110 protein-coding genes and 2 pseudogenes (1 of these 112 running past the window's edge) are annotated in these 115,343 nt (G+C 37.9%); 75 read left to right on the forward strand and 37 right to left on the reverse strand.

What is annotated here, in order from left to right; all coding sequences use genetic code 11:
• Positions 1-111 precede the first annotated feature (111 nt).
• Positions 112-609, forward strand: coding sequence for a M48 metallopeptidase family protein (locus F8B77_RS03205; RefSeq protein WP_151653666.1), 498 nt, complete (start codon positions 112-114; stop codon positions 607-609).
• A gap of 4 nt (positions 610-613) precedes the next feature.
• Here the strand turns inward: F8B77_RS03205 and F8B77_RS03210 are convergent, their stop codons facing one another.
• Positions 614-970 (reverse strand): YkgJ family cysteine cluster protein, encoded by a 357-nt coding sequence (locus F8B77_RS03210; RefSeq protein ID WP_151653668.1) that lies wholly within the window; start codon positions 968-970, stop codon positions 614-616.
• A 294-nt stretch (positions 971-1,264) separates the two neighbouring features.
• Between F8B77_RS03210 and F8B77_RS03215 the strand changes: the two genes are divergently transcribed.
• The 5 genes from F8B77_RS03215 to emrD all read left to right on the forward strand — a co-directional run bounded on the left by F8B77_RS03215 (position 1,265) and on the right by emrD (position 5,839).
• Positions 1,265-1,459 (forward strand): PA3496 family putative envelope integrity protein, encoded by a 195-nt coding sequence (locus F8B77_RS03215; RefSeq protein ID WP_151653670.1) that lies wholly within the window; start codon positions 1,265-1,267, stop codon positions 1,457-1,459.
• A gap of 177 nt (positions 1,460-1,636) precedes the next feature.
• Entirely contained in the window at positions 1,637-1,843 is a 207-nt protein-coding gene (locus F8B77_RS03220; RefSeq protein ID WP_151653672.1) for a DUF3283 family protein, read from the forward strand.
• Positions 1,844-1,935: 92 nt separating this feature from the next.
• The gene (locus tag F8B77_RS03225; RefSeq protein WP_151653674.1) at positions 1,936-2,658 is read left to right on the forward strand and encodes a YebC/PmpR family DNA-binding transcriptional regulator; all 723 of its coding nucleotides are present in this window, start codon (positions 1,936-1,938) and stop codon (positions 2,656-2,658) included.
• 156 nt (positions 2,659-2,814) lie between these two features.
• The gene (locus F8B77_RS03230; protein WP_151653676.1) at positions 2,815-4,341 is read left to right on the forward strand and encodes a DEAD/DEAH box helicase; all 1,527 of its coding nucleotides are present in this window, start codon (positions 2,815-2,817) and stop codon (positions 4,339-4,341) included.
• Between the two features lie 295 nt (positions 4,342-4,636).
• Positions 4,637-5,839 (forward strand): multidrug efflux MFS transporter EmrD, encoded by a 1,203-nt coding sequence (gene emrD / locus F8B77_RS03235; RefSeq protein WP_122032505.1) that lies wholly within the window; start codon positions 4,637-4,639, stop codon positions 5,837-5,839.
• A 294-nt stretch (positions 5,840-6,133) separates the two neighbouring features.
• Here the strand turns inward: emrD and dbpA are convergent, their stop codons facing one another.
• A complete protein-coding gene (gene dbpA, locus F8B77_RS03240; RefSeq protein WP_122032506.1) occupies positions 6,134-7,522 on the reverse strand; it encodes an ATP-dependent RNA helicase DbpA in 1,389 nt (462 codons plus the stop codon).
• 468 nt (positions 7,523-7,990) lie between these two features.
• Here dbpA and F8B77_RS03245 point away from each other — a divergent pair, with 468 nt between their 5' ends.
• From F8B77_RS03245 to F8B77_RS03260, 4 genes are all read left to right on the forward strand, one after another.
• Complete coding sequence (locus F8B77_RS03245; RefSeq protein ID WP_151653678.1) at positions 7,991-8,914, forward strand: SPFH domain-containing protein; 924 nt, start codon at positions 7,991-7,993, stop codon at positions 8,912-8,914.
• A 9-nt stretch (positions 8,915-8,923) separates the two neighbouring features.
• Positions 8,924-9,376 carry an NfeD family protein gene (locus F8B77_RS03250; RefSeq protein WP_151653680.1) on the forward strand — a complete coding sequence of 151 codons (453 nt, stop codon included), beginning with the start codon at positions 8,924-8,926 and terminating at the stop codon, positions 9,374-9,376.
• Positions 9,377-9,658: 282 nt separating this feature from the next.
• Positions 9,659-11,284, forward strand: a complete 1,626-nt coding sequence (locus F8B77_RS03255) for a methyl-accepting chemotaxis protein (RefSeq protein WP_151653682.1) — start codon at positions 9,659-9,661, stop codon at positions 11,282-11,284.
• 512 nt (positions 11,285-11,796) lie between these two features.
• Positions 11,797-13,422 (forward strand): methyl-accepting chemotaxis protein, encoded by a 1,626-nt coding sequence (locus tag F8B77_RS03260; protein ID WP_151653684.1) that lies wholly within the window; start codon positions 11,797-11,799, stop codon positions 13,420-13,422.
• Positions 13,423-13,516: 94 nt separating this feature from the next.
• Here the strand turns inward: F8B77_RS03260 and F8B77_RS03265 are convergent, their stop codons facing one another.
• The 3 genes from F8B77_RS03265 to F8B77_RS03275 all read right to left on the reverse strand — a co-directional run bounded on the left by F8B77_RS03265 (position 13,517) and on the right by F8B77_RS03275 (position 16,166).
• On the reverse strand, positions 13,517-14,395 hold the full coding sequence (locus F8B77_RS03265; protein ID WP_151653686.1) for an NAD(P)-dependent oxidoreductase: 879 nt from the start codon (positions 14,393-14,395) through the stop codon (positions 13,517-13,519).
• A 125-nt stretch (positions 14,396-14,520) separates the two neighbouring features.
• On the reverse strand, positions 14,521-15,048 hold the full coding sequence (locus F8B77_RS03270) for a DUF3087 domain-containing protein (RefSeq protein ID WP_151653688.1): 528 nt from the start codon (positions 15,046-15,048) through the stop codon (positions 14,521-14,523).
• Positions 15,049-15,245: 197 nt separating this feature from the next.
• Positions 15,246-16,166: a permease gene (locus F8B77_RS03275; protein WP_122032522.1), complete on the reverse strand. Its 921-nt coding sequence runs from the start codon at positions 16,164-16,166 to the stop codon at positions 15,246-15,248.
• Positions 16,167-16,272: 106 nt separating this feature from the next.
• Between F8B77_RS03275 and F8B77_RS03280 the strand changes: the two genes are divergently transcribed.
• The 12 genes from F8B77_RS03280 (at position 16,273) to F8B77_RS03335 (ending at position 27,558) form a co-directional block, all read left to right on the forward strand.
• Positions 16,273-16,581: an ArsR/SmtB family transcription factor gene (locus tag F8B77_RS03280; RefSeq protein ID WP_151653690.1), complete on the forward strand. Its 309-nt coding sequence runs from the start codon at positions 16,273-16,275 to the stop codon at positions 16,579-16,581.
• Between the two features lies 1 nt (position 16,582).
• A complete protein-coding gene (locus F8B77_RS03285) occupies positions 16,583-17,056 on the forward strand; it encodes a methylated-DNA--[protein]-cysteine S-methyltransferase (RefSeq protein WP_151653692.1) in 474 nt (157 codons plus the stop codon).
• A gap of 50 nt (positions 17,057-17,106) precedes the next feature.
• Positions 17,107-18,153 carry an ion channel gene (locus F8B77_RS03290; protein ID WP_151653694.1) on the forward strand — a complete coding sequence of 349 codons (1,047 nt, stop codon included), beginning with the start codon at positions 17,107-17,109 and terminating at the stop codon, positions 18,151-18,153.
• Between the two features lie 91 nt (positions 18,154-18,244).
• Positions 18,245-18,910 (forward strand): response regulator transcription factor, encoded by a 666-nt coding sequence (locus F8B77_RS03295; protein WP_130046693.1) that lies wholly within the window; start codon positions 18,245-18,247, stop codon positions 18,908-18,910.
• 22 nt (positions 18,911-18,932) lie between these two features.
• A complete protein-coding gene (locus tag F8B77_RS03300; protein ID WP_425277977.1) occupies positions 18,933-20,315 on the forward strand; it encodes a histidine kinase sensor domain-containing protein in 1,383 nt (460 codons plus the stop codon).
• Positions 20,316-20,524: 209 nt separating this feature from the next.
• Positions 20,525-22,624 carry a TonB-dependent siderophore receptor gene (locus F8B77_RS03305; protein WP_151653698.1) on the forward strand — a complete coding sequence of 700 codons (2,100 nt, stop codon included), beginning with the start codon at positions 20,525-20,527 and terminating at the stop codon, positions 22,622-22,624.
• A gap of 101 nt (positions 22,625-22,725) precedes the next feature.
• Entirely contained in the window at positions 22,726-23,493 is a 768-nt protein-coding gene (locus F8B77_RS03310; protein WP_151653700.1) for a DUF3450 domain-containing protein, read from the forward strand.
• 1 nt (position 23,494) lies between these two features.
• On the forward strand, positions 23,495-24,850 hold the full coding sequence (locus tag F8B77_RS03315) for a MotA/TolQ/ExbB proton channel family protein (RefSeq protein ID WP_151653701.1): 1,356 nt from the start codon (positions 23,495-23,497) through the stop codon (positions 24,848-24,850).
• Positions 24,850-25,359 (forward strand): MotA/TolQ/ExbB proton channel family protein, encoded by a 510-nt coding sequence (locus tag F8B77_RS03320; RefSeq protein WP_130043539.1) that lies wholly within the window; start codon positions 24,850-24,852, stop codon positions 25,357-25,359. Before F8B77_RS03315 ends, F8B77_RS03320 begins: the two co-directional genes overlap by 1 nt.
• Positions 25,356-25,760, forward strand: a complete 405-nt coding sequence (locus tag F8B77_RS03325) for an ExbD/TolR family protein (RefSeq protein WP_151653703.1) — start codon at positions 25,356-25,358, stop codon at positions 25,758-25,760. Before F8B77_RS03320 ends, F8B77_RS03325 begins: the two co-directional genes overlap by 4 nt.
• On the forward strand, positions 25,760-26,380 hold the full coding sequence (locus F8B77_RS03330; protein ID WP_151653705.1) for an energy transducer TonB: 621 nt from the start codon (positions 25,760-25,762) through the stop codon (positions 26,378-26,380). The genes F8B77_RS03325 and F8B77_RS03330 overlap by 1 nt, the downstream gene beginning before the upstream one ends.
• Positions 26,377-27,558 carry a tetratricopeptide repeat protein gene (locus tag F8B77_RS03335; protein ID WP_151653707.1) on the forward strand — a complete coding sequence of 394 codons (1,182 nt, stop codon included), beginning with the start codon at positions 26,377-26,379 and terminating at the stop codon, positions 27,556-27,558. The genes F8B77_RS03330 and F8B77_RS03335 overlap by 4 nt, the downstream gene beginning before the upstream one ends.
• A 53-nt stretch (positions 27,559-27,611) precedes the next feature.
• Here F8B77_RS03335 and F8B77_RS03340 read toward each other — a convergent pair whose 3' ends face one another.
• Positions 27,612-28,088 (reverse strand): transcriptional regulator, encoded by a 477-nt coding sequence (locus F8B77_RS03340; protein WP_151653709.1) that lies wholly within the window; start codon positions 28,086-28,088, stop codon positions 27,612-27,614.
• A gap of 234 nt (positions 28,089-28,322) precedes the next feature.
• On the opposite strand from F8B77_RS03340, the gene F8B77_RS03345 reads away from it, so the two are divergent.
• Complete coding sequence (locus tag F8B77_RS03345) at positions 28,323-29,459, forward strand: DUF3103 domain-containing protein (RefSeq protein WP_151653711.1); 1,137 nt, start codon at positions 28,323-28,325, stop codon at positions 29,457-29,459.
• Positions 29,460-29,520: 61 nt separating this feature from the next.
• On the opposite strand, the gene cra is transcribed toward F8B77_RS03345, so the two are convergent.
• Entirely contained in the window at positions 29,521-30,498 is a 978-nt protein-coding gene (gene cra / locus F8B77_RS03350; RefSeq protein WP_151653713.1) for a catabolite repressor/activator, read from the reverse strand.
• A gap of 295 nt (positions 30,499-30,793) precedes the next feature.
• Here cra and fruB point away from each other — a divergent pair, with 295 nt between their 5' ends.
• From fruB to fruA, 3 genes are read left to right on the forward strand one after another with little or no spacing between them, the layout of a single operon-like run.
• Positions 30,794-31,930 (forward strand): fused PTS fructose transporter subunit IIA/HPr protein, encoded by a 1,137-nt coding sequence (gene fruB / locus F8B77_RS03360; RefSeq protein ID WP_151653717.1) that lies wholly within the window; start codon positions 30,794-30,796, stop codon positions 31,928-31,930.
• Positions 31,931-31,933: 3 nt separating this feature from the next.
• Positions 31,934-32,917, forward strand: a complete 984-nt coding sequence (gene pfkB, locus F8B77_RS03365) for a 1-phosphofructokinase (protein WP_151653719.1) — start codon at positions 31,934-31,936, stop codon at positions 32,915-32,917.
• A 29-nt stretch (positions 32,918-32,946) separates the two neighbouring features.
• Positions 32,947-34,689: a PTS fructose transporter subunit IIBC gene (gene fruA, locus F8B77_RS03370; RefSeq protein ID WP_151653721.1), complete on the forward strand. Its 1,743-nt coding sequence runs from the start codon at positions 32,947-32,949 to the stop codon at positions 34,687-34,689.
• A 74-nt stretch (positions 34,690-34,763) separates the two neighbouring features.
• Here the strand turns inward: fruA and F8B77_RS03375 are convergent, their stop codons facing one another.
• Positions 34,764-35,288, reverse strand: a complete 525-nt coding sequence (locus F8B77_RS03375) for an outer membrane beta-barrel protein (protein ID WP_151653723.1) — start codon at positions 35,286-35,288, stop codon at positions 34,764-34,766.
• Positions 35,289-35,365: 77 nt separating this feature from the next.
• Here F8B77_RS03375 and F8B77_RS03380 point away from each other — a divergent pair, with 77 nt between their 5' ends.
• Both F8B77_RS03380 and F8B77_RS03385 read left to right on the forward strand, forming a co-directional pair.
• Positions 35,366-35,980, forward strand: a complete 615-nt coding sequence (locus F8B77_RS03380) for a LysE family translocator (protein ID WP_151653726.1) — start codon at positions 35,366-35,368, stop codon at positions 35,978-35,980.
• A gap of 173 nt (positions 35,981-36,153) precedes the next feature.
• Entirely contained in the window at positions 36,154-36,813 is a 660-nt protein-coding gene (locus tag F8B77_RS03385) for an HAD family hydrolase (protein ID WP_151653728.1), read from the forward strand.
• Between the two features lie 98 nt (positions 36,814-36,911).
• Here F8B77_RS03385 and F8B77_RS03390 read toward each other — a convergent pair whose 3' ends face one another.
• From F8B77_RS03390 to F8B77_RS03400, 3 genes are read right to left on the reverse strand one after another with little or no spacing between them, the layout of a single operon-like run.
• Positions 36,912-37,742: an SGNH/GDSL hydrolase family protein gene (locus F8B77_RS03390; RefSeq protein ID WP_151653730.1), complete on the reverse strand. Its 831-nt coding sequence runs from the start codon at positions 37,740-37,742 to the stop codon at positions 36,912-36,914.
• 14 nt (positions 37,743-37,756) lie between these two features.
• The gene (locus F8B77_RS03395; protein WP_151653732.1) at positions 37,757-38,638 is read right to left on the reverse strand and encodes a LysR family transcriptional regulator; all 882 of its coding nucleotides are present in this window, start codon (positions 38,636-38,638) and stop codon (positions 37,757-37,759) included.
• Positions 38,635-39,024 (reverse strand): nitrous oxide-stimulated promoter family protein, encoded by a 390-nt coding sequence (locus F8B77_RS03400; protein WP_151653734.1) that lies wholly within the window; start codon positions 39,022-39,024, stop codon positions 38,635-38,637. The genes F8B77_RS03395 and F8B77_RS03400 overlap by 4 nt, the downstream gene beginning before the upstream one ends.
• Positions 39,025-39,381: 357 nt before the next feature.
• On the opposite strand from F8B77_RS03400, the gene F8B77_RS03405 reads away from it, so the two are divergent.
• The 3 genes from F8B77_RS03405 to F8B77_RS03415 all read left to right on the forward strand — a co-directional run bounded on the left by F8B77_RS03405 (position 39,382) and on the right by F8B77_RS03415 (position 41,553).
• A complete protein-coding gene (locus F8B77_RS03405; protein WP_151653736.1) occupies positions 39,382-39,900 on the forward strand; it encodes a YbhB/YbcL family Raf kinase inhibitor-like protein in 519 nt (172 codons plus the stop codon).
• 33 nt (positions 39,901-39,933) lie between these two features.
• On the forward strand, positions 39,934-40,737 hold the full coding sequence (locus F8B77_RS03410; RefSeq protein WP_244298187.1) for a helix-turn-helix transcriptional regulator: 804 nt from the start codon (positions 39,934-39,936) through the stop codon (positions 40,735-40,737).
• A 267-nt stretch (positions 40,738-41,004) separates the two neighbouring features.
• Positions 41,005-41,553 carry a hypothetical protein gene (locus tag F8B77_RS03415; protein WP_151653738.1) on the forward strand — a complete coding sequence of 183 codons (549 nt, stop codon included), beginning with the start codon at positions 41,005-41,007 and terminating at the stop codon, positions 41,551-41,553.
• An 89-nt stretch (positions 41,554-41,642) separates the two neighbouring features.
• On the opposite strand, the pseudogene F8B77_RS03420 reads toward F8B77_RS03415, so the two are convergent.
• The 4 genes and pseudogenes from F8B77_RS03420 to F8B77_RS03430 all read right to left on the reverse strand — a co-directional run.
• Positions 41,643-41,957, reverse strand: a pseudogene (locus F8B77_RS03420) (integrase core domain-containing protein); the annotation flags it as partial.
• Between the two features lie 88 nt (positions 41,958-42,045).
• A pseudogene (locus F8B77_RS17925) lies at positions 42,046-42,242 on the reverse strand (IS110 family transposase); the annotation flags it as partial.
• Positions 42,239-42,715 (reverse strand): hypothetical protein, encoded by a 477-nt coding sequence (locus F8B77_RS03425; protein ID WP_151653740.1) that lies wholly within the window; start codon positions 42,713-42,715, stop codon positions 42,239-42,241. The pseudogene F8B77_RS17925 and the gene F8B77_RS03425, both read right to left, overlap by 4 nt.
• Positions 42,715-43,494: a winged helix-turn-helix domain-containing protein gene (locus tag F8B77_RS03430; RefSeq protein WP_151653742.1), complete on the reverse strand. Its 780-nt coding sequence runs from the start codon at positions 43,492-43,494 to the stop codon at positions 42,715-42,717. The genes F8B77_RS03425 and F8B77_RS03430 overlap by 1 nt, the downstream gene beginning before the upstream one ends.
• 58 nt (positions 43,495-43,552) lie before the next feature.
• On the opposite strand from F8B77_RS03430, the gene F8B77_RS03435 reads away from it, so the two are divergent.
• The 11 genes from F8B77_RS03435 to F8B77_RS17480 all read left to right on the forward strand — a co-directional run bounded on the left by F8B77_RS03435 (position 43,553) and on the right by F8B77_RS17480 (position 54,379).
• Complete coding sequence (locus tag F8B77_RS03435; protein ID WP_244298188.1) at positions 43,553-44,200, forward strand: helix-turn-helix domain-containing protein; 648 nt, start codon at positions 43,553-43,555, stop codon at positions 44,198-44,200.
• 388 nt (positions 44,201-44,588) lie between these two features.
• A complete protein-coding gene (locus tag F8B77_RS03440) occupies positions 44,589-45,236 on the forward strand; it encodes a hypothetical protein (protein WP_122032562.1) in 648 nt (215 codons plus the stop codon).
• A gap of 61 nt (positions 45,237-45,297) precedes the next feature.
• Positions 45,298-46,317 (forward strand): penicillin-binding protein activator LpoB, encoded by a 1,020-nt coding sequence (locus tag F8B77_RS03445; protein ID WP_208846063.1) that lies wholly within the window; start codon positions 45,298-45,300, stop codon positions 46,315-46,317.
• 2 nt (positions 46,318-46,319) lie between these two features.
• On the forward strand, positions 46,320-47,867 hold the full coding sequence (locus F8B77_RS03450) for a hypothetical protein (RefSeq protein ID WP_151653744.1): 1,548 nt from the start codon (positions 46,320-46,322) through the stop codon (positions 47,865-47,867).
• Complete coding sequence (locus tag F8B77_RS03455; RefSeq protein WP_151653746.1) at positions 47,867-48,973, forward strand: tetratricopeptide repeat protein; 1,107 nt, start codon at positions 47,867-47,869, stop codon at positions 48,971-48,973. Before F8B77_RS03450 ends, F8B77_RS03455 begins: the two co-directional genes overlap by 1 nt.
• Position 48,974: 1 nt before the next feature.
• Entirely contained in the window at positions 48,975-50,603 is a 1,629-nt protein-coding gene (locus F8B77_RS03460) for a hypothetical protein (protein ID WP_151653748.1), read from the forward strand.
• A gap of 68 nt (positions 50,604-50,671) precedes the next feature.
• Positions 50,672-51,286 carry an LPP20 family lipoprotein gene (locus F8B77_RS03465; protein ID WP_151653750.1) on the forward strand — a complete coding sequence of 205 codons (615 nt, stop codon included), beginning with the start codon at positions 50,672-50,674 and terminating at the stop codon, positions 51,284-51,286.
• A 4-nt stretch (positions 51,287-51,290) separates the two neighbouring features.
• Positions 51,291-52,451, forward strand: coding sequence for a transglycosylase SLT domain-containing protein (locus tag F8B77_RS03470; RefSeq protein ID WP_151653752.1), 1,161 nt, complete (start codon positions 51,291-51,293; stop codon positions 52,449-52,451).
• A gap of 1 nt (position 52,452) precedes the next feature.
• A complete protein-coding gene (locus F8B77_RS03475; protein WP_167512748.1) occupies positions 52,453-53,406 on the forward strand; it encodes an LPP20 family lipoprotein in 954 nt (317 codons plus the stop codon).
• Positions 53,406-54,176, forward strand: a complete 771-nt coding sequence (locus F8B77_RS03480; protein WP_151653756.1) for a hypothetical protein — start codon at positions 53,406-53,408, stop codon at positions 54,174-54,176. The genes F8B77_RS03475 and F8B77_RS03480 overlap by 1 nt, the downstream gene beginning before the upstream one ends.
• Before the next feature lie 32 nt (positions 54,177-54,208).
• Positions 54,209-54,379: a hypothetical protein gene (locus tag F8B77_RS17480; RefSeq protein ID WP_167512749.1), complete on the forward strand. Its 171-nt coding sequence runs from the start codon at positions 54,209-54,211 to the stop codon at positions 54,377-54,379.
• Positions 54,380-54,492: 113 nt separating this feature from the next.
• Here F8B77_RS17480 and F8B77_RS03485 read toward each other — a convergent pair whose 3' ends face one another.
• From F8B77_RS03485 to F8B77_RS03495, 3 genes are read right to left on the reverse strand one after another with little or no spacing between them, the layout of a single operon-like run.
• Positions 54,493-55,617 (reverse strand): M20 family metallopeptidase, encoded by a 1,125-nt coding sequence (locus tag F8B77_RS03485; RefSeq protein ID WP_151653758.1) that lies wholly within the window; start codon positions 55,615-55,617, stop codon positions 54,493-54,495.
• Between the two features lie 9 nt (positions 55,618-55,626).
• A complete protein-coding gene (locus F8B77_RS03490; RefSeq protein WP_130043570.1) occupies positions 55,627-56,094 on the reverse strand; it encodes a YjiG family protein in 468 nt (155 codons plus the stop codon).
• On the reverse strand, positions 56,094-56,831 hold the full coding sequence (locus F8B77_RS03495; RefSeq protein ID WP_130043571.1) for a nucleoside recognition domain-containing protein: 738 nt from the start codon (positions 56,829-56,831) through the stop codon (positions 56,094-56,096). Before F8B77_RS03495 ends, F8B77_RS03490 begins: the two co-directional genes overlap by 1 nt.
• A gap of 317 nt (positions 56,832-57,148) precedes the next feature.
• Here F8B77_RS03495 and F8B77_RS03500 point away from each other — a divergent pair, with 317 nt between their 5' ends.
• Together F8B77_RS03500 and F8B77_RS03505 are read left to right on the forward strand one after the other, a co-directional pair.
• Positions 57,149-57,343 carry a hypothetical protein gene (locus F8B77_RS03500; protein ID WP_151653760.1) on the forward strand — a complete coding sequence of 65 codons (195 nt, stop codon included), beginning with the start codon at positions 57,149-57,151 and terminating at the stop codon, positions 57,341-57,343.
• Positions 57,344-57,521: 178 nt separating this feature from the next.
• Entirely contained in the window at positions 57,522-58,334 is an 813-nt protein-coding gene (locus F8B77_RS03505) for a mechanosensitive ion channel family protein (RefSeq protein ID WP_151654106.1), read from the forward strand.
• A 69-nt stretch (positions 58,335-58,403) separates the two neighbouring features.
• Here the strand turns inward: F8B77_RS03505 and F8B77_RS03510 are convergent, their stop codons facing one another.
• Positions 58,404-59,144 carry a LuxR family transcriptional regulator gene (locus F8B77_RS03510; RefSeq protein ID WP_151653762.1) on the reverse strand — a complete coding sequence of 247 codons (741 nt, stop codon included), beginning with the start codon at positions 59,142-59,144 and terminating at the stop codon, positions 58,404-58,406.
• Positions 59,145-59,354: 210 nt separating this feature from the next.
• Between F8B77_RS03510 and luxC the strand changes: the two genes are divergently transcribed.
• The 6 genes from luxC to luxG all read left to right on the forward strand — a co-directional run bounded on the left by luxC (position 59,355) and on the right by luxG (position 65,781).
• Positions 59,355-60,791, forward strand: coding sequence for a long-chain-fatty-acyl-CoA reductase LuxC (luxC, locus tag F8B77_RS03515; protein WP_151653764.1), 1,437 nt, complete (start codon positions 59,355-59,357; stop codon positions 60,789-60,791).
• Between the two features lie 15 nt (positions 60,792-60,806).
• Entirely contained in the window at positions 60,807-61,730 is a 924-nt protein-coding gene (locus tag F8B77_RS03520) for an acyl transferase (RefSeq protein WP_151653766.1), read from the forward strand.
• A gap of 39 nt (positions 61,731-61,769) precedes the next feature.
• Positions 61,770-62,834: a luciferase subunit alpha gene (luxA, locus tag F8B77_RS03525; protein ID WP_151653768.1), complete on the forward strand. Its 1,065-nt coding sequence runs from the start codon at positions 61,770-61,772 to the stop codon at positions 62,832-62,834.
• 40 nt (positions 62,835-62,874) lie between these two features.
• Positions 62,875-63,855: a luciferase subunit beta gene (luxB, locus tag F8B77_RS03530; protein ID WP_151653770.1), complete on the forward strand. Its 981-nt coding sequence runs from the start codon at positions 62,875-62,877 to the stop codon at positions 63,853-63,855.
• A 73-nt stretch (positions 63,856-63,928) separates the two neighbouring features.
• On the forward strand, positions 63,929-65,050 hold the full coding sequence (gene luxE / locus F8B77_RS03535) for a long-chain-fatty-acid--protein ligase LuxE (protein WP_151653772.1): 1,122 nt from the start codon (positions 63,929-63,931) through the stop codon (positions 65,048-65,050).
• 20 nt (positions 65,051-65,070) lie between these two features.
• Positions 65,071-65,781 carry a flavin mononucleotide reductase LuxG gene (gene luxG / locus F8B77_RS03540; RefSeq protein ID WP_151653774.1) on the forward strand — a complete coding sequence of 237 codons (711 nt, stop codon included), beginning with the start codon at positions 65,071-65,073 and terminating at the stop codon, positions 65,779-65,781.
• Positions 65,782-65,842: 61 nt separating this feature from the next.
• On the opposite strand, the gene F8B77_RS03545 is transcribed toward luxG, so the two are convergent.
• On the reverse strand, positions 65,843-66,586 hold the full coding sequence (locus F8B77_RS03545) for a helix-turn-helix transcriptional regulator (RefSeq protein ID WP_151653776.1): 744 nt from the start codon (positions 66,584-66,586) through the stop codon (positions 65,843-65,845).
• A 235-nt stretch (positions 66,587-66,821) separates the two neighbouring features.
• Here F8B77_RS03545 and F8B77_RS03550 point away from each other — a divergent pair, with 235 nt between their 5' ends.
• Positions 66,822-67,403, forward strand: a complete 582-nt coding sequence (locus F8B77_RS03550; protein WP_151653778.1) for an acyl-homoserine-lactone synthase — start codon at positions 66,822-66,824, stop codon at positions 67,401-67,403.
• A 64-nt stretch (positions 67,404-67,467) separates the two neighbouring features.
• On the opposite strand, the gene F8B77_RS03555 is transcribed toward F8B77_RS03550, so the two are convergent.
• The gene (locus F8B77_RS03555; RefSeq protein ID WP_151654108.1) at positions 67,468-67,911 is read right to left on the reverse strand and encodes a dCMP deaminase family protein; all 444 of its coding nucleotides are present in this window, start codon (positions 67,909-67,911) and stop codon (positions 67,468-67,470) included.
• Between the two features lie 204 nt (positions 67,912-68,115).
• Here F8B77_RS03555 and F8B77_RS03560 point away from each other — a divergent pair, with 204 nt between their 5' ends.
• The 6 genes from F8B77_RS03560 (at position 68,116) to F8B77_RS03585 (ending at position 75,940) form a co-directional block, all read left to right on the forward strand.
• Positions 68,116-69,486: an MATE family efflux transporter gene (locus tag F8B77_RS03560; protein WP_151653780.1), complete on the forward strand. Its 1,371-nt coding sequence runs from the start codon at positions 68,116-68,118 to the stop codon at positions 69,484-69,486.
• A 108-nt stretch (positions 69,487-69,594) separates the two neighbouring features.
• Positions 69,595-70,146 carry a sugar O-acetyltransferase gene (locus tag F8B77_RS03565; RefSeq protein ID WP_151653782.1) on the forward strand — a complete coding sequence of 184 codons (552 nt, stop codon included), beginning with the start codon at positions 69,595-69,597 and terminating at the stop codon, positions 70,144-70,146.
• Between the two features lie 192 nt (positions 70,147-70,338).
• Positions 70,339-71,619, forward strand: a complete 1,281-nt coding sequence (locus tag F8B77_RS03570; protein WP_151653784.1) for a hemolysin family protein — start codon at positions 70,339-70,341, stop codon at positions 71,617-71,619.
• A gap of 213 nt (positions 71,620-71,832) precedes the next feature.
• Positions 71,833-73,164 carry a GGDEF domain-containing protein gene (locus tag F8B77_RS03575; protein WP_167512750.1) on the forward strand — a complete coding sequence of 444 codons (1,332 nt, stop codon included), beginning with the start codon at positions 71,833-71,835 and terminating at the stop codon, positions 73,162-73,164.
• Positions 73,157-74,479 carry a GGDEF domain-containing protein gene (locus F8B77_RS03580; RefSeq protein WP_151653786.1) on the forward strand — a complete coding sequence of 441 codons (1,323 nt, stop codon included), beginning with the start codon at positions 73,157-73,159 and terminating at the stop codon, positions 74,477-74,479. The genes F8B77_RS03575 and F8B77_RS03580 overlap by 8 nt, the downstream gene beginning before the upstream one ends.
• Positions 74,480-75,940 carry an EAL domain-containing protein gene (locus F8B77_RS03585; RefSeq protein ID WP_151653788.1) on the forward strand — a complete coding sequence of 487 codons (1,461 nt, stop codon included), beginning with the start codon at positions 74,480-74,482 and terminating at the stop codon, positions 75,938-75,940. It abuts the gene before it with no gap.
• Between the two features lie 52 nt (positions 75,941-75,992).
• Here the strand turns inward: F8B77_RS03585 and F8B77_RS03590 are convergent, their stop codons facing one another.
• Entirely contained in the window at positions 75,993-76,865 is an 873-nt protein-coding gene (locus tag F8B77_RS03590; protein ID WP_151653790.1) for a hypothetical protein, read from the reverse strand.
• Positions 76,865-77,581 (reverse strand): ABC transporter ATP-binding protein, encoded by a 717-nt coding sequence (locus F8B77_RS03595; protein WP_151653792.1) that lies wholly within the window; start codon positions 77,579-77,581, stop codon positions 76,865-76,867. The genes F8B77_RS03590 and F8B77_RS03595 overlap by 1 nt, the downstream gene beginning before the upstream one ends.
• A gap of 217 nt (positions 77,582-77,798) precedes the next feature.
• On the opposite strand from F8B77_RS03595, the gene F8B77_RS03600 reads away from it, so the two are divergent.
• On the forward strand, positions 77,799-78,593 hold the full coding sequence (locus F8B77_RS03600) for a RecX family transcriptional regulator (protein WP_151653794.1): 795 nt from the start codon (positions 77,799-77,801) through the stop codon (positions 78,591-78,593).
• Positions 78,594-78,694: 101 nt separating this feature from the next.
• Here F8B77_RS03600 and F8B77_RS03605 read toward each other — a convergent pair whose 3' ends face one another.
• From F8B77_RS03605 to F8B77_RS03615, 3 genes are all read right to left on the reverse strand, one after another.
• Positions 78,695-79,918, reverse strand: coding sequence for an HlyD family secretion protein (locus F8B77_RS03605; protein ID WP_151653796.1), 1,224 nt, complete (start codon positions 79,916-79,918; stop codon positions 78,695-78,697).
• On the reverse strand, positions 79,911-80,288 hold the full coding sequence (locus F8B77_RS03610; RefSeq protein ID WP_130086251.1) for an MFS transporter: 378 nt from the start codon (positions 80,286-80,288) through the stop codon (positions 79,911-79,913). The genes F8B77_RS03605 and F8B77_RS03610 overlap by 8 nt, the downstream gene beginning before the upstream one ends.
• A gap of 128 nt (positions 80,289-80,416) precedes the next feature.
• Positions 80,417-81,427: an AraC family transcriptional regulator gene (locus tag F8B77_RS03615; protein WP_151653798.1), complete on the reverse strand. Its 1,011-nt coding sequence runs from the start codon at positions 81,425-81,427 to the stop codon at positions 80,417-80,419.
• A gap of 104 nt (positions 81,428-81,531) precedes the next feature.
• On the opposite strand from F8B77_RS03615, the gene F8B77_RS03620 reads away from it, so the two are divergent.
• Positions 81,532-82,002 (forward strand): NanQ anomerase/TabA/YiaL family protein, encoded by a 471-nt coding sequence (locus F8B77_RS03620; protein WP_151653800.1) that lies wholly within the window; start codon positions 81,532-81,534, stop codon positions 82,000-82,002.
• A gap of 669 nt (positions 82,003-82,671) precedes the next feature.
• On the forward strand, positions 82,672-83,166 hold the full coding sequence (locus F8B77_RS03625) for a hypothetical protein (protein ID WP_122032608.1): 495 nt from the start codon (positions 82,672-82,674) through the stop codon (positions 83,164-83,166).
• A 287-nt stretch (positions 83,167-83,453) separates the two neighbouring features.
• On the opposite strand, the gene F8B77_RS03630 is transcribed toward F8B77_RS03625, so the two are convergent.
• The 3 genes from F8B77_RS03630 to norR all read right to left on the reverse strand — a co-directional run bounded on the left by F8B77_RS03630 (position 83,454) and on the right by norR (position 88,030).
• Positions 83,454-84,485 carry a hybrid-cluster NAD(P)-dependent oxidoreductase gene (locus F8B77_RS03630; protein WP_151653802.1) on the reverse strand — a complete coding sequence of 344 codons (1,032 nt, stop codon included), beginning with the start codon at positions 84,483-84,485 and terminating at the stop codon, positions 83,454-83,456.
• Between the two features lie 104 nt (positions 84,486-84,589).
• Complete coding sequence (gene hcp / locus F8B77_RS03635; RefSeq protein ID WP_151653804.1) at positions 84,590-86,251, reverse strand: hydroxylamine reductase; 1,662 nt, start codon at positions 86,249-86,251, stop codon at positions 84,590-84,592.
• 240 nt (positions 86,252-86,491) lie between these two features.
• The gene (gene norR / locus F8B77_RS03640) at positions 86,492-88,030 is read right to left on the reverse strand and encodes a nitric oxide reductase transcriptional regulator NorR (RefSeq protein WP_151653806.1); all 1,539 of its coding nucleotides are present in this window, start codon (positions 88,028-88,030) and stop codon (positions 86,492-86,494) included.
• Positions 88,031-88,329: 299 nt separating this feature from the next.
• Between norR and F8B77_RS03645 the strand changes: the two genes are divergently transcribed.
• The 4 genes from F8B77_RS03645 to ccoP are packed head-to-tail and all read left to right on the forward strand — an operon-like array spanning position 88,330 to position 92,850.
• A complete protein-coding gene (locus F8B77_RS03645) occupies positions 88,330-88,668 on the forward strand; it encodes a c-type cytochrome (RefSeq protein WP_151653808.1) in 339 nt (112 codons plus the stop codon).
• Positions 88,669-88,673: 5 nt separating this feature from the next.
• Positions 88,674-90,089, forward strand: coding sequence for a cytochrome-c oxidase, cbb3-type subunit I (ccoN, locus tag F8B77_RS03650; protein WP_151653810.1), 1,416 nt, complete (start codon positions 88,674-88,676; stop codon positions 90,087-90,089).
• The gene (gene ccoO, locus F8B77_RS03655; RefSeq protein WP_208846069.1) at positions 90,089-90,709 is read left to right on the forward strand and encodes a cytochrome-c oxidase, cbb3-type subunit II; all 621 of its coding nucleotides are present in this window, start codon (positions 90,089-90,091) and stop codon (positions 90,707-90,709) included. The genes ccoN and ccoO overlap by 1 nt, the downstream gene beginning before the upstream one ends.
• A complete protein-coding gene (gene ccoP / locus F8B77_RS03660) occupies positions 90,706-92,850 on the forward strand; it encodes a cytochrome-c oxidase, cbb3-type subunit III (RefSeq protein WP_151653814.1) in 2,145 nt (714 codons plus the stop codon). The genes ccoO and ccoP overlap by 4 nt, the downstream gene beginning before the upstream one ends.
• 80 nt (positions 92,851-92,930) lie before the next feature.
• On the opposite strand, the gene arsB is transcribed toward ccoP, so the two are convergent.
• The gene (gene arsB, locus F8B77_RS03665; RefSeq protein ID WP_151653816.1) at positions 92,931-93,971 is read right to left on the reverse strand and encodes an ACR3 family arsenite efflux transporter; all 1,041 of its coding nucleotides are present in this window, start codon (positions 93,969-93,971) and stop codon (positions 92,931-92,933) included.
• A gap of 181 nt (positions 93,972-94,152) precedes the next feature.
• Positions 94,153-94,494 (reverse strand): ArsR/SmtB family transcription factor, encoded by a 342-nt coding sequence (locus tag F8B77_RS03670; RefSeq protein ID WP_425277982.1) that lies wholly within the window; start codon positions 94,492-94,494, stop codon positions 94,153-94,155.
• Positions 94,495-94,793: 299 nt separating this feature from the next.
• On the opposite strand from F8B77_RS03670, the gene F8B77_RS03675 reads away from it, so the two are divergent.
• A complete protein-coding gene (locus F8B77_RS03675) occupies positions 94,794-95,099 on the forward strand; it encodes a hypothetical protein (protein WP_244298199.1) in 306 nt (101 codons plus the stop codon).
• Between the two features lie 75 nt (positions 95,100-95,174).
• Entirely contained in the window at positions 95,175-95,837 is a 663-nt protein-coding gene (locus tag F8B77_RS03680; protein ID WP_167512751.1) for a hypothetical protein, read from the forward strand.
• A gap of 68 nt (positions 95,838-95,905) precedes the next feature.
• Here F8B77_RS03680 and F8B77_RS03685 read toward each other — a convergent pair whose 3' ends face one another.
• Positions 95,906-97,030 (reverse strand): M14 family metallopeptidase, encoded by a 1,125-nt coding sequence (locus tag F8B77_RS03685; protein ID WP_151653822.1) that lies wholly within the window; start codon positions 97,028-97,030, stop codon positions 95,906-95,908.
• A 56-nt stretch (positions 97,031-97,086) separates the two neighbouring features.
• Positions 97,087-98,241 carry an aminotransferase-like domain-containing protein gene (locus tag F8B77_RS03690; RefSeq protein WP_151653824.1) on the reverse strand — a complete coding sequence of 385 codons (1,155 nt, stop codon included), beginning with the start codon at positions 98,239-98,241 and terminating at the stop codon, positions 97,087-97,089.
• 113 nt (positions 98,242-98,354) lie between these two features.
• Here F8B77_RS03690 and F8B77_RS03695 point away from each other — a divergent pair, with 113 nt between their 5' ends.
• Positions 98,355-99,224 carry an AraC family transcriptional regulator gene (locus F8B77_RS03695; RefSeq protein ID WP_151653826.1) on the forward strand — a complete coding sequence of 290 codons (870 nt, stop codon included), beginning with the start codon at positions 98,355-98,357 and terminating at the stop codon, positions 99,222-99,224.
• Here the strand turns inward: F8B77_RS03695 and F8B77_RS03700 are convergent.
• On the reverse strand, positions 99,211-100,062 hold the full coding sequence (locus F8B77_RS03700) for an EamA family transporter (protein ID WP_151653828.1): 852 nt from the start codon (positions 100,060-100,062) through the stop codon (positions 99,211-99,213). The two genes, F8B77_RS03695 and F8B77_RS03700, sit on opposite strands and share 14 nt — an antisense overlap.
• A gap of 140 nt (positions 100,063-100,202) precedes the next feature.
• Here F8B77_RS03700 and F8B77_RS03705 point away from each other — a divergent pair, with 140 nt between their 5' ends.
• Both F8B77_RS03705 and yghU read left to right on the forward strand, forming a co-directional pair.
• The gene (locus F8B77_RS03705) at positions 100,203-100,823 is read left to right on the forward strand and encodes a DsbA family protein (RefSeq protein WP_151653830.1); all 621 of its coding nucleotides are present in this window, start codon (positions 100,203-100,205) and stop codon (positions 100,821-100,823) included.
• 44 nt (positions 100,824-100,867) lie between these two features.
• Positions 100,868-101,728, forward strand: a complete 861-nt coding sequence (yghU, locus tag F8B77_RS03710) for a glutathione-dependent disulfide-bond oxidoreductase (protein WP_151653832.1) — start codon at positions 100,868-100,870, stop codon at positions 101,726-101,728.
• Between the two features lie 120 nt (positions 101,729-101,848).
• Here the strand turns inward: yghU and F8B77_RS03715 are convergent, their stop codons facing one another.
• Positions 101,849-103,051 carry a putative manganese transporter gene (locus F8B77_RS03715; RefSeq protein ID WP_151653834.1) on the reverse strand — a complete coding sequence of 401 codons (1,203 nt, stop codon included), beginning with the start codon at positions 103,049-103,051 and terminating at the stop codon, positions 101,849-101,851.
• Between the two features lie 334 nt (positions 103,052-103,385).
• Between F8B77_RS03715 and astB the strand changes: the two genes are divergently transcribed.
• On the forward strand, positions 103,386-104,720 hold the full coding sequence (astB, locus tag F8B77_RS03720; RefSeq protein WP_151653836.1) for an N-succinylarginine dihydrolase: 1,335 nt from the start codon (positions 103,386-103,388) through the stop codon (positions 104,718-104,720).
• A 98-nt stretch (positions 104,721-104,818) separates the two neighbouring features.
• Here the strand turns inward: astB and F8B77_RS03725 are convergent, their stop codons facing one another.
• Entirely contained in the window at positions 104,819-107,296 is a 2,478-nt protein-coding gene (locus F8B77_RS03725) for a molybdopterin oxidoreductase family protein (RefSeq protein WP_151653837.1), read from the reverse strand.
• Positions 107,297-107,680: 384 nt separating this feature from the next.
• On the opposite strand from F8B77_RS03725, the gene nirB reads away from it, so the two are divergent.
• The 4 genes from nirB (at position 107,681) to F8B77_RS03745 (ending at position 113,867) form a co-directional block, all read left to right on the forward strand.
• A complete protein-coding gene (gene nirB / locus F8B77_RS03730) occupies positions 107,681-110,215 on the forward strand; it encodes a nitrite reductase large subunit NirB (protein WP_151653839.1) in 2,535 nt (844 codons plus the stop codon).
• An 11-nt stretch (positions 110,216-110,226) separates the two neighbouring features.
• A complete protein-coding gene (nirD, locus tag F8B77_RS03735) occupies positions 110,227-110,559 on the forward strand; it encodes a nitrite reductase small subunit NirD (protein ID WP_151653841.1) in 333 nt (110 codons plus the stop codon).
• Between the two features lie 8 nt (positions 110,560-110,567).
• Positions 110,568-112,037 (forward strand): NarK family nitrate/nitrite MFS transporter, encoded by a 1,470-nt coding sequence (locus tag F8B77_RS03740; protein WP_151654114.1) that lies wholly within the window; start codon positions 110,568-110,570, stop codon positions 112,035-112,037.
• Positions 112,038-112,103: 66 nt separating this feature from the next.
• Positions 112,104-113,867, forward strand: a complete 1,764-nt coding sequence (locus F8B77_RS03745; protein ID WP_151653843.1) for a bifunctional protein-serine/threonine kinase/phosphatase — start codon at positions 112,104-112,106, stop codon at positions 113,865-113,867.
• A gap of 21 nt (positions 113,868-113,888) precedes the next feature.
• Here F8B77_RS03745 and F8B77_RS03750 read toward each other — a convergent pair whose 3' ends face one another.
• The gene (locus F8B77_RS03750) at positions 113,889-115,085 is read right to left on the reverse strand and encodes a leucine-rich repeat-containing protein kinase family protein (RefSeq protein WP_151653845.1); all 1,197 of its coding nucleotides are present in this window, start codon (positions 115,083-115,085) and stop codon (positions 113,889-113,891) included.
• 225 nt (positions 115,086-115,310) lie between these two features.
• Between F8B77_RS03750 and F8B77_RS03755 the strand changes: the two genes are divergently transcribed.
• Positions 115,311-115,343, forward strand: the 5' end (the start) of a protein-coding gene (locus F8B77_RS03755; protein ID WP_244298192.1) for a hypothetical protein. It continues 681 nt past the right edge of the window; only the first 33 of its 714 coding nucleotides appear in the window; the start codon lies at positions 115,311-115,313; its stop codon lies beyond the right edge, outside the window.

Genomic DNA, 115,343 nt, shown 5'->3' on the forward strand with positions numbered 1-115,343 from the left:
ATTTTTTATAGGTATTATTAAGACATAAATAAAAGGTGAGTTGAAAGGTCGCGAGAAAGAAACTCATGTACAATAGAGGAAGTCGTGGATTTAAATCAATGAGTAAAAATAATGACAACACTGCGTTATTTAAAAGGTTACCCAGAGCATATTTTAGCTCAAGTTGAGCCAATGGTAACCAATGGAAAGTTGGCGGAATGGGTAAAGAATAAATACCCGACCATGCATGATATTACGTCTGAAAAGGCGTTGTTTGATTACACTCAAGCATTAAAGAACAGGTACATTAAGAAATCATCTCCTCTCAGTAAGGTAGTGTATGATCCTAAAATACATATTGTGAATAACGCATTGGGTTTGCATACGTTTGTGTCACGCATTCATGGCAATAAATTAAAAGCTAAAAATGAGATTAGGATTTCGAGTGTGTTTCGGAAGTCGCCAGAGCCCTTGCTGCGTATGCTCGTAGTACATGAGTTGGCGCACATCAAAGAGAAGGAGCACAACAAGGCGTTTTATGCGTTGTGCTGTCACATGGAGCCTGATTATCATCAGCTTGAGTTTGATGCGCGTTTGTATTTGACTTATTTGGAGACTCAGTCGTCTTAATGTTTTATTTATCGATGCCGTTTTCTTTGCGCTCGACTTCGCATTCGTAAGAGGCCATTTCAAATTCACGGCAGATCCACGGACGATTCTCATAAATAGTGCACATTAGTGTGTCGCGATCTACCGCGGCACACCAACCATCATCTAAACGCAGCATTACTTCACTTCCCCAGTCATCAGTATCGATAAACTCTTCAGGTACGCCAGTATCGGTAATAAGCATGACTTCTAATCGACAGCAACAAGCTCGGCAGGTATCACAGGTTATACCTGAACCTTTGGTTAATGAAGCACTCGTTAACAGAGATTCAGATGAAGGCGAGTCGGTATGAACCGTAATGTCGATTTTGTTGATGGTCATAGTTATCATTATTTATATCAATATAATTTAAGGTTAGCATAGCGCACATTAACCGATAGCACGAACAATAAAGCGTAGAGCGAAGATAATAGGGAGATAAAAAGGTGATGTTACGCGGGATTTTTTTCTGAAGGTTAATCTCTAAATGTAGTTAATTGATACTATTAAAGATAGTATTTTTGAGAAAATAAATCACAAATCTAACTTAGCTCACACTCTGGAATAAATAGATTTAACAAGCTCAATTGGCTTTGCTAAACATACATCTGAAGGGTATGGATTTAGGAGGTTATTATGTCTATTAATTCTATTGATCACGGTGAAATCACCGACATGAATGGCAAGTACGAAATAAACGATGAAGTGATAACAAACATTGCGGAGTGTCAGAAAAAAGCAGCAGCGCGTCGTCGTATTGAAGCGATGCGAGAGATCAGAGAAAGTGGTCTCACCCTAGAAGAAGCGAAAGACCTGGGTCTTATTCATTAATTTTTGATTTCTACCTTCATACCTTCAAGTGTTTTACTAATGCGCCATTGCTAAAGACAGCAGTTTGGCGCATTTTTGTTTCTGCATTCTATACTTTGCACGCTATTGGTAAACAGTGCTAGAAAATAACTCAGTGACGAAGTAGACTTTCGTTGTGATTAATTAAATGAGCTTGTTATGCAAAACCTGTCCCTATTACCTCCGAAAGAAAAAAATGAAATTGAACTTGATAAACAAGCGGCATTCTTTGTGTGGAAGGTGAAAAACGCTAAAGCAGGTCCCGATCTTTGGATCGTAGAGGCTGAGAAGATAGAAGATGAGGCGGAACGTCTCTTTTTTCAGCAATCTATCGAAAAATACAAGTCAAAAATGGGCGTGGCGTAAGGTTCCTTGATCTTTACTAGCCTATTCCCTAAGTAATTTGGTAGAATCTGCCGATAATTTTAAAGTCCATAAACAACAAAGAGAGAATTCCGATGGGAAGAAGTTTTGAAGTGCGCAAGTCTTCAATGGCTAAAACACAAGGCGCAAAAATCAAAGTTTATTCTAAATACGGTAAAGAAATTTACATGTGTGCTAAGAATGGCGGTCCTGATCCAGATATGAACTTGTCTCTAAAACATCTTATTTCGAAAGCGAAAAAAGATCAGGTGCCTACACACATTATTGATAAAGCAATCGACAAAGCAAATGGCGGCGGTGGTGAAGATTACCAACACGCACGTTACGAAGGCTTTGCACCAGGCGGCGCAAGTGTAATCGTTGACTGCTTAACTGATAATGGTAACCGTACTTTCCAAGACGTTCGCCAATGTTTCGTTAAAACTGGCGCTAAAATTGGTAGCCCAGGCACAAGTGCTCACATGTTCGATCACCAAGCTGTATTCCAGTTTAAAGGCGATGACGAAGAAGCCGTACTTGAAGCGCTTATGATGCAAGATGTTGATGTTTCTGATATTGAACTTGAAGATGGCGTGATCACAGTATTCGCACCAAACACTGAGTTCTTTAAAGTGAAAACAGCATTGGCTGCTGAGTTTCCAGATCTAGTTGTAGATGTGGAAGAAATTACGTTTGTACCTCAAAACCCAATGGCGGTTACAGGCGAAGATGCTGAGAAATTCCAAAAATTCTTAGATCTACTAGACGATTGTGATGACGTACAACAGGTTTATCACAACGCAGAATTAGAAGACTAATAGAGCCCTAATTTTACAGAATGAATCAAAGCCGAGCCTTAGTTGCTCGGCTTTTTCGTTTTAAACTGCGCTTTAGGATTGAGTAATCTAGAAGTTACTGTATGCTACAGCGCTCGCAGTTTTGCGCTTAATGAACAATATAGAGAACATTTTAGTATGGGTTTTACCTCTTTGGGCTTATCTGCCCCTATTTTAAAAGCTGTAGAAGCACAAGGTTACAGCACACCTTCACCTATCCAATTACAAGCGATCCCTGCGGTAATTGAAGGGAAGGATGTTATGGCGGCAGCTCAAACAGGTACAGGTAAAACAGCAGGCTTTACTCTTCCTCTTCTTGAGCGTTTATCAAAAGGTCCTACACGTAAGTTTAATCAAGTTCGTGCATTGGTATTAACGCCAACACGTGAGCTTGCAGCACAAGTTCATGAGAGTGTTGAAAAGTACAGTGTCAACCTTCCTCTTACTTCTGATGTGGTTTTTGGTGGCGTTAAAGCTAACCCACAAATGCAGCGTCTTCGTAAGGGTGTTGATGTTTTAGTGGCAACACCAGGTCGTTTATTGGATCTTGCGAACCAAAACGCGATTAAATTCGACCAACTAGAAATCCTAGTTCTGGATGAAGCTGACCGTATGTTAGATATGGGCTTTATTCATGACATTAAAAAAATCTTAAACAAATTGCCTAAGAACCGTCAAAACTTACTGTTCTCTGCAACGTTTTCTGATGAGATCCGCCAATTAGCAAAAGGCTTGGTGAATAACCCAGTTGAGATCTCGGTTGCACAGCGTAATACGACAGCAGAGACCGTTGAACAATCCGTTTACGTTGTTGATAAAACGAAAAAAGCACGTGTGCTTACTAAGCTAATTAAAGACAACGACTGGAAGCAAGTATTGGTGTTTAGTAAGACTAAGCATGGTGCCAACCGTTTAGCAAAAACGCTAGAAGAGAAAGGCGTTAGTGCGGCTGCTATCCATGGTAATAAGAGCCAAGGTGCACGTACTAAAGCGTTAGCTAACTTTAAGTCTGGTCAAGTTCGTGTGTTAGTGGCGACAGATATTGCTGCTCGTGGTCTAGATATTGAGCAATTGCCTCAAGTTATTAACGTTGATTTACCAAAAGTGCCAGAAGATTACGTTCACCGTATTGGTCGTACTGGTCGTGCTGGTGCAACGGGTAAAGCGGTTTCTTTTGTGAGTGAAGATGAAGCAAAAGAGTTATTCGCGATTGAACGTCTAATTCAAAAAGTATTACCTCGTCATACGCTTGAAGGTTTTGAACCAACACTAAAAGTGCCTGAGTCTAAATTGGATACTCGCCCAATAAAAGCGAAGAAACCAAAGAAAGCAAAAGCACCACGTGTGGATCATAAAGATGGTCAACGTTCTGGTGAGAACCGTAATGGTCATAAGCAAGGTGCAAAACCAAGCCAAAGACGCAACACGGAACACAGTGCTGGCGGCGCAAAGAAAGAGGGCGGTAATAATAAAAAACGTTCTGTGGAAGGCGGAAAACCAAAGACAAAAGGCAATGGTGAAAGCCGTGGCAATGGCAGTAATTTTGGTGGTGGTAAACCAAAAGCGGCAGGTAAACCAAAGACCGGTGGTACATCTGCAACAAGTAATACAAAACCACGTCGTCAAGGCCCACGTCCAGCGCGTAAGCCTCAGGCACAATCATAGTTTTATTGTTAACCTTTATTAGAAATCATTAAGAAGCCAGCTAAGTTAGCTGGCTTTGTTGTATATCATCTTTCTTATATTAAGATTAGAAAAACTAATCCAAATCGTATAAAAAATCTCTCCTGAAATAGGCGTAAATTAGATTGCCTGATTTATATAATCGCCTTATTATCTCGCCCTATAAAGGCTTGGCTATATTCATAGTTAGCTTAATCAATTTTATTGTTAAATATTTACTGATGTTAATACCCTTAACATATCTTATTAATACTTTGCTGTGTTTCGGAGAGCAGTCATGCAAAAGTCGTATTCACTTGCGACGTTCAGTTTCCTGATCGTTATTTTAGTTGCTGTTGGTCAAATGAGCCAAACTATGTATGTGCCATCCATTGGCTACATGGCAAGTGAATTCAAGGTAAGTCCTGCTTCATTACAAGCGGTTATGGCTGTGTATTTGATCCCTTATGGTTTATCACAATTTTTCTACGGCCCAATTTCTGATCGTATTGGCCGTCGTGTGGTGATCTTATCAGGTCTTACGTTATATATTGCTGGCACCATCTTGGCGTTATTTGCTCATGATTATTCGTTATTTTTAGCGGGCTGTTTTGTGCAAGGCTTAGGTATTGGGGCTGCGGGGGTAATGTGCCGTACTATTCCACGTGATTGCTTCTCTGGTGATGAACTACATAGAACTAACAGTATTATTAGTATGTGTATGATGTTTTCACCACTTCTGGCTCCAGTGTTAGGTGGTTATTTAACAGAAGCATTTGGTTGGCGTTCAAGCTACTTATTCTTGGCTCTGTTTAGTATTGCGGTATTGATCATCATGACAACCTCAATGAAAGAGACTTTGCCATTAGAGGTGCGTCGTAAAGAGCCAGTATTGAAGAGCTACCGTCACGTATTATCTGAGCACCGCTTTCAAGGCTATTTGATCTGCTTGGTTGCTACATTTGCAGGGGTTGCCGTATTTGAAGCAGCTGCAGGGGTATTGCTGGGTGGTAAACTTAAATTAGCAGCAACAACAGTAAGTATTCTGTTTATTTTACCTATCCCTGGTTATTTAGCGGGTGCTGGTTTATCAAGTGTGATTGCAAAGCGTTGGTCTGAGAAGAAGTCATTAGATGTCGGTCTTGTATCTATTGTTTTAGGCGCGGCGATTGTGTTGGTTCCTGGCATTATGGGATTAACCACAGCACCAACTCTAATTGGTGGTGCAGTATTGTATTTCTTAGGCGCGGGTATTTTATTTCCTGCTGCAACAACAGGGGCGTTATCACCTTTCCCACAGCACGCAGGAACAGCAGGTGCATTACTGGGCGGCATGCAAAACTTGGGCGCGGGTTTAGCAACAATGGTGGCGTCTATGATCCCTGCTAATAGCCAAATGCCTGTTGGGTTAATTATGTTCTTAATGGCGTTACTTGCGGTGTACGGCTTACGTAAAGTACATTCAATTCCACCATCAAGCGAAATGCCATTAGCGGTGTAATACCAATAGCAGTAAATAATTGATCGCAATTAAAAAAGGCCGAGTAGAAATATCTACTCGGCCTTTTTTGTATGTGCCGTCAACTAATACCAATCTACATAAGTATTTGATCATTCTTGCTTGTTAAAATCGATTATATCTGCGTTATAAATTTTGTAATTAGATCCACTAGTTACTGTAATTTATGCCTTGCTCTAATCGATTTTTCCTGCGCAATTATCTGAACAACTACTTATCCAGAATGGTATAAGCGATGTATGGCATTAGTTGACGTTACTTGTTTTGTATTCGCTATTAACCGCGCATACGGCTTACGCGGAATGTACGACCTTTCATTTTACCTGTTGCGATCTTATCTAGTGCTGCTTTAGCAATTGAGCTGTGAACGGCAACGTAAGCGTGGAAATCAAACACGTTGATTTTACCTACTTTTTTACCGTCAACGCCGTCTTTACCAGTTAATGCACCAAGGATATCGCCAGGGCGTAGTTTGTTTTTCTTACCGCCGTCGATCCAAAGCGTTACCATCTCAGGGTAGTGAGGACGCTCATTTAGATAATCTTCACTTGGTAGTGGCTCATCATTAATAGTAATGCTCATGTAATCTTCAATTTGAGCAAAACTGTTCGTTTCTTTGTTATTGAATAAGCTTAATGCGATGCCTTTTTTACCAGCACGGCCAGTACGACCGATACGGTGAACGTGAACTTCAGGATCACGCGATAATTCAAAGTTGATTACTGCATCTAGAGATTCGATATCAAGACCACGAGCGGCAACATCAGTCGCTACTAGGATAGACGTACTCTTGTTAGCAAAGCGAACTAATGCTTTATCACGGTCACGTTGTTCTAAATCACCGTGAAGTGCAGTTACGCTGAAATCAAAGTGACGAAGCTCGTCAGCAACTTCTTGAGTAACACGTTTTGTATTACAGAAGATCACCGCTGATTCAGGACGATGCTTAAGCAGTAGGATTTGAAGTGCACGTAGGCGATCTTCAAAATCATCTACTTTGTAGAAATGCTGCTCGATAGAGGTATTTTCTACTTTGTCTTCTGCTTTTGCCATGATTGGATCGTTCATGATGCGATCAGCAATTGATTTTATTTGTGGTGGGAACGTTGCACTGAACAGTAAGTTTTGACGCTTAGCTGGTGCGTGATCCAATACCATATCAATCGCGTCTTGGAAGCCCATTTCTAGCATACGGTCAGCTTCATCAAGAACAAATGTATTTAGGTTGTCTAGGTTTAAGTAACCTTTACGCAGGTGCTCTTCAACACGACCAGGGGTACCAACGATGATGTGTGCACCGTGCTCAAGTGAGCCAATTTGTGGACCAAATGGAACACCACCACATAACGTTAGAACTTTGATGTTGTGGATAGAGCGAGCAAGCTTGCGGATTTCTACCGCAACTTGGTCAGCAAGTTCACGTGTTGGACACAATACGAGTGATTGAACGCGAAAACGTTTTACATCTAGGTTAGCCAATAAGCCTAAACCAAACGCAGCTGTTTTACCTGAGCCCGTTTTTCCTTGGGCAATGACATCTTTCCCTTTCAGCATGAATGGTAAGCTTTGAGCTTGAATTGGAGTCATCTCGTTATAGCCTAAAGTTTCTAGGTTTTGAAGAAGAGATGGGTTCAGATCTAATGATGAGAAAGAGGTTTGGCTCAAGGTGATTTCCTATAAACAAGTAGAAGCAAAGTAAGATTTGCCTAATGGAAAGCAGAGTAAAGAGAAGAGGCCTAAAAAGCAAGGAAGATCACACTTTTTCTGTCTAAAAAAACAGCAAATAAAGTCTCTCTTTATGTTTAAATTGATAAAGCTATTATTTGAGTTTGTTCGCATCTATGAGTGCTTTAATTGTGAACTCTAATTCTAAATTATTTTTTTTGAACCTAAAACGAACTTATTAGGAGTAAATACGATTATTTACTACTTAAAAGTTTGACCGAAATTGGATTAAGAATAATTAAGGTAAATGTAGTTAAATTGTGTTTTTTGCGGTGACTTTTGTGATCGATTGCTTGTTATGTTTGCGTATTTGTAAATAAGATGAGTTCTATTCATATATAATCAACAGATAGTTAGTAAATGTTGAATATATTAAGGTAATTATCAATTAGAAAAGGATGACAAATAATGGCATACGATACATTAATAACAATTGGTGTTCTGGTTTTCTTAGTACTGGTATTAATAGCATTAGGTGTTAAGACGGTTCCCCAAGGTTTCAATTGGACGGTAGAGCGATTTGGCCGTTACACACACACATTAAAACCCGGATTAAATTTAATCATTCCATTTATTGATAGTATTGGTCAAAAAATCAATATGATGGAACAAGTATTAGATATCCCCGCTCAAGAAGTCATTTCGAAAGATAACGCGAATGTAACCATAGATGCCGTCTGTTTTGTGCAAGTGGTTGATGCAGCAAAAGCCGCTTATGAAGTGAGTGATCTTCAACATGCGATTCGTAATTTAACACTAACGAATATGCGTACGGTGTTAGGCTCGATGGAATTAGATGAAATGCTAAGCCAGCGAGATATGATTAACGTGAAGCTTTTAGCTATTGTCGATTCAGCAACCAATCCGTGGGGAGTTAAAGTCACTCGTATTGAGATCAAAGACGTTCAGCCACCAGCAGATCTAACCGCTGCGATGAATGCTCAAATGAAAGCAGAGCGTAATAAGCGCGCTGACGTCTTAGAGGCGGAAGGGGTTCGTCAAGCCGAGATCCTGAAAGCTGAAGGTCACAAGCAAGCGGAGATTTTAAAAGCAGAGGGTGATAAGCAAGCCGCAATTCTTCAAGCTGAAGCTCGTGAGCGTGCCGCCGAAGCCGAAGCAAATGCAACAAGAATGGTATCAGAAGCGATTTCTCAAGGTGATATGCAAGCCGTGAATTACTTTATTGCGCAGGGTTATACTGAGGCAATTAAGTCTATTGGCCAAGCTGAAAACGGTAAGATTATTATGTTACCGTTAGAAGCGACAGGCCTAATGGGATCGGTTGCTGGCATCGCTGAGATGTTTAAAGTAGATAAAGAGGGTTCTAAATAGGAGTTCATAATGGAATTTTTTGAACAGATGAATCATTGGCATTGGCTAACGCTTGGTTTGCTATTGCTAGCAGGTGAGTTACTTGGTACCGCAGGGTACTTTCTTTGGATTGGGTTATCAGCTGTTGTTGTTGGTGTGTTGTATGCAGTAATACCAATGAGTTGGCAAATGCAGTGGCTAAGCTTTGCTGTATTTTCTCTTTTTACGACGTGGCTTTGGTGGCGTTATCAACATAAAAAAGATGAAAGTTCAGACTCTAATCGGCAGTTAAATCAAAAGGAGAAGCAATTAATCGGTCAAACTTCTCGTTTAGACGAGGATGTTATTGCCGGCCCTTGCCGTATTATTATCGGAGACACAACATGGTCGGCAAAAAGTTTTCAGGATATTCCAAAGGGAACACTGGTTCATGTCGTCTCTGTTGACGGTATTATTTTGACAATTGAGCCAATTAAGAAATAACTTAACATTATATTAAATCAAAATGAGTAATTAATTAGCGTAACGCGTTGGTAAATTGCTCATTTATCACATCTGTCGCTTAAGCGTTAACAACTTACCTTTTTTAGTAACCTTTAAAATTTTATTTTAGCGTATCGCACGTTATAAATTAGTGTGGTTTTTGTAGTTTTTTATTTCATGTTTTTGATTTTTTGCCGATATAGGTTCAAAGGGTTAAAAATGATTCCTATTATCGTAAATACTCATGGAGCGAGTTGTTATTAATTAGTGAGGGTGTAAAACATGAGTTACAAAAATTTAGCCGTAAGAAATAAAATTGCCGTTGTCTTTTCAGGTATTGGACTAGTGATGATCGCATTTGGCTTCTTCTTATTACAAGAATTAAATAAAGTAGAGTCAGAAGTAATTAACTTTACTGACTCTACTGTACCAAGCGTGTTATCTGTTGAAGACATATATTTTGAAATGAATGCGTATCGTCGAAATCAATATGCAGCTTTGACATATCAAGACAAGGATTTACCTGGCTTAGTGTCGATTTTGTCTTCACAAAAAAACGATATAAAAGTTGACCTTGCAAAATACGAAGCGACAGTGGCAAGTGCTGATGAGCGTCGTGTATTTGATCGTGTTAATAATGGTTGGCAAGATTATTTACGCCTTTTAAGTAGTTTTACTCAAAAGATCAGTAATGGCGAAAAAACGTCAGCTCAAGCTGAATTGGTTGATTCATTCCGTCAATTTGAAGAAGTCGGTGCTGCAATGGATGCGTTAGTTGAGGCTAATCTAGTCTTTGTAGCAAATAACCGTTCTTCAATTATGAGCAGTGTTAATAACGTAACAATGGCAACAAAAGTGTCATTTACAGCACTTATTGGCTTCATGATTTTTATTACGTTCTTTTTAGCTCGCCAAATTTGTCGCCCATTAAATTTAGTTGTAGAACAATCTAAAGCGATTGCTGCGGGTGATTTAACGTTCAATCTTGCACGTAACGAAATTGGTAATGATGAGCTAGGTGAATTAGCCGATACCAATATCGAAATGCAAGATCAGCTACGTACATTGATCGAAGATACGATTTCAGCGGTAACTCAATTATCTGCTGCGGTAGAAGAGATGAGCGCGATTTCTGAGCAATCTGCTCGTGGCATGCAACAGCAACAATCTGACATTACAACGGTAGCCGCTGCAATGGAAGAAATGAAAGCAACGGTAGCAGAAGTAGCAAATAATACTGAAACCGCGTCTACGTCTGCTTTAGAAGCATCTGAAGAAGCAAAACAAGGTAACCGTGACGTTCAATCGAATATTGACCAAATCCAAACAGTATCTCGCGATATTGAGCAAGCGGGTGAGCTAGTTGAAGAGTTAGAGCGTGAGTCAAACAACATCAGTGTTGTGGTTGAAGTTATTCGCGGTATTGCTGACCAAACCAACTTACTTGCATTAAACGCGGCAATTGAAGCGGCGCGTGCTGGTGAGCAAGGCCGTGGTTTTGCGGTGGTTGCTGATGAAGTTCGCTCTCTTGCGGGTCGTACTCAATCATCTACTACTGAGATTGTTGAAATTATTGAGAAACTGCAAGCAAGTGCAACACATGCAAAAGCAGCAACAGATCAAAGTTGTTCTAAGATCCGTGTTTGTGTAGAGCAAAGCGTTCAAACGGGTCAATCAATTCAAATGATTGAAGAGACGATGATGAAGGTGACGGACACAAGTATTCAAATTGCAAGTGCATGTAGCCAACAAGATTCAGTCACAGAAGAGCTTGGTCGTAACATTCAAACCATGAGCTTATCAGCAAGTGAAGTAGCATTAGGTGCAGAGCAAACAGCACAATCAAGTGTTGAATTAGCACAATTAGCAACGACGCTACAAACTTCTTTATCACGCTTTAAAGTGTAATAAAAACGACGTTAAACCAGTATTGGTATAAATAGAAAAGGAGATCATTAGATCTCCTTTTTTGCATTTAATAATAGAAAATCTGGAATGGGGGTCACATTTCATGTGTGAGATTTAATGATTGGCACATATTTTTTATAAAAATAAGAATTTAATTTTAATTAATGATCGCCTTATTAATGTAGGTTTGGCGGTGTTATTTTGACTATTGAGCTAACCAGAAAGTAAATCGTCATACTTTTCAAAATAAAACAACCAATTAATTAACCTAATGAATTACCGGGCACTCATTTTGTTACATCTCTAACTTAGCAATGGTTTGCTTCCTTTTTTTTATTACAATTCATTGTTCTTATTTACATTTTTTGAATTATAAAAGTGAGTGACTTTTATCTGTTTTTATTTTATTTTCTCGTCGATTTGCCGTTACAAGGTAAAAGAGTTAAGCAATTTTCTCTATAAAATAACACTCATGGATGAGTTATGAAGAACTATATAAAGGTTGTCAAAACATGAGTTATAAAAATTTAGCAGTGCGTAATAAAATTGCCGTTGTATTTTCGGCGATCAGTTTAGTGATGATAGCGTTTGCTGTTTTCCTATTACAAGAATTAAATAAAGTGGAATCAGAAGTCATTAACTTTACTGATTCGACAGTTCCAAGTGTATTGTCGGTTGAAGATATTTATTTTGATATGAATGCATATCGTCGTAATCAATACGCAGCACTTACTTATCAAGAGAGTGAACTAGCAAGTTTGTTTTCAACGTTAACAACACAAAAAAATCAAATAAACAATGAATTAGCACAATATGAAGCGACGGTAGCAAGTGGCGATGAACGTCGCGTGTTTGATCGTGTTTCAAATGGTTGGAAAGAGTACTTACGTCTATTAAATGGTTTTAATGATAAAGTAAGTAACGGTGCTAAAACGCAAGCACAAACCGAGCTTCTGGGGTCATTTAAGCAATTTGAAGAAGTGGGTTCAGCAATGGAAGCATTGATTGAAATTAACTTAGGTTTTGTTACTAATAACCGTGCCGCTATTATGGGCAGTGTTAATAATGTAACAGCGGCGACTCAAGTGTCGTTTACTACGCTTATTGCCTTTATGATTTTTATTACGTTCTTTTTAGCTCGCCAAATTTGTCGCCCATTAAATTTAGTTGTAGAACAATCTAAAGCGATTGCTGCGGGTGATTTAACGTTCAATCTTGCACGTAACGAAATTGGTAATGATGAGCTAGGTGAATTAGCCGATACCAATATCGAAATGCAAGATCAGCTACGTACATTGATCGAAGATACGATTTCAGCGGTAACTCAATTATCTGCTGCGGTAGAAGAGATGAGCGCGATTTCAGAACAATCTGCACGTGGTATGCAACAGCAGCAATCTGACATTACAACGGTAGCCGCTGCAATGGAAGAAATGAAAGCAACGGTAGCAGAAGTAGCAAATAATACTGAGATGGCCTCTGCATCGGCTTTAGAAGCGTCAGCAGAAGCAAAACAAGGTAACCAAGACGTTCAGTCGAATATTGAACAAATTCAGGTTGTGTCTCGTGATATCGAACAAGCAGGTGAATTGGTTGAAGAGCTAGAGCGTGAGTCAAATAACATCAGCGTTGTGGTTGAAGTTATTCGCGGTATTGCTGATCAAACCAACTTACTTGCATTAAACGCGGCAATTGAAGCGGCGCGTGCTGGTGAGCAAGGCCGTGGTTTTGCGGTGGTTGCTGATGAAGTTCGCTCTCTTGCGGGTCGTACTCAATCATCTACTACTGAGATTGTTGAAATTATTGAGAAACTGCAAGCAAGTGCAACACATGCAAAAGCAGCAACAGATCAAAGTTGTTCTAAGATCCGTGTTTGTGTAGAGCAAAGCGTTCAAACGGGTCAATCAATTCAAATGATTGAAGAGACGATGATGAAGGTGACGGACACAAGTATTCAAATTGCAAGTGCATGTAGCCAACAAGATTCAGTCACAGAAGAGCTTGGCCGTAACATTCAAAGCATGAGCTTATCAGCAAGTGAAGTGGCATTAGGTGCAGAGCAAACAGCACAATCAAGTGTTGAGCTAGCGCAATTAGCAACCACACTGCAAATGTCTCTATCTCGCTTTAAAGTGTAAGCTGATTTAGCGTTTATCGTTGAAATCAAAAACTAAAATAAAAAAGGAGATCGTATGATCTCCTTTTTTGTATCTTATCTACATTAAATTGGTATTAGCTTTTTGCTTTAACCGCTTTGATTAGTACAGACGTATCCATTCGACCTAACCCTTGCTCTTGCAGGTTTTTGTATTCTTGATCGACTTCTTCTGTGAGTGGCAGTTTAATCCCATGAGCTTTTGCTTCATCTAGACAAATGCCAAGATCTTTTCTCATCCAATCAATGGCAAAACCGAAATCGAATTTATCTTGTGCCATGGTACTTGCACGGTTTTCCATCTGCCATGAACCCGCTGCGCCATGCTTTAGCGTATCAACCACCAGATCGATATCTAGATTGGCTTTTTCAGCAAGAATTAGTGCTTCACTTAGGCCTTTTAACACACCTGCGATACAGATTTGGTTTGCCATTTTACAACGTTGCCCTTGACCATTTTCACCAAGAAGAGTAATCGCTTTAGCAAAGCTTTGAATCACAGGTTTTGCGATATTGAATGCTGCTTCATTACCTCCACACATCACGGTTAATACACCGTTTTCAGCACCGGCTTGACCACCAGAGACTGGCGCATCAATAAATTGATTACCTTGTGCTTCACACGCTTTCGCCAGTTCAACCGCTAGAGTGGCTGATGTGGTGGTGTTATCAACTAAAATAGCGCCAGGTTTTAGGCCTGCAAGTACGCCATCGTCACCATAAATCACGCTACGAACATCGTCATCATTACCCACACAAACAAAAACGATGTCTGAGCCTTCAGAGGCTTCACGAGGAGTAGCGGCGGACTGACCTTGGTATTCCGCAGCCCATTGCTTTGCTTTTTCTTCAGTGCGGTTATATACCGTGGTTGAAAAGCCTGTATTTTTTAAATGGCGAGCCATTGGATAGCCCATTACGCCTAAGCCAATGAAGCTAACGTTAGTGATTTCCATGTCATTCCTTATTATGTGCTGTTGTTATTAGCGATTAAAACACAGCTTGTAACCATTTGACATAGGTCAATATTGAGATTGCTTGTAATCTTGTTATGAAATTAATTAATGATGCGTTGTGTTTGTTACTGATATTTATTTAGCAAGTCGACAGTAAAATCATCAAGCTTAAGCGTAAGGTTCATCTCTGCTGCTTGTTCATACACTTCATTTAAGCTTTTTTGAACCGCAGTAATGGTAAGGGTGTTGTTATCTAAGGTGAATACTTGTTGTTGGGTGGTGTAGTAGAAAGCGAGGATCAACAGTGAATCATGATCATTTCTTGCCGCTTTTTCTTTAATTTTTGCCAGCTTACGATAGATACGATTGTGGACTTGTTTTAATTTCCATACGTACATTATCTCATTAAAATAGGGATGGCTTTTGACTTTATTCATGATAAAAGAGCTTGCTATGACCGCTAAGATAACACCAAGAACATTGAGATGAAAATTGCCAGTAGAACCTGATTCCGTAATGCCTTCTGAGCCAAATAATGCAATAAGAATCGAACCAAATAAAATGGCTAATACGGCAAGGCAGCCAACAAAACCTACCATGACCAAGTTAGTTTTTTTACGATAAGTGTCTTTGTCTATAGTTAAGATCTTCATGGTACCTCTTCTCGATTTAAAGTAAGTAGAAGACCAAGTGTAGTGCAAAACGAAATGAAATTGGAATTAAGAAAGAGTAACCGTTAGTGTCATCAAAGTTTTATCAAGAAATAGATGATGTTAAAGACAAAAAGCTATATCAAATTGAATGATATGGCTTTGTTAGTATTGCGTATTATTTTTAAGGTTCTTAATCTTTAGAAGATAAATTGATACAAGAAGCCTGCACCAATTGCCATACCTAGAATGACCACTAAGAACGCTGCAATCATTTGATTCTTGAAGATAGATTTAAGCAAAATTACTTCGGTTAAACTTGCTCCTGCACTGCCAATGATTAACGCCATTACAGCACCAAGACTCATTCCTTTTGCTGCTAGTGCTGCACTTAGTGGAATAACCGCTTCAGCACGAATGTAAAGAGGAATACCAATGACCGCCGCAACTGGGATAGCAAATGGGTTATTTTCACTTGCGATACGAGCAACGAATTCTGTTGGCATAAAGCCATAAATCATTGAGCCAAGAGCAATACCACCAATTAAATAAGGCAATACTTTCTTAAAATCAGTCCAAGTACTGTTCCAAATTTTCATCCATTTACTTTGAGGTGCTTTTTTCGCAGCGCCACAGGTTGAACCACAGCCTTTTGATTCAGGTGCGATATACGCGCTTTCTTTTACGTATTTTTCAAAGCCCAGTTTTTCTAAGGTGTAACCTGCAATAATGGATACACCCATTGCAATTGCAAAGTAGAACACAGTCACTTTAAGACCAAAGGTGACAGCGAATAGTCCAATAATGATTGGGTTTAATAGTGGGCTTGCAAACAAGAACACCATCATCGTACCAAAACCAGCTTTAGCTCTTAATAGACCTTTCAAAAAAGGAATGGTTGAGCATGAGCAAAACGGAGTAATTGCACCAAGTAAGCCGGCAACAATATAGCCTCGGCCATTTTTGCCACTCAGAATACTTTGAATCTTCGCTGGTGGAATGTATTCCTGTAAGACGCCAACAAGGTAGCTAATTAATAGGAATAGTACGGTTAATTCTGCCGCTAAAAACGCGAACATATTTAAGGTGTCCATCACCATATCTTGTGTAATTGTAAACATAATTTAAATCTCTATATTTCTGGAATAGTCGAAATATACGCTTAAGGAATAGCGTGATCAAGTTATTTCTAGTATTATCGAAATATAAATTTAATGAGGACGTATCATGGATATCGAGATTGTTGCTAAGGCACTGAAAGAATTAGGCCATCCAACACGTTTAGCCATTTATAAAAGCGTAGTGAGAGCGGGATACCAAGGAATAGCCGTAGGCGGACTTCAAGAAAAATTGGATATTCCGGGTTCTACGCTGTCTCATCATGTATCTGGTTTGGCCTCTGCAGGGCTAATCTCGCAGCGTCGTGAAGGCAGAACTCTGTTTTGTGTGGCTGAATATGAGAAGCTGTCCTCAGTGATAGGCTTTTTACAAGACGAATGTTGCTTTGATGAAACGTGTGGTAACGAGGAGCAATAAAATGAATGTGTATACTCAATTTGACAGCCCAATAGGGATGATTACGGTTAATGGTAATGATGATGGCTTGTTAGGCGTTTGGTATGAGAGCCATGCTAGGGAGCTTAGTGATTTTGGAACGCAAGCAGATGAGCACCCTATTTTGAAATTAACTGTCACTCAGTTACAAGAATATTTTGCAGGTACACGCCGTGAATTTTCAATTCCTTTAGCGGCAAATGGCACAGAGTTTCAAAATAAGGTATGGAAAGCACTAACAACCATCCCTTACGGTGAAACTTGGTGCTATAAAGATCTTGCTATTGCAGTAGGTAACCCAAAGGCGTCTCAAGCGGTTGGTGGTGCTAATGGTAAAAATCCTATCTCGATTATCGTTCCTTGTCATCGTGTGATTGGTAAAAATGGCAGCCTAACGGGATACGCTGGTGGAGTTGACATCAAACAAACATTATTAGATCTAGAAGGTGTACGTTAATTTTGTAGTACGCTACACTGATCGAAATTATGGACAGGGAAGGAATAAGCATGCACGCACTATTAAAAGTCATTGCTAACGTAATTAATAAGCATTTTATGGCGATTAATATGTATACGCTGATGTTCCTTCTTATCAGTTACGTCGCGTTAAGTTGGCTAGGGTTAACCTTGGCTAATGAACCTCATTTAACCGATAACCTATCCAGTTTTTTTTACTATATCGTTACCACCAGTAGTACCGTAGGGTATGGTGATTTAAGCCCAACAACCGATCATGGTCGACTTTTTTCTGCCTTGTTTATTATTCCATGTGGTGTGGGACTATTTGCACTGTCTGTGGGTCGAATAGCGGTCTTCTTTACTGATTTTTGGCGTACAAACCGAAGAGGGAAACAAAATTTGAACTTAGAAAATCACATTATTGTTATTGGAATTAACAGTGCCAGAACCCCTCATTTGATTGAAATGCTAAAGCGTGAAGAGCAAGGTCGCCGTGAAGTTGTCGTGGTGTCTTGTGAATATGAAGAGTCGCCATTTGGTGCTGATGTGCATTTTGTACGAGTGAATTCGTTTACTGATGCAACAGAAATGGAACGCTCAAACTTATCAAAAGCCAGCGCAGTGATTGTTGATACCGATTTGGATGATGCAACGTTAACCATTAGTTTGTTTGTTGCCGAGCAAAACAGCGATGCGCATTTAGTCGCTCACTTTGAAGACTCAATTAAGCGTGATTTGTTGCATAAGTACTGCCCAAACTCTGAGTGTATTTCATCATTATCAACAGAATTAGTCGCAAAATCAGTGATGGATAAGGGCTCAAGCTTTATTCACTCTGAGTTAGTCAGTGCTCACGAGGGGCAAACTCAATATTCCGTTGAAGTACCTAAGGGGCTTGATAGCTTTAGTTTGGAATCGGTGTATTCATCCTTCAAAAAACAACATGAAGCGACGATTATTGCAACTCAACAAAAAGATCAGAACTGTAAAGTTAACCCAAGTTTGGAAACGCAATTGGCTTCTGGTGATGTGATTTATTACATTGCAGATGAACGTATTGTGGATTTAAATTGGCAGAAAACCATACTTAATTAAAGGTTATTGAGGGTTTTGTAAAAAGTTCTATTGCACAAGGCTTTTCTCAAGATTAGAATGCGAACGATTTTCATTTAATTGGTGAGTAAACGTGTCCCGTATTTTAGTGGTTGATGACGACATTGCGTTATGCAATTTATTACAAGAAGTATTGCAAGATGAAGGCTACGATGTCGATTGCGTGCATTGTGGTGAAAGTGCGCTAGAGTTTATTCAGACACATTCAGTTGACCTTGTCTTGCTTGATGTCATGCTACCTAAATTAGATGGCTATCAAGTGGCGAGACGGATTTGTCAGCGCTTTGCTACCCCTATTCTTATGCTTACTGCTTTAGGCGATGAAGCCTCTATGCTTGATGGCTTGCAGGCTGGTGCCGATCATTTTATCGCCAAACCTTTCAATGTTCCTGAATTATTGGTGCGTATTACCGCGATTTTACGTCGTGTCGGCTTAGAGCGTCAGCGCCAAAATTACGTGGGAGCAACGGAAGATCTTGCAGAGCAATTCTTACGCTTACCATTGACTGAAACAGAGTCTGAACTACTGCAATATCTGATTAAGAATGCTGATGTTGTGGTGTCTAAATCTGATCTTCAAATTAATATCCTTAAAAAAGAGCTGTGCCCGTTTGATCGCAATTTAGATATGCACATCAGTAATATTCGCCGTAAATTACTGCAATCAGGTTTATCTAAACAACATATTAAAACCGTTCGTGGGCGTGGCTATAGCTTTATCAAAACGGTTAATAGTTGATGATGGGTAAGGTTGAATGAACATGTTTCATTGGTTTGGTACTTGTCCCGCTTTTGTAGGTAAGCATAAAAATGGATTAGCGTTTCGTTTATTTAGTGCGTTTGCAGTCAGCTTGTTTTTGATCATATCGCTACAAAGCTTGGCTGAAATTGCCTTAATGAAATCGATGTTGCGCATTCCTGCATCGATACAGACCAAGATGGTAGATTTGGCTGACCAAGCAAACGTGATGATTGAAGATGGGGACATGGATGAATTAGCCGATTGGGCGAGAGCACAAGAGTATTATCTTTTTGTTCTTGATGAAAATAAACGACCAATTACTCATCGTGATATGCATCCTCATTTTGAATTTAAGCTTAAATATTTACGCCCATTAGATACGCAATTAGATAATGAAGTGAACCGTCCGATTATTGGTATTCCATTAAAAGATGGGTTAACGATAGTGATTCAAATGCCGTATCAGTATCATCCGGCAAAAGATTTCCCTCTTTATTTTGGCATTATAAAGTTCGTTATTTCAGGATTGATCCTCGGGTTATTTTCTTGGGTTATTGCTCACTATTTACAACAACCATTAGCTAAATTACGCGAAGTCAGTCATAAATTAGCGCAAGGTGATTTTGACGTTAAAGTGGGGGATGAGATTGGGCATTCGGTTCGAGAGTTTAGTGAATTGGCTCATGACTTTGATAATATGACCCATGAGATCCACACTTTAGCTGAAAAGCAGCAGAGATTGATCCGTGATGTTTCTCATGAGTTACGAACGCCATTAGCTCGACATAATTTAGCCTTACACTTACTAAGAAAGAAAGTAGACAGCGAGCATCACCATTTATTGGATAGGTTAGAGAACGAATCCAATGAGATGAATGACTTAGTGGGTGAGATCTTAGAGTTTAGCCGGTTAGAAAACGCACGTTACTCCACAAAGCTGGAAACGGTAATGCTAGAGAGCCACTGCAGTGCTCAAGTGGCTCAACGTCGCATCGATTTAAAGCCCAATCAACGCTTAGAAATGACAGCCACACAACCTATTCCTACGGTGATGGCAGATCCTCGCTTGGTGACTCGCGTTATCAGTAATCTGATTGGTAATGCGATTAAATATGCTGGTGACAATGCGATGATTCAAGTTATCGTGACGCCATATACAGAGCAAGATAAAGAGTATGTTGCTGTAATCGTAGAAGATGATGGATTGGGTATTCCTGAACATCAATTGTCAGACATATTTTCGCCATTTACCCGTTTAGAATCGGCTAGAGATAAACAGTCGGGTGGTTATGGGTTAGGCCTTGCGATAGTCAAAGAAGCCATGTCAGTAATGAAGGGAAAAGTGAAGGCTGAGAATAGAAAAGAGGATGGTTTGAGGATCTCACTGTTGTTTCCTATTTAGGTTTACTGAGAGATTATCTTATTATTTAAAGCGTCTTTATTATTTTGATAAAGGCGTTTTTTACGTCTTATATAATGTAAAGACGCATTTAATTATATTTATTTACGAATGCAAAGAATGTAAATTTAATGCAAATGGTAACAATTATCATTTATATTCCATCTCAGATTTTTATCACCCTTTTTAAAAATACTTGGAGATAATGGAATATGTTTTCTAAAAGTCAGTTGGCTCTTGTGATTGGCGCCGTTTTGTCTACCCCTCTTGCTTACGCTGAAACAGAGACATCAACTACTGATGAGCACATGGTCGTTACTGGTCGTGATTATGGCTATAAAGCCGATACAAACTCAACAGCAATGCGTATGGAAGCGACGCAATTAGAAACTCCTGGGCAAGTAACGGTTATTGATGAGCAGCTTATTGATGAGCAACGCGCAAGTACGCTTGGTGAGGTATTGAAGAATGATTCAAGTATTTCGGAAGGTTCAAAATCAACAAACCGTGAACGTTTCTATCTGCGCGGTTTTGAGCTGGAAAGTAAATCAGGTTTTTTACGCGATGGTGTTCAACATTGGTCTCATTACCGCCAGCCAATTGAGTTACTAGAACGTGTAGAAGTAGTAAAAGGCCCTGCGGGTCTGCTTTACGGACAGTCTACACCTGGCGGCTTGATTAATATGATATCTAAAAAGCCAACTTATGAAACCCAGGTTACAATAAGTCAGGACATCGGTTCTAATCACTATACTCGTTCAATGGCCGATGTCAGTGGAGCATTGAATGAAGATAAAACATTACGTGCTCGCGTTATTTTATCTCAAGAAAATCAAGATTCATGGCGTACACGTTTTGATGGTACAGATGTAGAAACTGAACGAACCGTTGGTGGTTTATTTGTTGATTACGATATTAATGAAGACATCATGTTATCTGCTCATTATGACAGAACTAATGAGCTAGGTGATTTAGATAATGGGTCAAAAGTTGATACAACTACTGGTGAGGTGATTGATCCTAATACGGTTAAAGATCAGAATTGGGCTAAAACAGATAATGACGTTGCCAACTATGGTGTTGGTTTAACTGCAAACTTAACTGATTCATGGTTTGTTAAAACAGGTATTAGTCGTCAGTTTTATGAGCGTCAACGCACAGAATCAGATATCCACTTAGATAAAAATAAGACGGGTGATACATTTTACAAATCATCTGATCGTCATGATGAGTGGACGTTTGATACTGCTTATGTTGATTTTACTGGTGATGTAGATGTCTTAGGTATGAATCACCGCTTGTTAGTGGGTGCTAATGGATTGCATTACGATTATAAGATGCTTTATGACAGTGTTGAGTCGTGCAAGAACGCATCTCCAGATACATGTAGTGATGGTTTTAATCGTCCTAGTGATTTGAGCTATAAAAATGATACTGAAGTTGCTCACTCTAAGAGTCAACATTATGGTATTTATCTTCAAGACTTAGTGACATTTAATGAGTCATGGCAAGTACTTGCTGGTGTTCGCTTTGCTGTAGATAAAACAGAAGATAGTAAAGGTAAGCAGGAAGATTATACCAACATTCTTCCTAAGCTCGGTGTGATTTATCACCCTGCGGATAATGGTTCTATTTATGCCGTGTATTCTGAAAGCTTTGAACCAATTGCAACTATTGATAACCCAACTGATATTAATAATGGCAACGAGCAAGACCCAGCAAAAGGTAAGTTGTATGAGATGGGATCTAAGTGGGAACTATTAGATAACAGCTTGTATGTTTCTGGCGCGTTATTCCATATTATTCAATCGAATATGCAAGTTACTGAAGATATTAACGGTGGTTCAAATACAGTAACGGCTCAAGTGGGTGAGCAAATACATACTGGTCTTGAATTAGCAGCGACGGGGTATGTCACAGAAGCGTTCTCATTAAGTGCATCAACCACTTTACTTGATGCAAAGTATGACAATGATCCTGCGTTAGAAGGCAAGACGCCTGCGGATGTGCCTGAATTTAGTGCAAGTATTTGGTCTCAATATGATTTTTCTAATGGCACTGGTATCAACCTTGGTGTTTATCACGTAGGTGAGCGTTACGGCGATTCTAACAATGAGTTTAAAAAGGACGCGTATACGCGAGTTGATATGGGGGTTTCTCATACCATTAAATACGATGAAAACTTAGATTTTGTTGCTCGATTTAATGTAGAAAACTTATTAGATACCGATTATCTAGCAGGTGGTAGTGCAAGTGGTGTAGTGGTTGGTGAGGGCCGAAACTACATGGCGACACTACAAGTTAAATACTAATTTAGCGCATTAAAAATAAGGGAGGCTTCGGTCTCCCTTTAGTGCGTTTATTCAAATACAAACTTTCTTTTAAGAAATAAAGAACTAAGAAATTGATAAATATGAATATTCTAAGAACCAGTATTGGTATTGCATTAGCAACCGTGATCACAACCGCTCAGGCCACCACGCTTGAACAAGCACGATCTATCGAAAATAAATCGAATACAGCCTCTGCTGTGAGCCAAGCAAAAATTGATAAAAGCTCAGAAGCCACTTTAGCTTATAAAGCAGAGATTGAGCAGCTTCAAGAAGAAGTGAAAAACCTCGCAGTATACCGTGATCACTTAACTGGTTTAGTGAATAGTCAGCAACAAGAAATGACGAGTTTAGATGACCAAATTGATACCATTAAAGAGACAAGACAAGGCGTTGTTCCTTTAATGTATAAAATGTTATCTGGTCTGAACACAGCCGTTGAACAAGATAAGCCAATTAAAACAGAAGAGCGTTTACAGCGTATTGCAAAGCTTGAACATATGATGACAAGAGCAGATGTAAGCGATGCCGAAAAGTACCGTCGACTTCTTGAAGCTTACCAGATAGAAATGGATTACGGCACAAAGTTAGGAACATACCAAACACAAATTACGGTTGAAAGTAATGAGAAAATTGATGCGGATATGCTGCATTTAGGGCGTGTTTCGTTAGTCGCTCGTCGCCTTGATGCTTCTCAATATTGGAGTTGGAATACGTACACCCATCAATGGCAATCATTGGATTCTAAATTTAATGATGAGTTAGCCAAAGCTTACTCTGTCGCTTATAAGCAAGTTGCCCCAAGTTTATTGGTTCTTCCTGTGTCTTTATCACTAAAAGAGGTGAAATAACATGACTATTAAGCCATTGATTTTAGCGATTTCACTGTTTGGTCTTTCTATTAACGCCGCTACAGCAAACTCTGAATTGTTGAAAGAGACACAACAAGCAAGTCATGCACAAAAGCAGCATGACGCACAAAGAGAGTCTGGTTTTAAACAAACAGAACAAAGCTTAAAAGCACAACGAAATGCATTGATTGCAGAGCGAAAAAAACTGCAAAAAGAAAGTGATGAATTAAGCACTATCTTTAGTAAAAATGAAAAAACACTCGCGACGCTAGAGCAGCAACTGCAGTTAGAAACGGGCAGTTTAGGCGAGTTGTTTGGTGTGGTAAGACAAACCGCAAAGGATTTGGATTCGGAGCTAAAAAGCTCGGTTTCAGGAGCTGTGAATGTAGAACATCGTCAGTTAATTTCTGACATCGTTGCGGCTAAGTCTTTGCCTTCAATGGCTCAATTAACAGGTTTATGGCAGACCATGGTTCAACAAGTTAATGCGAGCTCAGAGTTAGAATCAACGACGGTAACAATGATTAATGGTTCTGGTCATCGTCAATCAATAAATGCTTATCGCTTAGGTAATATGGCACTGGTTGGTGACGATGGTTTCTTGCAGTGGGACAATAAAAAGCAAGTTGCTACTTACTACGCTCAACAGCCAGAACTTATGCCAACATTCGCTATTTTGTCTGAAATGCAGGGGCAACAAACCATCATGATGGCAAGCGATCCGTCTCGTGGCATTATGTTAGAGCAATTAGCTAATACACCAACAATGAAAGAGCGCCTTCAAGCGGGTGGTGTGGTTGGTAAAATCATTATTGGTTTATTACTGATTGGATTAATTATTTCACTCTTTAATGGGGTGAGATTGTTTGTTATTCGCCAACAAATTAGAAAGCAATTAAAACAGCCACAAGAACTGGGTAAAAACCCATTAGGCCGTGTACTTGCTGTTTATGATGCAGAAAAACAGCGTTCAGTAGAAGCTCTGGAATTGCGTTTACTCGAAACCATTGTTGATGAACAACAAGGATTAGAAAAAGGCCTGTCGATGCTTAAACTATTAGCAGCTTTAGCACCAATGTTGGGGCTTTTAGGTACGGTTACTGGCATGATCGAAACATTCCAAGTGATTACTCAGTTTGGTAATGGAGATCCAAAAGTGATGGCGGGCGGTATATCAATGGCTCTAGTAACCACGGTACTAGGTCTGGTTGCAGCAATGCCTCTGTTATTGACGCACAATATCTTAAGCTCACAAGCTGAAAGCATTCGCACTATTCTTGAAAAGCAAGGGCTAGGGCTAGTGGCTGAACAGGCTGAAAAAGTAGCGCAACCTAACGCAATGGATATGGCAGCGTAATGACGGCTTTTCTTTCACATTTTATGACACAAGGCGGCCCCATTTTATGGTGGTTGGCTGCCATTGTGGCCATGTGTTGGCTGTTGGTGGTTGAGCGTGTGTTTTTCTTGGCCTTTACTTTTCCTGCGCAGAAAAAAGTATGGGTAGAGAAATGGCAGCAACGTAATGATCATGAATCTTGGTATGCAAAAACCATTAGAGATGGATGGATAAGCGAAGCGCACCTTCAATTAAACCAATATTTAAATTTCATCAAGGTGCTAGTGGCAATATGCCCAATGCTCGGTTTGTTAGGTACGGTTACTGGGATGATTTCCGTATTTGATGTAATGGCAAACCAAGGCAGTAGTCAACCTAAGCTGATGGCATCGGGAATTTCACTCGCTACATTACCGACGATGGCCGGAATGGTTGCGGCGTTAGCGGGTATGTTTGTTCATGCCCGTTTAGCAAAGGTATGTCGTCGTAAAGAACATCAATTAGAAAAAGCATTAAGGAGTCAGTCATGAGACTTGGCCGTCGTTCTTCAAATCAAGAAGAAGCACAAATAGATTTAACATCAATGCTCGATATTGTATTTATCATGCTGATCTTTTTTATCGTAACAAGCTCATTTGTGCGTGAATCAGGGGTTGAAGTAAATCGTCCTCAAGCCAGTAATGTATCGAGTCAAAAAGACGCCGGTATCTTTGTCGCTATTACCGCTTCAAACGATATTTTCATTGATAAACGTATGGTGGATGCTGAGCGAGTTCAAGCGACATTAGAGCATTTGTTATTAGAACAACCTGATGCATCATTAGTGATCCAAGCTGATGAACATGCGTATAACGGGACGGTTGTAAAAGTAATGGATGCGGCTAAAGATGCGGGAGTTAAAGGCATCGCACTGGCTGCGGAGAAACACTAATGTGGCGATTATTGTTGGCAGTGCCAATTGCGATATCTATGACGGTTGGTTTATTCACCTTCATGGCGTGGATGGTGGATAACGGAACTCAGGGTAAGCCAGAGAGCAGTGAAACGATCCGCTTTGATATGGTAATGGCTGAGCAAGAGCAAGATGTGCAGCGCCGTCAACGCCGTGTGCCTGAAAAGCCTGATGCGCCAGAGCCTCCGCCACAAGCAACGCCAATGGCCGCTCAAACACAAACGGCAATGGCAACACCACAAAGTTCGATGCCATTGATTGGTTTGGATTCAAGTGTTTCAGGCTTAGCCATCAGCGCGCCAAATTTCGCGGACTTTACGGGTAATCAGCAGGCCATGCCTTTGTACCGTGTGGAACCTCGTTATCCTTCAAAAGCGATGAAAAGAGGCGCAGAGGGTTTTGTTGTGATGTCATTTACCATTGATGAGCAAGGTCGCCCTACCGATGTAAAAGTCACAGACGCAAAACCAAGAAGAATGTTTGAAAGAGAAGCAGTTAAGGCACTGAAAAAGTGGAAATATCAACCAAAAGTATTGGATGGAAAAGCCATTGCTCAAGTTGGGCAAACCGTAAAATTGGAGTTTACCTTAGCAAAATGATGAAATTAATAGTCTCTATTTTTAGTGTTGTTTTGATGTTTAGTGAATTCGCACAAGCACAACAACTGACTCAATATAATGCAGCAAAAGTACAGCGTGCCATTCAATTGCAGCAGCAAGATAAAATAGTGCAAGCTATTGATGTTCTCGCTGATCTCTTACCATCACAACCTTATGATAAAGCGTATGTGCAGCGAATGTTAGGTGTTTTTTATTGGCAAAATGGTAACAGTAAGGCTGCGGTAAAGTCTTTATCAATTGCAGTAAACAGTCAGCAATTAGTGGATGAACAAGCGTGGATAACGCAACGTATGTTAGCGGATCTGTTATTGACAGAACAACGCTTTGCAGAGGCATTACCGCATTATTATCAATTAACGAAAACGGTGCCAGAAAAACAAAAGGTAGGGGATTTGTGGTTTCGAATTGCCCAAACACATTATCAATTATCTGAATGGAAAAAGGTGCTTAGCGCATTAAAGCAGCATCAACATACGGGTAAATATAAAGAACGAAATAATGATCGTCAGTTATTGGTTTTAAAACTTGGAGCTCAACTACAATTAAAGCATTGGAAATCAGCCATTCCAACATTAAATGCGTTGATCGTATTAGAGCCAAATCAAGCGGGTTGGTGGCAGCAATTATCGAGCATTCAATTACGACTAAATCAGCCTAAACATGCATTAGATACGCTAATTCTTGCAGAGCGACAGGGAATCGAATTAAGTCAATCAGAGTTGAAATTGTTGGCTCAATTGTATGCACAGCGCGGTATTCCTGAAAAAGCAGCGCAAGTGATGGCGACATTAGCTGAGTATGAAACAGATAAAGAAGCCATAGTTACGCAAGCAACGTATTGGCAGGCAGCAAAAGAGTGGGATAAAGCAATTACTGCTTGGAAAAAAGCAGCAAAGTTTGATGATCAATATTATTGGCAGGTCGCACAGCTTAAAATCCAAGAAGGTCATTATCAACAAGGGCTAAAAAGCCTTGATAAAGTAAAGGACTACAATAAAACCGATGACGTAGCATTAGCGAAAACTCGTGCTTATTATAAATTGAATCAATTAGAATTGGCCCTTGTGAATGCAAAACGAGCCAATGACTTTACACCATCCAATGAAGCAAAAGGGTGGATACAATATCTGTCGCAGTTGAGAAAAATGGAAAGTTGATAAAAGATAAAGTGATGGCGAATTTTAGTCAAGATACAAGATATCTAGATTTTTTAGTGTCTTATTGAGTTGTTTTGACTGACTTCATTATAAGCTTCATTCCACGAGATGCTTGCCATTAGCTTCACATGCATATCAATTAAGGTGTGTGCTTCTTTATCCCAAATAGATTGGTCTTGTTGTTGATTACAAAACTCTAAACGTAATACGGTGATATGTTGTAATCGCTTCAAGCCCCAATCTTTTATTTCTATATCTGTTGTTGGAGAAAAGGCGGTCATCTCTAACTTCGCTGCAATATATTGCAGTGTTTGATATGCCTTGTTTGGATCTTGGTATTTTTCATATTCAAACACTCTTAAACAACCATCTAGCCAACAAGCAATGGCTTTACTTTGGTTTTCTGTCAAATGTGGCCCCCACACAGAATCAGGAGCTGAATAGAGTCGTGATTCAAGCATGGTTATTGACCCTGTTCTTCCCATTTGATACCAATCTGAGATTGAAGTTAACCACGTATTTAATGTCATTCCTGCCTCTTTTCATCTGCACTTATAAAATAGTTTGGTATATTTTTGTACAAAATGCCAAGTTGAGTTCACTCTGTATTCGTAATTTTACGGTGTCTTATTTTTGATACCGCTCATTAAAAAGATAAATTAGAGTATTGACTTTAATTTTGTCTCATTTTTGGTATGGTTGGGGTAAGGACAAATTCGAATGGATTCAAAATCAATACAATAACTATAAATAAGGAATGCTGTATGAACAAATTAACAGCGCTACTCGTATTTTGCTTGATGACTCCAGCTTTGGCTACGGCGCAAGATGATGTATCTAAGCGTGCTTTAGCACAGGAGTTAAGCCGTGCTTTTCCACAATTAGAAAACAATTTAAAAAGTACCATTAATCAGTATCAAATGAGCGCTTCATTATCTGATTTATCAACTCAAACTAAGCCTCAACCGCAGGTTCGAACTTTTATGGCTGCAATGACCACTGCGAATAAAAGCGAGATCCAAGCGCGCGGTTTAGAAAAATATACTGATGAATTGCTTGAGTTACGTTTAGCTGATCCAAGTATGTTGGCTCGTTGGCAAGCAGGACAAAGCCCATTGTTTGCTTTTGAACCTGAAGGAGCAGAGAGCGAATGGCAATACATCGAAGCTTATGATATTGATGGTAATCTTCACTATTTAGACGTTTACGATATTCCAGATCGCCCAGTATTAGTGGTTGATACTAATAACCGCGAAGAGCTGAAAGCTGGTCTAGCATTAATGCGTGATGAATTTAAAGCATTGCAATCTAGCGAGCCAGGTAAAAAAACGAAGCCAGCGCCTTATGCGATGTTAAGATCTGCTGCGGAACCAACTGAAATTAATACCACTATCTTAAAGAAAATTCAGTTAAAAGATGACCATGAACCTTGGATCTCAGGTAAGGCTGAGATATACGCCATTGTGTCTGGTGTGAGCCCTGAAAGAGACGAACCAACGATTGATGTGATTGAGATGCCTTATTTAGATTACGCAGAGCAATCATACCCTGCAAATCAGATCATGGTTTTTTGGGATCGTTATCGTTGGGGGGCTGCAGATATCATTTTAATGGAGCAAGACGATAAAACGGATTATAAACAGTTAGCACAAACCATCTTAAAAGCAGCCAGTGACTTCTTGGCAACAATACCAGATAAAGAAGCACAAGCGTATTTGATAATTCCTCAAATGACGAGTGCAATTATTGCATTACTTCCTGATGATTTATTCGTTAATGATGACGATTTTGTTGATGTGTTTTATACCATAATGAAAGACACGGAATACACTGATCATTCAGGTGCAGGAAACAACGCAACCGCGGATTTTGCACCGTTAATTATTCAAAAAACAGAATAGTCATTTATTATAATAACAGTGACTTAAAGGCTAATGTTTTTAAGTCACTTTTTATTAACGATTAGCGAATAACAATCTTCCTAGGAATTAACTCTATTCCTGCTTGATAACGCTTTGCTGAAGCATTCAATCCTAATGCCAAGGCACTGTCTGCGATTAACTCAAATTGTTGTGGTAAAGAGTTAACTTTAATGGGTAAAAAATCCAATAGACGGTTATCACCAAACGTGCCTAATTTTATTTTGGTCATTAACTCCGGCTTTTCAATGAGTACATCTAAAATCCCTTCAAGCAAAATATAAGAGGTTGTGATAATCGCATCTGGAATTGTGTCATCTTTTACCCACTGTTCAAAAATTGCTTTTCCAGACTCACTGTTAAAGTGTTCCCCATAGCCTGTGATACTTGCTAAACCTTTCTCTTTGGCTTTTGCTTCAAATCCTAACTGGCGTTCACGAGAAATATTCAACTCTGGTAATGCACCAATTAAGCCGATTGATTTTACGTTTTCATTAACGACCGATTTGGTTAGCTCATAAGCCGCGTCAAAATCTTCACTGATCACGCAGCCAAAATGTTCATCATCCAAAGAGCGGTCAATCGCGATAATGGGTGTGCCTTTTTCTTGAATCGTTAAATAGTACTCACTGCCATCGGGCAAACAGCTTGCAACAAATAAGGCGTCTATACGGCGACTGATTAAAGCATGGGCTACGTTTTTTTCTATTTCAGGATCATCATCCGAACATCCAATTAAGATCTGATAACCCGCTTTACGAGAGTTGTATTCTAAAAGTTTAGCCAGCTTGGCGTAACTGGTGTTTTCAAGATCAGGAATGATTAAACCAAATGAACGGCTACTGCCCGCACGTAATGCAGAAGCGGCATGATCAGGACGATAATTATGCTCATCAACCACAGCCATGACTTTTAATTGGGTCTTTTCACTGATGCGATATTTCTGTGCTTTACCATTGATGACATAGCTTGCAGTGGTTTTAGAGACGCCAGCAAGTTTGGCTACTTCATCTAATGTCATGGGTAAGATCCTTAAATTTTGTGGGTCGGATCATATAAATTCAGATCCAATCATTTTATGAGTTGAATTATATGCTGAATCGTTTCAGTATGAAAGCTGAAAGGATTCAGCAAATTTGAAAAACGTGATATTTACGTTGTTTTTACTTTTTATGAAGTGTATTAAATAAGTAGAAAGCATTTGCTGAACTTTTTTTAACTGTTTTGCTGAATCGATTAAGCAATACCTAAGCAGTGCGTAAATAGTGATTTAGCAGAGCACAAATTACAGATAAACAAGCGAGAGGCTAAGACCCATGCTGACATTGACAAAGAATGACATTACGTTGCAACAAGCAGCAACGGATAAGACAACGGCAATTAAAGCGATTGCAAAACAACTGACAGAAAAAGGCTTAGTTGCAGAGAAGTACGTAGACGGAATGCTAAATCGTGAGCAACAGAACTCAACGTTTTTAGGTAATGGTATTGCTATCCCACACGGTACAACAGACACCCGTGATTTAGTCAATAACACCGGCGTGGCTGTTCATCATTTTCCTCAAGGTGTTAACTGGGGTGATGGTAACGTGGTTTATGTGGCTATTGGTATTGCGGCTAAATCAGATGAACACCTAGGTATTTTAAAGCAACTGACTAAAGTCCTTTCTGCTGATGGCGTAGAAGAGAAGCTAAAACAAGCAAAAACAGAAGCAGACATTATTGCATTACTAAATGGTGAAGTGCAGTTTGAAGCCGATTTCGATGCATCACTTATCCAATTATTATTCCCTGCAAGCGATATGATCCAAATGAGTGCGGTTGCGGGCGGTTTACTAAAGAACAGTGGTAATGCAGTAAGCCAATTTGTTGCAGAGTTAGTCACTAAAGAGCCTACGCATCTAGGCAGCGGTTTATGGTTGGTAAGTACTGACAAAGGCGTTAAACGCTCTGGTATGTCTATCGTAACGACAGCAAATGGGTGCGAGTTTAATGGCTTGCCTGTTAAAGGTTTGATTGCGATTGCTTCTTGTAACGCCTCTCATAAATCGTTCTTAACAACGATCACTAAGGTGGTTGCTGAGCAGCAGCAAGAGTCGATTCTATCTGCAACGTCTGAGCAGTTACTTGCGATGTTCTCTACTTCTGCTGAAGAAACAACAGTAAGTGCTGATGCGGATAATACCGCAACCTTTAAAATTAAAAATGCACACGGTTTACACGCTCGCCCGGGTGCAATGCTTGTTGCTGAAGCGAAAAAATACGAATCAAAAATCACCGTATTAAACGTAAATGGTGACAGAAAAGCGGTGAATGCGAAAAGCTTAATGAAGGTGATTGCGCTTGGCGTTAAACACGGACATGAACTGCAATTTACGGTCGATGGTGCTGATGCAAAAGAAGCGCTTGCTGGTATTGGTGCTGCAATTGCTTCTGGTTTAGGTGAGGGTTAATTGATGAATATTAATCAAAAAAGCAAAGTGGTTACTATCACGTTGAACCCCGCTTTAGATTTAACGGGCAGTTTAGATGCGTTATCGGTTGGCTCGGTGAGTTTAGTTAGTAAAGGCTCACTTCATGCAGCTGGTAAAGGCGTAAACGTTGCTAAAGTACTGTCTGACTTAGGTGCTGAAGTGACGGTTACCGGTTTTTTAGGTCGTGATAATGAAGAGTTATTCTGCCAACTGTTTGAAGAGATGAAAGCTAACGATGAATTTATTCGTGTTGACGGCGCTACGCGTATTAATGTGAAATTAGTAGAGCAAGATGGCCGAGTGAGTGACATCAACTTTCCGGGTGTTGATGTCTCTGAACAAGCGATTGCTGAGTTTGAAGTTCGTTTATTTGAATTAGCTAAAACACATGATTTTTTCGTATTAGCAGGCAGTTTACCAAAAGGTATTTCTCCTGAGCGGTGTGCTGAGTGGATTGAAAAGCTGCATCAAATGGGTAAAAAAGTACTATTTGATAGCAGTCGTGCGGCATTGGCAGCAGGTTTAGAGGCTTACCCTTGGTTAATTAAACCAAACGATGAAGAGCTATCTGAATTTGTTGGGCGTGAGTTAGAAACGCCAGAAGCGTGTCAGCAAGCGGCTCAAGATCTTGCACAAAAAGGCATTGAAAATATCGTCGTGTCATTAGGCTCAAAAGGTGTAATGTGGTTTGGTAAAAACGACCAAGAGCAAGCTGAATGGATCTATTCTCAACCACCTAAAATGAACGTAGTAAGCACGGTTGGTGCTGGTGATACGTTAGTTGCTGGCCTATGTTGGGGTCACATGCAGAAAGATTGGGATCGTTCACACATCTTATCTTTTGCTACCGCTTTATCTGCTTTAGCGGTATCGCAGGTTGGCGTTGGCGTACCAAATGTCGAAGACGTAAAAGAATTACAAAAACAAGTAACCCTACACAACCCTATTTCTACAAACGTGCAGTAATGCGTTTAGACTTAGTTTAAGGACAGATTATGAAAAATATAGCTATCGTTACTGCATGCCCAAGCGGTGTAGCAAACAGCATCATTGCAGCAGGTTTATTAGAACAAGCTGCAACCAAACTAAATTGGAAAGCGACGATTGAATGTCAATCAAGCGTGTTACCCGTCGAGGTGTTAACTCAAGAAGTCATTGATACGGCGGATGTAATTGTTATTGCCGCAAATTCGGTGGTTGATACGTCTCGCTTTGTTGGTAAAAAAGTACACCAAGGTTCAATTTCTGAATGTGCAATTAACTCGCAAGTTTGGCTAGAAAATGCAGTAAATAATGCAAAAGAACTAACCGCTTCAGAAGTGACAGTTTCAGAGACAGTGGCATCGACTGACACGACAGGACCTAAGAAAATTGTAGCGATTACGGCATGTCCAACGGGTGTTGCGCATACTTTCATGGCAGCTGAAGCGCTAGAAGAAGAAGGTAAACGTCAAGGCCACATTATTAAAGTAGAAACTCGTGGCTCTGTGGGTGCAAAAAATCAGTTAACTGACCAAGAAATTGCAGAGGCTGATTTAGTCATCATCGCTGCGGATATCGAAGTCGCCCTTGATCGCTTTAATGGTAAGCGCCTGTACAAAACAAGCACAGGTTTAGCGCTGAAGAAAACAGAACAAGAGATGAATAAAGCCTTCTCAGATGCGACTGTTTTCCAATCATCAGGTAAAGCGCAATCTTCTCAAACCGAAGAGAAAAAAGGCATGTATAAACACCTGATGACAGGGGTATCGCACATGCTTCCTGTTGTTATCGCGGGTGGTTTATTGATTGCATTGTCATTTGTATTTGGTATCGAAGCATTTAAAGAGCCGGGTACTATTGCAGCAACGCTGATGGACATTGGTGGCGGCGCGGCATTTGCGTTGATGATCCCTGTTCTTGCTGGTTTCATTGCATTCTCAATTGCTGACCGTCCTGGTTTAGCGCCAGGTTTAATTGGTGGTATGTTGGCGAGCTCAACTGGCGCAGGTTTCCTTGGTGGTATCGCGGCGGGTTTCATTGCGGGTTATTCTGCAAAATTCATCGCAGATAAAGTGTCTCTTCCTCAATCCATGGAAGCGCTTAAACCAATCCTAATTATCCCATTTGTGGCGAGTTTGTTCACTGGTTTGGTAATGATTTATGTTGTTGGTGGTCCAGTATCAGGCATCATGTCTGCACTGACAGAGTTCCTAAACAACATGGGTTCAACTAACGCGGTATTACTGGGTGTGATTCTTGGTTGTATGATGTGTTTCGACTTAGGTGGTCCAGTAAACAAAGCAGCATATACATTTGGTGTTGGTCTTCTGGCTTCACAAACGTACGGTCCAATGGCGGCTATCATGGCGGCAGGTATGGTTCCTGCACTAGGTATGGGTCTGGCGACATTCCTTGCTAAGAACAAGTTTGAAGCGGGTGAGCGTGAAGCAGGTAAAGCATCATTTGTGCTTGGCTTATGCTTTATCTCTGAAGGTGCGATTCCATTTGCAGCGAAAGACCCAATGCGTGTGATTCCAAGCTGTATGGCGGGTGGTGCATTAACGGGTGGTCTATCTATGCTATTTGGTGCTCAACTACTTGCTCCACACGGTGGTCTGTTCGTACTTCTTATTCCAAACGCGATTACGCCAGTGTTCATGTACTTAGTAACAATTGCAGCAGGTACTGCGGTAACGGGTTTCACTTACGCTTTCTTGAAAAACAAAGCAGATGAGAAAGAAGCAGTAGCAGCTTAATAAGTGCAGATATACTGATATAAAAAGGGTGCTTCCAAGGTGATTGGAAGCGCCCTTTTTATGTTTTTTAAAAGTTAGAACATAACGTTCACACCAGCACCAATTGAAGAGATGTAATCGTCAGAAGCTAAAGGCATATATTGGTATTCAAGATTGAAGCTTACAGAAGGAAACAGTTTCATTACCGTACCGACTGCAACGTAAGGCTTAGTTGATACCGCCTCTTGCTTTAATGTTTGATTGCCTTCTTTATATTGATATTCAACATTGGTGTGGTTTAAACCAAACTTCCCATAAAAAGAACCATAATAAGACATAGGGAAATACATTTTAGCGGCAATAGTAGCGCCTGTAGCTGATGCTTTATCACCATTGATTGCGATATCATTGATTGATGCTGTCATGTAGTAACTTAGATCCATCGCAAGCATTGGTGCGAAATGATAGTTATAACCCACTTGAGTCATTAAAGCGCTACCATGGGAACCGTCAATTTTTAGGTTTGCAAGACTTGGCTGAATATAGATTTGGTGTAAAGTGTCTGTTGCTTGCGCTGATGCAGTTGCCCCTAGCAACAAAAGTGGTAGTAACCTTTTCATTATAAACTCGTCTATTTAACCGAATGTGCGATTTTATTGTGAATGAGACAATGTTGTAAAGAGGAATTAAAGAAGAAATGACATTAACTATTTGGTTTTCATTATTTTTGGTTTCATTGCTGGGAGCTATGTCTCCAGGACCAAGCTTAGCTACGGTAGCGAAACATACTTTATCCGGTAAGCGAATTAATGGTATAGCAGCCGCTTGGGCGCATTCAATCGGTATAGGCTGTTACGCTTTTATTACCGTTATTGGCTTAGCGGTAGTGTTGCAGCAATCACCAATGCTATTCAAAGGCATAAGCTATTTAGGTGCTGCTTATTTGGCTTATTTAGGTCTAGGCGCTCTGCGTTCCACGGGTGGAATTGCTGCAAGGCTTGAATCTGGACAACAAGTCACAATTATTGAGTCAGCAAAAGAAGGGCTACTTATCTCTCTTCTAAACCCTAAAATTGCATTGTTCTTTTTAGCCTTGTTCAGTCAATTTGTTGCTGTTGGTAATGACCCGTTAGATAAAGCGATCATTGTCATTACGCCTATTATAATTGATGGCTTGTGGTATACCATTATTAGTTGTTTATTGTCTGCCCCTAAGATCGTTGATAAGCTTCGATCTCAAGCAAAATGGATTGATCGCCTCTCAGGTCTTGTGCTTATTCTTCTTGCTGTTCGAGTGGTATTTTCTGCGTAGTCAGTTACTCTAACATCTTTATTTTGCTTAATCTAAAAGAGGAAGTGGGCTTAAAAGAAGAGTTCACTTTTTTATCCAATAGTTTTGGCTTAGTATGAACATTCTCAAACGTATAGCATGGTAATTTTATACGTAAAGTCTTCTATTTTTGTTATTAAAACATAAGGTTTCTCATGACATTTCAAGCTGCAATTTTCGATATGGATGGACTACTATTAGACACTGAACGAGTGTGTATGGGGATCTTTAAAGAGGCATGTGAAGCTCAAAATGTCCCATTTATTGAAGAGCTGTATCTTTCTATTATTGGCTGCAATGCAAAGCGTATTGAACAACTGTTTCGCGAAGGTTATGGACCAAGTGTTGACTACCCAGCATTAAATCAAGAGTGGCGAGTGCGTTATACTGCTGTAGTTAAGCATCAAGCTATCCCAGTAAAAGAAGGGGTGATTGAGCTACTAGAGTGGCTAAAAGCAAATGAAATCCCAATGGCCGTTGCGACATCCACACAGCATGATATTGCGATTAAAAAATTGGAATTAGCAGGTCTTGATGGTTACTTTGATGTACTAGCAACAGGCTGTGAAGTTGAACATGGTAAACCGCACCCTGAGATCTACTTCTTAGCGGCAGAGCGTTTGGGTATTGCTGCCGATGCTTGTCTTGCGTTTGAAGACTCTAATAACGGAACACACGCCGCAGTAGCCGCAAATATGATCACCTATCAAATTCCAGATTTAGTAGAGCCAAGTGCAGAGGTGATTAAATTTGGTCATCAAATCCTACCTTCTATGATTGATGTGTTGGTTGATTTAAAAAACCGCAAAGCCTAACTTGTTTTGAACTCAATAATGTAGAAATAAAAGAAAGGCGGATCACTATGTAGTGTCCGCCTTTTTTGTTTAACGTGTATTAGTAGATAAAGTCAGAATTAAGGTAATAGAGTTTCTAGTTTAGGTTGAAGTACTTTAATCCAAGCCGAGTAAGCATTAGCGTTTAAATGCAGATCATCGCAGGTAAAGTCATTCGATAAGAAGCAATTAGGACTCAGGATCTTATTAATATTCAAATAATCAATATTATGCTGCTGACAATAAGACTCTAAACGAGAGTTTAACTCTGTCACTTTTGGGTTTAAATGAGCGAGTCTGTGACCACAATATAAAGTGCTTTGAACCAATATAGGGCAGTCATTCTTTTGCCAATAAGTTAGCATTGCGATGTAATTATCAAAAACAGAATCAACAGCAAAACCTTGAGATAAATCGTTGATCCCTGCCATGATTGAAATGAGTTTAGGTTTAACGGCTAGTGTCGTTTCTATTCGACGTAGCATGCCAAGCGTAGTGTCACCAGCAATTCCTCGGTTTACGTGCGGAATGTAAGTAAAAACATCTTGCCATGGTCCCCATTCCGTAATTGAGTCACCAAATAGAACCACATCCACTTCCGGCGTAAATGTCTGATGTGAATCGACTAAATGAATATAACGGCTCATGCTATGTTCTCGTTGAGCTATATCTATTTCTTTGCAAAGAAACTTAACTTGTTGGGTTGGATCTTCGATGGCATCCAGTTTTGGCAATAATCCATCAATCTGAGAAACAAGAGCGCTGAGTTTGATAGAGAGCTGTAACTCTTCTTTTAAAGCATGTAGTTCATTGATTAATGTATACACTGAGATCGATTGAAATTGATGAAACAGATTATATAAATCGATAGCTTGATTATTAAGTAAATAGGTTCTTAGTTGTGCTTTCATTATTCATTCATCTTCTATAATTTTTCAAATGTATGTTCAATCTCATCAAGCATCCACTCCATGACATTCCCCGTTCCACTGTCACGGCGCTTTACTACTCCTATCTCAATCTGTAATGCATCAGGAACATGAAAAGCCGAAAGTCGGATAGTTTGATCTCGATACCAGTCTGATTCTAATACATGCTCAGGTACTAAAGCCCAACCAACATTGCGGATCACCAAGGCTGTAATGTAGTAATAACTGTCTATATACCAATGGTTGGCAGAAATGGCCTTTTCATGTGAATGACCAACACGGTCACGAATTACAAGTTGACGATGTTGATTTAAGTCTACTAGCGTCGGTTTTCTTATTTTAGCCAATGGGTGTTTTGGAGATACGATAAGTGCCTGATTAAAAAAACCTAGCGAAAGATATTCTAAAGAATCAGATAAGGTATTTACGCGAAATAGAAAACCAAGATCTGCTTTTTTATCATTGACCCATTCCGCAATATCAGCCTGAGAGCCATTAATGATCGTCAGTTTTAATAATGGAAATTTGATCGATAATTTTTGAAAGAAATCTTCAAATACATCAATAGGCACTGCTTCATCGAGTGCAACCGTTAATGCTATCTCTTCACCTGTCGCAACGGTATCAGCTCTGGCTTGTAGGCGTTCACATTGCTCAAGAATTGCCTGAGCCTCAATAAACATGTCTTCGCCATCTTGTGTTAAAACCGGTAAGCGGGCACTTCTATCAAAGAGATCAAACCCAAGATCTGCCTCTAGATTGGCAATTGCGGTACTAATTCGCGATTGCGCCTTCCCCATTTTGCGTGCCGCAGCAGAAAATGACCCACATTTTACGGAAGTAACAAAGGCATTGAGTTGATCTAAAGTCCAATTCATTTTTTCTCACCTTTTTGTAAACGTATATGGCGGTTAGAGCAATTTGCTGAAGGCTTAGGGTTCACTGTTCGTTTTTCAGACAGTAAATGACGGATAGCTAAAATGGGATGTTTTAATAGCATTCGTGGACCAGAAAAGCGCATCACTAATCTCATCTGTTCTTTAGGTTCAGGCTTGTAGCAGTGGATAGGGCAGGTATTGCAAGTGGGTTTGTTTTCACCGTAAGGGCAGCGATCTAAGCGAACTTCAGCATAATCCATTAAGCTTTGGCATTCTTCACATAGTGATTGAGAGTGATGGTTTTTTTTACAATAAATCTCAATCATTGCTGATACGGTTTTGAACTCAGTATTGAGTTTACCAAGTAGAATATGACTGCTTTTCATCTATTGCCCACGCTTTAAAACATCGTAATAGAGCCAGTATAAAGGGGAAATGATATTGGGTGAAGTGTTCACTTTTTCATAAATGAATTATGGCTTAGTATTTCCTTATCCCCCAAAGCATATTGCTCCTAAGTGTATGCGCCAAAAGCCATTTAGTTTCGTGCTAAGTGGCTTTTTCTTTGACTCTATAAAAAAGGGGCTAAGTAAATCACAATCTCACAAAAAAAACGGAAAGTATCAAAATTAATTGATATTAACTTGTATTTGATACTTTATGGTAATTTAATGGTGAGTGAATCAATAATAATGGTCCTGTACTTACTTAGAACACTCTATAAAAAAGTGAAGGAAATTATTATGAACAAAGCATTATTAGTATTACTTACTCTTGCCTCATTCTCTAGCCAAGCTTTTGAAGTATCAAGTACTGATATCCATGAAGGTCAACTGATGAATAGCAAATTTACCTTTTCAGGCATGGGTTGTACTGGTGACAACATCTCTCCACAACTAACCTGGAAAGATGCGCCAGAAGGAACAAAGAGTTTTGCTATTACTGTGTTTGATCCAGATGCACCTACAGGTAGCGGTTGGTGGCACTGGTTAGCGCTTAACATTCCTGCAAGCGCAAGTAGTGTTGAACAAGGTTCGGCAATGAAAAATACATTACAAACGAAAAATGACTTTGGCACTATGAGCTATGGTGGCGCTTGTCCTCCTGCTGGCGATGGCATGCACAGATATCAATATACAGTGTGGGCATTACCACAAGAGAAAATCGATTTACCTGCCGATATTTCACCTGCGGTAGTTGGTTATACTCTAAATAGCATGGCATTAGACAAAGCTGTATTAACAGCGACATACGTGCGCTAATATGAATTTAAATTGGTAAAATAGGGGGATAAAATGGATAAAGTAATGTTGAATGAACCGGTATTTAGAGTGCAAACTTACTCTGGTCAGAGTGATCAACATTTACGTAATGTTCATATTTATGCCCCTAGTATTATTTGGGTTAAATCTGGCGTAAAAACCGTATTTCAAGAGTCTGAACAATTTGATATCGATTCACACTCTTGGCTGCTTACGTCAACTAACCAAGGCCTAAATTTTATTAATAAGCCTTCTTCTATGGATAACTTTTATTCTGTTCAGATATGTTTTTTTCTAACTCCGCCTAGAGAGATGCTAGAAGAAAGTCAAAGTAACGAAAGCACTCGCTTACATACTCATGCAATCACGATGTCCCCATTACTAGCTTATGGATTCACATTGTTAAGTGATACGAATACTCAAAAGTTAAGCTTTCAAACACAGCAATTTCATTTGTTGGCTTTATATCAGCAATTAGCAGAATTGGGTGTGCTGCATGTTTTATTCTCACCAACGTTTGCTTCTTTTCAAAATGAACTGAGTGTGTATTTTGCTAAAGATCCAGCAGAAGCGTATCAATTAAAAACCGTATGCGATGATTTCTCGATAAGCCGAGCAACGCTGATCCGTCGATTACAGAGAGATGGCACCAATTTTAGAACAGTGTTATCGAATGTTCGAATGAGTCACGCATTAGGATTAATGCAAGAAAAGAAACAAAGCCAGTTAGATTTAGCACTGCAGTGTGGTTATCAATCGGAAAGTCGATTCAGTCAGCGTTTTCATCAGCAGTTTGGTATGACTCCTAAACAGTATATGAAGACAATATCGTATTAAATATATAAAAAAAACAAAAATAAAAGTATTTTAGTTAGATGTAAAATTCTGATTTAAAAGTTTTTTATTCTTTTTTAGATTTACTCCGCGTTGTTCCTTTCTATTCATAGTTATTCCTTTTATGTTTAATCAAGTATCGCTTAATCTGATTTCGTGCTCAGGGAGCGATGCATTTATTTTTTAGTCAAATTTCAAGCAAGGATGCTAATAGATAAAGTAGCCATTCTTTATAGGTGGTTATTTGAAATGATAAAGCAAGGTACAAATATGAACATGAAAACAACTCTATTTTCTCTTTTTACAGTAGGCTTAGTTGTCGCAGGTAATGTAAATGCAGCGACAACTTCAGGTTACTTTATGGGAGCTAGTGTAGGAGCTAACTTATCTGGAGGTGTAGAAGGACAAGGTTATACCGCAGATCTTGAAAGTACAAAAATTATGGGGATCAATGGCGGTTTAATTTTAGAAAATGTTCACAGAATAACATTGGCTTATCAACACCAAGATTTGAAATTTAAAGACTTCGATGAGAAAACAGGGCTGAGCACTGTAAAAGCTAAATATGATTACATGTTTTCTTTAGCTAATAACCTTAGCTGGACTGTTGGTGGTCAATTAGGTAATGAAATGTATGACGAGAAACTGAATCAGGAGCTCAATGGTATGATTTATGGGGCACAAACTGGCTTGGATTATCGTTTAGGTAACTGGAGTGCAGGTGCAGAGGTAGAGTATGTATTGCATAATGCAGAAGGTCTCGGCCAAACTATAGCTAATCAAGCAAATTTTATGACTAATGTAGCTTATCATTTTTAATTTAACTTAAATCATGTTTAGCAAATGCCTAGTATTTGCTAAACATAGTCATTTCCTTTTACTTGGTAAAGAAGTGTCGTATGTAGTGGTCAAGTAAAACTGGCCACCGTTTTATATTCTAACCAATATTGTTGCTCTGCAAGGTTCGGCGGTAATCCATCATTATGCTGATGAGGCCTGATATTACTGAAGTAACCAATTATATACTTGGTTATTGAATGTTTTGCTTCAGCAAAACTTTTATATCCATTCTTAGGAATCCATTCACTTTTTAAACTTCTAAAGAACCTTTCCATTGTACTATTATCCCAGCAATTACCACGACGACTCATGCGTTGAGTTATTTGATATTGCCATAATTTTTGCCTGAACTTTAAGCTTGTATAGTGGCAGCCTTGGATGCTTTTTTAAGAATTAAGTGGTTATTTGCATACTGTTGATCAGGGTGTTTCTATTTTTTACATAATCTTTTGAACGTTGATCTGTTCTAAGCCTTCCAACCGTTTTTTGTTCAATTAATTCAGGAGCAAGCGTGTCAACGATAGAGGAAATCATCGTACCTAAATTTGTAATCTCGCCATGCAGCTCAAGGTATCGACGAGCTAATGATTTAAATATGATTCGATATGCGCTAGAAATGTTTTATAGGCAGTTAAATCAAGCCTTGTTGATGCGAGAGTGCGATTTAATATTCTTTAGGTGATTTAAAATAGAGTTGTTTATATTCTAGGGTTTCTCCCAAATCAATAATCACTATTTCTTTATTATAATAAATTATTTTTATTTTTGGAGAGTGATTTTTTTTAACTCGGTATAATAAATTTGTATATGGCGCTGCTTTTTCAATGTTATTGATTTTTGTTTCTTGTATGGGTATCAATTTTGAATCGAGTTTGTATTCCCCATTTTTAAATGTAGAAAAACTGCCAGTATTGCGAAATACTGCCATACCTTCAATACCATCACCTTCAATATAAATTTCTGCTGCAAATGATCCATTTTCAATAATGTTTTTTGTTAGCACATGCCAAGAGCCATTTTCTTTCGTTTTTTCATATAATTCAGAAATATAGTATCCTGAAGGTGCTATGAAATAGTGGTGGTAAAGAATAGAACCAAAAAAAATAATGTTTGAAAATACAAATAAAGTGAGAGATCTCATTATAATTTTTCTTCTTTAATAAATTGCTTCAATGTGTCGATAACGGTGTCTTTATCTACAGTAAAACTTTTAGCTGTTTTTTGATTATTATTAAATACTGAAATTAAATAACGATGTTGTGTCTCTTCAATAAAATAAGTACAGTCACAGTTTAAATTATTTAAAAGTTGCTTTAATTCAACTGGCACAATTTGATTTTTAGGTGTTATATACTGATATTGATAATTATTATTCATTTCATCTGAAATTTGATAATCCTCATTAAGATAGGGCGCTGTTGTTATAGGAAAAACATTTAAAAAATTAAGTGCAGATAATGATAATAAAATGACTGAAAGGCTTACTAAACCTAAGCGAGAATAGCGCAGTAATAATTTTTTTTGTCGGCTTACTATTGTAGATGATTTTTTATTTTCTTGTTGGTTATTGTTGTTAGGTGTAAGGGATGATGCTGTTTGCGTAAGGAGCGTAATGTCTGAAACTAATTTATAACCGATGCGGGGAACCGTGACAATGATTTCATTATTATTGTCAAAAATCGTTGTAAAAGCTTGGCGTAATTTTGCCATTGATTTTGTTAAGGAGGAATCAGTCACTACAGTGTGAGGCCATGCATAGGCTTTTAACTGCTCTTTTGTTACTACTTCATTAGCATGTGTACTTAGTAGTTCTAGTAATTTAGCTTCAGTAAAAGTAAGTAAATACGTTTTATCATTAAGAATTAATCTTCCTCGCGTTACACAAAATGTGGCACCATTGATTAGATAGCTATCAGACATGAAAAATAAACCATTACTTATACGAAGAAAGGTAGAGAATAATTAGCTTTTTTCTACGGTGGAACCAAGAATTGTAGCATTTAATGAATGGTATTTACAATTAAATGATAAAGTAATGTTGAGTGAGCAATTTGATATTGATGCACACTCTTGGTTGCTTACGTCAGCCAACCAAGGCTTAAACTTTATTCATAAAACGACAGAGGTTAATTTTTATTCTGTTCAGATCTGCTTTTTTTTAGCGCCACCTGATGAGATGCTAGAAGAAAGTCAAAGTAACGAAAGTATTCGCTTACATACTTATGCGGTCACTGTATCGTCATTGTTAGCTTATGGATTTACATTCTTAACCGATACGAATACCCAAAAGCTAAGTTCTAAAACACTGCAATTTCACTTGTTGGCTTTATATCAGCAATTGGCAGAATTGGGTGTGCTGCATGCGTTATTCTCCCCAACGTTCACTTCTTTTCAAAATGAGTTGAGTGCGTACTTTTCTAAAGATCCAGCCGAACCTTATCATCTAGAAACGGTATTATCGAATGTTCGAATGACTCATGCTCTGTCTTTAATGCAAGAGAAACGCCAAACCCAGTTAGACTTGGCGTTGCAGTGTGGTTATCAATCAGAAAGCCGTTTTAGTCAGCGTTTCCATCAGCAGTTTGGGATGACGCCAAAGCAGTATATGAAGACGGTGGCTTATTGATGTTTTTGCAATTTAATAATTACATACTTTGAGTTATTGAGAGCGGTGAAAATATACTATGTGTAATTATTAAAATAGATCTTTGTCATGTTATTTTATTAATAGTATAAAATACCTAAAATAGAAAATATTTATAACATCTGATTGTTTCCTTACTTACCCCTCCCTCCCGCTATTAGTGTATATATCAATCTCCCTCTCAATTGTTGTGAAATTGTTTGTTTAATGATGTATTTTGGTGTTAATTTCATTGTTTTTTATGGCTAATTACATGAATTAATCACATAAAATATGACATATCGTATTGCATTAAATTTAAGATATAGTATTCTGCATCTCGCTGGTGGAACAGCATGTTCTAAAATTAATAATGATTGATGAGTGAATAATGATGAAAAAGACAGTATTAGCAATGGTTTTAGCTGCAACAATGGTATCTGGTTGTTCAATGATTGGTGGTTCTGAAACTACATCATATGCAGATCTTCGAGCTGAAGGTGATGCGTTATATGCAGAGTCAAAACCAGCAGTAAGAGATGACGAAGGAAAGATAATTGAAGAAGGTTACCAAGTATCTGATGTAGCTCAATTAGAAGCTATTCGTTTACTTGTTAATTCAGCATTTTTATCAGCGAAACCAGCTTATGAGCGTTACACGGATGAACTTCTTGCTACACCAGAACTAGGTAATTATTTTTCTGCAGTAGAAGCAAAAGATACTGAGGAAGAAAAACGTGCGGTATATGACTCTTTAAGTGATGAAATGAAAGTAAAAGTTGACGATTTTAATAAGTCATCAGTGAGTGATGAGATTATGTCTGGCCTAAAAGATGCCGCATTGGTTGCTCTAGAAAATTCAGCAGTATTCTTAAAAGCAGATACAACTGCAATGTTATCTGATGTTGATTTCTCAAAACTGATGGATGAAAAAGATGCAGTTTCTTTAACTGCTGAACAGGTTATTTATCTGGATAAGACTGTAGTTTCTGCATATGAAAACTACAAAATCATTTCTGCTTTTAGCTCAGCACAATAATTTCAATTAAAAACTTATTAAAGCCGGTGATTATTTACCGGCTTTTTTTTGAGAGGATAAAATGAAAAAGATCTCATATTTATTAGTCGTATCTTTATTTTTGGTTGGCTGCCAATCAACTAGTTTAAAAGTAAATTCTGAAGCTGATATTGAATCAAATTCTCAAATAGAGAAAGTCAGTAGAGACGCTTTATTCGAAAGTGAAAATATTGAATTACCAAGCAATTACGATGTAAAAGCATTTAATAAAATGAGTATTGCAGCGTACGTAGATCATGTGCGTTTTGAAAAGGATGCCAAAACAACACAAATTGACAATGGGATCATTGCTAAATTATTAGAGAATGAGCTGGCAAGAACTAAGCGTTATGAAGTATTAACTCGTAATTGTGATGCTTGTGACTATGAAGTTGCTTTTCAAGCTGAAAATACCGTTGAAGAAGGATCTATTCAACGTGGAGAACAATTAAATCCTGAATATGTGTTTGAGACTTCAATTGCATTGGGAACTGTGATTAAAAAAATGAGTGATCACAATGAGATTATCTTTAGAAGTTTAGTGACAACAAAAGTCGTTGACCCAACATCGGGTAAAATAATCCATTCGTTCGAACCAATTCGTCACAATATGCCAGCTAAACGATTTTTTGCTATGGAAGGTAAATTTTTAGGGGGGTTTGATTACCGAAATCATAATGAGCTTCAAGAAGCCTACAAAGAAGCTGCTCAAAAAGCAATTCAAGTATTAGTTAATAGAACAATGGATTACTACCCAGTTGGTGGTCGTGTCACAAACTTTAGAAATGGACGTTTTGCTATTGATGCCGGTATCGATCAAGGTTTTGCGACTAAGCAGCCAGTAGTTTTATTTTTAAGTGATGATGGTTTAGATATACCAATCGCCTCTGGTGAAGTAACACCAAAGACCAATGGTGGCTCAGGTGTTATGTTTATTTGGAAAGAAGATGACCTTGATGCTGATGATGTGAAAAAGAAGCTAGAAGCGATGGGTAAAGATTACCTTAAGCGCAATAAAATCTATGCAGTATCAGTAGGTACGCCAGAAGACTGGAAACTATAATAATGCTTAAACTACTACGTACTATTTATGCAGGTATTTTAATCACTGCAACAATAAATTTATTTACTATTGGCTCCTTATCTGCGGAACCAATGGATGATGTTTTCTCTATGTTAGAAGATGGAGGCGGAACTCGCACGGGTAAAAATAAAATTGATGGTTATTACGTAGTAGCTATGGGTACATCAAGTCGTTCAAATGAAAATAAAGGCCTTGAAGAAGCCAGAATGGAGGCATTACGTCAATTATCTGAAATGATCAATGGCGTAACCATGAGCGGTAATACTAGTGCTTCAATGAAATATATTACAGTATCAGATGAAAATGGCACTCAAGAGTTTTCTCGAGAAAGTTTCGTTGATGTCGTTAATACTAGTTTCAAAGGTCAACTTTCTGCGGCTAAACAATTGAAATCAGGTAAATACGATGGTGACTATTTTGTTGCAATTGTCATTACACAAACTGATCTTAAACAGGCAGCATCACTTCGCTCAACCGCTAATTCTGGTAATAGTCATTCAGGCAATACAATTATCATTGCCACTGATGCAAGTAATCAATCTATTGCTCAAGTCAAACAAGGTGCTAAAACCGTAGAATCTAAAGGTTTAGCATCAATGAAGGTTGGTGAAACAGAGGCTCGTAAAAAAGCATTAAATGATGCTATTCACAACGCTGTTCAACAAGCACAGGGCGTTATGATGCAGGGCAAGTCTGGCAAATTTAATGATGCAATTGCTGTTGCAATATCAACAAAAACAGAAGGCTATGTAAGTAGCTATGAAATGCTTGATGAAGATATTTCTCGTGGTCAATATTACGTGATTATTGAAGCAATTGTTGATGCAGGTAAATTATTAAATGATGTTAATTTTTATACTCAAGTACTAGGGCAACCTGTTTTTTCTATTAATTCTGAAAATGATAAGAAGTCAGATTGGGTGATTGATGAACTTGAGCTCCTTGGATTTACAATTAATGATGGTAAGAAAAAAGCAACGCATACTTTCTATTTAAAGCAAAGACAATCACATGTAGAAGACCATAAAGGGTCTAAAGGTATTGAAACGGTGCTGAGTATTGTCCTTAAAGATAATAACTCTGGAGACATATTATTTACGATAAATAATGACCCGATGAAAACCCGTATTTATGTTCAGCCAGTATCAAGAGCTAAACAAGTTTCAGAACATGTTGCTTATAAGCAAATGAAGAAAAAAATGGGTGTTGAAGTAATTCAATCTTTAGCACGTCATGCAGAAAAAGGCATTGTTTATCAAATTGTGTTAAAGAACGCGAAACGCACAGACGTTGATATTTTTAAACATGTTTTAAATAACGGCACAAGTGGAAATGTTGAGACCTGGAAATGGGATAAAAAACATAAAACGATGACATTAGATTACCGTTTTTCAGGACCATTAAGTGAAGCTTTTGACCAAAGCCTGAAAGAAATATATTCCACATTTAAAAAAGAAGGCAAAGGCCGTAGACCACATATGAAAAAAGTGGAACGTGATGCTGCATACTTTGACATGGTGAGAAGCTAATGAGGCATGTTTTACTATTGTTTTCATTGCTAGTTTCTTATTCATCATACGCAAATACCGTTTATGATGTTTATGAATCTAAATTTAGTGAAAAAGAAACCGGTGTTTATGATGATGAGCAATGGGTATTCTTTGTCATTAAACAAGAATGTCTAACCCAAAAGAAATATGCAGGAACTCAAGAATCAAAAGAAGCAGAGAAAACATTTTATAAACAGTTAGTGAATGAAATTGCAAAACGAAACGTATCATTTTCGAATGATATTTCAGGGATCTCTGAGCCATTAAGGACTGATGTTAAAAATGTAATTTCAGCTAATTATAATGTGGCAGCAAATATACCGCATCAACTCGTTTTTGATAGAAATTCAAAGCTTTCCCCGTGTACACAAGAGTATGTTGTAACGGTTAAAGCTGATTTATTTAAAAATAACGGTATTAAAATTCCTAATGATGAAGTTGAAAATATAGTGATAAAACTATTGGTTAACGCTTTATCTGCAGGGGACTATTCGACGTTATCAATATATTTACACAACTTAGATCTGAGTAAGTTAGCTGCTATATATGAAGTGCTAGTACTTGAAGATGTACTAGCCATAAATCTTAGAACAGCAGACCGTAATCAAGTTTGCACTCAAGCATATTGCCGATTAGCAAATAAGCCATTTTCGAAATTTGATATTAATCATGTTGTATCTACATCATTGTTAAATCAAGGCTTTGTAAAGTTTGAGAATAAAAACCCAAGTAATAAGTTAGCAGAGCACTTATATGAAAAAGCATCTGTTAATTTTAATCATGGTAAGAATCCAGAAGAAATTATTAATGACTTAACTCTAGCTGTTAATTTAGACCCGAATAATAGTAAATACTGGAAAATGTTAGCGAATATATATCGAGCTCTAGGAAAAAATAAAGAGGCGTATGCTGCTACAGTTCAATATGTTTTGCAAAATCCAAACGATGCAGAAACTTGGGTCTATTTTTATTTAGCAGAGAAAAAAATACATTCAGAATCATCTGAAGATCTTAATTATTGGTTAAATCTTTTAAAAAATCATGTTCAATTTTCGTCATGGGCGAAGAAACAAATAGGTAATTAAAATGAAAAAAATTCTAACACCTTTGGCTATTGTAATTAGTTTAGCATTATCAAGTAATGTAATAGCTGAGGACTTTATTCCTAAAGCTGACTCCCCTGCGTTAGAAGCGGTATCAGCAATGGTAGAAGAACCCTTTGTTCAAGCTGAAATTAATGAGGAAACCTACGTTTCAGCAGAGCAGCAAATTTTAGATGAATTAAATAAAAAAGGCTGGAGTCAAGGTTGGGATGCTAAGAAAAAGCGTCTGTTTGTTGTCAACACAGAGATGTTTGACTCTGAAGATCCGACTTATGATGATTCATTTATTACTAAACGCTCTCAATACGCAATGATGGCAACTATGGGCGCAAAAGCGAAAATGGTTGAATTCATGCGTACCCAAATGAGTGCAGTTGACCAGCTAACTGCTCCCGGCACTGACGTTCACGCTGAATTGAATGCACAATATGTAAAATTAAATAAAAAAGTAGAAGCCCAACAGCGAACATTAGAGAAATTATTAGCAGAAGTTAATGCAACTGAAGCAGAAAAATTAAAAGGTGTTACTTGGCAAGATCGCCGTGATGCTTATATAGACGCATTAATTAAAAAAATTGATGAATCATACAGCGCAGGAAAGCTTGAAGAAAAAAAAGTTAAGAAGTATCAAAAGGCAAAGCAGCGTTATGTTGAAGCACAGACAGAAATGTCTGAGATCATGAAACAAGCTAGCGCAATTAAAGGCAAGACAAAACTAGAATCATCAAGTCGTGTTGAAACTTTGGCAAAAGCACCAATCATGGGGGCATCTGTATTACTTCAAGCTGAATCTTGGAATTCTGAGGAAGAAAAGTATGAAGTATCTACATTGATGGTTTGGAGTCCTAAATTAGAGCAAGCAGCTAAAGCAATTGTTACTGGCGAGGCGGTTACGTTAAAACCTAAAAAAGCATTAACTGTACAGGATTGGCTGAAATCACAGGAAGCAGCAACGCTAGTAGGCCCTAGACAGTACGTTGATAAAAATGGGGATCGTTGGTTTATTGGTGCGTATTCAATGCCTGTTGAAGGTTCATCTTCATTAGTTCGTAAAAATAAAGGAATTGCAGACTTGATGGCTAAAAAAGAGGCTGCGATGGCATTATATGCTGATGTCGAAACTCAAAAGCAAGCTGAAATAGCGATGCAAACTCGTTCTGGTGACTTGAAAGGAAAAGATCATACCGCGATAGCAACAAGTTTTGCAGAAACAACGCGCCAATCAATAGAAAACCGTCAAGTAAATGGTTTATCACCCCTATTTACAAAAACAGTCTTACATCCAATATCTCAACAAAAGATTTATGTTGTAGCTTATGGTATTTCTTCAAGTAGTGCTTCAGAAGCATTAAAGATGGAGTATTCCGCTTATCAAGCCGCAAGTAGCGTAAATAAAAGTAATAAAGTAAGCCAAGCTGTTCATAAAACTTTAGAAACGCAACTTAAAACGTCAAAAACATCATCTGTATCGGTTAATGATGTAGAGCAAGAAATAGAAAATGTATCTAATTCGACGAGCAGTTCTGCATCTTACTCGACTTCATCAAGTAAGCTTAAATCTAATAGTAGTTCGTTGTTGAATGCACCAACAATTGATGAAGATGATTTTTAATCAAACAAATCATAAATTAAAACAGGAAGTGACCACTCCCTAAAATTAAATAACCAAGAGATATTACAATGAAAAAGATCTTAGCTTTATCGGTAGTAGCAATGGCTTTGGTTGGTTGCCAGTCAACACAACAAGAAAGCAAGCCAGTAGTAGAGAAATCTCCTGCATATTTAGAGTGTAATTTTGGTGGGGAATATTATGAAGTAGCAGCTCCAAAATGGAAATGTGAGCCAAATACTAACCGCGAAATGTATGCAAAACAGGCGTCTGGTTCAAGTGCAAATAAATCAGGTGGAGTAGCTCATCAGCGTCAGTTAGCTATTTTAGATGCAAATAGAACACTTGCTGGTCAGTTTAAGACGGATGTAATTGCTACGATTAAATCATCGAGCGGAACGTTAGGTATTGATGGCGCAGCTGGTGGTGCTGGTGCAACTAAAGATGTTTCAGAAGCATTAGTTAATTTCGAACTAAAAGGAACTGAAATCATTCGTACGATGACAGGTCCAAATGGTCATGTTTATGTTCATGTAGGTATGCCACGTGCCGTGTTACAACAGAATATTGATTTAGCGCTTGAGGTTGTACAAGAGAAAGCACCAAACGCCTTACCAACTAATGTAACGCCTGCACAAAATAAGCAGTTATCTGACGATATCGCTAAAGCACTAGAAGGTATGTAATCCAATGACTACGGCTAAATTTGTAAAATCACTTGTAATCGGTTTAAGTTGTTTTTCGAGCTTAGCCGTAGTGCATGCGTCTGATTCTGTTGATGCTTTTGAAAAGAAGAAAGCGAGTATGCTTTCTTCTTTTGAAAGCTCTAAAAAAGAGAATATAGATAAATTTGAACAGTCTAAGACTGCTTATTTATCTGCTTTTAATAAAGCAAAAGAAAAACTAAGTAAAACATGGGATATTCCAGAACTGACGAATAAATCAAAGTGGGTTCAATATTCTAATAATGATCAAGTAAAACGTTCTGTGGATTTTGAAACCGGCAGTGTTGTGGTTGAGGTTGTTGGTAATGATCTTTCAGAGGAACAAATAAATAAAATCATTAAAGGCCAAGTTTCTGAGCTAGAAAATCAAACAACAACAAATGCCTATACTAAAGATAGTGTATTAGCAGCGACAAAAATCAAACCTAATAAAATAGAATCAAAAGCGAAAGTGCTACCAGATGTTAGCTCTAAAGAATTGTTGATGGCACAAAAAAAGTCGAGTTACACGCAGAAAAATGGGTTGAAAGTAACTCGTGTTAGCATGGCCGTACCGCAGAATAAAGTCGCTAAGCGAGCTATGATTTATTTGGCACATGTGAGTAAAACGTCGGATAAGTGGGGGGTTGAACCTGAATTAATCCTTGCGATTATGCATACTGAAAGTCATTTCAACCCAATGGCGCAGTCTCATATTCCTGCTTATGGTTTAATGCAAGTTGTCCCGACATCTGCGGGTAGAGATGTAACTAAGATTTATTTAGGGAAAGAGCAATTACTTTCCCCTGAAATACTATTCAATCCAGAATTAAATATTGATATAGGTACTGCTTATCTAAATATTTTGGACACTCGTTATTTAAAACGAGTTGATAATAAACAGTCACGGTTGTATTTGTCTATTATCTCATATAATGGTGGAATTGGTGCAGCAGCAAAAGTAATTAATGGTAACCGAAATTCAAAATTATCATCATTAGCGGTTAATGCAAACAAACTAACCCCTGATGAGATTTATCATAAATTGTCTAAAGGCCATCCTGCGGAAGAAGCACGAGATTACTTAAAGAAAGTAAATGATAAACGAGAGTATTACGCTAAAGTGCTGAATGCAGGCAGTATGTAAAATGAGAATTGCATTTATTCTTTTAGGTTTATTACCTAGTCTAGTTATCGCTGCACCATCTTGGTACGATAATCCAGAACTTAATTCTAACCAATATATAGGTTCGGGTTTAGGTGAAAGTATTGGGTTAGCAAAACAAGAGGCAATAAAACAGATCTCATTTACTCTTTCTTCTACTATATCTAACAGTCTAAATGAAACAATAAAAACTGTGGGTAATAGTGGAACAATGGAAACAAAATCATCCACGAAAATGGTAAATAAATCAATTTTATTACCTAAAATCACATGGAAACACTTAGAAGCAGAACATGGTATTTACTACGCTCAAGGCAGTGTGGATAAAACTGAAGTTATTAGGTTGTATGAAAATACGCTTCGGTCTCAATCAAAACGATTTGACTATTTATTAAGCGAAAAGGAAATTGATCTATCAGATTATCTAGCTATAACCCAATCATCTGAAGCTTTGCAAACACACCTCATTCAGTCGACAACTATAATGTCAGAATCTGAAATTGCTAAAAATGAATACAATAAGGTAATGAGTATTCTAGATAAGCACAATGCGTTTAAAAACAGTATGTGTATGACGGTAACATATAAAGGGCATTCTTCTTTTGAAAGAAAAATGCTACAACCATCGATTGAAAGTGCGATTCAGAACTCTGGTTTAAAGCTAAAATCAGAGTCTTCATGTGAATTAGTCACTTTCAATTCAAATAGTGCAACAAGTAAAAATAATGGGATCCGAACTGAAAGTGTAAAAATACACATTAGTTTGGGAAGCCCTGCTATTGCATCAAAAGTAATATCAGTTATTGGTAGTAGTTCGGGTTCAAAAAAAGCAGCTATGAGTGATGTTTCGAGTAAATTTGCATCTTATTTTGATCAAGGTAATAATTTAGTACACTACCTTCTAAGTTCAAATTTACCTGAGTTAACTATAAAATAATGCCAGTAATTATAGGGTTGGTGACTCTTTTCTTTCTTTTGTTGATTCAGAGGCAAGTTGAGTTATATACAACAGCAAAACTTACACGATTAGGTTATCCAAAACTTAGGTTTGTTACTGCATTTATTGGTGTACCTGCCCATGAGATATCACATGCCATTGCATGTTTGATATTCGGGCATAAAATAAATGAAATTAAGCTATTACAGTTTAATGGTACATCTACATTGGGTTATGTTAACCATAGTTACTCTAAAAGGAATGTTTATCATAGAATAGGCAATTTATTCATTGGGCTAGCACCAATCTATATAGGCTTAACATTGTGCGTTTTATTTACTAACTTGCTATTTTCAGAAATAGATATCACCTCATTCAACAGGCCTATTTATAATGAATTACAGGAAGTCACAAGGTTTACAGATATTATAGGGTTATTCATCACTAATCTGTTTTCTAGTGTAGATTTACACGTAATATTATTCACAGAAAGTAATGCCAAATATTTTATTTGGTTGTTTGTTATATCATCTATTATTACGCACATGATACCTTCTTCATCAGATTTTGAAGGTGTTAAAGATGGATTGCTATTTTTAGTATTATTAATTTCATTGTTATTGTTTACTCTTGGTATATCAGCAATCAGTTCAGTGTTATTACCCATCATTTTGAATATGGTTTCAGTTTTCTTATCATTTTATGTAGTGATTATTCTTACAAGTATCATTTTGATTTGTACTGCCAAATTATTGAGCTCAATTTTATAGAGCTTTTTAAATTATTAATTAGAGGTTTTGTCATGTTTAAAATTTTTGCATTTATATTTATCTGTGTCGGTATCTATCTTGGAATGAACTATTCAGATGAAATTGAAAGTGTTATGGATACTGATGCTTTTGAACAAGTTCAAGACAAGATAGAAGATGGCAAAGACCTAATTATTGATAAGCTTGAAGAAGCTAAGAATTAATTAAATAACACGGTTTTTGAGTAGATTGGTGGCGCTCGCAACGAACATAATAATAAAAAACAGCGAGCACCTAGGCTCGCTGTTTTTATTTTCAATCATGAATAAATAGGGAGCTACTTAGCCAATTTTGTCAGCACACTCATTAACAATTTAATACGTGGTTCGATTGATTCAAGTAATAAGTACTCATCAGCACTGTGGAAGCCTGCACCGATAGGACCTAAACCATCTAACGTTGGAACGCCTAAGATTGCCGTGTTGTTAGCATCAGAGCCGCCGCCCACTTCTTGCCAGTTAATGCTGATTTCAAGCTCTTGTGCTGATTCTTCAACCATCGCCATTAATGCTTCAGTTTGTACTGATGGCACCATTGATGGTTTGTATGCTTCACGCTCTACCTTGATAGAAACACCATCAACAAACGGCGTTTGAGTCATACCATTTAATGTAGTATCAACTTGGTCGTATTCTGCGTTATCCCAGAAACGAACATCAATCACAGCGGTTGCTGAATCAGGAACGATGTTAGCGCCAGCACCACCAGCAACAACACCTACGTTCAGTGTCGTACCTGACTCAAAGTTCGTCATTGCATTAGCGGCTAAGATCCAGTTTGCCATTTCAGTGATTGCACTGCGGCCATTTTCTGGTTCATTACCTGCGTGAGCTGCTTTACCACTGAAGGTTACTTTGTAATTAGCCATGCCTTTACGTGCTTTAACTAAACCACCATTAGCGCGAGCCGCTTCTGCAACTAATACATTTTTCGCTTTTTTAGCTGTTTCTTGGAGCCAATCAACTGAATCTAGCGATCCTGTCTCTTCATCTGGGTTCATACATACACAGATAGACAGTTTATCTAATACTGCTTGGTCTAGATTACGCAGTGCATAAACTACGTTTAATAGGCCAGATTTCATATCAGATACGCCTGGTCCATACGCTTTTTCAGCATCCAAAGACATTGGGCGCTCTGCCGCTGTGCCAACAGGGAAAACCGTATCCATGTGGCCAATTATCATTACATCGATATGATCAGCGTCAGGCGTATTGCGAACTTCAAGACCAACGCCCGCTTTTCCACAATCTACACGTTTAACAGACCAACCGTTCATCGCTTCGTATTTAGCTGCCATTTTGCTTGCAATAAATTCGATACCCTCAAGCGTGTAAGTACCGCAATCCACATCAATCAGTGGACGGAGTTCTTCTAGATAATCGTTTAGAGAAAAATTCATCTTAAATCCTTATAGAATCATGTTCATAACAAACATTGCACCGAATGCGTTTAATACCGAGATTGCAATCATAACAGGAAGGTAACGACCTTCAGTGCCGATAGGACCCATGATACGGCCCATGTATTGTACTTGTGAACCCATTAGGTAAATCGCAGGAGCAAGAATCGCAATGTGAGTACCGTTAAGAATACCTTGGTCAAACAGAGTGATAACCACACCAACCGCGCCGCCCATTGACATCCAAGCACCAATTAATACTGCTGCTGCTTCACCAGGAAGACCAAAGATAGCCATGATTGGAGAAAAGATAGAGCCCATTAAATCAAGTGCACCCGTAATTTGAAGAGCCTTGATAATTACAAACGCCATTAGTACGTTAGGAACGGTTGAAGTAGTGGCAATAACCCAGCCTTTTTTAGCGCCTTCAACGAAGATGTCTGTCACCATTGGTTTTTTTGCTTTAACGTCGCTCATTATGCTGTCTCCTCAGTCATTTTCTTGTCTTGTTTGTCATCGTCTTGGCCTTCTTTACCTTCAGTAATATTTAAGTAAATACGGAATAAGTTTGCGCCAACAAATTTGAAAGCAAACATAACAACAACAGCCAGGCCGATAGAAGAAGGAACCGCTAAAGAACCATCAGGATTCGTTAATGTAAATAGCACCGCACCAGACGAGAAGAAGTTTACAATTGCTGCACCAGCAGTAAATTGGAACATAGTGAAGATATCAGTTTCGCGCTTAGTTAAATGCTTTTCGTCTTTTAATTGACGAGTCATCGCCGCACCCGCATCAGTACTTTGCAATGATGCGATTAAAGCTAAACCAGAGTTACCAGGAATACCCATTAAAGGACGTAGAAGAGGTGTAAGCAGTTTACGAGCTGCGTTAAGTGCACCGTAATGCTCAAGAACGTTGATCATACCTAATGCAAACATAACGGTAGGAATAAGAGTTAATGCAAAGATGAAACCGTCACGAGCACCGCTACCGCCTTTACCACGGAAAGAAGTTGTTGCCGCTTGAACGCCATCTACAGTTTCAGTAACAGAATAAGCGACACTACCAAAAGAACCATTTAGTGTAGTGAAGTCGAGTACGCCGTACCATTCATTAGATTGCATTAAGCCAGAAAAAAATACAACAGCGAAGGCGAGAGCCACGTAGCTGCCAATACCGACTTTAGAATCTTTGTCAGTCGATTGAGTCATAATTACCTCGTTTTAAAGTTAAGATTAGAAATTGTAAGTGGTTAACTATTTAGTGGTATTGTGCGTTAATCTGGCTTATAGGACTTGATACGTATCAATAACTATTTCTAAAAGTAATATTCTGTATATGAAGATTATTATTTTGTGATCTATCTGAAATTGTAGAGTTTTCTGTTGATTTGTTGTTTAAAATCATATTTTGTTATTTTTGGTAGAGGGTTGTTTAATAAATCTTTTTTTTCAAGATAGTCTTGTTCATCTTCTGTTCAGAAATGAGCTGATAGAGTGAGACTTCATTTATAAGAGCGAGTAAAAATATGAAACAGTTATTTGTAACTATAGTTGCTTTGTTTGTTGGCTTTTTTGTTCTTGTTTCAAGTCTGTTTTTTGCTGTTGGATTGAGTATTGTTGGCTTTATTATGTCAAAAAGACAAAGCAAGAAAATGGATTGTTCGGAAGGAAAAAAATCAAGAATAATTGAAGGTGAATATTCAGATTTGACGAATTATTAATCAATCAAGATAAGTTGGTTAAGATAAAGTGAATCAAGTTCGAGGAAATGGAGCAATAGGGATGAAATTCTCGCTTACCTATGGGATATTTACCGCTGATTTAAGAAAGCAGCGCTAAATAGAAGAGGTAGACGTGGATAGACTGTTATTAGTCATAGATTTTTTATTAACACACAAAATGATTTTTAGTGTGTTAATTATTAGCTTTATCTTTTTATTACGCCATTATGCCGTTAAACGGATCAGAGGAGATATTCCTTTTTTAACCGAAGATCAGCGAAAGTGGATCTCACGAACAAAGAATGGTTCATTCACCTTTATTGTTATTATTCTATTTATTCTTTGGCAATCAGAGATTAATGAATTTGCTTTATCAGTTACGGCGATCGCTGTGGCACTAGTGGTGGCTTCTAAAGAGATTATTCTTTGTTTTACTGGTTCAATTCAACGTGCTAGTTCGCGTTCATTTCGAATTGGTGATTGGATAGAAGTCGGTACATTGTGTGGTGAGGTTATCGAACACAATATGATGGCAACCGTTATTCAAGAAATCGATTTACACCATGGTCAATACGATTACACCGGAAAAACCGCCACTCTTCCCAATAGTATGTTTTTTACTTACCCAGTAAAAAACCTCAATTTCATGAAGCGCTATGTCTATCATAACTTTTCTATCTGTGTGAGAGAGTTTGATAATCTGTATCCAATGATCCCTGAGTTATTACAAAAAATTGATGTGCATTGTGAAGATTTTATCGAAGTGGCTAAGAGATATAATGGTGTGATTGAGAAACACGCTGGCGTAGATTTGCCAGGGGCAGATCCTCATATCCATATATCTACAACCTCAATGGGCGATCAAAAAGTGCATTATATGGTTTTCTGCCCGACAGAAAAAGCATCACATTTAGAGCAGTTAATTCGACAAGACTTTATGGAAATGTATCACGAACGCTTTCCTAAAGAAGTAGATAAAGGTTCGATATAGAATATGATTTACTGTATTTTACATTGTAGGAAAGTACAAGCTATACAATATATGATTTAATAATTTATATTAGTACATAGGGTCAATTGCTCCTGTCAATATAGCTTTTGAAACACTTTGACAGCGATTTGTTGTATCAAGTTTTGTCTGTGAATTAGCTAAATGAAACGTTACTGTACGTTCAGCACAACCTAGTATTTTTGATATTTCCCAAGAACTTTTCCCTTCACATGCCCACGCTAAGCATTCTTTTTCTCTTTTGGTTAAATCTTTATTAGTATTATTTTTATTAATTCGGTGAAAGCTATCTAATAAGATTGGAATTATAGTTGGGATGTGTATACAGGCAGTATGAAAAGCGTGATTAACGTTTTTTTCTTTACTTGAATGAGCAAAGCTAATTACACCAAAACTTCCGTTTATAGAATGAATTGGGAAGCTAAATCCTGAATGTAATCCTGATGTTTGAGCTTCTTGAATAACATTAGGTTTATTTAATTTATGCTCTTTTTTTTCAAGTTCATTCCAATGGATAGGAGAGTGATTTGAAAAACAATAATCTACAACAGGGTCATGTTTAATTAAGTTGGTTTTGTCATAATGATTACGCCAATTTTTTGGGTAATTATCAAATATCAGTATATCTGACTTTATCATTGATTTTTTAGAAATAATAGCAAATAGATAGTAATTACAATCGAGAATATCAGTAATATCATGTAAACATTGATTAAGGTGAGTGTTACTCTTTGAATTATTGATCTTGTCAATTACCATATTAATAGTATTGCATTGAATTAAGTTTCCCATTTTTTATCTCTAGCTGACTATCATTGTTAATTAAATTATATATAGCAGAAAAATAAATTTCACGTTTATTTATTATGTGTACCGTGATCTAGATCACGATTTGATTTTTACCTGTAATATAGCGCAGGTTTAATGCAGGTGTAGATTTGCTATTTTTTAAACCCTAAGTAATTAAATAATGTAGTTACATATTTAAAATATAGGAAAATAATGAATAAGCATATACCCATAATTATTTCAGGTGTAATTCAAGATAAACCAGATCAACCTGAAAGAGAGGTGTTATTTAACCATAACAAAGTATATCTTTCTATTCTTGATCACGATAGTGTTGATTTAATTATTAAAAATAGAAGTAAAAATACATTAAAATTAAATGAAATTATTAATTTTTTATATACAGTAGGACAACGATGGAAAAGTGAAGAATATAACCGTCGACGCACTTATATTAGAGATTTGGTGAAATTTCTTGGTTATTCGGAAGAAATGGCTAAGTTAGAAGCAAATTGGATAGCAATGTTACTATGCTCTAAAAGTGCCTTATATGATATTGTTCAACATGATTTAGGCTCGTTGCACATTACTGATGAATGGTTGCCTCAAGGGGATTGTTATATCAAAGCACTGCCAAAAGGTAAATCTGTGCATTTGTTAGCAGGTAATGTCCCTTTGTCGGGGGTGACCTCTATTCTACGGGCTGTTCTAACTAAAAATGAATGCATTATTAAAACATCTGCGGCAGACCCTTTTACCGCAACGGCTTTGGTATCAAGTTTTATTGATGTAAATGCTGATCATCCAATTACACGTTCTATGTCGGTCATGTACTGGTCACACCGTGAAGATATGTCATTACCACAAAGAATAATGAATAATGCGGATGTTGTTATTGCTTGGGGTGGGGATGAGGCCATTAAATGGGCAGTAAAGCATTCTCCTCATCATATTGATATTTTGAAATTTGGGCCGAAGAAAAGTTTAACCATAATTGATGATCCTAAAGATCTAACCGCTGCCGCAATAGGGGCTGCGCATGATATTTGTTTTTATGACCAACAAGCATGTTTCTCAACACAAAATATTTATTACATAGGTAAGCAATTGGATTTGTTTATTAATGAGTTAGAAAAACAATTAAATTTTTACGCAGAAATATTACCGAAAGGCTTACAGAATTTTGATGAAAAAGCAGCTTTTACTTTAACTGAGAAAGAAAGCTTATTTTCTGGTTATCAAGTAAAGAAAGGGAAAAATCAAAATTGGCTACTGATTCAATCGCCTTTAGGTGCATTTGGTAATCAACCATTATCTCGCTCAGTATATATCCATCAAGTTTTTTGCCTTGAAGATATACTTCCTTTTATTAATAAAAACACAACTCAAACAGTATCAATTGCACCATGGGAGTCTTCATTTAAATATAGAGATGAGCTTGCTCAATACGGAGCGGAACGCATTATAGAGTCGGGTATGAATAATGTGTTTCGTGTTGGTGGCTCTCATGATGGAATGCGTCCACTTCAACGTCTTGTCAAATATGTATCTCAAGAAAGACCACACACTTATACAACAAAAGATGTAGCTATAAAAATAGAGCAAACTCGCTATTTAGAAGAAGACAAATTTTTAGTCTTTGTCCCGTAATAAAAAGGAAATTATATGGAAAATATAAATAATACCTCAACAATAGATCATGTCATTCCGCTTGATAATGGTAAGGTGATTCGAGTTTGGGAAACATTACCAAAAGAAAATACAATTAAAAAGAATAATACGATTTTGATTGCATCTGGTTTTGCCCGTCGCATGGACCATTTTGCAGGTTTAGCTGAATATTTATCTTGCAATGGTTTTCGTGTAATTCGCTATGACTCACTTCACCACGTAGGCTTAAGTAGCGGTAATATTAATGAGTTCTCTATGTCGATAGGTAAAGAGAGTTTACTTACCGTTATTGAGTGGCTTAACGGTCGAAATATTAATAAGTTAGGCCTGATTGCAGCCAGTCTATCTGCTCGAATTGCTTATGAAGTTGTTAATGAAATTGATTTGTCGTTTTTAGTTACGGCTGTCGGTGTTGTTAATTTGCGAGATACGTTGGAGAGAGCTTTAAAATATGATTATCTGCAATTAGCTATTGAAGAGTTGCCTGAAGATCTGGATTTTGAAGGGCACAATTTGGGCTCAGAAATATTTGTGACTGATTGCTTTAAATATAACTGGGACACATTAGGCTCGACAATAAATAAAGTAAAAGGCATAAATATTCCATTTATTGCTTTTACTGCTAATGATGATAATTGGGTCAAACAGAATGAAGTATTGGAGCTTATGAATAACATTAATTCAAAGAAAGCTAAATTGTATTCTTTAATTGGTAGCTCTCATGACTTAGGGGAAAACTTAGTAGTGCTAAGAAATTTCTATCAATCAGTGACGAAAGCGGCCATCGCTTTAGACTGTCAGTCGGTAGACCTTGATGTCGAAATTATAGAGCCGAAATTTGAAGACATAACAAGTGTAACGGTAAAAGAGCGTCGATTAAAAAATCAAATTGAAAATGAATCTCTCGAACTTGCGTAAAGTTAGATAACTCATTATATAAAAGTAAAGGAAGATACTATGAAGTTTGGAAATATTTGTTTCTCATATCAGCCACCAGGTGAAACACATAAGCAAGTAATGGATCGTTTTGTTCGACTAGGGGTTGCCTCTGAAGAGCTTGGATTTGATACCTACTGGACTCTTGAGCACCATTTTACTGAATTCGGTCTCACTGGCAATCTGTTTGTTGCGGCGGCAAATTTACTTGGTCGCACGAAAACATTAAATGTTGGAACAATGGGTGTAGTGATTCCAACAGCACATCCCGTGCGACAAACAGAAGATGTATTGTTACTAGATCAATTATCTAAAGGTCGTTTTAATTTTGGGGTTGTTCGAGGTTTGTATCATAAAGACTTTCGTGTTTTTGGTGTCAATATGGAAGACTCACGTGGTATAACTCAAAATTTTCATAATATGATCATGACGAGTTTAGAAACGGGAAAAATAAGTTCAAACAGTGAGCATATTGAGTTTCCAGAAGTTAATATCTACCCTAAAGTATATTCAAAAAAAGTTCCGACATGTATGACTGCTGAGTCAGCTAGTACGACCGAATGGCTAGCAAAACAGGGGTTACCTATGGTTCTTAGTTGGATCATCGGAACGAATGAAAAGAAGGCTCAAATGGAGCTCTATAATGAAATAGCTTTGGAGCATGGTCATGATATTACTCAAATAGATCATTCAATGACATTTATATGCTCTGTTGACGATGTTGGAGATAAAGCGCGTGAAGTGTGCCGAATATTTTTAACTAATTGGTACGATTCATATGTTAATGCTACCAACATCTTTAAAGATAGTAATCAAACTCGTGGCTATGACTATCATAAAGGACAATGGCGTGATTTTGTTTTACAAGGTCATACTAATACAAATAGACGAGTCGATTATAGCAATGAAATAAACCCCGTAGGGACTCCTGAGGAATGTATTGCAATTATCCAACGTGATATTGATGCAACAGGTATTAGCAATATTACTTGTGGTTTTGAAGCTAATGGCAGTGAAGAAGAAATCGTGGCATCGATGGAGCGATTTATGAAACAAGTTGCTCCTTTCCTGAAAGACCCAAAGTAATTGTTTATACATGGTATTAAATACAACAAGGATATTTATTATGAAATTTGGCTTATTTTTTCTTAACTTCCAAAATAATAACGCTACTTCAGAAGATGTTTTAGATAATATGGTAAATACCGTGTCGTTCATTGATTCAAAGAAATATCATTTTGATACCGTCTTTGTTAATGAACACCACTTTTCGACAAATGGTATTGTAGGTGCACCAATTACAGCTGCAGGTTTTTTATTGGGAATGACAACTCAACTTCAAATAGGGTCATTAAATCAAGTTATTACTACTCATCACCCGGTTCGAATTGCTGAGGAAGCAAGTTTATTAGACCAAATGTCTGAAGGACGCTTTATATTAGGACTGAGCGATAGCGAAAGTAATTTTGAAATGGAATTTTTTAAGCGTCATATCCCCTCTAAGCAGCAACAATTTGAGGCATGTTATGACATAATTAATGAAGCTTTAATCACTGGTTATTGCCATGCGCAAAATGATTTTTTTGACTTTCCTAAAGTGTCAATAAACCCTCATTGTTTTAGTGTAAATGGGCCTAAACAGTATGTTACAGCTACCAGTAACGACATTGTTGTATGGGCTGCTAAAAAATCGTTGCCTTTAATATTTAAATGGGAAGATAGCCTTGCTGTAAAAGAAAGCTACGCGACTCTTTATAATAATACAGCAGAACATTACGGTATCGATGTTTCAGAAGTAGATCATCAATTAACGATTATTGTTAATTTGAATGTTGATGGAGATATTGCTCGTGAAGAGGCTAGGCAATATTTGGAAAGTTATATTATAGAAACATATCCAAATATTAACCCGTTAGAAAAGATTAATTCCATAATTGAAGAAAATGCAGTTGGAACAGATTTCAATTATTATGATTCGACTAAATTAGCAATAGAAAAAACAGGAGCTAAAAATATTCTTTTATCGTTTGAATCAATGGGAAGTCAAGATAATGTTAAGGCTGTTATTGATATGGTAAATCAGAAAATACATAAAAACCTTGCATGATAATAAAATAATGACAGATTAACGCTGTCGTTATTTTTTAAACTAGTTATTATATTGATAATATGGATTATATATGGAAATTCAAGTAACTATTGCAAAGAATAATATTATAGCAAGTTCAGAGATAGATGATCTTATATTTATGAGCTCACCAAAAGAATGGGAATTTAAAGAACAACAAATAATCCAAGATAGGTTGGTGAGGGAAGCATTTCACTTTCATTATAATCGAAATGAAACTTATCGAAATTATTGTATCACTCAACATGTAAATGAAAACATTCATAATCTCGATGATATTCCCGTGTTCCCAACATCTGTTTTTAAACAATTGAAAGTACATACTGCAGATGAGAATGAAATAGAAAACTGGTATACAAGTAGTGGAACCAGTGGTGTTAAAAGTTATATCGGTCGTGATCGACTCAGTATTGAACGATTGCTTGGATCGGTTAATTTTGGTATGAAATATGTTGGAGATTGGTTTGATCATCAAATGGAGTTAGTAAATCTAGGACCAGATCGTTTTAATACTAACAATGTTTGGTTTAAATATGTGATGAGCTTAGTTGAATTGTTATATCCGACAGAATTTACAGTTAGTGATGATAAAATTAACTTTGAGAAAACAATTGATAACTTACTCCGTATTTATCATACAAAAAAAGATATCTGTTTAATTGGTCCGCCTTATTTTGTGTATCTTTTATGCCAGTATATGAAAGAAAATCGTATTGAGTTTAATGCTGGTAGTCGATTGTATATTATTACTGGTGGTGGGTGGAAATCAAACCAAAGTGATTCATTAAATCGAGACGAATTTAATCAAATTTTGATGAATACTTTTCAATTAAGTGATGTGAATCAGATTCGTGATACATTTAACCAAGTTGAGCTAAATACTTGTTTTTTTGAAGATGAATATCAGCGAAAGCATGTACCTCCTTGGGTTTATGCAAGAGCATTAGATCCGGAAACATTGGAACCTGTTGCTGATGGGGAGATAGGTTTATTGAGTTATATGGACGCTTCATCTACAGGTTACCCCGCGTTTATTCTGACGGATGACATTGGTATTATTCATAATATTACAGCGCCAGATCCATACCCTGGTACAACGATTGAGATTGTAAGAAGATTACAAACGAGAGCTCAAAAAGGCTGTGCTCTATCTATGACAACAGCAATGAAATAGATTTATTATAAGGAGCGTATATGTTGGTTAATTGTAAGGTGTCAAAAATAGAATCCGTAAATAAAAATATATATAAAGTAAAGGTAACACCAGACCACCCTATTGTATTTAAAGCTGGGCAATATATTTTTATTAAAATAGAAGATAATAAAAAACAGCCATTTTCTATTGCTAATTGCCCTACAGATATTGGAAGTATTGAATTACATATTGGTAGTTCCGATGAAAGTAGTGCATTCAATATAATTGAATTTTTCTTAAATGTGTTTGAGAAAAAAATTAATTTTGAAATAGATGCCCCTCATGGTGATGCTTGGTTGCGAGAGGATAGCTCTAATCCTTTATTATTAATAGCGGGTGGCACTGGATTATCTTATATCAATAGTATCCTTAAAAACTGTTTAAATAGAAAGTTGATGCAGCCTATTTATCTTTATTGGGGAGTAAAAAATAGAGATTATTTATATGCGGATGAAGAGCTAAAAGCATTATCACAAAAATATAATAATTTACACTATGTTCCCGTTGTGCTCGAAGATTGCGAAAACATGTGGTTAGGAAAAAGAGGAACAGTTTTAAATGCAGTGATGGAGGATTTTACTGATCTTACATTATTTGATATTTACGTATGTGGACCATTTATGATGGCTAAAGCTGCGAAAGAACAATTAATATCTGAGAAAAAAGCCAGATCAGAGCAGATGTTTGCAGATGCATTTGCTTACCTTTGATTAAGACGCTATCAGATGCTAATACTTTGGCTACAGTAATATTTAGTAGCCAGAGTATTCTTTAATACAAAGGGCTCATTGATCTTGTTAAAATAGCTTTTGAGATACTTTGGCAACGGTTATTTGCACTGAGCTTTATTTGAGAATTCGTTAGGTGAAAGGTAACTGTTCGCTCTGAACAGTTTAATATTTTTGAAATCTCCCATGTACTTTTCCCTTCACAACTCCAAATTAAACATTCTTTCTCTCGCTTTGTTAAGTTGATATTTTCTTGCTGATTGTCTTCAGTTATTCGTTTATTGCTATCGAGTAGCGAAGGAAGAATTAAAGGGACATTCATGCAAGCATTAAGAAAAAGTTTGTCTATATGCTTGTCTTTTTCAGAGTTGGCAAAACTGATCATACCAAATCCCCCATTGTGGGTATGAATAGGGAAGCTAAATCCAGAGTACAACCCAGAGATTTTAGCCTCTTCAATAACATTTACTTTAGTATTTTTTTTGGTTTGTTTTTCAAAAATGCTCCAATTAATGGGAGAGTGATGAGAAGAGCTATAATCAACAATTGGATCATCTGTGATAAGATTTGCTTCGTCGTAATAGTTTCGCCAATATAATGGGTAATTATCTAAAATTTTGACATCAGATTTGATCATGGACTTAGGGTTAATAATAGCGAATAAATAATACTCACAATTAAGTGATTTAGTTAATTCTTCTAGGCATGATCTTATGTTATTTTTTGTTTGAGACAGTTGGATGCTATTGATGAGTTCTAATGTTGTGTTTAGTTTCTTGGTATTCAATTTTCCTTCCTTATCTCCTACGGTATAACAGCGATTATTTACTCATTAGATATTAATGAGTTATATAGCATTAATCAGAATAATCTGTGAGGAAATTTCATTATAAATCGGGCAGCCTTCACACATTAATTGTGATCTTGAGCCTCTGAGTTAATTATCTATCCTGTAGGATTGTACAGGTTTTAAGAATTAAACTTGCTTGCTATAGTTGCGCAAAAGATAAGGGGGAGTCAGGATGACAATAAGGATAAAAAAATCTGAATTTACTACCATACCTAACCATGAATACATGGGAATATTGAGTTTACGTTATCAAGTATTTAAGCAACGATTACAGTGGGATTTACTTTCAGATAATGACTTTGAATATGATCAGTTTGATAACTCAGAAGCAGCGTATATATACGCGTGTGATGATACTGAAAAGGTAAATGGATGCTGGCGTTTATTGCCAACAACAGGTGACTACATGTTAAAAACAGTATTCCCTGAATTACTTGGTGAGCAAGTCGCTCCAAATGCATCTAGTATTGTAGAATTAAGTCGTTTTGCAGTTGGAAAGCACAGCTCTAAAATGAATGAATCAGCAAGTGAAATAACGATGAAGCTTTTTGAAGCAATCTATATACATGCTATAAATCATGGTATTACCGAGTACGTAACAGTAACATCTACGGCTATAGAGCGCTTTTTAAAGAGAATCAAAGTCCCTTACTATCGTATAGGCGACGAACAAGTTCATTTGCTAGGAGAAACAAAGTCAGTAGTTATAATAATGCCTATTAATGAAGAATTTAAAAAAGCAGTTTTAAATTAATAATATAATAACGTAAGTTGGCTATATAAAAACACCGGATAAGTAATACGCTTATCCGGTGTTTTTATTTCAGTGCCTCCAATGGCAACCATGTCACCTCTACACCAGCTTGAGAAAACATATCTTGACTGATCTGGATCTTCTCTCCCCAGCGAGATAAAAAATCGTCGGTCTGCTCTGGGCAATATACCTTTGAAATACCCGTTTGAATGATTTTTGCTGCGCAGTTAGGGCAAGGAAAATGAGTTACCCATATATCGCAGTCTTCTAAATCACGTTTAGCAAATAAAATCGCATTTTCTTCGGCATGTAAGGTTTTTAAATATTTCAGTTCACGCTCATCCGTATCAGCACTGTCTGATACGCCATGTGGATAACCATTAAAACCGACAGAAACAATACGGTTGTGTTTGGTGATCACTGCACCTACTTGAGTTGATGGATCTTTACTCCAGGAACCGACCAGCTCAGCCATTTGGAAAAATCGTTTTGCCCATTTAGAAACCATCATTTGCCCTTTTTTTCTTTATTCAAAAGAATAATTTTATCTATTTCATAAGCTTATAACATAGTTTTTAGGTGTCAATAAGTCTAAAGCAGCAATCCGCAATAATAACTTGTTAACTATCTTAAAATCGGATGGATACTAACTTCTTCAATCATTATTTCTGCCATATACTCGCGAAATTCTTTGTTGTTACTGAGGTAAAATATGACAACATTTCATGCAGATTCATCCATCACTCGTACTTTTTGGCGTTATGCTATCCCTTCTATTGCAGCAATGGTGGTGAGTGGACTGTATCAGATTATCGATGGGATCTTTGTTGGTCACTACATCGGTTTTGAAGGCCTTGCGGGCATAAATATGGCATGGCCTGCTATTTGTGTGTTAGGCGCAATAGGCGTAATGATAGGCATGGGCACAGGCAGTGTAATGTCTATTTATCGTGGTGAAAATAAGTTAGAAAAAACAAAAGTAGCACTTACTACGGGTTTTTGGCTACTAGCTATTTTAAGTGCGATAGCTATCTTCTTTATTGTTTTATTTGCTAAAGATATTTTGTCTGCGCAAGGGGCTGAAGGACAAAACTTTGCTTATGCAATGGATTACATTAATGTATTAATGTTTGGTGGCTTTTTTACTGCCTGTGCAACAGCATTACCTATGTTGGTTAGAAATGATGAATCACCAAATGTAGCGACGTTCTTATTAGTGATCGGTGCATTAGTTAATATTGTCTTAGATTATGTATTTATTGGTGTGATGGGACTGGGCCTTTCTGGTGCAGCATTGGCGACATTAATCGCTCAGTCATTTGTCACAGTCTTTGGTATAGGTTACTTCTTTACTAAGCGCTCAAGTATTCAGATAATATTAAAAGATGTTGTATTCTCGTTAAATAAAGCTAAGCAGTCTTTAGCTTTGGGCTCATCAGCATTAGTAATGTATTTATATGGTAGCTTTGTTGTGGCAATGCATAATGCGTTAATGATGCATTATGGATCAGCAACCACAGTGGGGGCTTATGCCATTGTTGGTTATCTATTCATGCTGTATTACCTTCTTGCACAGGGTATTGCGGAAGGCGCTCAACCACCAATTAGCTACTATTTCGGAGCAAAAGAAAATAAGAAGGTATACCAAATCTTTAAACTTGCGCTTAAATGGGTAACCATTACAGGGGTGGCTTGGGTGACAATTTTAAATATTTCACCAGAGCTTACAACTGCTTTATTTACTAATGGCGATCAGTCATTAATAGCTGAAACCATTGTTGGTATCCGCTATCACCTGTTTGCTATGTTCTTAGATGGGATTATTGTTCTTGTTACTATCTACTTCTTATCGGTGAATGAAGGCAAAAAAGCAATGGTGATCTCAATGAGTAATATTATTATACAACTGCCTTTCTTGCTGATACTTCCAAAATGGTTTGGAATTGATGGAGTTTGGTTAGCGATGCCTATCTCTAATATTGCTCTGATTATCTGCATTGCACCAATGGTGTGGAAACATTTGAAAGCTCAGAAGTTGATTAAACCACTATCGGTAGCATCGTCATCAGTAATGAGTCATTAAACCTCGTTAAAATAGGAAGTTTTTTAGACGAAGGTTTACTCTTTTTTTATAAATTCAATCGAATAGACATTACTTGGTCTATTCGATTTGTGCTTCTAGGGGATTACGATGACAGAATTTGAAAAAATGAAAAGTGGACAAGAATTTAATGGCGCCGATCCTGAGATCGATGCTATCCGTAATCAAACGCAACAACACCTCCAAAAATTTAATCAAAGTGTTGAAACAGAAGACAAGCTAGCCATTTTGCCTAATGTATTTAAGGAATTTGGAAACAGTTTTATTCAAGTGCCTTTCTTTTGTGAATTTGGAAAGACAATTTCAATAGGTAACGATACCTTTATTAATATGAATGTAACCATGCTTGATGGTGCTGAAATTACCATTGGAAATCATGTATTAATTGGCCCAAATGCTCAGTTTTATACAGCTTCCCATTCATTAGACTACAAAAGCCGCCGCCGTTGGGAAACCTTCTGTAAGCCTATCGTCATTAAAGATGATGTATGGATAGGAGGAAGTGTGGTTATTAATCAAGGCGTAACTATTGGTGCTCGTTCTGTAATTGCTGCAAACTCAGTGGTTAATCATGATGTACCACCAGACTGCTTATATGGTGGTTCTCCTGCTAAATTTATTAAAATATTAAATCAAAAATAGCAATTAATATATAAAGTAATGAACCATTGGTTATGAATTGTTTCAGATTGTTTCTATGTATATGTATTAAGATTCTTGTTTAAAAATAGTTCAATATAATGATTGACCTTCTTGTAAATCAGGAATATAAGAATAGAAAATTTCAGCATACGTTATGTTGATTTTCATTATTTTATTAATTCGAGGTTTACATTGGATATTGCCATATTACTTTTTCTGATTGTGATTAATGGTGTGTTTGCTATGTCTGAGATTGCACTCATGACAGCAAAAAAGAGTCGACTACAAAAACTGGCTTCAGAAGGCAGTAAGTCAGCCGCTAAAGCGATAAAATTAGGTGAAGAACCTACTCAATTCCTATCTACCGTACAAATTGGTATTACTGGTATTGGTATCTTAAATGGTATTTTAGGTGAGGCCGCGTTCTCTGGCCCTATCTCAAACTTTATCATGTCATTTGGACTATCTGCGAGCTTAGCATCAACCATTTCTACGATGTCGACTGTTGTGATTATCACTTATGTCTCAATCGTTGTTGGTGAGTTGGTTCCAAAACGTATTGCCCAATTTCACGCCGAGCGTATAGCAACGTTAATTGCACCGTTGATCAGTTTACTGGCCTCTATTTCTCGACCATTTGTATTCTTACTGTCTATTTCAACCGATGCGCTTTTGCGTCTACTTGGGCGCTCAAATAGTGATGAAGCTTCAATTACAGAAGATGATATTCATGCGTTACTTTCTGAGGGATCTGAGCAAGGTGTTATTGAAAAAAATGAACACAGCATGGTACGTAATATTCTCCAATTAGATGATCGACGAGTCGCTTCTTTAATGATCCCAAGAAATGAATTAGTTTATTTCGATACGGAACAATCATGGGATGAAAACTTACCTAAGTTACTGCGCTCAGAATACTCTATTTACCCAGTAACGCGTGGCGGTATGGACAATGTACTTGGTTTTACTACGTCACGATTTTTGCTAAAAGCAGCGCATCAAGAGCACCGAACCAAATGGTTGATGCGTAACTTATTACCTTGTTTGACTATCTTAGAGAACAAGTACGGCAGTGAATTATTGGAGTTATTGAAAACAACAGGCGAAGAAATCGCTTTGGTTGTTGATGAATATGGCGACGCACAAGGGATTGTTACGCAAAAGAATCTACTAGAAGCATTAGCTGGTGAGTTTAAATCTGAAAATCCAAATGATGCATGGACTGATCAAGTATCAGAAACAGAATGGATTTTAGATGGTTCTATTCCAACTACAGTATTGAAAGGCACGTTGAATTTAGGAAGTTTACCTGAAGAAAAAGAAGGTGATTATCAAACACTAACGGGTATGTTCATGTGGCTAACGAGTAATGTTCCTGCGGTAGGTGACTCTGTTCAGCATCAAGGTTGGAATTTTGAAGTACTATCAATTGATAATAATAGAGCAAGTAAAGTAAGAGTTACTCTTATTTAAAAATAGAATAGATCCAGTATCAAAAGAATTACTGCGATTAATATATCGTAGTAATTTTTTGATCATGCTGTTTACTGAGGATTTATTAAAAAATCAAGGATATTTTGAAAGCGATGAAGGATCGCATAAGTGCTTTCACTTGTAGTGCATCATATTAGGTAATTAATGGTGCATTTTTAGTTATTTATGACTAGTGATATATAATTAAGCGCTATGAATGATATAAAAAAATTATGGTTTCTTAAACCCTGGTTATTTTCTGTTTTATTTTTAGGAATATACTCATCATTGTTTTATTACAATGTGTTATCTATTGGGATTTTAGAAAAGAAAATTAATATCAAATATCAAGACATTGTGGATATAACAAAACGATTTCATGGTTATTACATTAATTCTAATACAGTAACAATTGAAGAGGGTATCCACAACTTTAATAATGTTGGAATCATTGTTAATAAAACAGGGGAAGTCAAAGTTTTATCACCAGCGATAAATTTGCTTTCACAAAGCCTTTTAAAAGCTATTGATAAAAAGTATATATGGACTATTGCAGTTATTGAAAAGCTACATGACAAGAATACAGGTAATTCCTATTTTTTACCTTTAAGAGATATCTATGTCAAATTTAATGATAAGACACTGCATGACTCATTAATGTTAGACCGAATCGTTAAACTAGAGGGGTTAGATAAAACTTATAAAGGCTTTCATAATGATGATATAAGAATCACAGAGGTGTATACAGAAGATTCATCAAATGAAAGAGTACATTCTGTTATATATCCTATTTATTTAAAGTCAAAATTAGTATCAGTTATCATTGTTGATATTAAAGAAGGTTGGAATGAATCATTAGTCACTGACTTTAGTGATAAAAGATGGGTGTTTATTACGAGAGATAAAGGGTTTGACTGGGCTACATTTAATATAAAAGTACCTTATACATTAAATGCCCCATCATTAATGGTTAGTATTGATATATTTAAATTGTTAAGTGTTAGCTTTTATATATCTTCTGCAATTTATTTATTTTCTATATTCTTGTATTGTTTTTATCTAAAAATTAACAATATTAGATGCAATGATCGGATGACTGGTTTTTTTCGTCGAGATTTTATTGAAAGTAAACTGAATCGGGTTGAAGGCGCTTCCTTTCTTATCATTGATATAGACCATTTTAAGCAAGTAAATGATAACCATGGCCATGATGTAGGTGATCGAGTTATCCAAGTGGTAACTCAGCGTATAAAAGAGAGTATTAGAGAAAATGATATTGCGATCCGTTGGGGGGGAGAGGAATTTGTTATTGTTTTCTATCATATGAAGCATGATTTTTTTCATCAGAAAGCAGAAATGATTCGAGAAAGAATAGAAAGTGAGAGAATAGAAAATATGCATATTACCATTTCTATTGGAGGCTCTAAACAACAATACTCTGAATTGGCTTTTGATGCGATAAAAAGGGCGGATATGGCTCTTTATCAATCCAAAAATACGGGGCGTAACCGCGTAACTTTAGATAAGAATGAAGATAATGCGTGAAATAATTAGTATTAAGAATAAATATTTGAAGACATTCTTATTCTTGTTCCTATTGTCTTTTTATATGTTATATCAATATAACAAGTTAGAAGTTAATTCATTTAGAATGGAATTTCATGAAAAAATAACAAAGTTATATGATACGGTTAGAAAAATTACGCCTTTTTATTTAAATACAACAACAGTAGTGCTGAGTAAGGGTACTCATGAACGTGGTGATGTTTCAATTATGGTTGATGAGGATAGCCAGGTTAAAAATTTGTCTTGTGGCATTAGTTTATTAGAAGAAGAGTTAACAAATTATATAAATGATGATTATTGGAGTATAGCTATTCTAGAGAAGTTAGAATCTAATGTTAATATCGGTCATTTTAAACCATTACATGAAGTGCATGAGAAATTGAACTCTAAGGAAGCATCAAACTCAAGTTGGATTGACCGGATTGTAGATAACGAAAAAATGTCAAAGAGTTATCAAGCATTTGCTCGGTGTGATCTTAAATTAACAGAGCCTTATGTAGAACCGCTTACTGGTAAAAATGTTAGAAGTATATTCTATCCTATTTATGAAAATAAGCAGTTAAGAGCAATGTTTATTTTAGATATGAAAGCAAGTGTATTTTTAAATTGGTTAAACGATTTTAATAAAAAGAGATATAGCTTTCTGAATTATGGTGGTGATCATGCATTATCTTTATCAAGTGATTTTATTGAGATCCCTTGTACACCGGTAAGTAATAAACTAAATCTATCTATAAATATGGTTGATTTGTTTGTGCTGAGCTCAGGAATTGCATTGGTGATAACATTTTTATTATTCTCAATTAATAGGTCGCTATATCGATTTCTATCATATTGTCGGTTAGATCATATGACTGGTTTATATCGTCGTGATTTTTATGAGTTAAAACTGAACTTAACGTTTGGGAGAGCTGTTATCGTGATTGATATCGATGAGTTTAAACGTATTAATGATCAGTATGGGCACCAACAAGGTGATGTAGTGATAAAAGAGGTATGTCATCGAATAAAGCAGCATATGAGAAGAGATGATATGGCCATCCGCTGGGGTGGTGAAGAGTTTATTATTGTTATTAATCATATATCGAATAGTGAGTTACTAAAGAGATCTGAGGCTATTCGAAGATCTATCTACGCAGAGCCTATAGCGGAGATTTGTGTGTCAGTTTCTGTTGGTGCAACAGCAGGTAAAAATATGTCGTTTAAAAAAGCATTTAAACTGGCAGATACTGCATTATATCAATCAAAAAACTCTGGTAGAAACAGAGTTACCGTATTAGAAGACGTAATCTAAATGAAATTTATTATCAATAAATATATGGTTGGCGTTATTGTTATATTTATCTTATTTGAATCTGCTATACGTGCAGATTATCAGCGATATGTTGAATCAAATATAAAAAATACGATGAAAAATATCGAGTTTAAGTTCGATAAAGCAAAAGAATCAGTGGGTGAACTTGCTTATCTTAAAGGTAAAACGTGCCAAGAGATGATGCTACCGTTACAAAAAAAAGTGGCACGTTGCCCATCAATTAATAGTATCTCTGTGATCCAAGATGGTCAGTATTTTTGTAGCTCGATTGTTGGTAGTAATATATCGAAAAAAAACGTACCTGAAAAAGAGATATACATAAAAGAAAAGAATCTGTTAACGGGTCAACCGAGTATTTCATACTATTATCGCTATGATGATGATAATGGTATTCAATTTTTCATGAAAGAAATACCAATAGAGTTAGAGGACTCTCGATTTGGTCAGATTTCACTATCAAATTCACAATATGTGATAACGAAAGGGGAGCAATTTAGTCTCCATGAGCTAAATAGTGAGAAAGTATACCCATCAGATAAGTATGATTTTCATTTATTACTTAAATACGATAGGTGGAGTTCAATAAAAGCTTATGTTATCGATAATCGATTCTTTGTTACTATTTTGTTATTAATGTTATTAATGTTATTAATGTTATTAATGTTATTAATGTTACGTGCTTTACCGAGCACGAGTACGCGATTAAATTTTGATTTTTACAAATTAAGAAAAGCTATTAGAAAAAATCAAATCACACCGTATGTTCAGCCAATAGTGAACGAAAAAGGAGTAGTTATTGGGGGGGAGGTATTAGCTCGCTGGATTAAGCCATGTGGAGTCATCATTTCACCTCTGGACTTTATCCCTAAAATGGAAAAATTTGGGTTGATTGGTGCAATGACAAAATCAATACTATGTCAGCTTAATGATGGTTATAAAAATTTGAGTGATATTGATTTAAAAATAAGCGTAAACCTGACGGAAAGTTGCCTCTATGATAATGAGATTTATACATTATGTAAGCAGTTATCTGAAAAACTCACGTTAGTATTAGAGTTTACAGAATCGACAGAGTTTAAAAATAGAGAAAAAATTACAAACTACATGCAAAAGTTTCGAACTATTGGAGTCAAGTTTGCCTTAGATGACTATGGTACCGGTTATTCTTCTTTGCGGTATTTAAATTATTATCAATTTGATTTCATTAAGATTGATAAATCATTTATTGATGACATTGAAACCAATTCACAGTCACTTAAGATACTGGAAAATATTACATTATTAGCAAATAATCTAGATATTGAATTGATTGCTGAAGGGGTAGAGAATAAGAACCAACAACAGATATTGAATGAGTTACAGATCTCATCACATCAAGGTTTCTTGTACTTTAAGCCAATGCCGCTTAAAGACTTTAACATAGTAGTTAAAGGTAAGTAGTAGCTAACAAAAATAAGGGAGAGTTCTATTCTATGTGCCTCTCCCTTTTTATTTACTTATTAAACAACCAACGTGGGTTTAATGATTGCCAAGAGATTTCAGTAGTTCGATACAAAGAGATACTAGCGAATAATGAAATAGCGCCAAGTAAACTATACAAGCTTAAGAATCCAATCCCAGCTTGTGAAAAACTCATCAAAGGCTCTGAAGAGAGCAAGATCGTAGTTGGGATCTTATACATATGAGTGAGAAATACGGCAATACCATCCCAGTTTAGCACCCAAGTTGACAGCAGTTTCAAGGCATAACCGCCTAATAGTAAGATGATTAAAGGGGAATTACTGACTTGAGATACTGCTAAAACTAATCCTGCAATAGGTAACATAACCACGCTAACCAGTAGCATTCTTCCCATAAATTGCAGCCAATTGCTAATCACTGACATAAACGAGATGTGTTCATGAAGCATCACTAATACATTGTCGTTTGATAAGCTAATTACCCAAAAGGATAGATTGGCGATAAGTACTAATGCAGAAAAAATCAATGGTATTACAATTAAACCAAAAGCCAGTTTTATCGCGTGCGTATATTGACTAGAGATTGGCATGCTACGCCAAAATGCAGAGCTGCCTTCATTACGCTCTTTACGTAATGCTTTTGAAAGGTAAGTCGTTGTGAGAGCTAATGATAAAATACCAACCACAAAGCTTAATGCGAGTTGTAGGTCGTTTGAAAACTCAGAGCTAAACGGGGTAAAGTTACCTTGAGTCTCGACTGAAATAAATAAATTATCTTGTAGGTTAGTGTTCATCATTAAACTAATGAAAAGTACTGCACCGCAAAGAAGAATAAACAGAGGGACACGAGTAATCGTTTTGTGTTCAATAAGCTCTTTTTCAAGCATATATAATGATTGGCGCATTAAATAGATTCCTTTTGAAGGGCAATAAAGAGTTCAGCTAATGTACCTTGAGGAATGTTATCCATGGTCTCTTTCTTCACACATTTACCTTGTTTTAAGATCAATACATCCGTCAATAGATGCTCAATTTCAGCCACTTCATGGCTCGCAATAATTAAACAGTGCTCTCCTGCATTAAACCAAGTTGTTAAGTGCTGATAAAAGGTGTCGCGATATAATAAATCTAATCCTAAGGTAGGCTCATCTAAGATCAGAACTTTAGTATCGGTTGCAATTACTATCGCTAAATGAACTTGTACCTTCATGCCTTTTGATAGCGAGCTTATTTTACTATTTAATTTGATATTGGTGTTACTTAATACAGAAGTTGCTTTATTAATATCAAAGCTAGGGTGGACACCTGAGGTATATTTTAAAAGTTGTTTTACACTCATCCATCCAGGTAACACATTTACATCAGAAATGTAGGCTAAATGCTGCATTAATTCGGCGTGTTGATCGATAGGATGCAGACCATTCACTCTGATCTCACCCTCATAACGATGAGCGCCCAACAGAGCATTTATCAGTGTCGATTTGCCCGCGCCATTATGACCGAGTAAGCCGAGAACTTGTCCTGCTTTTAAATCAAAACTGATATCACTTAATGCTTGTTGGTTTTTATTTGAGTCTGAATAGTGTTTTGAGACATTTCTTACATTAACAAGAGAAGTCATTTTGCGCCTTACATTATTGAATTGCTTGGTACTATTGAGTAGAAATATCATGATAAGTTCCATAAGGAAAGAAATGGATGAGGTTCATTTGTGTTTTCCCTTACTTGATCTCTTATACTTCAGGTTAATATAAATACAGCATTCGAATTAGTTTTGCGTCTTAGACTGAGATACGTTAGATTCAGCTTTTGTTAGATCAATAAAATCAGAGGTTATCATGTTCAGCCAACGCCCAGTAAAGCCCGCAAAAACCATTGATAATGTCTATGGCAGTGCTTTTTATCATCTTGAAGCCAAAGACAGGACTATTGATGAGTTAAGAAAGAAACTAGCTGCGAAGACAGATAACCAAGAGTGGATTGATACGGTTCTAAATGACTTAATTGAACGTGGTTATTTAAAACCAGACAAAGATTTTGCAATCAACTTTGTAGAAAGAGCATTTAGTGCAGAAAAAGGCAGTCAATTTATAATTACGAAGTTAAAAGAGAAGGGGATTAGTGCCACAGTGATCAGTGAAGCGATCGAATATATTACCCACCGTGATGAGATCTGTGAATTTAGTTTATTAAATCGTCGATTAGAACAAATAAATTTTGAGGGGTTATCTAGCGATAAACTTTATACAACCTTGACTAAATATGGCTTTAAATCGTCCGATGTTCGTGAAGCCATTAAGTCTCACTCTATTGCCTCTACACTGCCTTCTAAAATGCAAATCAAAGCCGATAAAGCGGATCTCGTTAAAGAAATTGAGAAGCTTGCCCGTAAACTAAAAGGTAAGTCTGTTATCAAGCGGGAGCTAAAACAAAAACTGATCGATATTTCTACTTTTGATGAAGAAATTGAAAAACTAGAGATGGATGGTTCAATCGATTTTTATGAGAACTGCCAATTGCGATTAGACAAAAAACGCTTTGATTTAAGCAATTCAAAAGACAAAAGTAAAGCCTATGCGTATCTGTATTCCCATGGTTTTAGTTCTGATGAAATTAAAGAAACATTGAATTAATTACAGCGAGTTTCGGATTAGTTGACGACGACAAAAAGTAGAAATATAAAAAAGCCCCATAGTTCGAGAGAGTGAACTATAGGGCCAAAACATCTAAATTGTTACAATGAGTAGAAGAAGTAAATTTGTGATTTCATACGAATAATAATGCCACGAATTACATCTAAGAAAGCCATAAAGCCAACGGGTTTCTCACCAGATATCCACGCTAAGCCAACCGAGCCAACAGGAATATCATAGCCTTCACCCTCTTCAAGTTTTAAACGCACAAAGTGGTGTTTATTATTAACGTTTAATCCTGTCGTTTGACGAACATTCGTTTCTCTACCTAGTAAATTACCTTGTGCTTCCCCTGTTGCTTCAACAATGCCTTCTACTTCAGCCACAAAGACTTTTCCAGGATAAACTGCGCTAGAAAACTCAGCAGGGCGACCAACCGTCACATTACGTATTGCTTGGTGGTTAACGCGCATTAATACGTACTTCTCATTGGTATACATCTGCATACGTGGAACCGCACCAATATATTGACCTTCACGCAGAATAAAGTTTGTCACATAGCCATCAGCAGGGGCGTAAACTTTAGTGTTGTCTACATTCCATTGTGCTTGAGTGACGCTTTCTTTTGCGCTCGCTAGCTCACTTTCTTTGGCTTTTACACCTAATTTTGCATTATCTAGATCTAACAATGCTTTTTCATTAGCAAGTTTGGCTTTATCTAATTGAGCAATTGCACTGGCAACATCGATTTCCCCAATAGATACAAGTGTTCCTTGTTCATCTAATGCACTTTGTGTAATGGTATTTTTTACTTTACGGTTTTGTTCAACATAACGTTGTAGTGTGAGTTTCTTATATTTTAGATCTTGGTTCTTTGCTTCAATTTGTTTTTGGCTAACCACAATATCACTTTCTGAAGCAGTAATGGCTTGGCGCGCCAGTTTCACGTTTTGATTTGCAACTTCAAGCCCAACAGCGCTCGCTTCTTGTGAGACTATCGCTTTGTTTAGCGCAATTTGGTAAATCTCATCATCAATTTCATAAACCAGTTGGCCTTTAGTCACTTCTTGGTTTGGTTCAACATAAATTTTGGTGACGACGCCTTTAATTTGCGTACTCGCAGGGCGAAGTTGAATATGTGGAGATTGCACCACCGAGCCACCAGAAAGATCCATAGGCGTAAAATTAAGTAAACCAGCCCAGACAAATAATAGCCAAGATCCGCCACCAATATAAGCAAACCCTTGAGTAAACTTATTCCAAGGCATTCCTACCATTCTGAGTAGATAGATAAATAGAGCCCATACCGCTAATCCCTCAAGCATTGTGGTTCTCCTCTTGAGTTGATGCTGTTGTGTCAATTTCTGTTATTGGCGCTTGCGCTTGTGTCTGTAATGGTGAAGTAGGTTGATGCCAAATATCACGAATTTTAATTAATGCTTTTTCTGCATCAACAAAAGCACAAATCACGGCTAAAACCCAGACCCAATGCCAAACAAACCCTATCCAAGTGAGGGCGGTAATAAGCCCTATTTGCTGGTGTTGCTTACTGTGTGCTTTGTTGATTGGTAGTTCATGAAGTTTCCAGAAACCATACGCGAGGGCGATAATACTTCCTATCATGACGACGCTCGCAGCAATATGCAGCCCAAGATCCTGACCTGATCCAACGAAGGGCATGCTGACTAAACTCATAAATGATTTACCTTAAATAATAATGAGCAGTAAGCATGAAGGGTAACAGAGTCATATGTCGATTAAATGTATTTGTATATATCAAACTGTGACTTAAATTGATGTATTTGAATCTTTCTATTGGGTTGTTAAAGCAGTGTCTTTCTGTATTGAACAGGAGTTACACCGTACATACGTTTAAACGCAACAGAAAATGAAGCCGTAGTTTTATAGCCAACTCGGTGTGCAATTTCTTTCATGGATAACTCACTTCCCATTAATGTGATAGCCTCATCACAAATGCTGTGATGAACTATATCGGTAAAAGCAATACTTTGATCTTGTAAGCGACGTTGAAGAGTAAGTGGCTTCATTCCCATTTTTTGAGCGACAAACTCAAGCGTAGGATAACCAAAAAATAAGGCATATTTAGTGAGTTCAAATACCACTTTTAACGTATCTTGAGGCTGTGGAATAAGCATATAACTCATCGCTTGCTCTACGGTAAATGCCTTCACTTGTGATGTTGGTAGTTTAAAGCGACGAGGGCAAGTGATGTCTTTAACAGGAAACCAGACTTGGGTATTAGGGCTGTTCCACATGATAGGGCAGTTAAAGATAGCCTCGATTTCTCCTGTTTTACCAATCATGTTACCTGATAAGTGAATGACAACAGGTTGATAGTCGTCGCCATGAAATAGTTTTAATAATCGAACAAACGATCCCGCTGCTAAAATACTTTCATGGATACGAGCTTGAGGTAGCATTGTTGGCGTTAAAATTCGCCATTTTGCAATCGAGCCGCTCAGTAGCATATTTACTTGCACCCCAGACTGAAGGGCATTATGTATGGTATTCATACGCTTAATTGCCATACCCAAATTGGTCGAGCTTGCTAGTAACTGCACAAAAGGACCAAACTGCTTCAAACTGTCTGATTGTGTTAGTTTTGCTGTGTAAGCTGGATCTTGAGTTAATAATTCAATTTTACAGAGTAGCGCTTCGAGATCGCTTAATGGCATCAATTTTAGTTGATAATCAAATAAGTGAGGAGGCATATCAAAATCGGCATAGGTTAAACCATAATATTTCATCGCATGGTCTATCAGCATTTTCGCACTGTGCACTCGCACGAGATAAGTTGCGTTTGGTTTAGCCATGAAGCCTCATTAAAAGTCACGTTTAAACAGCATTATATCTTACTGATATCAATATCTCATGCTACTATTTTCAGCTTCATAATTGATATCATTGAGAGGCTATTTTGTTTAAAGGTAAATGGAGTGATGATATTCAAGGGGCTGAATTACACCCTGTTATCATTGAGATTATTCAGAAAGTAAAAGAGCAAACAGCCAACAATGCAGAGGTTGGGAATTACCCATTATCTTATGATGAGTCAGTCTATTTTATTGTGAATGATAAAACGGAATTGAAAGAACATCGTCGTTCAGAAATTCATCATAAATACCTTGATGTACAATTGATATTAGAAGGTACAGAAACTTTTGGATACAGTGACTATCCGTTACTGTCGATTGAAGATGACTATCTTGCAGAGAAAGACATTGCTTTTAGTAACGATGTGAAAGATGAGCAATTTGTCACATTAACGGCTGGTGAGTTTATTATTTTTAATCCTAAGCAACCACATCGTCCATTAGTTGCGGTTGATGATAAGCCAGCAGCAGTAAAGAAACTGATTATTAAAGTGAACAGTGCGCTGCTGGTGTAGTTGTATTCAAGAAATATTACTTCAGGTAAATAATTTATATCACCATAGCTCTATTTTTTAGACATATAAATAAAATGCACCTTACTGAGCAGTAATGAAAGTTCAGCAAGGTGTTAAGTGCGAAATGAGCGCGATAACAATAATAGAGAACTGTAGAATGAGGATTAATTAACGATAGTGTACAGTTTTTAGACTAGTAAAAATTAGAAAACTGATGCCAGAGTTATATTTTTATAGAATTTATGAATTGAAAAATAGATTATATTAGGCAGAAATGTTGAGGGGATGATACCGTAATCTTCCTTTGAAATAGAAAGGTGATAATAAATATTGAGAGTTGCTTATATGTATTGCTTACTGAATTTATTGATTATTATTTAAAATAAAAGAGTGTTAATTAATTGAAAAGTAAAGTGAAAAGTTCATTGTCTTTATCGGTTAGCACTTATGATGTATTTGTTTACTATCAATAAATGTAGCATGTTAGTATTTACTTACTGTTTTTCTTGATTTTTTACTTATCCACAGCGCTCTCTTAATTTCCGACTTGCTCCCTTGTAAAATCATGGTACCGTATTATTACTAGCCCATTGAGTCTATATATTATATAGAGTTATCGCTATGGTTATATAGGATATTTAATTTTGATTAATTGACGTAGGAAGTAACATGAATAACCAGACATCCATTTACCAATCTACAGATTTAAACGAACAGTTAATGTCTGGAAAAAATGAAAAGAATGCAAAAATAGTAAATCCCAAGACAGGTAAATTATCTTTTGGAAGAGTGCCGGATAATAATAATGATATACCAAGTGGTGATATTTATTTAAAACTCGGCCTTATGGGAAGAGGGTTTAAAAGGTATGGCGCATTTGGTGCAAGGCATATCTGGGAAAAACATAACGTAGATTTATGTATTCCAAAACAGGAGATGTTGCCTCAGATTATCGCAGATATGTTGGTAGAGGGTACTAATGTTTTGGTTAACTTTGCTATTAAAAATAACAAGAGACCTGTAGTTCTAAATACAAAATTAGGCCGTGTTGCTCTTGAGCCAGAAATGAAGGCGGGTAAAACGTATTATAGTATTGTCTCTGCGTATGGTAACAAAAATGCACCAGGTACCGTCATTGGGACATTAAAAAGCCCAATCGAATAATCGATTGGGCAAATTAGTAATAGCGCGTGGCTTCTCTTTAGCTCTAGGGGTCAGAGAACACAATAATTGTGTAGCTATTAAACAAGCTATCCCAGTTAAGCTTGGTGACTCTACTTATAGATAACATAACCTGGGGAGTTAACTATAAAAGCCCTTTCACATAGTTAGTTTATGTCGTATTTTTTTTTAATGCAATAATTTGATGTAATAGAATCATTTTTGATGCCTATCTGAATCTTATACTGTTCCTAAAAGCACTATGGTATGTTCACAGAATAAGACTTATTTTAAACCAAACTCACCTCAACATCACTTTGCACTTGGCTTGAACACGCCAGCGTATACCCTTGGGCAATATCTTCTTCGCTTAAGGTTTCAGTGCTAGTTCGGCTTACTTCGCCTTTCTCTACTTTACATTTACATGAGCCACACATACCACTGCGACAAGCGATAATAATAGGGACACCACTTTCTTCTAAAACGTCAGCAAGGGTTGCGCCTTTATCGATTTCTTTTGATACACCAAAGGCAGGGACTTCAAATTGCACTACACCTGAGTTTCTTGCTGTTTCTGTTACTTCGGCTTCAATCGGGGTAAAGCTTTCTTGGAAGAAGTGCGCCATATCTAAACCAAGGTTTTCTACATTGGCTTTCATGTCTTGCATAAATAAGTTAGGACCACATAAGTAAACCGTGCGCTCGTTGATATCAGGACAAAGGGTATGTAACCACTCTTCATCTAGACGCCCTTGTGGGTAACTCGTCTCTGCATTATCTTTTAATAACAGCTTTAAATGAAAATTAGCGTGAGTTTCATGCAACAGTTCTAATTCTTCAAAAAAGATGGTCTGTTCTTTGTTTTTTGCCATATGTATAAAGGTAATATCGATCTCAATATTTTGAGCTATCCAAGTTTTCGCCATCGACATAACCGGAGTAATTCCACAGCCAGCACTTAATAACGCGACTTTCTTTCTTGGTTTGCAATCGATTGAGTTGAATGGACCTGTTGGTGCTAAAACGGCAACCTCATCGCCTTCATTTAGTTGATCAATTAAGTAGTTTGATACCTTACCACCTTCCACACGTTTAATGGTTAATTGCAGAAAATCTTGATTTGGCATTGAGCTGATAGAGTAGGCGCGGTATTCCATCTTTCCTTTAATTTCAATACCGACACTAATAAATTGGCCCGGTTTAAAATCAAAGCTTTCTTGGTTTTGGCTTATTAGTTGTAAGCTAATGGTATCAGTGGTTTCAAACCATTTCTCATCACAACGAAGTTGAACTGGGGTTGTTGGCCAAATAAATTGTGTCATGTTTGTTCTCTATTACTTAGAAGTTATTGGTCACATGATATTTCGTTTTATAGCGAAAAATGCCCCAGATAACTGAGGCATAGATTAGGGCTAATAAACGTTGATTACGCAGCTAAGATCGTTTTTAGATCTTCTTCAACTGTCGTGATACTACGCATATCAAATTTTTCTTGAATAATAGCAAGCAGATTATCGGTTAAGAACGCGGGCGCTGTCGGGCCTGTGTAAATACCTTTAACACCAAGAGCGAATAGAGTTAGTAGGATAACAATCGCTTTTTGTTCGAACCAAGAAAGTACCAGCGTTAATGGAAGTTCGTTAATGCCACAATCAAACTCATCAGCTAGTGCAAGTGCGAGTTGAATAGCTGAATAAGCATCATTACATTGACCAACATCCAATAAACGCGGGATACCATTAATATCGCCAAATTGGTTTTTGTTGAAACGGTATTTACCACATGCAAGCGTTAAGATGACTGAGTCTTCTGGTGCTTGAGCAGTAAAGTCTGTGTAGTAGCTACGTTCTGATTTGTCACCATCACAACCACCAACAAGGAAGAAGTGGCTGATGTTGCCTTCTTTCACTTGCTCAACAACGGCAGGCGCCGCAGCCATTAATGCGTTACGACCAAATCCAACCGTGATCATTTGTTCGATTTCGTTATGTTTAAAACCTTCTTGCGCTAGTGCACAATCCACAACTGCTGTGAAATCATCACCTTCTAAATGAGCAACACCAGGCCAGCCTACGATGCTACGAGTAAATAGACGGTCTGCGTATTGACCTACATTTGGGTTTAATAGACAGTTTGATGTCATTACGATAGCACCAGGGAAGTTAGCAAATTCTTTTTGCTGGTTCTGCCATGCGCTGCCGTAGTTACCTACAAGGTGAGGGTATTTTTTAAGTTCAGGGTAAGAGTGAGCAGGAAGCATTTCACCGTTAGTATAAACGTTGATGCCTTTGCCTTCCGTTTGTTGAAGGATTTTTTCTAAGTCATGTAAATCGTGGCCAGAAACCAGAATACATTTACCTTCGATAGTTTTTACGTTTACTTGTGAAGGCTCTGGATGACCAAATGTTTTTGTTTCACCTGTATCTAACATTTCCATGATACGGTAGTTCATTAGACCAATCTTCATTGAACAATCTAATAACTCACCAAGATCGGTAGGGTCAGTCCCTAACCACGCCATGATCTCATGATATTCAGCAAATACAGCATCGTCAGTTTGACCAAGAACTCGAGCGTGCTCCATGTAAGCGGCTGCGCCTTTTAAGCCGTAAAGACAAAGTAAACGTAGGCCAATAACATCTTCATGTTGGGATTCGTGACCACGGTTAACCGCAGCTTGTGGTGCTAATGCAATTAACTCTTCTGCGTTTGTCGGTAAATCAAATAATGCCGCAGGAGAAAGCTCTGATAATTCGGTATTGCTAAGAAGAGCCGCGGCGCGAACTTGCTCTTCTAACTGTTTTTTGTAAGCGTGTGCTTGCAATGCGAATTCGATAACACGCTCAGGGTCGAAGTTAACGTTAGTTAGTGTTGCGAAGAAGGCCTTTGGTGCCCATTGATCGATCTCATCAATCACAACGTTTACTTTACGGCCTTGCTCTGCCCAGAAAGAAACACCTTGTAATGCGTAAACTAAAATATCTTGTAAGTCAGATACTTCAGCTGTTTTACCACACATACCTTGTGCAAAAGAACAGCCTTTCGTTGTTGGTGTTTGAATAGTTTGTTCACATTGGATACAGAACATAGTTGGAACTCCAGTCATTGAATACATATTGTTCAAATCACGTCAGTTCAGTGCGTTCTACCCTTGTGGAATAGATTGCTGAACTCATCTCGATTTGACTCGACATTGATGAGCTCTCTATTGCACAGGGTGTGCCAGTTTTAAGTTGTTGATTTTATTAGTATTGATTTGTGTTTGAAATTAATTTGATGTATTTATTACATCGGGAATGTTGTAATAAATACATCGGTGTATCATGTTTTATGAATTAGAGATCCCGAGCTTTTTGCCCATTCGGTATAAATTCCCTCTATCCATTTGTAAAAATTCGGCGGCTTTTGACCAAGTTCCGTTCGATTTAGCTAAAGCGTGCTCAATTAACTGTTTTTGATAGCTTTCTACCAACTCACGCATTGGTTTACTTTCTTTGGGTAGTAAGGTTGTTGTCGTTTTTACATCATCAGAGTGTTCAACATCTCCTAAAAAGTGAGCTAGAGTAATACTCGTATCGTTTTCTTGTATTGCACGAAGCCCTGCTCGCATTAATGTATGTTCAAGTTCTCGTACATTACCTAACCACGGACTATTCTCTAAATGAGTTAATGTACGTGGATGAATATGAAGGTTAGGTACGTTAAATTGGGTACGAACTTTATCTAATAAATAGCCCGCTAAAACAGAAATATCCCCGTCACGATCACGCAATGGAGGCACATTTATAGGGAATACATTTAAACGATGAAATAAGTCAGCTCTAAAGCGTCCTGCTTCTACTTCTTGCTCTAAATTTCGGTTAGTTGCGGCGATGATACGCACATTCACCATTACGTTTTTATCGGAGCCAACACGCTGAACTTCACCTTGTTGAATAACACGTAATAATTTGGCTTGAATTAATAAAGGCAATTCACCGATTTCATCTAAGAAGATCGTACCGTTATCCGCTAGTTCAAACTTGCCCGCTCGATGCTTATTTGCACCAGTAAACGCGCCTTTGACATGGCCAAATAATTCACTTTCTGCGAGAGACTCTGGTAATGCTGCACAGTTTACATAAATCATTGCTTGGTCACTCCGAGAAGATTGCTCATGGACTGAGTGCGCAACTAATTCCTTACCCGAACCCGTTTCACCACTGATTAGTACTGCATAATTAGAATGCGCTACCATATTGATATTATGACGTAATCGTTCAATTTGAGGGCTAATCCCAATCAATTCACCTTTTTGATTTCGGGCTTGTTGGATTAAGGCTTGGTTTATCGATTTTTGTTGTTGGTTACTGTTTTTTAGTGTCTCAATTAAAGCTTTATTATGTAAGGTTGCTGCCGCTAATGCTGCGAAAGTTTCAATGGTTATGTTATCTATCTTTTTAAAGGCACCAACCTCTAATGCATCTAGGGTTAGTAAACCCACTAAAGTATCTTCGACATATAAACTACACCCTAAGCAGTCATGTACTTCAATATTGACATGTTCATCAACCAATAATAAGCCATCAAAGGGGTCTGGTAAGTCTGAGTTTGATTCGAATCGAACAGGGTGTTTACTCTCTAGAATTGCTTGTAATCTCGGATGTATTTTTGGTGGAAAGCTACGGCCTAACACAGCGGCAGATAAGCCTTGAACAGCAACGGGTTTTAAGATCCCATCATGGTCTAATACAAACAATGCACTGGCATCACAGGGAAATACTTGATGAATAGAAGAGATCAAACGTTGGTAATGTAAATCACTTGATAAATTAGAACTAAGATCCAATGCGATTTGAAGTAAGACTTTTTCGATAGAGGGTTTCATTGCATACACCGATAGAAAGCAGAGAGGCTAGGGTATCAGGTGATGTTAAAAATACATCATTAATGGCTTAATCTAGATCAACAAAAGGCGAATCAGTAAATAAAATGAGCTTACATTAGAGCTGGATAGTCCGTTTTTTTAACTCTTTAAAAGTAAAAATGTTCTGGTGTGATGATGAATTGTGCAAGAGTAAGTCACATTTAACGTTTATTCTTGCCATTTTATATGGCTTAAATTAAGCACGCTTAAAGCAAATAACCTATGCTTATTATTATAATTGAACCATAAAGGTTTTAAATATGAACAAATGGTTTGTCGTTTATTTTGCCGTTTTATTTAGTGGTTTTCTTTCTGCTGAAGAGTTAAATCAATTCGAGATTGGAAAACAAAAAGCCAAAGTATGCATGACTTGTCATGGTGCTGATGGCATTGCATTGATTGACCCTTATCCAAATTTACGAGGCCAGCGCGCTTCTTACCTTGTGTCTGCACTCAAAGATTATAAATCTCGCGAGAGAACCAGTGGGTTAGCCATTCTAATGCAACAGCAAGCTGATACTTTATCTAATCAAGACATGAAGGACATTGCCTATTATTACTCGATGTTAGGTTCTGAGTCTCAAGATAAAATGGAGTAAAGGCGATGACAGATATCAGGGATTACGATACCAAAGTTGTACGCTATTTTATTATTGCCGCGGTTATTTGGGCGATTATTGGCATGAGCGTTGGCGTCATGCTTGCCGCTCAGCTTTCTTGGCCATCGCTCAATTTTGATTCTCAATATTTTCAATTTGGCCGACTGCGTCCGTTGCATACGTCGGGGGTTATTTTTGGTTTCGTCGTGAATATTTTAATGGGGACCTCATTGTATATTGTTCAACGAACAAGCAAGATTGAATTATTTAATAAAAGCCTGTCTTGGATGGTGTTCTGGGGATGGCAGTTTATTTTAATTCTTGCCTTGATAACTCTACCATTGGGATATACAACGACTAAAGAATACGCCGAGTTAGAGTGGCCAATTGATATATTAATTGCCTTAGTTTGGATACTTTATGCGGTTTTGTTCTTCGGTACTATAGCAAAACGAACCGTCAACCATATCTTTGTCGCCAATTGGTTTTTCGGGGCATTTATTCTCGTTATCGCGATGATTTTCATTATTAATAATTTGGCATTACCCGTGTCGATGTGGAAGTCTTATCCTGTCTATGCTGGAGCGCAAGATGCCATTGTTCAGTGGTGGTGGGGACACAATGCAGTTGGTTTCTTGTTAACTGCGGGCATTATTGCCATGAATTACTACTTCATTCCTAAAGTGTCAGAACGTCCTATTTATTCCTACCGTTTGTCTATCATTCATTTTTGGGGATTAGTGGGTTTTTATACATGGGCGGGAACGCATCATCTGATCTATTCCTCAGTACCAGAGTGGGTGCAAAATATTGGTATCGTCATGTCGCTGATTTTGTGGGTCCCATCATGGGCAGGCGCATTCAATAGTGCGATGACCTTACTTTCTAATAAAGCAAAATTGAAAAAAGACTACATTATGTGGTTCTTTTTCTCAGCGATTCTTTATTACTGTCTCGCGACTTTTGAAGGTCCATTATTGGCTATTCGCTGGTTTAATATGGTTGCTCATAATACTGAATGGGTCATTGGTCATGTACATTCTGCTGCCTTAGGGTGGGTAGGTATGTCTGCCATTGCTGTATTTTATTACTTTATTCCTCGTTTATGGGGAAAAGAAGATCTGTGGTCACTCCGTTTATTAAAATGGCATTTCTGGTTCGCTCATATTGGCATTGTTCTTTATGCTGTCGCTCTTTGGGTTGCTGGAATCGGTGAAGGATACATGTGGCTTACTCAGCTTGATAATGGCTCACTCGCATACAGTTTTGTGGAGGCTATGGACTTTAAAGCGCCTTGGTTGCTTGTTCGATTCGTTGGTGGTGTGTTCTTTGTGGTCGGTTTATTGATGATGGTCTTTAATCTGTATAAAACGATTACCTCAAATTCGGTTTCCACAACAGCAGTGGAGGGTAAATTATGATCTTGAGTAAAGACTTTACCCAATCGGTTGTTATTCTAATTCTCTCAACGGTTATTGTTGCGTCTTTTTCGCTATTGGTTTGGGTTGTGCCAAACGTATTTATGGCCTCGGATTTGAAGAAAATATCTTTGGCTAAACCGCTTACCGCACTAGAACTTGCGGGGCGAGATATTTATATCAGCGAAGGGTGTCATGTTTGTCATACCCAAATGGTGCGTCCGTTAGAAGCAGAAATACTGCGTAATGGCCGTGCTAATAAAGAAGCTGATGATATTTATGAGTTCCCAAGTTTATGGGGTTCAAAACGTACCGGTCCTGATTTGACGAACATAGGACGTAAGTATACCGACCAATGGCATTTTATTCATTTAATGAACCCTAGAGATGTGGTGCCAACTTCTACCATGCCAAGTTATCCATGGTTGTTTGAGCAAACACTCGATGGGGAAGCGATTTCTGATAAAATGCGAGCGCTCCGTACGCTTGGTGTACCTTATACGGACGCAGACATTGATGGCGCTCGACTTCAAGTCATTGGGAAAACCCAAGGTGAAGCGTTAATCCGTTACTTGCAGAGTTTGGGTGTTGATACTATGCAAGATCAGGGAGAAGAATTATGACTGGATTTTGGAACGTATGGGTCATTAGTCTTACTGTTATCTTCTTAGCGCTAATGGTCTATGTGGTGATTAAATATTGGCGTATCAATCACCTTGCTGATAAAGACAAAACCATTGATTCATTTGATGATATTGATGAAAACGATGGACCACCGCCACGTATTATGTTTGTGGGCTATTTTGTCGCTTTTGCTTGTTCTTTAGTGTTCCTCGTTTTATATCCGGGCCTTGGTAATTGGCAAGGACTGTTAGGGTGGCAGCAAAGTGATGATACGGTTCAGGAGCACAATCGGTCTTTAGATCAACAAATAGCTCAATTGGGTAAGACAGATTTAACGGTACTCGCTGCTCAACCAAGCATTGTAGCTTCTGGCAAAGGGCTATTTCAAACTCACTGTGCTGCTTGTCATCAAGCTAATGGGCAAGGACAAAAACACTTCCCAAATTTAATTGATAATGTGTGGTTATATGGGGGCTCTGATGAAGCCATTTTGCATTCAATTAAAAAGGGACGCTACGGAGCAATGGCTGGGTGGATAAATATTCTTCCTAAAGAGGATATTCAGAACATCTCTTACTATCTTGCTTCTTTGCAACAGCGACCACTAAACGCACCCTCAATAAAAATAGACCTTGGTAAAACGGCATTTATGAAAAGTTGTATTGGGTGCCATGGTTCTGATGCAAAGGGGAATCAAGCGACAGGGGTACCAAATCTAACTGACAATGTGTGGTTGCATGGTGGGAGTATTGAAGAAATACAACACACGATTAATTATGGTTTGAATAACATCATGCCTGCGTTTGAAGATCAATTAAGTGACAACGATATTTTAGCGTTAGGAGCGTTTATCACCTCTCAACGTATTGCTTACGATGAAAAGATAGCCGCTATTTCACAAGAAGAACTTACTCAAGGTGAATACCTTGCTTATGCAGGGGATTGTGTTGCTTGCCATAGTGCAGAAGGCGGGGAACCATTCGCTGGTGGATTACCTTTTGTCACACCATTTGGAACCGTGTATTCAACCAATATTACGCCCCATTATACAGAAGGGATTGGGGATTACAGCTATGAAGAGTTCAAAGCAACACTTTACGATGGTAAAGGAAAGCATGGGTATCTGTATCCTGCAATGCCTTATACGTCTTATCAATATGTGACAGAAGAAGATGTAAAAATATTGTGGGATTACTTGCAATCTATCCCTGCGGTTTCACGTCGTAATGATGAAAATAGCATGATGTTTCCATCAAATATTCGTTTAGGGCTATTAGGCTGGAATATCGTATTTATGGATAGAGAACCGTTAGATTTAACGACTAATGCTCCAGAAGATAACGCTGATATTTGGCGTCGTGGTAAATATTTAGTGGCAGGGCTTGGACATTGTTCAGAGTGCCATACACCACGTAATATTGCTCAGGCATTAGAAACGGATAAGATTTTCCAAGGTAATATTATTGATGGTTGGAATGCGCCAGATATTTCATCACGAGAGTTATATCAAGATCGCTGGGATATTAAATCACTGACGGATTTCTTACATACAGGGCATTCAGATAAAGGGTCTGCGTTTGGTGGTATGGCTGATGTGGTAAAAAATAGCACCAAATTTATGACTCGTGAAGATGTGGAAGCAATGGCGACGTATCTATTGGTGGGGGATGAAAATAATACCATTCCGCGAAATACGAAGCAGTTGCAACCGACAGGATTTACCGAAGAAGCCAAACAATCTGATATGTATCCTTTGTTCGTTTCAACCTGTGGTGCGTGCCATGGTGAAGATGGTAAAGGGCGAGATCCAATAGCACCGACGTTGTTAAATAACGGTATTATCATGCACCGAGATCCATACAATACGATCGCTGTTACTATTAGAGGGTTAGAGCCTAGTTATCTCAGTGAAGAAAGAAACTTTATGCCGATGGTTAGCTTCCAAAATATATTAACAGATACGCAGTTGTCTGAATTGATTTCGTTTATTCGTGATTACCTTGGAGATCGAACTGAGGCGGTGACGACAGCAGATGTAAAAGCGGTACGAGAAAAGCTTCAAAAAGCAGGTTATGCTGGGAATTTCCATACTACGCCTGATATGTACGATCAACGAGACCGTAATATCAATGTCGATTAATTAATGTAGTTGGTATATAAAAATAGGGCGTTGGTAGAGAATATCAACGACCCATTTTAAGGTTATTAGTTAACTCAGAACTAAGCCGTTTTCTCTTCTGGTTTATCTTTCATTCTCAAAACCACATTAACTAAAGCGATTAACACTGGTACTTCGATAAGAGGCCCAATAACACCGGCAAAAGCTTGGTCAGAGTTCAAACCAAATACCGCAATAGAAACCGCAATCGCTAGCTCAAAGTTATTTCCCGTTGCTGTAAAAGCGATAGAGGCGTTCTTATCATAAGGTATGCCCATTTTCTTACCGATAAAGAAACTAGTGAAGAACATTAAGATAAAATAGATAATCAGTGGAATAGCAATGCGAACTACGTCCATTGGAAGCTCAAGAATCATCTCTCCTTTTAAGCTAAACATAAGTACAATCGTACCTAGCAGCGCAATCAAGGTGATTGGTGAGATCTTAGGGATGAAAACCGTGTTGTACCACTCTTCGCCTTTTATAGAAACCAAGATTTTACGGCTTAAAAATCCAGCTAAAAATGGAATACCAAGATAAATCAGAACACTTTCAGCAATGTCCATCATAGAGATATCAACCACCATACTTTCGTAGCCAAATACTGGTGGCAGTACACTAATGAATAACCATGCCATAAAACTGTAAGTTATGATTTGAAACGCAGAGTTAATCGCAACTAAAGCTGCTCCATATTCTTTATTTCCTCCGCCAATATCATTCCAAACTAATACCATGGCAATACAACGGGCCAAACCGATTAAGATAATTCCAACCATGTAACCTGGGTGATCACCTAAAAAGGTCAAGGCAAGAATAAACATCAGAATTGGGCCGACCATCCAGTTCATAATTAGAGAAAGGGTAATGGCTTGTTTGTCTTTTACTACCGTACCAAGCAAGTTGTAATTCACTTTTGCTAATGGTGGATACATCATTAAGATCAGACCAATAGCTAAAGGAATATTGGTTGTTCCAACCGACATAGATTCATTCCATTGTGCAACTTGAGGGAACTGAACCCCAAGTAATACACCAATAGCCATGGCGATAAAAATCCATAGCGTTAAATATCTATCTAGAAAGCCCAGTTTAGGTTGCATAGTCTCGCCTTAATTAATGTTGTAAATTACAAAGAATTCAATCGTACATCGTCGAAATTCGATTATTGTAGCTAAAAATCATCACGAAGCTCCTTTATTACAAAGTGTAAAGTGACCAGTTTATTTAACGGTTAGGTCATTAAGCATTCGTGACAGTGTGTTGTTAATAATCGCTTTGATATTAATCTAAAATACGTTGTGTCAGGTTTTTGAATTGCCGAATGCACACTCGATTTATGCGATAGCACATTTTTGGTGGTATCGACTCAGCAGTAATAAACCCTGCCAGTTTTAAAATACGTAAATGCTCAGAAACCGTTGATTGTGCCAAGCCTAATTCTGATACTAAATCGCTGTTTAGGCAGCCCCCTGCTTTTTCTAAAGCAGATAAAATATGTAAAATTCGCACACGTGCAGGATGTGAAAGGGCTTTTGCTAATAGTGCAAACTCCTTCTCTTGCTGAAGATCTTGCTCTGTAGAGCGAAAAGTACGAACATCATTTACGTTACAAGTCATCGTTATTATCTTACCTTTTTTACTGCTACGAATATCAATCGTCAAATTGCGATTAAATATAGGCGGAGTGAAGAAAGAGATCAAGACATGAATTCCACTTATGGAAAATAAGTAAAGGCAGTAAAAAAGAGTGACGTGCATCAAAAAATAAAATCAATGAGCGATAAATATTCACAAGTTTTCTACCTTATGACCGATATAATATATAGACGATTAATTATTAATCAAAGGACAGGATAATGATAAGTGGCGTTTCTTCATATCAAAATGCAATGACATACAATAAAGCTGTGCCATCTACTGTCATGGCTGCTACCCCAAGTGTGAAAGTATCTTCAATGGGAAATACGATATCGGTAAGTGATAACCAAGTCAGCTTATCAAGTGAAGGAAAGGCCTTATTGTATGCTCTTCAAAATATAGAAAAGGAAAGCCAACTAAACCATGATTTAAACAAAGGCATGGGGGACGACGTTGAGTCTTTTGCTCATGGTGCTTTAGGGATGGATCATCCAGATAAAATCGAAGAAGAAAATGACTCCTCTTATTCCGCAGGGCAATACTTATCTGCAGCATTAACTGTGGGTGGAGTATTATTAGCATTGGTTTGATAATCTATTTTCGTTATTGTGTATTCTTATCTAAACTTAGGTTATTTTTAATAAAATACAATAATAGGTATGATTATGTTATCTCGATTAGGAATAGCAATACAGGCGTTATTAGCTATCTCAATTTTTTATTTGGGGTACACCATTTACGCGTTTACTAACTCAGTGAATACCGTTGTTGATAGGTACCCTGAATTAATGGCTGAGGTAAATAAAACGGCTGATAAATTGGAAATTGATCAATGGCTATTATTGGCTCAGCACATTGAAGATCTTACCCCTCAAATATTAGCCTTAGTCAGTGAAGTGAAAGATACGGCAAAGGACATAAATCAAACCGTTGCTTCTGTTGATAATAAAATTCCACTTATTCTTGATGAAGTTAAGTCCATTCGTACAGAATCATTACCTGAAGTGATCACGGTAATGAATGCCGTTAATACAGATACTGTGCCTAATACGCTGGTTGAGCTGAAGAATTATCGCGAACAGGTTTTCCCTAAAGCCTTTGTCGAAAGTAAAGGGTACCGAGTAACGACAATTCCTGCTGTGATTAAAGAGTCAGAGAGATTGCGTAAAGAAATCCCACCAATCATGGCAAAAGCTGATCAAATTATAGATAAGACAGAAGATCTTTCTCAGCAAGCGACTCAAGGTGCTGTGAAAGGGGTAATATTGTCGCCGTTTAATTTATTGAAAGAAGCGGGAACAGAGATTCAATCTAAAGTTCAGCAATAGTAATATTACTTTAAATAAAAACGCCGTAGAGTATTACCTACGGCGTTTTTAGTTTTTATTAAAAGAGACTACAACTTACCAACGGTAGCCCAAATAGCAGATAGCGTGTCTTGACCAAAGGCGATGCTTCGCTCTGGAGACCAACCATACAGCTCATCAGCGTGGCTAATGTGATCTTTGAACGGCATTTCAACAGTATAAGACAGACATTTGAATTGCTCACCAACCCAGTTAGAACCAACGGTTAAGTTTGCCGTACCTGGCTCGTCTTTATCGTAACCAATCTCGTCTTGGAACTCAGGTGTGATAGTCAATAGAGCTTGTTTAAAGGTATTCTCTAAAGCAGCAATACGCTCATTGTAAGAAGGAATACCTTCACCACCGGCAACGAAGTTGTATGGGATAGCCTCATCGCCGTGAATGTCTAAGAACATATCAACGCCCGTTGCTAGCATACGCTCACGAACTAAGAATACCTCTGGTGATCTTTCCATTGATGGTGTTTGCCATTCACGGTTTAAGTTCACGCCAATCGCATTGGTTCGTAAATGACCACGGATACTGCCATCAGGGTTCATGTTAGGGACAATATGGAAAACAGCTGTATCAAGTAGGGCACGACCAACCGTGTCGGTTTCATCTAATAAGCGTGATAATAAGCCTTCAATGAACCACTCCGCCATTGTCTCTCCTGGGTGTTGACGACCAGTGATCCAGATGTTTTTCTTACCTTCAGCAGGCTCCCCAATCGTTAGAATACTGATGTCATTATTATCTAATGTCACACCAAGCGTTTCTAGCTGGCAGCTGTGATGCGTTTGTGCGCCGTGAAGTAGGTCTTGGTGACGGTCGTACGAGTAAGGTGCAAAGTACGCGAAATACATTGAACGGTACTCTGGCATTACATTAAAGCTAAGTGTATCGCCATCAAATACAGCAGGAATACGGAACCACTCTTCACGGTCATAAGAAGCAACCACATCGTAATCTTGCCAACCTTCAGGATAAGCAGATTTAGCTAACCCTAAAATTTTAAATGAATGCTGCTGTTGAGGTTGGCTTTCTAAACGAAAGTGAAACCATTGAGAGATCTCAGTTTGGTTATCAGCAGGAATAGTTAACTGAATATCATCAGGCGTATTTGCTGCAACGACATGGATGTTACCACTTTCAAAATTACTGAATATTTTCATTTATATACCACTTAAATTATAAATTTTATGATGATTATCGTTATCGCTTTACAGAATTAGCTTAACGCTTCATTCAATACTTTCGTTAGACGACCAACAGCTTCAACTAACTCTTCTGGGTTTGCATTAGTAAAGTTTAAACGCAGTGCAGAGGGGGCGCCTTCTGGTTTTGGGTAAAATACAGGGCTTGGTACTACAGCAACACCGTTAGCAATTAACGTTTTAGCCAGAGCAAAAGTGTCGCAATCCGGTAGAGATAACCAAATGAACATGCCGCCATCAACAGGGTTTAGCACACAAGTTTCAGGTAATTGTTTTTTCAGTTCTGCGAATAAAACGTCATAACGTGTTTTGTACAGCGCTTGAATTTGTTCCATGTGCAGACCAAAATCAGCGTGTTTTAATAGGCCAACCAGCAGGGCTTGCATTGGTACACTTGAGTGTAAATCAGCACCTTGTTTTACTTTAATCAGAGGTTCTAAATAGCTTTTCTTGCCCGTTACTGCACCGATACGTAAACCCGGAGAGGCAATTTTTGAGAATGAACGCAGTACAATAGAATCGTCAGGACAAAAAGTGGAAACCATTGGCAGCGCTTCGCCGGTAAAGCGTAGTTCACGATATGGCGCATCTTCAATGAAAGCGACTTTGTATTTGATACACAGTTCAGCCACTTTTTTACGTGTTTCTAATGACCAACATACACCCGTTGGGTTGTGGAAATCAGGCACGGCATAGAACATTTTTGGTGAATCTTGAATAAAGCATTGCTCTAGTTCTTCAAGATTAGGACCAAAATCTGTTTGAGATACGGTTGCAATATTGGCTTGAACCAAACCAAATACTTGCATAGCACCAAGGTAGCTCGGTGCTTCCATAACCACGGTATCATTTGGGTTGACATAAGCACGAGCGATAAGATCTAACCCTTGTTGAGAGCCGGTACAGATCATTGGCATGTGGGTTTCTGGTAATTGGTACATTTCTGTCAGTAGTTCTAACAGAGGGCCGTAACCTGCCGTCGCACCGTATTGAAAGACTTCTGGCATATCAGACAGGCTTTCTAGTGTTGGCTTCATTAAATCAATTGGGAACGTTTTCTCATCAGGTAATCCACCTGCGAGAGAGATAACATTCTTGTCCGTTGCTGCCGCTAAGATCTCTCTGATATAAGAAGATTGGATCTGTTGCAGTGAGTGAGCTATTTCCATATGTGTTCCCATCATTATCTTATTTATTTTATCCTTTGATAGTACAAGGCGTTGCACAACTATGTTTGTCCGTTTATGCTTATAAATATGTCCATTTATGCTATTTTTAATTTATGAACCAACAACACATATCAAGAATCAATGATGTTCTGTTTTATATACATAAAGACATCAGCAAAGAGCTGACGGCAAAAGAGCTTTCTGAGGTGGCGGCGTATTCAGAGCAGCATTTTCATCGTCTTTTTAAACAAGTGGTGGGAGAGTCTATTCATCAGTATATTCGTCGAACTCGTATGGAGTATGCTGCGAATCAACTGATGTTTGATACTAAGTCGACCGTTTTAGATATTGCCAATACTTGTGGCTTTAGTTCGCTCTCTTCTTTTAGCCGTGCATTTAAATCAACCTTTGATATGTCTCCGGGTGAATGGCGAAAGCACGATTTACAAGTATCGGATAAACCATATTTGAAAGATCCTGAAGTTGCGGCAGGATATTTAAGCGTGGCTGATAGAGTGTTACCTCAACCAAAAATTACAGAGGTTTCAGAACTGCTGGCGGCTTATGTGAGACACGATGGCTATAACCGCTCTATTCGTAATGCGTGGTTGGTATTAAAAGCGTGGGCAAATACCGAGAATCGAGATTTCTCTACTCAATTTGGCTTACACCATTCAAATCCTGCATGGGTTGAGCTTAATAAGTGCCGTTATGTAGCGTGTATTGCGATTGATAAACCATTGAAATACCGTGGTGTGGTAAACCAAATGGTGATTCCAGGTGGATTACATGCGGTGTTTCGACTTCATGGTGTTTATGGACAATTACTGCCACAAATTAGTACGGTATTAGAGAAATGGTTGCCAGCATCAGGCTTTAAATTAAGATCGACACCGGCGTATGTGCGTTACCACAAAAACCATTTTTTAAATGAATTTGAAGAATTTGAGTTGGATTTTTATCTGCCAATTAGCTTTTATTAGCAAGGTTCGGTTTATTTGGTTTCTTCATTTTGATGTTAGCAACCATGATAGAGATAATGACCAATATCAATGCGCACTTTTGGCCGCTAGAAATAGGCTCATGATAAACCCATATAGCTAAAGCAAGATGCAACGTTGGCTCAATATATTGGAGTAAGCTTATCTTGCTTAATGGTGTTTTGAGAATGGAAATACTCAATAATAAAATAGGGATAAGTTGCAATGGTGCAGCTCCCATTAAGGTTGTCCAGTTAAGTGCAGAAAGGCCATCAGAGTGAGTGATGATGTACCACAAGGCAATAGGAGCAAAGAGAATATGCTCAAAGAAAATAGCACCAAAGGTATTTAATTTAATCAGTTTTTTAATGGCAATATAGCTCGCAAATGAGAGTGAAATAGCCAAACTTAACACAGGCAATTGTTGGTCTAAATACACATAACTCACAATGGCTAATACCATCAGAAATAGGGCAAGTTTTTGTGGTGATTTTAGCTCTTCTTTAAAAAAGACAAAGCCCATAAAGAATACAAATACGGGGGTAATATAAAAGGCTAATGACGCTGCCATTATGTTATTGGTGATGGTTGCGTATACAAATCCTAACCACGATAAATTCATCATGATCCCTGCCATAAACGCAATAGAAATATTTCTAGCCGTACATTGCTTTTTGTCTATTAAGTTGGGCTTAAAGCAAAAAACAGCAATTAGAATCACCGCCGACCAAAAGATACGATTAGATAAAATTAATGCAGGGCTGAAGCCTTCCAGTTGATGGAAGTAAACAGGAACTAATCCCCATATAATAAAAGCCAAAGCCCCAAAAAATGTATACATAACGAACCTTTTAATAATCTACATTAACACGACAGTAGTGCGCTATTTGAATGGTGTCGATTCTATGCCCTTCTTTGATGTTTTGCTATTAAGTAATGCATCCCATATGATGAAAGGAATTATTTAAAAGGAATTAAATTATGTCAGAGGCAAAAGCGATACTTTATTACGTTTACGACCCAATGTGCTCATGGTGTTGGGGTTATAAACCAGTATGGAATAAGGTTAAACAAGCCGTTTCTAGCGACGTCGATATTGTCTATGTTCTTGGTGGGTTAGCTCCTGACTCAGAAGAGCCTATGCCGCAAGAGATGCAGACCCAAATCGCATCATATTGGCAAAAAATAGAAAACTACTTAGGTACTTCTTTTAATCACGACTTTTGGGAGAAGAATACCCCTCGTCGCTCAACATATCCTTCTTGCCGTGCCATTCTTGCTGCACGAGCTCAAGGTGCTGAATTAGCAATGCTTGAGGCAATTCAAACCGCTTATTATTTAAAAGCGATGAACCCGAGTGACAATGACGTATTGCTCGGCTGTGCGAGAGACATTGGTTTAGATATGGTGAAATTTGAGTTGGATTTATTATCTCCAGAGACGCACCAAGCATTGTTAGATGAAATCACTTTTTCTCGATCAATTGGTCGAAGTGGTTTCCCCTCTTTATTTTTTAAAACAGAGGGTGAGTTGGTTGAGTTCCCAATTGATTACGAAAAATCAGAAGGGACCGTTGCACTGTTAAAAAGTCGTCTATATTAATAAGTAATCAATGCACTTTACTCCGAATGGATAAGGATCTATCAATGACAGTTGAGTACACACCACCAAAAATTTGGGTTAATGACACTGATGGCGGTAATAAATGGGCGAACATTAACAGTCCTGAATCTGGTGCAAGGTATGAGAGAGAGCTTCCGATTGGCGAGCACGCTTTGCAACTGTATTCACTTGCGACGCCCAATGGTCAGAAGGTAACGATTCTGTTAGAAGAGTTATTGGCGCTAGGCATTAAAGAGGCTGAATACGATGCCTACTTAATCAATATTGGTGAGAGCGATCAATTCTCATCAGGCTTTGTGGATGTGAATCCAAATTCAAAAATTCCCGCCTTGGTTGATCACTCTGTTGATCCTGAAGTTCATGTTTTTGAATCGGCTTCTATTTTGGTTCATTTGGCTGAGAAATTTGGTCAGTTTTTACCAAAAGAAGGCAGTGCGAGAGTTGAAACGTTTAATTGGCTATTTTGGGCGCAAGGCTCAGCTCCATTTTTAGGTGGTGGTTTTGGTCACTTTTATGCGTATGCTGATGAAAAACAAGAATACCCAATTAACCGCTTTTCTATGGAAGCAAAACGCCAATTAGACGTACTTGATAAGCAACTTGCTAAAAATACTTATGTTGCCGGTGAAGAATACAGTATTGCTGATATGGCGATTTGGCCGTGGTATGGCAACTTGGTGTTAGGTAATTTGTATGATGCTGCGGAGTTTTTGCAAGTAGACTCTTACACCAACGTAGTGCGCTGGGCAAAAATGCTTGAAGCCAGAGAAGCAGTGCAGCGCGGTAAAATTGTCAATCGTGGGTGGGGCGAAGAGTGGGAGCAAGTACCAGAGCGTCATAGCGCCGCGGATATTGATATGGCATTAAGCAAGAAACCAAAATAATCACTGTTACGTAATGCAGATCAAACAAAGGCGACAGCATAATACTGTCGCCTTTTTTATTCGCATTTATCTGATCATGAACTTATTTTGGTTTGGTTATTGTTACGATCTAGCAACAAGTTACATCTCAAACAAGAAGTAATAACCATAGCCAACTACAAAGGCTGGAACGGCTGAGTAGAAGGTCGCTAGCATTGCCGCTTTTGGTGCTAATGCAATTGCTGGAAATAGTGCGTCACCATCATTTGAAATTGCATTTGAAAGCTGTGATGACATTGGCATCGCCCCGGATAAATACAGACTAGTCACTAAAATCTGAGGACCACAACCCGGAAGTAAACCAATTGCTAAGCCAATCAGTGGCATCCACATTCCATAACCTAAAAATACCGTGTGTAAATCGATGCCAGAGAAGTAGGTTGATAGCTCAAAAATTAAGAAAGCGACAATTACCCAAGCAGAGACAAAATTGGTGTCTTGTGCCGCCTTTTGCATTGGATGAGAACTTACACACTTATTATCTTCTGAAACCGTTGATTGATAATCACTGATCTCTTTGGTTAACGACCATAACATCATGCTACCAATCGCTAATATTGCGCCAATCCATTCAATCGTGTGCTGTGGTAAATGAAACAGTTGATTGATATCTACTTGGAACGAACCGAGTAGGGCAATCATTGTTGCAGGAATTAATACCCATTTCCAAAATACACCCTGTAAGTTGATCGCCTTTACTTGTAAGCATGACGTGTTTTTCTCTGAATTTTCAACTGTCTGATCTTGTTGTTTATCTTGAGTTTCAGGACGTAAAAAATCGTCTTTATGTAATGCATTGACAACCATACCTGAGATGGCACCAACCACAACACCTAGAGCCATTACGCCAAATCCTACTTTAGGTTGTGCTGCAATTAATAAGAAAGCGGCATCACCCATGGTAGCGGTTAATACTGCGACGACTGAGCCAAAACCTACTTTACCGCTGATGTATTGAGTGGTCACCACTATCGCACCGCCACAACCCGGTAAGGCACCAAGTAATGAAGAGAAGACCACTTGATTGGTACGAGATTTATTATAAAGCGCAGTAATACGGTTGGTTTTACCCATTATATTCGATAGGTAATGATAAATAACCAATGTGAAAGCTACGTAGGTAGATACCGCCCAAAAGGCATCAGATAACGTTGTGACGGTAATTTCTCTTGTCGTTTCTGCCCCGACTAAGGCCAATAAAGTGATAGGCAATAATAGGCGCTTGTGTTGCAGTGAAAACTGCGAAAGCGAGAGTGATTGTGAAAATGAATGAGTAGTTATCATAATAATAAAGCCATCAGTAAATGCGAATGGTTATCAGTATATGTAAATGAGAATTATTATCAACTATCATTTCAATAGTTTTTACCGATGGATAAATTAATTTTATGGATATAGATTGATTAGCATAAAAGTCTGCATAGTTATTTGATAACAGAGAATAGTTAATTAAAAGCTGTAAAATGTTAAATAAAAGTTGTGATTGTGCGCTTGTTTGGTGAGATCAAATGCTGACGAAATCAAGAAATTTGATAGTATCGGCTACTAGAGTGGGCCAGAGAGCTTACTAAGCAATAACTTTTATACAGATAAAAGTGATACAGTCATGAGGGAATATATGAAAGCAGTTGAAGCGAATTTTGATGGCCTTGTTGGGCCAACGCATAACTACAGTGGTTTATCGGTAGGGAATATTGCCTCTAAAAATAATAAATCTGGTGCATCGAACCCAAAACAAGCCGTAAAGCAAGGCCTAGAAAAGATGAAAGCTCTGCATGATATGGGCTTTGTTCAAGGAGTATTAGCACCACAAGAGCGTCCAGATATTCATACTCTACGCCGTTTAGGTTTTTCCGGTTCAGACGCTGAGGTGCTACAGAAATCTCATCAATATTCACCTCAATTGCTTGCTGCATGTAGCTCAGCGTCAAGTATGTGGACAGCAAACGCCGGTACGGTTTCTCCAAGTGCCGATACCTCTGATGGCAAAGTCCATTTTACTCCTGCTAACTTAATTAATAAGTTTCATCGTTCAATTGAAGATGAAGTCACTGGCAATATTTTAAAAGCAACATTTGCAGATGAAAAACACTTTGCTCACCATGAAGCGTTGCCTCACAGTGATTACTTTGGTGATGAAGGTGCAGCAAACCACACTCGTTTTTGTAATGAATATGGCGAACAAGGCGTTGAGTTCTTTGTTTTTGGTAAAAGTGCGTTTGATGAAAGCTACCTTGCTCCGAAAAAATACCCAGCACGCCAGACGTTAGAAGCCAGTGAAGCGATTGCACGAACGCATGGTTTACGCGAGCAATTTACAGTGTTTGCACAACAGAACCCTGATGTTATTGACCAAGGGGTATTCCATAACGATGTTATTGCTGTTGGTAATAAAAATACCTTATTTTGCCATCAACAAGCATTTTTGAATCAAGAAAAAGTGAAGTTAGATCTAAGTGCTTCTTATGGTTCTGGCTTTAATGTTATTGAGGTGCCAACAGATAAAGTGTCGGTGCAAGATGCGGTCGAAACTTACCTGTTTAACAGTCAGTTAATCACTAAACCGGATGGGACTACCTTGATCATTCTTCCACAAAATTGTCGTGAGAACCCAAGAGTATGGGCGTATCTAAATGAGCTAGTAGAACAAAAACGCGGCATTGATGAGTTGCATACCTTTGATTTAAAACAGAGTATGCAAAATGGCGGTGGGCCAGCGTGTTTACGTCTACGTGTTGTATTAAATGAAGCAGAGCAAAAAGCCGTCAATCAACATACCTTGATGAACGAGCAGCTGTTTACAACGTTAAATCTGTGGGCTGATAAGCACTACCGTGATCGTATTGAAGACAAAGATCTTGCGGATCCACAGTTATTATTAGAATCACGAGCAGCGTTGGATGAGTTAACACAAATCATGCAGCTTGGTTCTGTGTATCCTTTCCAAAGATAGCTGATAAATGGCTTTATATCAGATAATGCTTAAGCGAATTAAGTCGTATGCTAAGTTTAAATTTGATTATAGAGCCATTTTTTATTCTTCGATTTAGTTTATAGAGTAAAAAAGTGAGATTCTAACGCTTCATAATCTTTGTGTTGGTTGAGTGCCAATAACCACTCCTTCTGGTTGCTTTCTATTTTATGACTTACAATAAATGCAGCCTGTAAGTGATCATTAGTCAGCACGATTTGACGATATTCTCCTTTTGGCTCTAGTATTAGTTTTTTATTAATCTTATTGTTTTTATTGTCTAACGAATTACTTAATAGGATTATTAATTCTATTGTGTTCAGTGTGCTAGCAAGGCGATATAAATAGCCATTTGGTATTTTCTCTATCACCCAATAATCAAAGTTTCCGGTGTTTATTTTAGTTTTAGTGATAAACAAGGCTTCGCTCTTGTGTTGCCATGCTTTGATATTAACAGGTGTGTGTTTGAATTCCGGTTGGCCTGATATCTCATCTGCGTATGAGTGAATTAATAGGCAAGGCTTGCTGTTTTTAGCCGTTGAACTGTTCCAATGAATTGGCATAAATAGGGAGGACTCCGCAATGTCGTCGGTGATTTTTACTCGTGCTTGAATTTCACTGTTTACATTGTAAATCGTCGCTATATGGTCGTTTTCGAGTTGATATGCCTTTGCTGTATTAGGATGAATTTGCACAAAAGGCTCAGGAGAGTGAGAGGCTAATGTTTCTGATAATCCCGTTCGGCTCATGGTGTGCCAGTGATCTCGTGTTCTTCCCGTATTTAGTAGCAAAGGAAAAGTAGCGGTTGTGTCTTGTTGAGGAGGCAGATAGTTGACTGCAATGAAACGTGCTTTTTTATCTGCAGTATAAAATTGCCCATCAGAAAATAAACGCTGATGCTCAATTTTAGTTTGTAACTCTAATACGGGCCATTGCTGAGGCGATAATTCACTGTAGCCTTGGTCATCTAGCGTTGTTAAGCCAATTAAATTAAGATCTCTCGGGTTATCTTTCTGTCCTAATGTGGTCATCTGTGCGTATTCTTTAAATACATCACCCTCATGTCGATAATTAAATTGCTTTTTAAAGCCCATTTGTTGTGCAACTTGAGAGATTATCCACCAATCAGGTTTGGCTTGTTCAGGGCTGGGTAAGATACGGCGTTGACGTGAGATCCTTCGTTCTGAATTCGTCACCGTGCCTGATTTTTCACTCCAGCCTTGAGCAGGAAGCACAACATCGGCAAATTCCATGGTATCGGTATTATTGATGCAATCAGAAACCACAACAAAAGGACATTTGCTTAAAGCGGAGATGACTTTTTGAGTATCAGGTAAGCTCACCACAGGGTTAGTGGCCATGATCCAAAGTGCTTTTATCTTTCCGTTATCCATTGCATCAAACAGATCAATCGCTTTTATCCCTTCTTTTGTTGCAAGAGAGTCAGTTTGCCAAAAGTCAGAGATCAATTGATGGTGTGTTGGATCATCAAACTCCATATGGGCAGCAAGGGTGTTGGCTAATCCACCGACTTCACGGCCTCCCATTGCGTTTGGTTGACCGGTAATAGAGAAAGGACCACTGCCTTGATAACCGATTTTCCCCGTAGCTAAATGACAATTAAGAATACTATTTACTTTATCTGATCCCTGTGATGATTGGTTTACACCTTGAGAGTAGATGGTCATTACTTTGTTATATTGGGAAAACCATTGATAAAATTGCTCTATTTGGCAATGGTCAATATTGGTTATTTCTTCTGTGATGTCATCACTTTCGATGCTGTTAATCGCATTATCGAAGCCGTTAGTGTATTTTCTTATATAATCATGATTAAGTTTATTATGCTTAGCCAGGTAGCTAAGTAAGCCATTGAATAAAGCCACATCTGAGCCTGATTGAATAGGAAGGTGGAGATCAGCAATATCACAGGTTTCTGTTTTACGAGGGTCAATAACGACAATTTTTAGATCAGGATTATTTTGTTTTGCTGCTCGTAAGCGTTGAAATAAAACAGGATGACACCAAGCCAAGTTTGAGCCGGTAATAACAACTAACTCGGTGTGCTCAAGATCGTCATAACAGATGGGAACCGTATCACTGCCAAATGCACGTTTATGTCCAACCACGCTAGAAGCCATACAAAGTCGTGAGTTACTGTCGATATTAGCACTGCCGATAAACCCCTTCATTAGCTTATTTGCGACATAATAATCCTCAGTTAACAGCTGTCCTGAAACATAAAAGGCGACAGAATCAGGACCGTATTTTTGTATGGTTCGCTGAAATTTCTCTGCAATGTGTTGAGTCACTTCAGGCCAATGACTCGCCGATAGAGTATGATCTTTTTTAGCTCTTAACATAGGATGAAGTAGGCGATTATCACTCTTTACTGTCTCACCTAATGCGGCTCCTTTTGTGCATAAACGACCATAATTGGAAGGGTGCTCTTTATCTCCTCTGATGGTTAATGACCCGTCAGAATTAGGAATGGCTTCGACGCCACAGCCAACACCACAATAGGCACAGGTGGTTTTTATCCATTTATCATCACTCATCTTTATTCCTTATTAAAATGCTATTAATAAAGATAGAGCAAAGTTTGAGCCATTATTTTTCTATTTTAAAATGAGTGGGAATTTAAATATTATTGTTATTATTCAGTGGTTTATTGTTTTCGTGATGACGTTTTAGATTACCACTTATCCTAGAGTGTTAACTTTAATTTAATAATTGCACTGTTTTAGATAAAAATGCACTACAAGTGAGCATTTTTAGTTATTTTAAACGTATTTATGTTTTGATTTATCTCATCCTACTTGATGTTTTTTATTTTAACTTTTTGAATTTAATTGATAATTTAAGATTATTTGCCTTATTTTATTGAGGGTGGCACTCTCTTTGCTCAATGTGTTTATACATTTTTAAAAAAGGATAGCCATATGAGTAAGCAAAGGATTGTTGTGGTTGGTAATGGCATGGTAGGGCATAAATTTATCGAAACCCTCTTGACCTCATCACAAAAAGAAATGGAAATTATCACCTTTTCAGAAGAGCCGAGATTGGCGTATGACCGGGTGCAATTAACGTCTTATTTAACAGGTAAAACAGCCGATGATTTAGCACTGACAACGGATGATTATTATCAACAAAATGGGGTTAAATTCGTTATTAATGAAAAGGTGATCCATCTTGATTGCGCTAAAAATCAAATATTGACCGATAAAGGTCGAATTGAAAGCTACGATAAATTGATACTTGCTACTGGGTCTTATCCTTTTGTTCCGCCGATCCCTGGTAATGATCAAGAGCATTGCCATGTGTATCGAACATTGGAAGATTTAGAGGCCATTAAATCTTCAAGTAAAAAAAGTAAAACAGGGGTGGTTATTGGTGGTGGATTATTAGGGTTAGAGGCGGCTAATGCGGTACAAAACCTTGGTTTGAATACTCATGTTGTTGAGTTTGCGCCTCGATTAATGGCAGTACAGCTCGATGAAGGCGGAGGCGCTTTATTACGTCGTAAAATTGAAGACTTAGGGGTGTCAGTTCATACCGAAAAAGCGACCACAGAAATTATTGCAGGGGAGACATCTCGCTATCGAATGAACTTTGCGGATGGCTCTCATTTAGAAACCGATATGATCGTTTTTTCGGCGGGTATTCGACCACAAGATACATTAGCAAAAGGGACTGAAATTCAACTGGGAGAGCGAGGTGGGATTGCGGTTAATGATCAGTGCCAAACCTCGATTGATAACGTATACGCTATTGGTGAATGTGCGTTATGGCAACAGCAGATCTTTGGCCTAGTAGCCCCTGGTTATCAAATGGCTAAAGTAGCAGCCAGTCATATTTTAGGCGAAAGTGCAGAGTTTTCTGGTGCGGATATGAGTACCAAGTTAAAGCTATTAGGCGTAGATGTCGCCAGTATTGGAGAGGTTCATGGTAAAACAGAGGGCGCGCAATCTTATACTTATCATGATGAAATAGAGCAAGTGTATAAACGACTTATTATTTCAAAAGATGGTAAGAAAATTGTGGGGGCAGTACTTGTTGGCGATGCTGATGCCTATGGCACGCTACTGCAATTAAAGCAAAATAACATGCCATTGCCAGAGCAACCTTCAGTGTTAATATTACCCAATGTAAAAGAAGATAATTCATCAGCAATGGGCGTTAAAGCCCTGCCTGATACCGCGATAATTTGTTCGTGTTTTGATGTAACCAAAGGCGATATAAAGCAAGCGGTAAGTGTTGGCTGCACCAGTATGTCGATGCTAAAAGAAACCACAAATGCCTCTACTGGGTGTGGTGGTTGTTCTGCCCTAGCAAAGCAAGTATTAGACAGTGAGTTAAGTCAACTAGGTGTCGAGGTTAATAACCATTTATGTGAACACTTTTCTTATTCTCGACAAGAACTAGCGGACATTATTCGTATCAATAATATTAGCACCTTTGATGACGTGTTAAACAGCCATGGTTCTGGTTTAGGCTGCATTACATGTAAACCTGCGATTGGGTCAATTTTGGCTTCTTATTGGAATGAATACGTTCTTGAAAACCATCACGCAGAGTTGCAAGACACTAATGATATTTATCTTGGCAATATGCAAAAAGATGGCACTTATTCGGTTGTTCCACGTATTGCTGGGGGAGAGATCACTCCTGATAAATTGATCGTATTGGGAGAGGTAGCTAAAGAGTTTGATTTATATACCAAGATCACGGGTGGGCAACGCGTAGATCTGTTTGGTGCGCATCTTAGTGAACTGCCTGTTATTTGGAAAAAACTGATTGATGCCGGATTTGAGACGGGCCATGCCTATGGTAAATCAGTGCGAACCGTTAAGTCATGTGTTGGTAGTACATGGTGTCGCTATGGTGTTAATGACAGCGTTGGTTTAGCGATTAAATTAGAGAACCGATACAAAGGGTTGCGCTCTCCTCATAAGATAAAATTTGCGGTTTCTGGTTGTACTCGCGAGTGTGCAGAAGCGCAGTCAAAAGACATTGGCGTTATCGCGACAGATAAAGGCTGGAACTTATATGTGTGTGGAAATGGTGGAATGCGCCCACGTCATGGGGACTTGTTCGTTACTGATTTAGATGAAGATACGTTAATTGCTTATATCGACCGGATCTTAATGTTTTATATTCGTACCGCCGATCGTCTGCAACGCACTTCTGTCTGGCTTGAAAACCTTGAGGGCGGATTGGAATATTTGAGAACCGTCATTATCGACGATTCACTCCATTTAGCTGAAACGCTAGAGAAAGAAATGGCACATAACATTGGAAATTATCAATGTGAATGGAAAACCACGATTGAAAATCCTGAGAAACTGAAACGATTCCAACACTACATCAATAGTAATGATGTAGATGAAGGGGTTAAGTTTGTAAAAGTTCGCGAGCAAAAATGCCCCAAAGATAAAAGCGACAGCTCTGCTATTGAAATTACATTAGTTGAATAAGGAATAACATCATGAGTAATTGGATTACCATCTGTAAAATTAAAGAGTTAACGCCACAATTAGGGGCGTGTGCCAAAGTCGAGGATAAGCAAATTGCGCTATTTTACTGTAAGCGAAGTGAGCGTCTGTATGCATTATCAAATTACGACCCGATAGGCCAAGCGAACGTGATCTCACGAGGAATGATGGGGTCATTAGAAGGTGAACCTTACCTATCTTCACCGCTTTATAAGCATCACTTTCATTTAGAAACTGGGGCGTGCATAGAGCAGCCGGATATATCGTTAACGACTTACCCTGTGCGTGTGATGGATCACCATGTACAAATATGTCTAACTCATTAAAGGACTCAATGATGACCGATAAATTTTCACTGTTTTCATTTTCAGGAAAGATGAAAGTACTGCATTTAAGTTGGATGGCTTTTTTTATTACATTCATGGTGTGGTTTAACTTTGCTCCGTTACTTAATGTCGTTAAAGAAACGCTTGGATTAAGCTCTGAGCAGATAAAAACCTTATTAATTCTGAACGTCGCTTTGACGATCCCAGCACGAGTTATTGTCGGAATGCTAACGGATAAATATGGACCGAGAGTGGTCTATTCTGCCTTACTTGCTGTCTGTTCTCTTCCTTGCTTTATGTTCGCTTTTTCTGATTCGTTTATGCAAGCAGCCATTGCCCGCTTTTTACTGGGGTTCATCGGGGCTGGCTTTGTCGTCGGTATTCGTTTAGTTTCAGAATGGTTTCCTCATCATGAGCTAGGTACTGCCGAAGGGATTTATGGGGGCTGGGGTAACTTTGGCTCTGCCGCCGCCGCATTTACATTGCCAACGGTTGCCCTATGGTTTGGTGGTGATGAAGGTTGGCGTTATGCGGTCGCGATCACCGGAGTCATGAGTTTACTGTTTGCTTTTGTATTTTATGCGAATGTAACTGACACACCAAAAGGCGCGACGTATTTTAAGCCTGCCCATTTAACGGCAATGGAAGTGACCTCTATCAGTGACTTCTATCTGCTTTTGATTATGAAAATTCCAATGTATGCCGCATTAGCGTTGTTGACTTGGAAATTGTCACCATCGGGCATTGATATGCTTTCAAGCGTGATGGTTAATACAATTTATATTGCGTTAATTGTGATTTATTTTTATGAAGTATCACAAGTTTGGAAAGTGAATAAAGACATCTTTACCAATGATGTTGCGCCACATCACCAATACAAATTTAAGCAAGTCGCGGTATTAAACGTGTTGTATTTTGCAACCTTTGGATCAGAGTTGGCTGTTGTCTCTATGCTGCCATTGTTCTTTTTAGATACGTTTGAGCTGAGCCCTGTTATGGCAGGAATGGTGGCCTCGGCGTATGCGTTCATGAATTTAATGTCACGTCCCGGAGGCGGATGGATATCGGATCGATGTGGTCGAAAACTGACATTAATGATCTTAACCGCTGGGTTGGCAGTCGGTTATTTTGTCATGGGGCAAGTTGATAGTGAGTGGCCACTATGGCTTGCTGTGGTAGCTGCAATGGCGTGTTCTTTCTTTGTTCAAGCGGGTGAAGGCGCCGTCTTTGCTACGGTTCCATTAATTAAACGTCGTATGACAGGGCAAATCGCGGGGATGACTGGGGCGTATGGTAATGTAGGCGCAGTAGTTTATCTAACTATACTTTCCTTTGTTGAGTATCAAACCTTTTTCTTGGTGATAGCCGCAACGGCAGTGCTTGGCTTTGCAACGTTACTCTTGATGGAAGAGCCAAAAGGAAAGATCACAGAAGTGAATGATGACGGCAGCATTACACTTATCGATGTCTCTCATTAAACGAAGCTTTAGGTAACCATCTTTGAAGGTGATTTCTTGATGGGTAATAGCAAGGAGGCGTGCTTCATGTCGCATCAAATACTCTCTCAACATGAGTTAGATTTACGTATTGGTGGCTACTCGGCTCAAGGAAAGAGGGAGGTTAATCAAGATGCATTTATCGTTAAACACGCCTCTGTTTCTGAGCAACCATTTAAAGGTGATGTGGTTTGTATTGCAGATGGCGTCAGTTGCAGTGATAAAGGGCAACAAGCGAGTCATACTTGCGTGACTCAGTTTGTAGATGATTACTTTTCAACGCCTGATAGTTGGAGTGTAAAGCAATCGGCAACCAAGGTATTACTCTCGATAAATTCATGGTTGTATCAGCAACAAAAAGACAATGAACTTCATCATAATGGTTGGCTAACCACATTTTCAGCGGTGGTGATTAAATCTAATACGGCGCATGTTTTTCATGTTGGAGACAGCCGTATCTATCGTTATCGAGAAAATAAATTACAGCAGTTAACACACGATCATCAACGACAAGGTGTAGGGAAAGAAGCTTACCTTACCCGAGCATTGGGGATGGACAGTAAATTAGATGTTGATTATCACTCAGTAGATTTACAAGAAGGTGATGTATTACTGCTGACCACGGATGGAATTCATGATGTATTGTCTAATGAGGAGCTGAGTTTTGAATTATCGCAAGAGGGCATGAAGCAATTGTCATTAGAATCAATGGCGACGCATCTTTGCCATCAAGCAGTGGATAATGGCTCACAAGATAACGTAAGTTGCTTATTGGTTGATGTACTTCAACTACCCAATAAAACCCCACAAGAGCTATTACACTTATTAGATCAGTGCCATATTCCACCAGTATTGAAAATAGGCCAGAAGATTGATCACTATCGAATTGAAGAGATTATCTATTCGGGAGTTCGTAGTCATGTGTATTTAGCGACCAATGAAAAGAACGCTGAACGTTGCATTATTAAAGCGCCATCACTGCAATTTAGCGAAGATAAGCTCTATCTGTATTCATATCTCAGAGAGCAGTGGATAGGAGAGACGGTAAACAGCAAGAGAGTGATGAAAATACTGCCACGCGAGAGTGATAGTCGTTTTATCTATCATGTGTGTGAGTATATTGAAGGCATTACGCTAAGACAATGGATGCGAGATAATCCGACGCCAGAGCTAAGCCAAATGCGTTTTATTATTGATGGCATTATAAAATCGGTAAGGGTGCTACAACGATTACAGATTGTGCATAGAGATTTAAAACCTGAGAATATTATGATCACTCCAGACAATAGCGTCGTGGTGATTGATTTTGGTGCAGCAACAGCGGATGGGCTGGAAGAAGCATTACAAGTGCTTGATGATGTCTATCCACTTGGCGAGTTAAATTATACCGCTCCTGAATATATAAGAGGTGGTAAAGCAACTCATCAGTCTGATATTTATTCCATGGGTGTTATTTGTTATGAGATTTTATCAGATAAAGAACGCACTCATTGTTTGCCCTACAAGCAGATAACGCAGCAAGGGTTATTGACAAAGCACCCACAACAAAACGAATACTACTCGTTGTTATTACAACATGCAGATCTTCCAATTTGGATTGATGAAGCGATAAAGAAAGCGTGTCATATTCTTCCTTCAAAGCGTTATCAACACATGAGTGAGTTTATGGCAGATTTAACCATGCCAAATCCTCAGTTACTTAAAAATAAACGCACCCGACCCTTAATGGAAAGAGAGCCTCTTTTGTTTTGGAAAGGGCTCTCTATTGTTTTAGGGTTGATAGTAATTATTGAATTTGTTTATTTGATGTAATTAAAATACGCTTTCGCTTAATTATGCTTTTGAGTGAAGTACACTTATTAAATCATCGACAAAGTGATTCAATGCCCGCTCTTCAATAGTTCTAATTTTTAGCTGCTGAGAGTCGCTTAGCATGTGGTACATACTCGCGGCACCAAAGTCGCCAAAGATAATATTCGCGTCTGCATCAAATAAGGTGTTATGCGCATACAAATCACCATGACACACTTGGTTATCATGTAGGTGATCAAACACATTACGCATTTCAGCGGTCATTTTATTGATGTGATCTAACGATAAGGTAAACCCTTCAGGAAAAGTATCACGAGTGCAGCTTTCTAAACTTGGCGGTAAACCTAAGTTTTTATAATGTGAAGGGATCAAGTTCATGATTAACGCGAGATGATCTTCTTCATTCACTTGTGCTAATGATTGCACCAAACTTGGGTGATTGCCGACTTTTAAACACGCTTGCAATTCATCTTCAGGGTAACCATCACTGGTGACTTCGCCTTTAAATACTTTAACGGCAATTTCTTGTGGGAAATCCGTTTGTTCTTGATTCCAACGAGCTTTAGAAATGACACCTGATGCGCCTTGGCCTAATACATATTCTAATGTGTAGTCTGATGAGGCGATATTAGGAACAGACTTTACTTTCACATTGGATTTACAGAATGGATTACCCGCAAACGCAAACCACGCCAGTTTTGGTAAATTAAGCAGTTGCTCTGGGCATTCAATCAACTGGTTTGCTGAAATACGCAGTAATTCCAAGTTATGCAGTTGAGACAAGTTGTTTGGCAGTTCAGTCAGTTTGTTGCCTGCTAGTGCCAATTTTTGCATTAAGTGGCAATCACCCAATGAGTTAGGTAATGCTTCAACTTGGTTATCGGTTAAGATCAACCAACGCAATTTTGGCGGAAAAGCGTTTTCAGGAACATGCTGAATTTGACACGATTTGAATCCAATCATCTCAAGATGTTGACACTGAGCCAGAACATCAGGGAATACAGTAAATGGATTGTTTGATGCAAAGAAAATCTTCAATTTGGGTAATTGAGCGATCTCAATCGGTAGCGTAGTTAGTTGATTATTCGATAAATCTAAGATTTCTAATGAATCAGCAAGAGATAAGATCTCAAGTGGAAACTCTGTTAACCCTTCACTTAATTGTAATCGAGTAATGCCTTGTAATTCACCGGATTGTAACTGCGCTAATGTATGCAAACTAATTTACCTATGTTGTTTGTATTTTTCCGCCGATTGTACGGTGTTTCAGTATGAAAATCTAATATACCTATTTAGTTATAATAGATATAACGGATGAGTCATTGGTTCATGAATTGTCATCACGTATCTTTTGTTTCATTGAAAAAATGCGATTTCATATCATCCAATGAATGAATTAATTTGTTGGATTTTTGTCTTTTCAGAATAAGTATTGAGTAATTCATGAATTTAAAATCTACATCAATTTACCAAGGT

It is taken from the genome of Aliivibrio finisterrensis, assembly GCF_008933155.1.
In the GTDB taxonomy this organism is placed as follows: domain Bacteria; phylum Pseudomonadota; class Gammaproteobacteria; order Enterobacterales; family Vibrionaceae; genus Aliivibrio; species Aliivibrio finisterrensis.

What these genes read in the sequence shown, in the direction of transcription:
- F8B77_RS03205 (WP_151653666.1), top strand. Translation starts at nt 112, where the DNA reads ATGACAACACTGCGTTATTTAAAAGGTTACCCAGAGCATATTTTAGCT.
- F8B77_RS03210 (WP_151653668.1), bottom strand. Translation starts at nt 970, where the DNA reads ATGACCATCAACAAAATCGACATTACGGTTCATACCGACTCGCCTTCA.
- F8B77_RS03215 (WP_151653670.1), top strand. Translation starts at nt 1,265, where the DNA reads ATGTCTATTAATTCTATTGATCACGGTGAAATCACCGACATGAATGGC.
- F8B77_RS03220 (WP_151653672.1), top strand. Translation starts at nt 1,637, where the DNA reads ATGCAAAACCTGTCCCTATTACCTCCGAAAGAAAAAAATGAAATTGAA.
- F8B77_RS03225 (WP_151653674.1), top strand. Translation starts at nt 1,936, where the DNA reads ATGGGAAGAAGTTTTGAAGTGCGCAAGTCTTCAATGGCTAAAACACAA.
- F8B77_RS03230 (WP_151653676.1), top strand. Translation starts at nt 2,815, where the DNA reads ATGGGTTTTACCTCTTTGGGCTTATCTGCCCCTATTTTAAAAGCTGTA.
- emrD (WP_122032505.1), top strand. Translation starts at nt 4,637, where the DNA reads ATGCAAAAGTCGTATTCACTTGCGACGTTCAGTTTCCTGATCGTTATT.
- F8B77_RS03245 (WP_151653678.1), top strand. Translation starts at nt 7,991, where the DNA reads ATGGCATACGATACATTAATAACAATTGGTGTTCTGGTTTTCTTAGTA.
- F8B77_RS03250 (WP_151653680.1), top strand. Translation starts at nt 8,924, where the DNA reads ATGGAATTTTTTGAACAGATGAATCATTGGCATTGGCTAACGCTTGGT.
- F8B77_RS03255 (WP_151653682.1), top strand. Translation starts at nt 9,659, where the DNA reads ATGAGTTACAAAAATTTAGCCGTAAGAAATAAAATTGCCGTTGTCTTT.
- F8B77_RS03260 (WP_151653684.1), top strand. Translation starts at nt 11,797, where the DNA reads ATGAGTTATAAAAATTTAGCAGTGCGTAATAAAATTGCCGTTGTATTT.
- F8B77_RS03265 (WP_151653686.1), bottom strand. Translation starts at nt 14,395, where the DNA reads ATGGAAATCACTAACGTTAGCTTCATTGGCTTAGGCGTAATGGGCTAT.
- F8B77_RS03270 (WP_151653688.1), bottom strand. Translation starts at nt 15,048, where the DNA reads ATGAAGATCTTAACTATAGACAAAGACACTTATCGTAAAAAAACTAAC.
- F8B77_RS03275 (WP_122032522.1), bottom strand. Translation starts at nt 16,166, where the DNA reads ATGTTTACAATTACACAAGATATGGTGATGGACACCTTAAATATGTTC.
- F8B77_RS03280 (WP_151653690.1), top strand. Translation starts at nt 16,273, where the DNA reads ATGGATATCGAGATTGTTGCTAAGGCACTGAAAGAATTAGGCCATCCA.
- F8B77_RS03285 (WP_151653692.1), top strand. Translation starts at nt 16,583, where the DNA reads ATGAATGTGTATACTCAATTTGACAGCCCAATAGGGATGATTACGGTT.
- F8B77_RS03290 (WP_151653694.1), top strand. Translation starts at nt 17,107, where the DNA reads ATGCACGCACTATTAAAAGTCATTGCTAACGTAATTAATAAGCATTTT.
- F8B77_RS03300 (WP_425277977.1), top strand. Translation starts at nt 18,933, where the DNA reads ATGTTTCATTGGTTTGGTACTTGTCCCGCTTTTGTAGGTAAGCATAAA.
- F8B77_RS03305 (WP_151653698.1), top strand. Translation starts at nt 20,525, where the DNA reads ATGTTTTCTAAAAGTCAGTTGGCTCTTGTGATTGGCGCCGTTTTGTCT.
- F8B77_RS03310 (WP_151653700.1), top strand. Translation starts at nt 22,726, where the DNA reads ATGAATATTCTAAGAACCAGTATTGGTATTGCATTAGCAACCGTGATC.
- F8B77_RS03315 (WP_151653701.1), top strand. Translation starts at nt 23,495, where the DNA reads ATGACTATTAAGCCATTGATTTTAGCGATTTCACTGTTTGGTCTTTCT.
- F8B77_RS03320 (WP_130043539.1), top strand. Translation starts at nt 24,850, where the DNA reads ATGACGGCTTTTCTTTCACATTTTATGACACAAGGCGGCCCCATTTTA.
- F8B77_RS03325 (WP_151653703.1), top strand. Translation starts at nt 25,356, where the DNA reads ATGAGACTTGGCCGTCGTTCTTCAAATCAAGAAGAAGCACAAATAGAT.
- F8B77_RS03330 (WP_151653705.1), top strand. Translation starts at nt 25,760, where the DNA reads ATGTGGCGATTATTGTTGGCAGTGCCAATTGCGATATCTATGACGGTT.
- F8B77_RS03335 (WP_151653707.1), top strand. Translation starts at nt 26,377, where the DNA reads ATGATGAAATTAATAGTCTCTATTTTTAGTGTTGTTTTGATGTTTAGT.
- F8B77_RS03340 (WP_151653709.1), bottom strand. Translation starts at nt 28,088, where the DNA reads ATGACATTAAATACGTGGTTAACTTCAATCTCAGATTGGTATCAAATG.
- F8B77_RS03345 (WP_151653711.1), top strand. Translation starts at nt 28,323, where the DNA reads ATGAACAAATTAACAGCGCTACTCGTATTTTGCTTGATGACTCCAGCT.
- cra (WP_151653713.1), bottom strand. Translation starts at nt 30,498, where the DNA reads ATGACATTAGATGAAGTAGCCAAACTTGCTGGCGTCTCTAAAACCACT.
- fruB (WP_151653717.1), top strand. Translation starts at nt 30,794, where the DNA reads ATGCTGACATTGACAAAGAATGACATTACGTTGCAACAAGCAGCAACG.
- pfkB (WP_151653719.1), top strand. Translation starts at nt 31,934, where the DNA reads ATGAATATTAATCAAAAAAGCAAAGTGGTTACTATCACGTTGAACCCC.
- fruA (WP_151653721.1), top strand. Translation starts at nt 32,947, where the DNA reads ATGAAAAATATAGCTATCGTTACTGCATGCCCAAGCGGTGTAGCAAAC.
- F8B77_RS03375 (WP_151653723.1), bottom strand. Translation starts at nt 35,288, where the DNA reads ATGAAAAGGTTACTACCACTTTTGTTGCTAGGGGCAACTGCATCAGCG.
- F8B77_RS03380 (WP_151653726.1), top strand. Translation starts at nt 35,366, where the DNA reads ATGACATTAACTATTTGGTTTTCATTATTTTTGGTTTCATTGCTGGGA.
- F8B77_RS03385 (WP_151653728.1), top strand. Translation starts at nt 36,154, where the DNA reads ATGACATTTCAAGCTGCAATTTTCGATATGGATGGACTACTATTAGAC.
- F8B77_RS03390 (WP_151653730.1), bottom strand. Translation starts at nt 37,742, where the DNA reads ATGAAAGCACAACTAAGAACCTATTTACTTAATAATCAAGCTATCGAT.
- F8B77_RS03395 (WP_151653732.1), bottom strand. Translation starts at nt 38,638, where the DNA reads ATGAATTGGACTTTAGATCAACTCAATGCCTTTGTTACTTCCGTAAAA.
- F8B77_RS03400 (WP_151653734.1), bottom strand. Translation starts at nt 39,024, where the DNA reads ATGAAAAGCAGTCATATTCTACTTGGTAAACTCAATACTGAGTTCAAA.
- F8B77_RS03405 (WP_151653736.1), top strand. Translation starts at nt 39,382, where the DNA reads ATGAACAAAGCATTATTAGTATTACTTACTCTTGCCTCATTCTCTAGC.
- F8B77_RS03410 (WP_244298187.1), top strand. Translation starts at nt 39,934, where the DNA reads ATGGATAAAGTAATGTTGAATGAACCGGTATTTAGAGTGCAAACTTAC.
- F8B77_RS03415 (WP_151653738.1), top strand. Translation starts at nt 41,005, where the DNA reads ATGAACATGAAAACAACTCTATTTTCTCTTTTTACAGTAGGCTTAGTT.
- F8B77_RS03425 (WP_151653740.1), bottom strand. Translation starts at nt 42,715, where the DNA reads ATGAGATCTCTCACTTTATTTGTATTTTCAAACATTATTTTTTTTGGT.
- F8B77_RS03430 (WP_151653742.1), bottom strand. Translation starts at nt 43,494, where the DNA reads ATGTCTGATAGCTATCTAATCAATGGTGCCACATTTTGTGTAACGCGA.
- F8B77_RS03440 (WP_122032562.1), top strand. Translation starts at nt 44,589, where the DNA reads ATGATGAAAAAGACAGTATTAGCAATGGTTTTAGCTGCAACAATGGTA.
- F8B77_RS03445 (WP_208846063.1), top strand. Translation starts at nt 45,298, where the DNA reads ATGAAAAAGATCTCATATTTATTAGTCGTATCTTTATTTTTGGTTGGC.
- F8B77_RS03450 (WP_151653744.1), top strand. Translation starts at nt 46,320, where the DNA reads ATGCTTAAACTACTACGTACTATTTATGCAGGTATTTTAATCACTGCA.
- F8B77_RS03455 (WP_151653746.1), top strand. Translation starts at nt 47,867, where the DNA reads ATGAGGCATGTTTTACTATTGTTTTCATTGCTAGTTTCTTATTCATCA.
- F8B77_RS03460 (WP_151653748.1), top strand. Translation starts at nt 48,975, where the DNA reads ATGAAAAAAATTCTAACACCTTTGGCTATTGTAATTAGTTTAGCATTA.
- F8B77_RS03465 (WP_151653750.1), top strand. Translation starts at nt 50,672, where the DNA reads ATGAAAAAGATCTTAGCTTTATCGGTAGTAGCAATGGCTTTGGTTGGT.
- F8B77_RS03470 (WP_151653752.1), top strand. Translation starts at nt 51,291, where the DNA reads ATGACTACGGCTAAATTTGTAAAATCACTTGTAATCGGTTTAAGTTGT.
- F8B77_RS03475 (WP_167512748.1), top strand. Translation starts at nt 52,453, where the DNA reads ATGAGAATTGCATTTATTCTTTTAGGTTTATTACCTAGTCTAGTTATC.
- F8B77_RS03480 (WP_151653756.1), top strand. Translation starts at nt 53,406, where the DNA reads ATGCCAGTAATTATAGGGTTGGTGACTCTTTTCTTTCTTTTGTTGATT.
- F8B77_RS17480 (WP_167512749.1), top strand. Translation starts at nt 54,209, where the DNA reads ATGTTTAAAATTTTTGCATTTATATTTATCTGTGTCGGTATCTATCTT.
- F8B77_RS03485 (WP_151653758.1), bottom strand. Translation starts at nt 55,617, where the DNA reads ATGAATTTTTCTCTAAACGATTATCTAGAAGAACTCCGTCCACTGATT.
- F8B77_RS03490 (WP_130043570.1), bottom strand. Translation starts at nt 56,094, where the DNA reads ATGAGCGACGTTAAAGCAAAAAAACCAATGGTGACAGACATCTTCGTT.
- F8B77_RS03495 (WP_130043571.1), bottom strand. Translation starts at nt 56,831, where the DNA reads ATGACTCAATCGACTGACAAAGATTCTAAAGTCGGTATTGGCAGCTAC.
- F8B77_RS03500 (WP_151653760.1), top strand. Translation starts at nt 57,149, where the DNA reads ATGAAACAGTTATTTGTAACTATAGTTGCTTTGTTTGTTGGCTTTTTT.
- F8B77_RS03505 (WP_151654106.1), top strand. Translation starts at nt 57,522, where the DNA reads ATGATTTTTAGTGTGTTAATTATTAGCTTTATCTTTTTATTACGCCAT.
- F8B77_RS03510 (WP_151653762.1), bottom strand. Translation starts at nt 59,144, where the DNA reads ATGGGAAACTTAATTCAATGCAATACTATTAATATGGTAATTGACAAG.
- luxC (WP_151653764.1), top strand. Translation starts at nt 59,355, where the DNA reads ATGAATAAGCATATACCCATAATTATTTCAGGTGTAATTCAAGATAAA.
- F8B77_RS03520 (WP_151653766.1), top strand. Translation starts at nt 60,807, where the DNA reads ATGGAAAATATAAATAATACCTCAACAATAGATCATGTCATTCCGCTT.
- luxA (WP_151653768.1), top strand. Translation starts at nt 61,770, where the DNA reads ATGAAGTTTGGAAATATTTGTTTCTCATATCAGCCACCAGGTGAAACA.
- luxB (WP_151653770.1), top strand. Translation starts at nt 62,875, where the DNA reads ATGAAATTTGGCTTATTTTTTCTTAACTTCCAAAATAATAACGCTACT.
- luxE (WP_151653772.1), top strand. Translation starts at nt 63,929, where the DNA reads ATGGAAATTCAAGTAACTATTGCAAAGAATAATATTATAGCAAGTTCA.
- luxG (WP_151653774.1), top strand. Translation starts at nt 65,071, where the DNA reads ATGTTGGTTAATTGTAAGGTGTCAAAAATAGAATCCGTAAATAAAAAT.
- F8B77_RS03550 (WP_151653778.1), top strand. Translation starts at nt 66,822, where the DNA reads ATGACAATAAGGATAAAAAAATCTGAATTTACTACCATACCTAACCAT.
- F8B77_RS03555 (WP_151654108.1), bottom strand. Translation starts at nt 67,911, where the DNA reads ATGGTTTCTAAATGGGCAAAACGATTTTTCCAAATGGCTGAGCTGGTC.
- F8B77_RS03560 (WP_151653780.1), top strand. Translation starts at nt 68,116, where the DNA reads ATGACAACATTTCATGCAGATTCATCCATCACTCGTACTTTTTGGCGT.
- F8B77_RS03565 (WP_151653782.1), top strand. Translation starts at nt 69,595, where the DNA reads ATGACAGAATTTGAAAAAATGAAAAGTGGACAAGAATTTAATGGCGCC.
- F8B77_RS03575 (WP_167512750.1), top strand. Translation starts at nt 71,833, where the DNA reads ATGAATGATATAAAAAAATTATGGTTTCTTAAACCCTGGTTATTTTCT.
- F8B77_RS03580 (WP_151653786.1), top strand. Translation starts at nt 73,157, where the DNA reads ATGCGTGAAATAATTAGTATTAAGAATAAATATTTGAAGACATTCTTA.
- F8B77_RS03585 (WP_151653788.1), top strand. Translation starts at nt 74,480, where the DNA reads ATGAAATTTATTATCAATAAATATATGGTTGGCGTTATTGTTATATTT.
- F8B77_RS03590 (WP_151653790.1), bottom strand. Translation starts at nt 76,865, where the DNA reads ATGCGCCAATCATTATATATGCTTGAAAAAGAGCTTATTGAACACAAA.
- F8B77_RS03595 (WP_151653792.1), bottom strand. Translation starts at nt 77,581, where the DNA reads ATGACTTCTCTTGTTAATGTAAGAAATGTCTCAAAACACTATTCAGAC.
- F8B77_RS03600 (WP_151653794.1), top strand. Translation starts at nt 77,799, where the DNA reads ATGTTCAGCCAACGCCCAGTAAAGCCCGCAAAAACCATTGATAATGTC.
- F8B77_RS03605 (WP_151653796.1), bottom strand. Translation starts at nt 79,918, where the DNA reads ATGCTTGAGGGATTAGCGGTATGGGCTCTATTTATCTATCTACTCAGA.
- F8B77_RS03610 (WP_130086251.1), bottom strand. Translation starts at nt 80,288, where the DNA reads ATGAGTTTAGTCAGCATGCCCTTCGTTGGATCAGGTCAGGATCTTGGG.
- F8B77_RS03615 (WP_151653798.1), bottom strand. Translation starts at nt 81,427, where the DNA reads ATGGCTAAACCAAACGCAACTTATCTCGTGCGAGTGCACAGTGCGAAA.
- F8B77_RS03625 (WP_122032608.1), top strand. Translation starts at nt 82,672, where the DNA reads ATGAATAACCAGACATCCATTTACCAATCTACAGATTTAAACGAACAG.
- F8B77_RS03630 (WP_151653802.1), bottom strand. Translation starts at nt 84,485, where the DNA reads ATGACACAATTTATTTGGCCAACAACCCCAGTTCAACTTCGTTGTGAT.
- hcp (WP_151653804.1), bottom strand. Translation starts at nt 86,251, where the DNA reads ATGTTCTGTATCCAATGTGAACAAACTATTCAAACACCAACAACGAAA.
- norR (WP_151653806.1), bottom strand. Translation starts at nt 88,030, where the DNA reads ATGAAACCCTCTATCGAAAAAGTCTTACTTCAAATCGCATTGGATCTT.
- F8B77_RS03645 (WP_151653808.1), top strand. Translation starts at nt 88,330, where the DNA reads ATGAACAAATGGTTTGTCGTTTATTTTGCCGTTTTATTTAGTGGTTTT.
- ccoN (WP_151653810.1), top strand. Translation starts at nt 88,674, where the DNA reads ATGACAGATATCAGGGATTACGATACCAAAGTTGTACGCTATTTTATT.
- ccoP (WP_151653814.1), top strand. Translation starts at nt 90,706, where the DNA reads ATGACTGGATTTTGGAACGTATGGGTCATTAGTCTTACTGTTATCTTC.
- arsB (WP_151653816.1), bottom strand. Translation starts at nt 93,971, where the DNA reads ATGCAACCTAAACTGGGCTTTCTAGATAGATATTTAACGCTATGGATT.
- F8B77_RS03675 (WP_244298199.1), top strand. Translation starts at nt 94,794, where the DNA reads ATGGCTGCTACCCCAAGTGTGAAAGTATCTTCAATGGGAAATACGATA.
- F8B77_RS03680 (WP_167512751.1), top strand. Translation starts at nt 95,175, where the DNA reads ATGTTATCTCGATTAGGAATAGCAATACAGGCGTTATTAGCTATCTCA.
- F8B77_RS03685 (WP_151653822.1), bottom strand. Translation starts at nt 97,030, where the DNA reads ATGAAAATATTCAGTAATTTTGAAAGTGGTAACATCCATGTCGTTGCA.
- F8B77_RS03690 (WP_151653824.1), bottom strand. Translation starts at nt 98,241, where the DNA reads ATGGAAATAGCTCACTCACTGCAACAGATCCAATCTTCTTATATCAGA.
- F8B77_RS03695 (WP_151653826.1), top strand. Translation starts at nt 98,355, where the DNA reads ATGAACCAACAACACATATCAAGAATCAATGATGTTCTGTTTTATATA.
- F8B77_RS03700 (WP_151653828.1), bottom strand. Translation starts at nt 100,062, where the DNA reads ATGTATACATTTTTTGGGGCTTTGGCTTTTATTATATGGGGATTAGTT.
- F8B77_RS03705 (WP_151653830.1), top strand. Translation starts at nt 100,203, where the DNA reads ATGTCAGAGGCAAAAGCGATACTTTATTACGTTTACGACCCAATGTGC.
- yghU (WP_151653832.1), top strand. Translation starts at nt 100,868, where the DNA reads ATGACAGTTGAGTACACACCACCAAAAATTTGGGTTAATGACACTGAT.
- F8B77_RS03715 (WP_151653834.1), bottom strand. Translation starts at nt 103,051, where the DNA reads ATGATAACTACTCATTCATTTTCACAATCACTCTCGCTTTCGCAGTTT.
- astB (WP_151653836.1), top strand. Translation starts at nt 103,386, where the DNA reads ATGAAAGCAGTTGAAGCGAATTTTGATGGCCTTGTTGGGCCAACGCAT.
- F8B77_RS03725 (WP_151653837.1), bottom strand. Translation starts at nt 107,296, where the DNA reads ATGAGTGATGATAAATGGATAAAAACCACCTGTGCCTATTGTGGTGTT.
- nirB (WP_151653839.1), top strand. Translation starts at nt 107,681, where the DNA reads ATGAGTAAGCAAAGGATTGTTGTGGTTGGTAATGGCATGGTAGGGCAT.
- nirD (WP_151653841.1), top strand. Translation starts at nt 110,227, where the DNA reads ATGAGTAATTGGATTACCATCTGTAAAATTAAAGAGTTAACGCCACAA.
- F8B77_RS03740 (WP_151654114.1), top strand. Translation starts at nt 110,568, where the DNA reads ATGATGACCGATAAATTTTCACTGTTTTCATTTTCAGGAAAGATGAAA.
- F8B77_RS03745 (WP_151653843.1), top strand. Translation starts at nt 112,104, where the DNA reads ATGTCGCATCAAATACTCTCTCAACATGAGTTAGATTTACGTATTGGT.